The 111,266-nt window shown below is 72.0% G+C and carries 106 protein-coding genes, 2 tRNA genes and 1 pseudogene (2 of these 109 running past the window's edge); 40 read left to right on the plus strand and 69 right to left on the minus strand.

The features are described from left to right. The 7 genes from CLV63_RS00740 to CLV63_RS00770 all read left to right on the plus strand — a co-directional run. Positions 1-1,988: the 3' portion of a DNA gyrase/topoisomerase IV subunit A gene (locus CLV63_RS00740; protein WP_106580870.1), read on the plus strand. Its footprint begins 490 nt before the window's first position; 1,988 of the gene's 2,478 nt are visible here — the last part of the coding sequence; the start codon falls outside the window, past its left edge; its stop codon occupies positions 1,986-1,988. A 105-nt stretch (positions 1,989-2,093) separates the two neighbouring features. Next, the gene (locus CLV63_RS00745) at positions 2,094-2,600 is read left to right on the plus strand and encodes a beta-class carbonic anhydrase (RefSeq protein ID WP_106580871.1); all 507 of its coding nucleotides are present in this window, start codon (positions 2,094-2,096) and stop codon (positions 2,598-2,600) included. 76 nt (positions 2,601-2,676) lie between these two features. Further along, positions 2,677-3,003, plus strand: a complete 327-nt coding sequence (locus CLV63_RS00750) for a tetratricopeptide repeat protein (protein ID WP_106580872.1) — start codon at positions 2,677-2,679, stop codon at positions 3,001-3,003. Between the two features lie 10 nt (positions 3,004-3,013). Next, entirely contained in the window at positions 3,014-4,138 is a 1,125-nt protein-coding gene (locus CLV63_RS00755; protein WP_106580873.1) for a PLP-dependent cysteine synthase family protein, read from the plus strand. Positions 4,139-4,275: 137 nt separating this feature from the next. Beyond that, positions 4,276-5,739, plus strand: a complete 1,464-nt coding sequence (locus CLV63_RS00760; protein WP_106580874.1) for a DUF6782 family putative metallopeptidase — start codon at positions 4,276-4,278, stop codon at positions 5,737-5,739. Positions 5,740-5,742: 3 nt separating this feature from the next. After that, the gene (locus CLV63_RS00765; RefSeq protein WP_106580875.1) at positions 5,743-6,525 is read left to right on the plus strand and encodes a hypothetical protein; all 783 of its coding nucleotides are present in this window, start codon (positions 5,743-5,745) and stop codon (positions 6,523-6,525) included. Between the two features lie 75 nt (positions 6,526-6,600). Continuing rightward, positions 6,601-6,972, plus strand: a complete 372-nt coding sequence (locus CLV63_RS00770) for a hypothetical protein (RefSeq protein ID WP_106580876.1) — start codon at positions 6,601-6,603, stop codon at positions 6,970-6,972. Between the two features lie 26 nt (positions 6,973-6,998). Here CLV63_RS00770 and CLV63_RS00775 read toward each other — a convergent pair whose 3' ends face one another. The 5 genes from CLV63_RS00775 to CLV63_RS00800 all read right to left on the minus strand — a co-directional run bounded on the left by CLV63_RS00775 (position 6,999) and on the right by CLV63_RS00800 (position 11,984). Further along, complete coding sequence (locus CLV63_RS00775) at positions 6,999-7,790, minus strand: amidohydrolase family protein (protein WP_170134105.1); 792 nt, start codon at positions 7,788-7,790, stop codon at positions 6,999-7,001. Positions 7,791-8,190: 400 nt separating this feature from the next. Then, the gene (locus CLV63_RS34930; protein WP_170134106.1) at positions 8,191-9,273 is read right to left on the minus strand and encodes an SIS domain-containing protein; all 1,083 of its coding nucleotides are present in this window, start codon (positions 9,271-9,273) and stop codon (positions 8,191-8,193) included. Beyond that, a complete protein-coding gene (locus CLV63_RS00790) occupies positions 9,270-9,752 on the minus strand; it encodes a PTS sugar transporter subunit IIB (protein WP_170134107.1) in 483 nt (160 codons plus the stop codon). The genes CLV63_RS34930 and CLV63_RS00790 overlap by 4 nt, the downstream gene beginning before the upstream one ends. Before the next feature lie 23 nt (positions 9,753-9,775). Continuing rightward, positions 9,776-10,186: a PTS sugar transporter subunit IIA gene (locus CLV63_RS00795; RefSeq protein ID WP_106580881.1), complete on the minus strand. Its 411-nt coding sequence runs from the start codon at positions 10,184-10,186 to the stop codon at positions 9,776-9,778. Beyond that, entirely contained in the window at positions 10,173-11,984 is a 1,812-nt protein-coding gene (locus CLV63_RS00800; protein ID WP_170134108.1) for a PTS system mannose/fructose/sorbose family transporter subunit IID, read from the minus strand. The genes CLV63_RS00795 and CLV63_RS00800 overlap by 14 nt, the downstream gene beginning before the upstream one ends. 287 nt (positions 11,985-12,271) lie before the next feature. Here CLV63_RS00800 and CLV63_RS00805 point away from each other — a divergent pair, with 287 nt between their 5' ends. After that, positions 12,272-13,030: a DeoR/GlpR family DNA-binding transcription regulator gene (locus CLV63_RS00805; protein ID WP_106580883.1), complete on the plus strand. Its 759-nt coding sequence runs from the start codon at positions 12,272-12,274 to the stop codon at positions 13,028-13,030. Between the two features lie 59 nt (positions 13,031-13,089). Here the strand turns inward: CLV63_RS00805 and CLV63_RS00810 are convergent, their stop codons facing one another. Beyond that, the gene (locus CLV63_RS00810; protein WP_106580884.1) at positions 13,090-15,195 is read right to left on the minus strand and encodes a DNA gyrase/topoisomerase IV subunit B; all 2,106 of its coding nucleotides are present in this window, start codon (positions 15,193-15,195) and stop codon (positions 13,090-13,092) included. Between the two features lie 292 nt (positions 15,196-15,487). On the opposite strand from CLV63_RS00810, the gene CLV63_RS00815 reads away from it, so the two are divergent. The 4 genes from CLV63_RS00815 (at position 15,488) to yaaA (ending at position 17,418) form a co-directional block, all read left to right on the plus strand. Beyond that, complete coding sequence (locus tag CLV63_RS00815) at positions 15,488-15,715, plus strand: DUF7455 domain-containing protein (RefSeq protein ID WP_106580885.1); 228 nt, start codon at positions 15,488-15,490, stop codon at positions 15,713-15,715. 134 nt (positions 15,716-15,849) lie between these two features. Beyond that, positions 15,850-16,065 (plus strand): type II toxin-antitoxin system VapB family antitoxin, encoded by a 216-nt coding sequence (locus tag CLV63_RS00820; RefSeq protein ID WP_106580886.1) that lies wholly within the window; start codon positions 15,850-15,852, stop codon positions 16,063-16,065. Continuing rightward, on the plus strand, positions 16,062-16,487 hold the full coding sequence (locus tag CLV63_RS00825; RefSeq protein ID WP_106580887.1) for a PIN domain nuclease: 426 nt from the start codon (positions 16,062-16,064) through the stop codon (positions 16,485-16,487). The genes CLV63_RS00820 and CLV63_RS00825 overlap by 4 nt, the downstream gene beginning before the upstream one ends. Positions 16,488-16,620: 133 nt before the next feature. Further along, positions 16,621-17,418 carry a peroxide stress protein YaaA gene (gene yaaA / locus CLV63_RS00830; protein ID WP_106580888.1) on the plus strand — a complete coding sequence of 266 codons (798 nt, stop codon included), beginning with the start codon at positions 16,621-16,623 and terminating at the stop codon, positions 17,416-17,418. Positions 17,419-17,499: 81 nt separating this feature from the next. On the opposite strand, the gene CLV63_RS00835 is transcribed toward yaaA, so the two are convergent. From CLV63_RS00835 to CLV63_RS00845, 3 genes are all read right to left on the minus strand, one after another. Further along, a complete protein-coding gene (locus tag CLV63_RS00835; RefSeq protein ID WP_106580889.1) occupies positions 17,500-18,516 on the minus strand; it encodes a hypothetical protein in 1,017 nt (338 codons plus the stop codon). A 313-nt stretch (positions 18,517-18,829) separates the two neighbouring features. Further along, positions 18,830-20,503, minus strand: a complete 1,674-nt coding sequence (locus tag CLV63_RS00840) for an RNA polymerase sigma factor (protein WP_106580890.1) — start codon at positions 20,501-20,503, stop codon at positions 18,830-18,832. A gap of 339 nt (positions 20,504-20,842) precedes the next feature. Further along, complete coding sequence (locus CLV63_RS00845) at positions 20,843-22,933, minus strand: SpoIIE family protein phosphatase (RefSeq protein WP_245928502.1); 2,091 nt, start codon at positions 22,931-22,933, stop codon at positions 20,843-20,845. Positions 22,934-23,499: 566 nt separating this feature from the next. Between CLV63_RS00845 and CLV63_RS00850 the strand changes: the two genes are divergently transcribed. Both CLV63_RS00850 and CLV63_RS00855 read left to right on the plus strand, forming a co-directional pair. Then, entirely contained in the window at positions 23,500-23,745 is a 246-nt protein-coding gene (locus CLV63_RS00850) for a hypothetical protein (RefSeq protein ID WP_106580892.1), read from the plus strand. A 163-nt stretch (positions 23,746-23,908) separates the two neighbouring features. Next, positions 23,909-25,465: a hypothetical protein gene (locus tag CLV63_RS00855; RefSeq protein ID WP_106580893.1), complete on the plus strand. Its 1,557-nt coding sequence runs from the start codon at positions 23,909-23,911 to the stop codon at positions 25,463-25,465. Between the two features lie 32 nt (positions 25,466-25,497). Here the strand turns inward: CLV63_RS00855 and CLV63_RS00860 are convergent, their stop codons facing one another. From CLV63_RS00860 to CLV63_RS00875, 4 genes are all read right to left on the minus strand, one after another. Beyond that, positions 25,498-26,283: a tyrosine-protein phosphatase gene (locus tag CLV63_RS00860; RefSeq protein WP_106580894.1), complete on the minus strand. Its 786-nt coding sequence runs from the start codon at positions 26,281-26,283 to the stop codon at positions 25,498-25,500. Positions 26,284-26,317: 34 nt separating this feature from the next. Further along, on the minus strand, positions 26,318-27,055 hold the full coding sequence (locus CLV63_RS00865) for a nucleotidyltransferase family protein (RefSeq protein WP_106580895.1): 738 nt from the start codon (positions 27,053-27,055) through the stop codon (positions 26,318-26,320). Between the two features lie 57 nt (positions 27,056-27,112). Continuing rightward, positions 27,113-29,545 carry an AAA family ATPase gene (locus tag CLV63_RS00870; RefSeq protein ID WP_106580896.1) on the minus strand — a complete coding sequence of 811 codons (2,433 nt, stop codon included), beginning with the start codon at positions 29,543-29,545 and terminating at the stop codon, positions 27,113-27,115. Between the two features lie 189 nt (positions 29,546-29,734). After that, positions 29,735-30,421 carry a ribonuclease HII gene (locus CLV63_RS00875; protein ID WP_106580897.1) on the minus strand — a complete coding sequence of 229 codons (687 nt, stop codon included), beginning with the start codon at positions 30,419-30,421 and terminating at the stop codon, positions 29,735-29,737. Between the two features lie 294 nt (positions 30,422-30,715). Between CLV63_RS00875 and CLV63_RS00880 the strand changes: the two genes are divergently transcribed. Both CLV63_RS00880 and CLV63_RS00885 read left to right on the plus strand, forming a co-directional pair. Further along, positions 30,716-31,360, plus strand: a complete 645-nt coding sequence (locus tag CLV63_RS00880) for a hypothetical protein (protein WP_106580898.1) — start codon at positions 30,716-30,718, stop codon at positions 31,358-31,360. A 158-nt stretch (positions 31,361-31,518) separates the two neighbouring features. Beyond that, a complete protein-coding gene (locus CLV63_RS00885; RefSeq protein WP_106580899.1) occupies positions 31,519-31,710 on the plus strand; it encodes a hypothetical protein in 192 nt (63 codons plus the stop codon). Positions 31,711-31,779: 69 nt separating this feature from the next. Here CLV63_RS00885 and CLV63_RS00890 read toward each other — a convergent pair whose 3' ends face one another. Further along, positions 31,780-33,267 (minus strand): SPFH domain-containing protein, encoded by a 1,488-nt coding sequence (locus CLV63_RS00890; RefSeq protein WP_106580900.1) that lies wholly within the window; start codon positions 33,265-33,267, stop codon positions 31,780-31,782. After that, positions 33,264-35,102, minus strand: a complete 1,839-nt coding sequence (locus CLV63_RS00895) for an SPFH domain-containing protein (RefSeq protein WP_106580901.1) — start codon at positions 35,100-35,102, stop codon at positions 33,264-33,266. The genes CLV63_RS00890 and CLV63_RS00895 overlap by 4 nt, the downstream gene beginning before the upstream one ends. Before the next feature lie 247 nt (positions 35,103-35,349). On the opposite strand from CLV63_RS00895, the gene CLV63_RS00900 reads away from it, so the two are divergent. Further along, entirely contained in the window at positions 35,350-35,964 is a 615-nt protein-coding gene (locus tag CLV63_RS00900; protein ID WP_106580902.1) for a 3'-5' exonuclease, read from the plus strand. Here CLV63_RS00900 and CLV63_RS00905 read toward each other — a convergent pair. Continuing rightward, the gene (locus CLV63_RS00905) at positions 35,961-36,551 is read right to left on the minus strand and encodes a TetR/AcrR family transcriptional regulator (protein ID WP_106580903.1); all 591 of its coding nucleotides are present in this window, start codon (positions 36,549-36,551) and stop codon (positions 35,961-35,963) included. The two genes, CLV63_RS00900 and CLV63_RS00905, sit on opposite strands and share 4 nt — an antisense overlap. A gap of 71 nt (positions 36,552-36,622) precedes the next feature. Between CLV63_RS00905 and CLV63_RS00910 the strand changes: the two genes are divergently transcribed. Then, positions 36,623-37,207 carry an HXXEE domain-containing protein gene (locus CLV63_RS00910; RefSeq protein WP_106580904.1) on the plus strand — a complete coding sequence of 195 codons (585 nt, stop codon included), beginning with the start codon at positions 36,623-36,625 and terminating at the stop codon, positions 37,205-37,207. Between the two features lie 217 nt (positions 37,208-37,424). Further along, on the plus strand, positions 37,425-37,730 hold the full coding sequence (locus CLV63_RS00915) for a hypothetical protein (RefSeq protein WP_106580905.1): 306 nt from the start codon (positions 37,425-37,427) through the stop codon (positions 37,728-37,730). A gap of 3 nt (positions 37,731-37,733) precedes the next feature. Here CLV63_RS00915 and CLV63_RS00920 read toward each other — a convergent pair whose 3' ends face one another. The 6 genes from CLV63_RS00920 to CLV63_RS00945 all read right to left on the minus strand — a co-directional run bounded on the left by CLV63_RS00920 (position 37,734) and on the right by CLV63_RS00945 (position 43,500). Further along, positions 37,734-38,162: a CBS domain-containing protein gene (locus CLV63_RS00920; RefSeq protein WP_106580906.1), complete on the minus strand. Its 429-nt coding sequence runs from the start codon at positions 38,160-38,162 to the stop codon at positions 37,734-37,736. Between the two features lie 90 nt (positions 38,163-38,252). Beyond that, a complete protein-coding gene (locus CLV63_RS34355; RefSeq protein WP_106580907.1) occupies positions 38,253-38,678 on the minus strand; it encodes a cytotoxic translational repressor of toxin-antitoxin stability system in 426 nt (141 codons plus the stop codon). Then, positions 38,675-39,091: a prevent-host-death protein gene (locus CLV63_RS00930; protein ID WP_106580908.1), complete on the minus strand. Its 417-nt coding sequence runs from the start codon at positions 39,089-39,091 to the stop codon at positions 38,675-38,677. The genes CLV63_RS34355 and CLV63_RS00930 overlap by 4 nt, the downstream gene beginning before the upstream one ends. Before the next feature lie 179 nt (positions 39,092-39,270). After that, positions 39,271-42,108 (minus strand): vitamin B12-dependent ribonucleotide reductase, encoded by a 2,838-nt coding sequence (locus tag CLV63_RS00935; RefSeq protein WP_106580909.1) that lies wholly within the window; start codon positions 42,106-42,108, stop codon positions 39,271-39,273. Positions 42,109-42,239: 131 nt separating this feature from the next. Then, positions 42,240-42,701 carry a transcriptional regulator NrdR gene (gene nrdR, locus CLV63_RS00940; RefSeq protein WP_106580910.1) on the minus strand — a complete coding sequence of 154 codons (462 nt, stop codon included), beginning with the start codon at positions 42,699-42,701 and terminating at the stop codon, positions 42,240-42,242. A gap of 340 nt (positions 42,702-43,041) precedes the next feature. Further along, positions 43,042-43,500, minus strand: a complete 459-nt coding sequence (locus CLV63_RS00945) for a LysM peptidoglycan-binding domain-containing protein (protein WP_245928503.1) — start codon at positions 43,498-43,500, stop codon at positions 43,042-43,044. A 473-nt stretch (positions 43,501-43,973) separates the two neighbouring features. Here CLV63_RS00945 and lexA point away from each other — a divergent pair, with 473 nt between their 5' ends. Next, a complete protein-coding gene (gene lexA / locus CLV63_RS00950; protein ID WP_394339732.1) occupies positions 43,974-44,588 on the plus strand; it encodes a transcriptional repressor LexA in 615 nt (204 codons plus the stop codon). A gap of 63 nt (positions 44,589-44,651) precedes the next feature. Here the strand turns inward: lexA and CLV63_RS00955 are convergent, their stop codons facing one another. Next, complete coding sequence (locus tag CLV63_RS00955; protein ID WP_106580913.1) at positions 44,652-45,419, minus strand: ArsR/SmtB family transcription factor; 768 nt, start codon at positions 45,417-45,419, stop codon at positions 44,652-44,654. Next, positions 45,416-46,357, minus strand: a complete 942-nt coding sequence (locus CLV63_RS00960) for a DMT family transporter (protein ID WP_106580914.1) — start codon at positions 46,355-46,357, stop codon at positions 45,416-45,418. Before CLV63_RS00960 ends, CLV63_RS00955 begins: the two co-directional genes overlap by 4 nt. A 174-nt stretch (positions 46,358-46,531) precedes the next feature. Between CLV63_RS00960 and CLV63_RS00965 the strand changes: the two genes are divergently transcribed. After that, positions 46,532-47,614, plus strand: a complete 1,083-nt coding sequence (locus tag CLV63_RS00965; protein ID WP_106580915.1) for an alpha/beta hydrolase — start codon at positions 46,532-46,534, stop codon at positions 47,612-47,614. An 18-nt stretch (positions 47,615-47,632) separates the two neighbouring features. On the opposite strand, the gene CLV63_RS33105 is transcribed toward CLV63_RS00965, so the two are convergent. The 3 genes from CLV63_RS33105 to leuS all read right to left on the minus strand — a co-directional run bounded on the left by CLV63_RS33105 (position 47,633) and on the right by leuS (position 51,633). Beyond that, the gene (locus tag CLV63_RS33105; protein WP_146165494.1) at positions 47,633-48,394 is read right to left on the minus strand and encodes a hypothetical protein; all 762 of its coding nucleotides are present in this window, start codon (positions 48,392-48,394) and stop codon (positions 47,633-47,635) included. A gap of 67 nt (positions 48,395-48,461) precedes the next feature. Beyond that, on the minus strand, positions 48,462-49,133 hold the full coding sequence (locus tag CLV63_RS00975) for a hypothetical protein (protein ID WP_106580917.1): 672 nt from the start codon (positions 49,131-49,133) through the stop codon (positions 48,462-48,464). A 4-nt stretch (positions 49,134-49,137) separates the two neighbouring features. Beyond that, entirely contained in the window at positions 49,138-51,633 is a 2,496-nt protein-coding gene (leuS, locus tag CLV63_RS00980) for a leucine--tRNA ligase (RefSeq protein WP_106580918.1), read from the minus strand. Between the two features lie 233 nt (positions 51,634-51,866). On the opposite strand from leuS, the gene CLV63_RS00985 reads away from it, so the two are divergent. Together CLV63_RS00985 and CLV63_RS00990 are read left to right on the plus strand one after the other, a co-directional pair. Beyond that, positions 51,867-52,286, plus strand: coding sequence for a DUF6406 domain-containing protein (locus tag CLV63_RS00985; protein WP_106580919.1), 420 nt, complete (start codon positions 51,867-51,869; stop codon positions 52,284-52,286). A gap of 117 nt (positions 52,287-52,403) precedes the next feature. Then, positions 52,404-53,951 (plus strand): long-chain-fatty-acid--CoA ligase, encoded by a 1,548-nt coding sequence (locus CLV63_RS00990; RefSeq protein WP_106580920.1) that lies wholly within the window; start codon positions 52,404-52,406, stop codon positions 53,949-53,951. Between the two features lie 46 nt (positions 53,952-53,997). On the opposite strand, the gene CLV63_RS00995 is transcribed toward CLV63_RS00990, so the two are convergent. From CLV63_RS00995 to CLV63_RS01035, 9 genes are all read right to left on the minus strand, one after another. Then, on the minus strand, positions 53,998-54,225 hold the full coding sequence (locus CLV63_RS00995) for a hypothetical protein (RefSeq protein ID WP_106581236.1): 228 nt from the start codon (positions 54,223-54,225) through the stop codon (positions 53,998-54,000). A 57-nt stretch (positions 54,226-54,282) separates the two neighbouring features. Then, on the minus strand, positions 54,283-55,320 hold the full coding sequence (locus CLV63_RS01000) for a glycoside hydrolase family 3 N-terminal domain-containing protein (RefSeq protein WP_245928505.1): 1,038 nt from the start codon (positions 55,318-55,320) through the stop codon (positions 54,283-54,285). A 49-nt stretch (positions 55,321-55,369) separates the two neighbouring features. After that, positions 55,370-56,248, minus strand: coding sequence for a carbohydrate ABC transporter permease (locus CLV63_RS01005; RefSeq protein WP_106580921.1), 879 nt, complete (start codon positions 56,246-56,248; stop codon positions 55,370-55,372). After that, positions 56,245-57,150, minus strand: a complete 906-nt coding sequence (locus CLV63_RS01010; RefSeq protein ID WP_106581238.1) for a carbohydrate ABC transporter permease — start codon at positions 57,148-57,150, stop codon at positions 56,245-56,247. The genes CLV63_RS01005 and CLV63_RS01010 overlap by 4 nt, the downstream gene beginning before the upstream one ends. A 67-nt stretch (positions 57,151-57,217) precedes the next feature. After that, positions 57,218-58,489 (minus strand): sugar ABC transporter substrate-binding protein, encoded by a 1,272-nt coding sequence (locus tag CLV63_RS01015; RefSeq protein WP_106580922.1) that lies wholly within the window; start codon positions 58,487-58,489, stop codon positions 57,218-57,220. Between the two features lie 180 nt (positions 58,490-58,669). Then, positions 58,670-59,926: a cytochrome P450 gene (locus CLV63_RS01020; protein ID WP_106580923.1), complete on the minus strand. Its 1,257-nt coding sequence runs from the start codon at positions 59,924-59,926 to the stop codon at positions 58,670-58,672. Between the two features lie 100 nt (positions 59,927-60,026). Further along, a complete protein-coding gene (locus tag CLV63_RS01025; protein WP_106581239.1) occupies positions 60,027-60,515 on the minus strand; it encodes a hypothetical protein in 489 nt (162 codons plus the stop codon). A gap of 58 nt (positions 60,516-60,573) precedes the next feature. Further along, the gene (locus CLV63_RS01030) at positions 60,574-61,845 is read right to left on the minus strand and encodes a class I SAM-dependent methyltransferase (RefSeq protein WP_106580924.1); all 1,272 of its coding nucleotides are present in this window, start codon (positions 61,843-61,845) and stop codon (positions 60,574-60,576) included. A gap of 53 nt (positions 61,846-61,898) precedes the next feature. Continuing rightward, entirely contained in the window at positions 61,899-63,314 is a 1,416-nt protein-coding gene (locus CLV63_RS01035) for an FAD-binding oxidoreductase (RefSeq protein ID WP_106580925.1), read from the minus strand. Positions 63,315-63,536: 222 nt separating this feature from the next. Between CLV63_RS01035 and CLV63_RS01040 the strand changes: the two genes are divergently transcribed. After that, a complete protein-coding gene (locus CLV63_RS01040; protein ID WP_106580926.1) occupies positions 63,537-64,331 on the plus strand; it encodes a glutamate racemase in 795 nt (264 codons plus the stop codon). 192 nt (positions 64,332-64,523) lie between these two features. Next, positions 64,524-65,303, plus strand: coding sequence for an ion transporter (locus CLV63_RS01045; protein WP_106580927.1), 780 nt, complete (start codon positions 64,524-64,526; stop codon positions 65,301-65,303). A 53-nt stretch (positions 65,304-65,356) separates the two neighbouring features. On the opposite strand, the gene CLV63_RS01050 is transcribed toward CLV63_RS01045, so the two are convergent. Next, positions 65,357-66,811 (minus strand): hypothetical protein, encoded by a 1,455-nt coding sequence (locus CLV63_RS01050; protein ID WP_106580928.1) that lies wholly within the window; start codon positions 66,809-66,811, stop codon positions 65,357-65,359. Positions 66,812-66,998: 187 nt separating this feature from the next. Here CLV63_RS01050 and CLV63_RS01055 point away from each other — a divergent pair, with 187 nt between their 5' ends. The 3 genes from CLV63_RS01055 (at position 66,999) to CLV63_RS01065 (ending at position 69,345) form a co-directional block, all read left to right on the plus strand. After that, positions 66,999-67,346 carry a hypothetical protein gene (locus CLV63_RS01055; protein WP_106580929.1) on the plus strand — a complete coding sequence of 116 codons (348 nt, stop codon included), beginning with the start codon at positions 66,999-67,001 and terminating at the stop codon, positions 67,344-67,346. 105 nt (positions 67,347-67,451) lie between these two features. Then, positions 67,452-68,648 (plus strand): AI-2E family transporter, encoded by a 1,197-nt coding sequence (locus CLV63_RS01060; protein ID WP_106581240.1) that lies wholly within the window; start codon positions 67,452-67,454, stop codon positions 68,646-68,648. 172 nt (positions 68,649-68,820) lie between these two features. Further along, on the plus strand, positions 68,821-69,345 hold the full coding sequence (locus CLV63_RS01065) for a DUF6315 family protein (RefSeq protein WP_106580930.1): 525 nt from the start codon (positions 68,821-68,823) through the stop codon (positions 69,343-69,345). Between the two features lie 7 nt (positions 69,346-69,352). On the opposite strand, the gene CLV63_RS01070 is transcribed toward CLV63_RS01065, so the two are convergent. Next, complete coding sequence (locus CLV63_RS01070) at positions 69,353-71,473, minus strand: ATP-dependent DNA helicase (RefSeq protein WP_106580931.1); 2,121 nt, start codon at positions 71,471-71,473, stop codon at positions 69,353-69,355. 190 nt (positions 71,474-71,663) lie between these two features. On the opposite strand from CLV63_RS01070, the gene CLV63_RS01075 reads away from it, so the two are divergent. After that, positions 71,664-72,053, plus strand: a complete 390-nt coding sequence (locus CLV63_RS01075) for a hypothetical protein (RefSeq protein WP_106580932.1) — start codon at positions 71,664-71,666, stop codon at positions 72,051-72,053. A 9-nt stretch (positions 72,054-72,062) separates the two neighbouring features. On the opposite strand, the gene CLV63_RS01080 is transcribed toward CLV63_RS01075, so the two are convergent. From CLV63_RS01080 to nadD, 7 genes are all read right to left on the minus strand, one after another. Then, positions 72,063-72,848 (minus strand): DUF427 domain-containing protein, encoded by a 786-nt coding sequence (locus CLV63_RS01080; RefSeq protein ID WP_106580933.1) that lies wholly within the window; start codon positions 72,846-72,848, stop codon positions 72,063-72,065. Between the two features lie 103 nt (positions 72,849-72,951). Continuing rightward, positions 72,952-74,175, minus strand: a complete 1,224-nt coding sequence (locus tag CLV63_RS01085; RefSeq protein ID WP_106580934.1) for a hypothetical protein — start codon at positions 74,173-74,175, stop codon at positions 72,952-72,954. 344 nt (positions 74,176-74,519) lie between these two features. Further along, positions 74,520-74,592 (minus strand) — tRNA-Ala (locus CLV63_RS01090). 97 nt (positions 74,593-74,689) lie between these two features. Further along, positions 74,690-74,762 (minus strand) — tRNA-Ala (locus tag CLV63_RS01095). 96 nt (positions 74,763-74,858) lie between these two features. Next, on the minus strand, positions 74,859-75,485 hold the full coding sequence (locus tag CLV63_RS01100; protein ID WP_106580935.1) for a histidine phosphatase family protein: 627 nt from the start codon (positions 75,483-75,485) through the stop codon (positions 74,859-74,861). Between the two features lie 39 nt (positions 75,486-75,524). Beyond that, a complete protein-coding gene (gene rsfS, locus CLV63_RS01105; protein WP_106580936.1) occupies positions 75,525-75,917 on the minus strand; it encodes a ribosome silencing factor in 393 nt (130 codons plus the stop codon). Continuing rightward, positions 75,914-76,639: a nicotinate-nucleotide adenylyltransferase gene (gene nadD / locus CLV63_RS01110; protein WP_394339725.1), complete on the minus strand. Its 726-nt coding sequence runs from the start codon at positions 76,637-76,639 to the stop codon at positions 75,914-75,916. The genes rsfS and nadD overlap by 4 nt, the downstream gene beginning before the upstream one ends. 225 nt (positions 76,640-76,864) lie before the next feature. Here nadD and CLV63_RS01115 point away from each other — a divergent pair, with 225 nt between their 5' ends. Together CLV63_RS01115 and CLV63_RS01120 are read left to right on the plus strand one after the other, a co-directional pair. Next, positions 76,865-77,926 (plus strand): M48 family metallopeptidase, encoded by a 1,062-nt coding sequence (locus CLV63_RS01115; RefSeq protein ID WP_106580937.1) that lies wholly within the window; start codon positions 76,865-76,867, stop codon positions 77,924-77,926. A 281-nt stretch (positions 77,927-78,207) separates the two neighbouring features. Beyond that, positions 78,208-79,584 (plus strand): hypothetical protein, encoded by a 1,377-nt coding sequence (locus CLV63_RS01120; RefSeq protein ID WP_106580938.1) that lies wholly within the window; start codon positions 78,208-78,210, stop codon positions 79,582-79,584. Here CLV63_RS01120 and CLV63_RS01125 read toward each other — a convergent pair. The 4 genes from CLV63_RS01125 to CLV63_RS01140 form a co-directional block, all read right to left on the minus strand. Further along, the gene (locus CLV63_RS01125) at positions 79,505-80,185 is read right to left on the minus strand and encodes a hypothetical protein (RefSeq protein WP_106580939.1); all 681 of its coding nucleotides are present in this window, start codon (positions 80,183-80,185) and stop codon (positions 79,505-79,507) included. The genes CLV63_RS01120 and CLV63_RS01125 overlap by 80 nt on opposite strands. After that, positions 80,182-80,838 (minus strand): hypothetical protein, encoded by a 657-nt coding sequence (locus tag CLV63_RS01130; protein WP_106580940.1) that lies wholly within the window; start codon positions 80,836-80,838, stop codon positions 80,182-80,184. The genes CLV63_RS01125 and CLV63_RS01130 overlap by 4 nt, the downstream gene beginning before the upstream one ends. Next, positions 80,835-81,521, minus strand: a complete 687-nt coding sequence (locus CLV63_RS01135; RefSeq protein ID WP_106580941.1) for a hypothetical protein — start codon at positions 81,519-81,521, stop codon at positions 80,835-80,837. Before CLV63_RS01135 ends, CLV63_RS01130 begins: the two co-directional genes overlap by 4 nt. Positions 81,522-81,777: 256 nt before the next feature. Further along, complete coding sequence (locus tag CLV63_RS01140; RefSeq protein ID WP_106580942.1) at positions 81,778-82,452, minus strand: TetR/AcrR family transcriptional regulator; 675 nt, start codon at positions 82,450-82,452, stop codon at positions 81,778-81,780. Between the two features lie 235 nt (positions 82,453-82,687). Between CLV63_RS01140 and CLV63_RS01145 the strand changes: the two genes are divergently transcribed. Continuing rightward, positions 82,688-83,122 carry a YybH family protein gene (locus tag CLV63_RS01145; protein WP_106581242.1) on the plus strand — a complete coding sequence of 145 codons (435 nt, stop codon included), beginning with the start codon at positions 82,688-82,690 and terminating at the stop codon, positions 83,120-83,122. 162 nt (positions 83,123-83,284) lie between these two features. On the opposite strand, the gene CLV63_RS01150 is transcribed toward CLV63_RS01145, so the two are convergent. The 3 genes from CLV63_RS01150 to CLV63_RS01160 all read right to left on the minus strand — a co-directional run bounded on the left by CLV63_RS01150 (position 83,285) and on the right by CLV63_RS01160 (position 85,715). After that, positions 83,285-84,544, minus strand: a complete 1,260-nt coding sequence (locus tag CLV63_RS01150; RefSeq protein WP_106580943.1) for a glutamate-5-semialdehyde dehydrogenase — start codon at positions 84,542-84,544, stop codon at positions 83,285-83,287. Positions 84,545-84,609: 65 nt separating this feature from the next. Further along, complete coding sequence (locus CLV63_RS01155; RefSeq protein ID WP_106580944.1) at positions 84,610-84,855, minus strand: DUF397 domain-containing protein; 246 nt, start codon at positions 84,853-84,855, stop codon at positions 84,610-84,612. Next, positions 84,852-85,715 (minus strand): helix-turn-helix domain-containing protein, encoded by an 864-nt coding sequence (locus CLV63_RS01160; RefSeq protein WP_106580945.1) that lies wholly within the window; start codon positions 85,713-85,715, stop codon positions 84,852-84,854. Before CLV63_RS01160 ends, CLV63_RS01155 begins: the two co-directional genes overlap by 4 nt. 124 nt (positions 85,716-85,839) lie before the next feature. On the opposite strand from CLV63_RS01160, the gene CLV63_RS01165 reads away from it, so the two are divergent. Further along, positions 85,840-86,145, plus strand: a complete 306-nt coding sequence (locus tag CLV63_RS01165) for a hypothetical protein (protein ID WP_106580946.1) — start codon at positions 85,840-85,842, stop codon at positions 86,143-86,145. Positions 86,146-86,491: 346 nt separating this feature from the next. Here CLV63_RS01165 and CLV63_RS01170 read toward each other — a convergent pair whose 3' ends face one another. Continuing rightward, positions 86,492-86,677 carry a hypothetical protein gene (locus CLV63_RS01170; protein WP_106580947.1) on the minus strand — a complete coding sequence of 62 codons (186 nt, stop codon included), beginning with the start codon at positions 86,675-86,677 and terminating at the stop codon, positions 86,492-86,494. On the opposite strand from CLV63_RS01170, the gene CLV63_RS01175 reads away from it, so the two are divergent. Next, positions 86,676-87,254: a YciI family protein gene (locus CLV63_RS01175; protein ID WP_106580948.1), complete on the plus strand. Its 579-nt coding sequence runs from the start codon at positions 86,676-86,678 to the stop codon at positions 87,252-87,254. The two genes, CLV63_RS01170 and CLV63_RS01175, sit on opposite strands and share 2 nt — an antisense overlap. A 96-nt stretch (positions 87,255-87,350) precedes the next feature. On the opposite strand, the gene CLV63_RS01180 is transcribed toward CLV63_RS01175, so the two are convergent. Continuing rightward, the gene (locus CLV63_RS01180; RefSeq protein WP_106580949.1) at positions 87,351-87,743 is read right to left on the minus strand and encodes a RidA family protein; all 393 of its coding nucleotides are present in this window, start codon (positions 87,741-87,743) and stop codon (positions 87,351-87,353) included. A gap of 242 nt (positions 87,744-87,985) precedes the next feature. Here CLV63_RS01180 and CLV63_RS01185 point away from each other — a divergent pair, with 242 nt between their 5' ends. Continuing rightward, the gene (locus tag CLV63_RS01185; RefSeq protein WP_245928507.1) at positions 87,986-89,098 is read left to right on the plus strand and encodes a hypothetical protein; all 1,113 of its coding nucleotides are present in this window, start codon (positions 87,986-87,988) and stop codon (positions 89,096-89,098) included. 268 nt (positions 89,099-89,366) lie between these two features. Here the strand turns inward: CLV63_RS01185 and CLV63_RS01190 are convergent, their stop codons facing one another. Continuing rightward, positions 89,367-89,870 (minus strand): MarR family winged helix-turn-helix transcriptional regulator, encoded by a 504-nt coding sequence (locus tag CLV63_RS01190; RefSeq protein WP_106580950.1) that lies wholly within the window; start codon positions 89,868-89,870, stop codon positions 89,367-89,369. A 111-nt stretch (positions 89,871-89,981) separates the two neighbouring features. Between CLV63_RS01190 and CLV63_RS01195 the strand changes: the two genes are divergently transcribed. Beyond that, entirely contained in the window at positions 89,982-91,109 is a 1,128-nt protein-coding gene (locus CLV63_RS01195) for a nitroreductase/quinone reductase family protein (RefSeq protein ID WP_106580951.1), read from the plus strand. Between the two features lie 133 nt (positions 91,110-91,242). Here the strand turns inward: CLV63_RS01195 and CLV63_RS01200 are convergent, their stop codons facing one another. The 4 genes and pseudogenes from CLV63_RS01200 to CLV63_RS01215 all read right to left on the minus strand — a co-directional run bounded on the left by CLV63_RS01200 (position 91,243) and on the right by CLV63_RS01215 (position 94,778). Beyond that, entirely contained in the window at positions 91,243-92,154 is a 912-nt protein-coding gene (locus CLV63_RS01200) for a MerR family transcriptional regulator (RefSeq protein ID WP_106580952.1), read from the minus strand. Between the two features lie 139 nt (positions 92,155-92,293). Continuing rightward, positions 92,294-92,470: pseudogene (locus CLV63_RS34360) on the minus strand (IS5/IS1182 family transposase); the annotation flags it as partial. 104 nt (positions 92,471-92,574) lie between these two features. Then, positions 92,575-93,087 (minus strand): DinB family protein, encoded by a 513-nt coding sequence (locus CLV63_RS01210; protein WP_106580953.1) that lies wholly within the window; start codon positions 93,085-93,087, stop codon positions 92,575-92,577. 218 nt (positions 93,088-93,305) lie between these two features. Next, positions 93,306-94,778, minus strand: a complete 1,473-nt coding sequence (locus tag CLV63_RS01215) for a DUF418 domain-containing protein (protein WP_245928508.1) — start codon at positions 94,776-94,778, stop codon at positions 93,306-93,308. A 276-nt stretch (positions 94,779-95,054) separates the two neighbouring features. On the opposite strand from CLV63_RS01215, the gene CLV63_RS01220 reads away from it, so the two are divergent. After that, positions 95,055-95,609, plus strand: a complete 555-nt coding sequence (locus tag CLV63_RS01220; RefSeq protein ID WP_106580954.1) for a DUF6368 family protein — start codon at positions 95,055-95,057, stop codon at positions 95,607-95,609. Between the two features lie 143 nt (positions 95,610-95,752). Here CLV63_RS01220 and CLV63_RS01225 read toward each other — a convergent pair whose 3' ends face one another. Continuing rightward, positions 95,753-96,730 (minus strand): hypothetical protein, encoded by a 978-nt coding sequence (locus CLV63_RS01225; protein WP_106580955.1) that lies wholly within the window; start codon positions 96,728-96,730, stop codon positions 95,753-95,755. Positions 96,731-97,236: 506 nt separating this feature from the next. Further along, positions 97,237-98,241, minus strand: a complete 1,005-nt coding sequence (locus CLV63_RS01230) for a methyltransferase (protein WP_146165495.1) — start codon at positions 98,239-98,241, stop codon at positions 97,237-97,239. 185 nt (positions 98,242-98,426) lie between these two features. Here CLV63_RS01230 and CLV63_RS01235 point away from each other — a divergent pair, with 185 nt between their 5' ends. Next, complete coding sequence (locus CLV63_RS01235) at positions 98,427-99,086, plus strand: hypothetical protein (RefSeq protein WP_146165496.1); 660 nt, start codon at positions 98,427-98,429, stop codon at positions 99,084-99,086. 266 nt (positions 99,087-99,352) lie between these two features. On the opposite strand, the gene CLV63_RS01240 is transcribed toward CLV63_RS01235, so the two are convergent. After that, positions 99,353-99,565 carry a hypothetical protein gene (locus tag CLV63_RS01240; RefSeq protein ID WP_146165497.1) on the minus strand — a complete coding sequence of 71 codons (213 nt, stop codon included), beginning with the start codon at positions 99,563-99,565 and terminating at the stop codon, positions 99,353-99,355. A gap of 199 nt (positions 99,566-99,764) precedes the next feature. On the opposite strand from CLV63_RS01240, the gene CLV63_RS01245 reads away from it, so the two are divergent. Together CLV63_RS01245 and CLV63_RS01250 are read left to right on the plus strand one after the other, a co-directional pair. After that, positions 99,765-101,162: a sensor histidine kinase gene (locus tag CLV63_RS01245; protein WP_106580959.1), complete on the plus strand. Its 1,398-nt coding sequence runs from the start codon at positions 99,765-99,767 to the stop codon at positions 101,160-101,162. Continuing rightward, complete coding sequence (locus tag CLV63_RS01250) at positions 101,159-101,842, plus strand: response regulator (RefSeq protein WP_106580960.1); 684 nt, start codon at positions 101,159-101,161, stop codon at positions 101,840-101,842. Before CLV63_RS01245 ends, CLV63_RS01250 begins: the two co-directional genes overlap by 4 nt. A 90-nt stretch (positions 101,843-101,932) precedes the next feature. Here CLV63_RS01250 and proB read toward each other — a convergent pair whose 3' ends face one another. The 7 genes from proB to CLV63_RS01285 all read right to left on the minus strand — a co-directional run. Beyond that, a complete protein-coding gene (gene proB / locus CLV63_RS01255) occupies positions 101,933-103,105 on the minus strand; it encodes a glutamate 5-kinase (RefSeq protein ID WP_106580961.1) in 1,173 nt (390 codons plus the stop codon). A 25-nt stretch (positions 103,106-103,130) separates the two neighbouring features. Beyond that, positions 103,131-104,525: a GTPase ObgE gene (gene obgE, locus CLV63_RS01260; protein ID WP_106580962.1), complete on the minus strand. Its 1,395-nt coding sequence runs from the start codon at positions 104,523-104,525 to the stop codon at positions 103,131-103,133. Positions 104,526-104,667: 142 nt separating this feature from the next. After that, the gene (gene rpmA, locus CLV63_RS01265) at positions 104,668-104,934 is read right to left on the minus strand and encodes a 50S ribosomal protein L27 (protein ID WP_106580963.1); all 267 of its coding nucleotides are present in this window, start codon (positions 104,932-104,934) and stop codon (positions 104,668-104,670) included. Positions 104,935-104,949: 15 nt separating this feature from the next. Next, on the minus strand, positions 104,950-105,261 hold the full coding sequence (gene rplU / locus CLV63_RS01270; RefSeq protein WP_106580964.1) for a 50S ribosomal protein L21: 312 nt from the start codon (positions 105,259-105,261) through the stop codon (positions 104,950-104,952). Positions 105,262-105,466: 205 nt separating this feature from the next. After that, positions 105,467-108,253: an Rne/Rng family ribonuclease gene (locus CLV63_RS01275; RefSeq protein WP_106580965.1), complete on the minus strand. Its 2,787-nt coding sequence runs from the start codon at positions 108,251-108,253 to the stop codon at positions 105,467-105,469. A 160-nt stretch (positions 108,254-108,413) separates the two neighbouring features. Then, positions 108,414-109,205 carry a TIGR03936 family radical SAM-associated protein gene (locus CLV63_RS01280; protein WP_245928509.1) on the minus strand — a complete coding sequence of 264 codons (792 nt, stop codon included), beginning with the start codon at positions 109,203-109,205 and terminating at the stop codon, positions 108,414-108,416. Positions 109,206-109,850: 645 nt separating this feature from the next. After that, positions 109,851-111,266, minus strand: the 3' portion of a protein-coding gene (locus CLV63_RS01285) for a TIGR03960 family B12-binding radical SAM protein (RefSeq protein WP_106580967.1). It continues 519 nt past the right edge of the window; the window shows 1,416 of its 1,935 coding nt (coding positions 520-1,935); the start codon falls outside the window, past its right edge; it ends in the stop codon at positions 109,851-109,853.

Genomic DNA, 111,266 nt, shown 5'->3' on the forward strand with positions numbered 1-111,266 from the left:
AACCCGACGTCCTTCCCGCGGCGTTCCCCAACCTGCTGGTCAACGGCGCCTCCGGCATCGCGGTGGGCATGGCCACCAACATGGCGCCGCACAACCTCGGCGAGGTCATCACCGCGGCGCGGCACCTCATCGCCAACCCCGAGGCGACCCTCGGCGACCTCATGGAGTTCGTGCCGGGCCCCGACCTGCCCACCGGCGGCACCATCGTCGGGCTCGACGGCGTCCGCGACGCCTACGCCAAGGGCCGCGGCACGTTCAAGACCCGCGCCACCGTCAAGGTCGAGAAGGTGTCGCCGCGCCGCACCGGCCTGGTGGTCACCGCGCTCCCCTACAGCGTCGGGCCCGAGAAGGTCGTCTCGCGCATCAAGGAGCTGGTGCAGGCCAAGAAGCTGCAAGGCATCTCCGACCTGAAGGACCTCACCGACCGCACCCAGGGCCTGCGGCTGGTCATCGAGCTGAAGAACGGGTTCAACCCCGAGGCCGTCCTGGAGGACCTCTACCGGCTGACGCCCATGGAGGAGACCTTCGGCATCAACAACGTCGCCCTGGTCGACGGCCAACCGCAGACGCTGGGCCTGCGCGAACTCCTCCAGGTCTACGTCGAGCACCGGCTCGCCGTCGTGCGCCGCCGCTGCGAGTACCGGCGCGCCAAGCGCGAGGAGCGCCTGCACCTCGTCGCGGGGCTGCTCGTCGCGCTCCTCAACATCGACGCCGTCATCGCCCTGATCCGCGAGTCCGACGACTCCACGGCCGCCCGCGAACGCCTCATGGCGACGTTCGAGCTGTCCGAGACCCAGGCGCGCTACATCCTCGACACCCCGCTGCGCCGCCTCACCCGCTTCGACCGGTTGGAGCTGGAGACCGAGAGCGAGCAGCTCACCGGGGAGATCGCCGAGCTCACCGCCATCCTGGAGTCCGACTCCCGGCTGCGCCGCCTGGTCTCCGACGAACTCGCCCAGGTCGCCAAGGACTTCGCCACCCCGCGCCGCACCGAACTGCGCGAGAACAGCGGGGTCGCCCGCAGCGCCGCCATCCCGCTGGAGCTCGGCGACGAACCCTGCACGGTGCTGCTCAGCACGTCGGGCATGGTGGGCCGCAGCAAGGGGGCGGCGCCCCCGGCCATGTTCGAGGGGCTGCGCACCGTCCACGACGCAGTTGCCGTGTCCGTCCCCGCCAGCACCCGCGGCGAGATCGCCCTGGTCACCGACCTCGGGCGGCTGATCCGGGTGCCCGTCCTCGAACTCCCTGAACTCGGCGACGGCGGCGACTCCCCACCGCTCGCCTCGGGCCTGCCGGTAAGCGAGTTCGCCGAACTCGACGAGTCCGCGGGCGAGCGCACGATCTCCCTCGCTGCGCTCGACCCCGACGGCCCCGGCATCGCCGTCGGCACCGCCCAGGGCGTGGTCAAGCGCGTGGCGGCGGACTACCCGCAGAACAAGGACGACTTCGAGGTCATCGCCCTCAAGGACGGCGACCGGCTCGTCGGCGCGGCCCAGCTCGTCACGGGCGAGGAGGACCTCGTCTTCATCACCTCCCACGCGCAACTGCTGCGCTTCCCGTGCTCGTCGGTGCGCCCGCAGGGCCGCCCGGCGGGCGGCGTCGCCGGGGTGAAGCTCGGCGACGGCGCCCAGGCTCGGTGGTTCGGCGCGGTGGCCGTACCCGAGGACTCCGTTGTGGTCACCATCGCCGGCGACTCCAGCGCGCTCGCCGGCACGCAGGCGGGGTCGGCGAAGGTCACCGCGTTCGAGGCGTTCCCGGCCAAGGGCCGCGCCACCGGCGGTGTGCGCTGCCAGCGGTTCCTCAGGGGCGAGGACGTCCTGCTGTCCGGGTGGGTGGGCCGCGCGCCGGCGCGCGCCTCCCGGGCCGACGGCAAACCGGTGCGGCTGCCCGACCTCGACTCCCGGCGCGACGGCTCGGGCGAGCCGCTGGGCCGCCCCGTCGCAACGGTCGGAACCGGCCGGACCGATACTGGAGTGGCAACGGTCTGACCGGGGGTTTACGGGCGTAGCCGTACACCGCTGCCCTGACCCGGGTAGCGGTGTACGGCTTTCGCACGCCGGTCCGCGTCCGGTTCGTCCCATGGGGAGTGGATTATGAACAGCAGCGCATTCGACGACTTCTTCGCAGCGAACGCGGACTATGTCCGCTCATTCCGGCTGGCCGGCCTCGAGGCGGTGGCTGCACGCGGACTCGCCCTGGTGACCTGCATGGACTCCCGGATCGAGCCGCTCGACGTGCTCGGTATCCGGCCGGGCGACGCCAAGATCCTGCGCAACGCGGGCGCGCGGGTCACCGACGACACCCTGCGCACCCTCGTCCTCGCCGTGTACCTGCTCGGTGTCGACCGGGTCCTGGTCATGCCGCACACCCGCTGCAAGATGGCCTCGGTCGCCGACGACGCCGAGGTCCACGACACCATCGCCGCGAACTACGGGGTGGACACCCGCAGCCTCGACTTCCACACCGACAACGACCAGCTCGGCGCGCTCCGGCACGACCTCGAACGCATCAGGCACCACCCGCTGCTGCCGCCGGACCTCGCCGTCACCGGCGGGGTCTACGACGTCGACACCGGAAAGCTGACGCCGTTCGGCGGGTGATGCGCGGCGCCCGGTGGGGAATGCCTGTCTTAGCCGCAGTGTTCTTTCAGCCGTCCCGTTGACGAAGGGAGCGCACATGGCTGAGACGTCCTACGAGACCTACTCCCGCGGCCAGCAGCGTTTCGACATGGGCGACCCCATCGGCGCCGCCCGCATCCTCGCCCCGCTGGCCGCGACCGAGCCCCGCAACCGCACCATGCTGGAGCTGCTCGGCCGCTCCTACTTCCACTCGGCGCAGCTCCAGCGCGCCGAGGAGGTCTTCCGCACCCTCGTCGAACTCGACCCGTGCGACGCGTGGGCGCACATCGCGCTCGCGCGCACGCTCGAACGCCAGAACCGGGGCACCGAGGCGGCGCCGCACCGCCGCATGCACGCCGCGATGTCCGGGGGGTCACTGGACTAACCTCTCGTCCATGACAACGCCGTCAGACGAGACCCCCGGTGGCCCCGCCGACCGCACCTGCGAACGCACCCGTTCGTGGTGCGACGAGGCGATCCGCCGGGTGGTCGCCGACGCCAACCGAAGCGCCGACACCCATCTGCACGTGTTCCCGCTCCCGGAGTCGTGGGGCATCGACCTGTACCTCAAGGACGAGTCGGTGCACCCCACCGGGAGCCTGAAGCACCGCCTCGCGCGGTCGCTGTTCCTCTACGGCCTCGCCAACGGCTGGATCCGCGAGGGCACCACCGTGGTCGAGGCCAGCTCGGGCTCGACCGCCGTGTCCGAGGCGTACTTCGCGCAGCTCGTCGGGGTCGACTTCGTCACCGTCATGCCCCGTAAGACCAGCCCGGAGAAGATCGCGCTGATCGAGCGCTACGGCGGCCGGTGCCACTTCGTCGACATCCCCGCCGACATGTACACCGAGGCCGAGCGGCTCGCGGCCGAACCCGGCGGCCACTACATGGACCAGTTCACCTACGCCGAGCGCGCCACCGACTGGCGCGGCAACAACAACATCGCCGAGTCGGTCTTCGAGCAGCTGGCACTGGAGCGGCACCCCGTCCCCGAATGGGTCGTGGTGGGCGCCGGCACCGGCGGCACCTCGGCCACCATCGGCCGGTACCTGCGCTACCGACGGCACCGGACCCGCCTCGCGGTGGTCGACCCGGAGAACTCCGCGTTCTTCCCCGGCTGGGTCACCGACACCCCCGACTACGCCACCGGCATGCCGTCGCGCATCGAGGGCATCGGCCGCCCCCGCGTCGAACCGAGCTTCGTGCCCTCGGTCATCGACATGATGATCCCGGTGCCCGACGCCGCGAGCATCGCGGCGATGCGCCACCTCAACGACGTCACCGGCCTGTGCGCCGGCGGCTCGACGGGGACCAACCTGTGGGGCGTGTGGCAGCTCGCCGCGCGGCTGCTCGCCGAAGGCCGCACGGGCAGCATCGTCACCCTCATCTGCGACGGCGGCGACCGCTACCGGCACAGCTACTACAACGACGAATGGGTCGCGTCGCAGGGCATGGACCTCGCCCCCTACCGCGCCGCCATCGACACCTTCCTCGCCAAGGGCACCTGGCACCCGCCCGCGTAGCCGCGCGCGACCACCGGCGCCGGAGACCGGGATGTGACCTGAGTTGCAGCTCATAAAGCTGGTGTTCCGGATAAAGGGGCCATAAGCTCTCCTCAGCTTGGCCTCCTGACCCCGACTGAGCTCCTGAGGAATCCCCCGTGCCCCGTCCCCCGCGCCAGGACGGCGGTGCCGGACTCATCGAGTACGGTGCCGTGATCGTCCTCGTGGCGGCCCTCTTCGCCGTCGCGGCCACCAGCAGCGTCGGCCAGTCGGTCACCGCCAACGTCTCCGCCGCCCTCACCTGCCTCGTCCAGTCGTCGTCCGACTGCGAGGGCGAAGAACCCGGCCCCGGAGCACCGGCTGAGCCCGATACCTCGGACGATCCCGATACCACGGACGATCCCGGCGAACCGGCCCCGCAGGATCCGATCATGTCGGCCCCCGAGGACGAGCCCATCGCGGAGAGCTACGAGTGCGGTTCCTTCCAGGGACTCTGCGACTTCGGCCAAGGCGCCGGCGCCGAGGCGCGCGACCTGGTGTCCGACGCCTGGGACGGCGTCCAGGGCACCGGATGCCTGGTCCACATCTGTAGCAACGAGGAGTTCCGGGGGACCTGGGCCGGCGTCGGCGACTCCGCGCGGCAGGTGGTCACCGACCCCCTCGGCGCCATCGAGCAGTCCTGGAACGAGTTCACCGACGGTCCGCAGGAGGACTACGCCAACGGCAACGAGACCCGGTCGGCCGGCCGCTCGGTCGTCCTCGGGATCGGCTCGATCTTCGGTCTCGGCCCCTTGCGCCTGCTGCCGGAGAAGAGGGAGGTGCCCGACCGGCCCGGGCACGAGTACCTCGCGGAAAGCCAGAGCGCCGCCCGCCGCGGCGACGTCTCCTCGGCCCAGCGCAACGCCGACCTCGCCGAGGAGGTCGCCCAGGCCAGCGAGGAAGCGGCCGCGGAGAACCCGAAGGACATGGGACTCGCGGACCAGGCCGAGCGGGACCGGCGGGACGCCGACCAGGCCGCGCTGGAGGTCAGGGGCGCCGAGGCGGTATCGCTGATGCTGGAGACCGAGATCGGCCGGGAGCTCAACGGTGTGCTCAACGAGTCCGGCACCACGATCACGTTCAGCAACGACCCCGATTTGGCGAGGACCGCGTACTTTCAACCGGGCGACAACAGCATCGTCATCGGCCGAGACCTCCTTGACGACCCCCTTGGGGGGATTCATCTCGTCCATGAGGCCGCGCACGCCCGCCGGCAAGCGGAGAACGCCAACTTCCCGCTCGTCGGCTACCCCCGCGACGCCTACCTCAAGAACACCTTGGAGAACGAAGCCGACGCCCAGATCAGCGAGTTCGTCGCCAGGCAGGAGCTCCGCGAGAACGGCACCGATGTCCCGCTGGACGGGCGCGAGCAGTACTACAACGAGAGGTACCTGCACTGGAAGGAGGCCTGGGAGGATGCCCCCGGAGTGAGCCCCGAGGCCGCTGAGGCCCTGGCCCAGACGTCGGCCCGCGAGGATCTGGCGGTGGCCATCGGCTCTATGACATCGTCCAAACCCGGCAACCCGACGTACGAAGAGCAGTACGGCGGCGACTGGGACGCGGCCAATCCCGACGGAGAGTGACCCGTGCGACACCACCCGCACCCGAGACCCGGCCGGGCGAGCGTCCCGATCCGCATTGCGGTCGCCGCGCTCGCCGCGGCCACCATGATCGGGTGCACACCGACGGCCGACCCCGGAAAGGACGGGCAGCAGACCATGGAGACTCCGAGCGAATCGGCCTCGGCCGCACCGCCCGGCGTGCCGGGCGACGCCGACCACCCGGAGGAGCGCCGCCGGGTGGTCCGGGAACTGTGGGAATCGGGCAGCCGCGATACGGCGCGCATCGTCGCATCGCCGGAGTCGATGCATGTCAAGACCGTCGAGAACGACGTGCTTCCGAAGGAATGGGAGCTCCTGCTGTTCCAAGGGAGCGGTCCGCACTCCGCCGCGATCTATGCGGCGGTCGGGCCGCGGGAGTCGACGATCCTCCTCTCCAGAAGGCCCGAAGGCTACGCGAAGCTGGCCGACACGGCCGAGATCCGCGTCGACTCGGCCGACAAGGCCATGGCCGTCACCGAGTTCTTCCTGGACAAGACCCGGGATCTCAGTGTCCACCAGTTCTTCCTCCGCGGCCCCGACGACGCCGAACTCTCCCGGTTCGGTGACGTGTCGAAGGCCGAGGACCAGATCGCGAGGGCCGTCAAGAAGCCCGTCGTCACGGAGAGGCGGAAGGGGTACCAGGTCGTCGCGTTCGTCCAGAGGGCCGACAGGATCGAGCGGTGGAAGGGCACGGTCACCGGCGACGGAAAGGTCAGCGGGACGTTCACGCCGGTCATCACCGACCTCCCGGTCGACACGCTGCGCTGACCATCCGGCGCCGGCACCGCCGCCATTGGGCCGGGCGCCGCACCCTCGAATGGCCCAAGGAAGCAGAGCACTCCGTTGAAACGCACTCCCCCCGCATCCCTCAACGCCGCGCGCGTCGTGCTGTGGACCATGGCGGCCCTCCTTCTTGTCTCGGCCCTCGCGGTCGCCCTCCTCGCGGGCGGCGCGCTCGGGGTCGGCCTCGCGCTCCCGCACACCCTGACCGCGCTGCTGTGCGCCGGGTGCGCCTTCGCCCTGCCCCGGATGGGGCGCCGCGGCCTCATCGGCGCCTGCGTCCTGCTGGGGTTCGTCGCCTTCACCCAGATGGCGCGGATGTTCCAGGGCGAGGCGATGGGCATCGTCGGCGCGGCGATCGCCGTCACCGCACTGGTGCTGCTGCTGACCCCCGCGAGCAGGCGGTACCTCCGAGGGCGGTCCGCGGGAGAGTGACGGGAGCGGCCGGCCGCAGGCTCCGGTCACGGGCCTCCGTGGATGTAGCGGCCCGCGGCGATGGTGGCGGCGACGCGGAGGGCGGGGGTGAGGACCACGACGTCGGCGTCGCAGCCCGGTTCGAGGCGGCCCTTGGTGTGCAGGCCGTGGTGGTGCGCCGGGGCGCTCGACGCGGCGGCGAGCGCGTCGGGCAGCGGGACGCCGGCCGCGCACAGGGTGGCGACCGCGCGGTCCAGTGCGTGCGCGCCGCCGGCGAGTCCGCCGTCTGGTGTGCTGATCCCCTCGGCGGAGAGCACCACCTCGGTGCCCTCCCAGCGCCGGGCGGGCCCGTCGGGCAGCCCCGCGACGTCGCTGCCGTCGCTGACCGCTATGACGCGGGCGGGGCCCGCCACCCGGTGGACGAGGTCGAGCACCGGCGCCGCGAGGTGCCTGCCGTCGGCGATGACCTCGATGCCGACCCGGTCGTCGAGCAGGGCCGCCAGGACGGCGCCGGGCTCCCGGCCCCGAACGGGCGGCAGCGCGTTGAAGCAGTGGGTGACCCGCCGCGCCCCGGCGTCGAACGCCGCTGCCGCCTGGGCGAAGTCCGCGGTGGAGTGCCCGACCGAGACGGTGACGCCGAGGCCGGTGAGGTGTTCGACGGCTGCCAGGCCGCCCGGCAGCTCCGGCGCCAGGGTCACGACCCGCAGTGCGCCCCGCGCAGCGTCGTGGAGCCGGGTGAGTTCGCCGCGCACGGGCGGGCGCAGGTCGGCGCGGCGGTGGACGCCGGACGCCGCCGGGTTGATGAACGGCCCTTCGAGGTGGATGCCCGCGAGCGCCACACCGGAGTCGCCCAGGACGCCCCCCGCTGACGCCAGCCGGCCGGCCGACGGTGTCGAGGAGCACGGGCGCCGGGGTGCTCACCGTTGTCGCCAGGCAACTGGTGACGCCGTGCGCGGCGAGGTGGCGGCCGATGCGGTCGAGCGCTTCGGCCTCGGGGGCCATGAAGCCGGCGCCGAGCGCGCCGTGCACGTGGGTGTCGACGAAGCCCGGCGCGACGATGCCGCCGGTGACGTCGTGGCGCCGCTCCCCCGGCGCCGGGGGCTCGTGCGGCGCCACGATCCCGCTGATCGCCGCCCCCGCTATCAGGAGGTCGGCCTCGACCAGCGCGCCCGCCGGTGTGAGGACGCGGCCACCGTGCAGCCGCAGCGTGGGGGCCCGCGGCGGGCCGCCGGGCACGGGCTAACCCTCCGTCCCGGCGGCGAGGGACCGGCGCATGACCTCCCGCGCGGCCCGGTACCGGGGGACGTCCTGGCGCATGATGTCGGGGTCGAGGCCGCGGGCCTGGGCCAGGCGTTCCGCCAGGCAGTACAGCGGCAGGATCGTCAGCAAGGGGGCGAGCAGGGCCGGGACCTCCGGGACCGGGGTGGCGAGGTCGGCTTCGGCCGCCAGTCGCGGGTCTCCGCCGATGGCCCAGGTGACGGCCCCGATGCCGCGCATCCCGGCGAGGACGCGGGATCCGGCGGCGCTGTGCCCGCGCGGCGCGAGCACGACGGCGAGTTCGCCGTTGCGTGTGCTCGCCCAGGTGCCGTGCGCGGCCTCCTCGATCTGCCAGGAGTCGGCGTGCTGGTCGGCGGCCTCGGTGAGTTTGAGGGCCGCCTCGTTCGCCGTGGCGACCTCCGGCCCGCCGCCGATGACGACGATGCGCGGCACGGACGCGAACTTCGCCGCCAGCTCCTCGGCCTGCTGCCAGGACCGTTCGAGCAGCTCCGCCGCCGGGTCGGCCAGCGCCCGCACCTCCGCCGCGCCGGGTGCCGCTTCGCCGCGCGCCTCTGCCGCCCCGCGCGCCGCGCCGAGGCCGCGCAGCAGGGTGCTGATGTAGCTGCGGGTCTTGGGCAGGGCGGGCTCGTGGCCCCGGTGGTCGGCGAGGACCCGCTCCGCCGAGGTGCCCAGCGGGGACCCGGGCTCGTCGGTGATGGCGACCACCGCCGACCGCGCCCGGCCGGGGAGCCGGGCGCTCGCCACCACGTCGGGCGTGCGGCCGGTGTGCGAGATGGCGAGCAGCGCGTCGCCGTCGGCGAGCGGCGGCGGGAACGCCGCGTACTCGTACGCCTCGCGGACGTCGGTGCGCAGCCCGGCGGACTCGAAGGCGTGGCGCAGCGCCTCCCCCGCGAACAGGGAGGTCCCGCACCCCACGATGTCGAGGGTGCGCGCCGCGCCGAACACGGCGGCGCCGGCCCGCGCCGCCTCCCCGTCGTCCGCCTCGGCGAGCAGCCCGGGGATCTCCGCGATACCCGCGCGCATGAGGCCGCGGCCCGCGGTCATCGCCGCACCACGTCGGCGTTGAGGGAGCGCCGCTTCTGGTCGGGCAGCCATTGCACCGACAGTTCGACGCCCTTCTCCGCGAGCGCCTTCCACGCGTCGATCTCCTCGGGGGTGGCGTGCACCTCCTTGGTGAGCTTGACGCTCGCGCCGGGAGAGCGCACCCCGCCGATGTTGACCTCGGTGTTGGACAGCCCCGCGGCGAAGAGCGGCAGCAGGTCGACCGGCGTCGCGACGAGCAGCAGGACCCGGCCCGCGGGCAGGTTCGCGGCGCGCACGCGGTCGGCGGCCTCGGTGACGCCCCAGATCTCGATCGCCACGCCGTGCGGGACCGCCATGCGCATGAGGCTCGCCTCGAAGGGGTCGTCGGCGGCCCGGTCGCTCACCACGACCAGCGCGTCGGCCCGGACGCTGCGCGTCCATCCCATCGTGACCTGGCCGTGGACCAACCGGTGGTCCACTCGGATCAGCGCAAGCTGCATCTGTTCTGCTCCCAAATCTCGGATCATCCGTTCGGTTCCCACCGCACGACGCCGTTGCGCCCCGCGGAGCGGGCCGTGCCCGCGACGTCGGCCAGGGCCGCGCCGTCCCTGCTCAGCAGGGTTTCCAGCAGCATGGGCAGGTTGACGCCCGCCACGACCTCCACGGGGGTGCCGCCGCGGGTCAGCCGGACGGCCGCGTTGAACGGCGTCGCACCCGGCAGGTCGGTCGCCACCAGGACGCCGGCCCCGTGGTCGACCGATGCGACCGCTTCGGCCATGCGCGCCCCGAACCCGGCGGGGTCCTCGTGGGCGGCGAGGTCGAGCGCCACCACCGCCTCGGGCGCCCCGATGATCACCTCGCAGGCCGACAGGGCTCCGCTGGCGAACACGCCGTGCCCGGCGACGACCACGCCGACCCGCTCATCCCCCTGCATGCAGCACCCCCAGCGCGCCGAGCCCGAACCCCGCGACGGCGAGCACGAGCAGCACGATCATCGAGTTCATCCGGCGGCGGATCGCCCAGTAGGCCGCCATGGTCACGACCAGCGGGATCATCTTGGGCAGGACGTCGTCGAGCATGTCCTGGAGCTTGATGACCTGCTCCCCCTGCGTGTACTGGAGCGGGGTGTCGATGGCGAGCCAGGTGCCGACCAGCGCGCCGACGCCCATGAGGCCGGCGATGGAGGCACCCTCCATCAACCGCTTGATCGCGGATTGGTCCAATCGCTCGAAGAGGCGGCGGCCGAGCCGGAACCCGTAGCTGAGCGAGATCCACCGGATGGCGACGTGCACCAGGTTCACCGGGATCAGGAAGACCAGCGGGGCGAGCATGTTGCCCTGGAGGGCGAGTGAGGCGCTGATCCCGCTGAGGAGCGGGCGCAGTGTGCCGTGGAACGCCGAGTCGCCGATTCCGGCGAGCGGGCCCATGAGGCTGCCCTTGACGCCCTGGATCGTCTTGACGCTGTCCCGGCGCTGCTCCTCTGCCGCGTCGACCTCCGGGTCGGCGTCGTCGGCCGGCACCGCGGTGTCGGGACGGGGCCGCGGCTCGGGCGCCGCCGGGGCGGTGTCCTCGGCCGCGGGGCGGTCCGGCTCGGCGGGGCCGCCGGACGCGGGGGTGCGCCGCTCGGCCGGCCCGGTGCCTTCGGCCGCGTCCGCTGTGTGCGCGCCCGCCGCGCCCGCGGTGCCCGCCGTGTCCGCGGCGCCGATGCGCGAATGCTGCATCTCCAGGTCGCTGACGAGCGCCAGGATCGGCCCGGGCAGCCAGGCGTGCCCGTTGAAGAAGGTCAGGTGCCGCCGCAGCGCCTGGGCGCGCTGCTCCCGGTCCGGGTAGAGCCTGCGCAGCCAGGGGATGAGCGTCCAGGTGAAGCCGATCGCCTGCATGCGGTCGAAGCTGAACGCCGACTGGATGGCGAAGGACCGCCAGAAGATGCGGACGCGCTCCCGCCGCGGGATCGAGATCGAGTCCGCGGAGTCGGCGTCCCCGCCGCCGCCGTGCAGCAGGCTCGCGCCGCCCTTCTGGAACACCCAGACCGCCGCGATCATGAAGCCGAGGGCGGCGACCCCGAGGACGCCGAACCCGGTGTAGGCGGCGAGCAGGAAGCCGATGAAGAAGAACGGCATCAGCGGCCGGGTCGAGAGGGTGCTGAGCAGCAGCGCGAACCCCAGTGCGGGCAGGACGGCGCCGGCGACCATGAGCCCGTTCTGCAAGGGGCCGTCGATGGCGTCGCTGAGGTGGCGCACCGCCTCGTTGCCGAGGCGCAGGCCGACGAAGGCGGGGACGGCGACGCACAGGAAGTGCACGAGGTTGCCGAGGTGCACCATCGCCGCGATGCCGCGGGTACTGCCCCGGTCGGCATAGCGTTCCGCCGCTGTGACGAAGACGGTGCTCACCGCCTTCGCTATGAGCTCGCCGAACGCGCCGAGCAGCGCGGCGGGCACGGCGATGACCATGGCCTGTTCCGGGGACAGGTCGGCGTTGATGGCGAAGGCCGTCCCGAGTACCGCGCCGATCGGCAGGTTGGGCGGCACCGACCCGCCGACGTCGGCGGCACCGATGAAGATCAGCTCCAGCGCGGCGCCGACGGCGAGCCCGGTGGGCAGGTCGCCGAGGACCAGCCCGGTGAGCGGGCCGAGGACGATGGCGCGTTCCAGGTAGAGGTCACCCATGAATCGCCGGCTGAAGTAGGCGAACCCGGCGATGAACGCCAGGAGCAGGGCTTGCGTAAGGGACATAGGCCGACCTTTGTGCTTTGGGGTGCCTCCGGCCGCCATGCGCGCGGTGTTCGCGCTGGTCCGGGGTGGGCCACGGCGGCCAGGGGGTCGCGGGCATCGCCCCCACACCGCCTTGGTGATCACCGACGCTAACCCGGCCATTCAACTAAGAGCAATAGTTCTGACTGATTTTGCTCATTTGGCGAGACGCGGTGACCGATCGGGAGGCGCGGGAGGCGCCCGGCCGGGACCGGCCGCCCCGCCGCGTCCCCGCGTCGCGCCGATGCCGCGCGTCTACCATTGGGCACATGAAACGGCCGCAACGACTCGCCGCGATCATGGAGCACATCGGTCGCGAAGGCACGGTCGCCGTTACCGCGCTGTCGCACGGTCTCGGCGTCTCGGAGTCGTCGGTGCGCCGCGACCTCAACCTGCTCGAGGCGCAGCGGTGGATCTCGCGGACCCACGGCGGCGCGGTCGCCCGCGGCACCGCCGTCCGGCTCCAGATGTCGCCGCCCGACCTCGACCTCACCGAGCGGCAGAACCGCATGGCCGAGATCGCCGCCAAGCGCGTGCCCGACGGATCGACCGTCGGCCTGGTCAGCGGCGAGACCATCGGCGGGATCGGCAGGGTCCTCGCCGACCGCAGCGACCTCACCATCGTCACCAACGCCGTCGACATCGCCCACCAGCTCCTGGTGCGCCCGCACCTGCGGGTCGTCCTGACCGGAGGGGTCGCCGACCCGGAGACCTCGGCGCTCGGCGGCGCCTTCGCCGAGTCGATGCTGCGGCAGGTCAACCTCGCCATAGCGTTCGTCGAGGTCGACGGGGTCCACCCCCGCAGCGGGATCACCGTCGAGGAGTCCGAGCGCGCCCGGCTCACCGAGTCGTTCGTCGCCCACGCCGAGCAGGTCGTGGCGGTGGTCCCGGGGACACGGGTGGGGCGCTCGTGCTTCGTCCGGGTGTGCGCGCTATCGGCGATCGACGAACTGGTCACCGACGACGACGCCGACGAAGCGGCGCTCGCCGCCATCGCCGAAGCGGGGGTCGCGGTGACCATCGCCTGAGGCGCCGCCCGCACGGCGGCCGGCGGCCGCCGCACGCACCGGGGCGGTGCCGCCGCCGGTCAGGAGTCGATGCGGGCCAGGTCGAGTTCCTGGGCCCCCTTGGCGATGAACTCGCGGCGCGGCGCGACCTCGTTGCCCATGAGCAGGTCGAACACCTTCGCGGCCTCATCGGCGTGCTCGACCTGGATGCGGCGCAGGGTGCGGAAGCGGGGGTCCATCGTGGTCTCGGCGAGCTGGTCGGCGTCCATCTCCCCCAGGCCCTTGTAGCGCTGCACCGGCTCCTTGTAGCTCTTGCCCTTCTTCTCCAGTTCGAGCAGCGTGCGGCGCAGCTCGGAATCGGAGTAGGTGTAGATGTAGCGGTCCTCGGGCTTGGCCCCGCGCTTCTTGCGGACGTTGGTGAGCTCGATGCGGTGCAGCGGCGGCACCGCGGCGTAGACCCGGCCGGCCTCCAGCATCGGGCGCATGTACCGGTAGATCAGGGTGAGCAGCAGCGTGCGGATGTGCGCGCCGTCGACGTCGGCGTCGGCCATGAGGATGATGCGGCCGTAGCGCGCGGCGTCGATGTCGAAGCTCCGCCCCGAGCCCGCGCCGATGACCTGGAGGATCGCCGCACACTCGGCGTTCTTCAGCATGTCGGCGACCGACGACTTCTGCACGTTCAGGATCTTGCCGCGGATGGGCAGCAGCGCCTGGAACTCGGAGTCGCGCGCCAGCTTGGCGGTGCCCAGAGCGGAGTCGCCCTCGACGATGAACAGCTCGCTGCGGTCGAGGCCCTCGCTGCGGCAGTCGACCAGCTTCGCCGGGAGCGCCGAGCTCTCCAGCGCGTTCTTGCGGCGCTGGGTCTCGCGCTGCTGGCGGGCGGCGAGGCGCGCCTTGGCGGCGTTGGCGACCTTCTCCAGCACCGCGCGGGCCTGCTGCTTCTCGCCGCGCTTGGTCGAGGTGAGGAAGGCGCGGAGCTCCTTGCCGACCACCTGGGAGACGATCCGGGTGGCGGCCGACGTGCCGAGGATCTCCTTGGTCTGCCCCTCGAACTGCGGCTCGGGCAGCCGCACCGTGACGACGGCGGTGAGCCCTTCGAGGACGTCCTCCTTGACCACGGGGTCGTCGTTGGCCTTGAGCAGCTTGGCCGCTCGCAGCTGGTCGTTGACCACCCGCACCAGCGCCCGCTCGAACCCGGCCTGGTGGGTGCCGCCCTTGGGGGTGGCGATGACGTTGACGAAGGTGCGCACGGTCGACTCGTAGCCGGTGCCCCACCGCATGGCGACGTCGACGTCGAGCCGGCGGTCGACGTCGGTCGGGGTCATGTGGCCGTTGTCGTCGAGGACGGGGACGGTCTCGGTGAACTGCCCTTCGCCCTGGAAGTGCAGCACCTGGGCGACCGGCTCGTCGGGGGCGAGGTAGCCGCAGAACTCGCCGATGCCGCCGTCGAAGCGGAAGTCCTCCTCGTAGGGCGCCTCGCCGTCGGTGCGCTCGTCGCGCACGGCGATGGTCAGGCCGGGGATGAGGAACGCGGTCTGGCGGGCGCGGTCGAGCAGCGACTCGCGGGCGAGCTCGGCGTCCTTGAGGAAGATCTGGCGGTCGGGCCAGAAGCGGATGCGGACGCCGGTGACCTTCTTGGCGACCCTGCGGATCTGGGTCAGCCCCGATGCGGGGCGGAAGGCGGCGTCGGGGCCTTTGTCGGCGAAGGTGCCGGGGATGCCGCGCTTGAAGCTCATGGCATGCGTGTGCCCCTGGCGGTCGACCTCGATGTCCAGGCGCATCGCCAGCGCGTTGACGACGGAGGCGCCCACACCGTGCAGGCCGCCGGATGCGGTGTAGGAGCCCGACCCGAACTTCCCGCCGGCGTGCAGCTTGGTCATGACCAGCTCGACACCGGGCAGCCCCGACCGCGGCTCGACGTCGACGGGGATGCCGCGGCCGTTGTCGCGCACCTCGACCGAACCGTCGGCGTGCAGGACGACGTCGATGCGGGTGCAGTGGCCGCCCAGCGCTTCGTCGACGGAGTTGTCGATGATCTCCCACATGCAGTGGGTGAGCCCGCGGCTGTCGGTCGACCCGATGTACATGCCCGGCCGCTTGCGCACGGCCTCCAGGCCCTCAAGGACCGAGAGATGCCTCGCGGAGTAGTCCTCGGGGTCGTGGACGTCGGCGGTAAGGGCGGTCACGTGGACATCTCCTGCGGACTCGGGGGTTCGACATGCCTTAGGGCACAGTAGTTCGAATGCAGGGTAGCCGCACTCTCCGGCTTCCGGGTATCCGGGCGTGTCGCGGGGTACAACCAGGATCAGCCGACAAAGGTGTCGCGAGCGGAGGACACCCCCAGGCGCATCGTAGCGATGACCTAGCTCACAAATCCGGCGGATTCCGCTGTCGGCGTACAACAGGGCTGGTTGGGAAGCTCCTCGTCCGGTTAGATGTTGTCCTGAGTGACTAACGCCGAGTATTGAGGAAGGCGAAGTGACTGGAACTCTTGCCCCCACCCAGCCGCTCACGGCGGCAGACCGCTGCGACCGGTGCGGTGCCCAGGCGTATGTCCGCGTGGTTCTCAGCTCCGGTGGTGAGCTGCTCTTCTGCGCCCACCACATGCGCAAACACGACGACTCTCTGCGCAAGGTCGCGACCGAGATCCAGGATGAGACGAACCGGCTGCACGAGGCTCAGGCCACGGCCACCGACGAGCGTTAAGTCATAAGGAAGGCTTCCAGAGGCGGTCCCCACCCCGGGGACCGCCTCTTCGCGTGCGCATGGCCCTCGCCCGGAATATATACTAATCTGAAATTGATATATAAACTGAGTCGGCACCATGATCAGGGGGATGCATGACGAAGGTCTTGATCGACATCGACGACGATGCTCTCGCGAGCGCGGCAGAGGTGTACGGGACCACAACGAAGAAGGACACCGTCAATACCGCGCTGCGTGAAGCCAGCCGTCGCGTCGATCGAGCGAGAGCCCTAGTCGAAATGCAAGCACTGGCCGACGAAGGGGGCTTCGACGTAGAGCTTCTTCAGGACAAGCGGAACTACCGCGGATGAGTCCCGCCCACTACCTGGTGGACACCAGTGCGCTTGGGCGCCTCTTCGCACTCGGCATCGGCCGTTTCCCCGACTGGAGCAAGGCCATCCAGAACGGCCTTGTGGCAGTGAGTCCGGTGACCGAACTGGAACTGCTCTACAGCGCGCGGTCGGCCGGGCACCGCACCAGGATGGTCGAAGTCCTGAACAGACTGTTCCTCCCCTCGCACTTTGACGACCGCCACGTCGCACGTGCGTGGGAGATTCAGCGCGAACTCACCGCACGGGGCGAACATAGAAGCGCCGGGCCGGTCGACCTGATGACCGCGGCGACGGCCGAGCTGAACCAACTGGTTCTGCTGCACTACGACTGGGACTTCGACACAATCACCCGAGTCACCGAGCAGCAGTCGCAGTGGTTCGCCGCACCCGTGTCACTCTGAGCACCGAGGTCCGTACGTCGGGCGGCAGCAGGCCGAGTCCTCGGCTCTGGTCGTTCCGCCTGCCGAGCACGGATACATTACGGGCGGGGCCAGTGGGCCCCGGAACCGACCCCGCCTGTGGAAAGACCCCTTGATGCTGCTCCTGCTGCCGCCGTCGGAGAAGAAGGCGACCGACGGGGACGGCCCGCCGCTGGACCTGGGGGCGCTCTCGCTGCCCGAGCTCGGCGCGGCGCGCGAACAGGTCCTGACGGCACTGGAGGCCCTGTGCGGCGGCGACCCCGCGCACGCGCGCGACGTCCTGGGACTCTCGGCCGCACAGGGCGACGCCGTCGACCGCGACCGGGAGATCCGCGCCGCCGGCACCCTGCCCGCCGCCGGGCTGTACACCGGGGTGCTCTACGACCACCTGCGGCTCGCTGAGCTGCTCGACGGCCCCTCGGCGGCGGCGACGCGCGATTCCGTGCTCGTCTTCTCCGGGCTGTGGGGCGTGGTCGGCCCGACCGACCCGCTCCCCGCCTACCGGCTGTCCATCGGCACGAAACTGCCCCCGCTGGGCGCGCTGGGCCGCTACTGGCGCGACCACCTCGGCGACCCCCTCACCAAGCGCGCCGACGGCCGCCTCATCGTCGACTGCCGCTCCGCTGGCTACGCCGCGGCGTTCACCCCCGCGGGCGACGCCGCCGAGCGCACGGCAGCGGTGCGGGTGCTGCGCGAGACGGTCGTCGCCGGGACGGTGCGCCGCTCGGTGGTCAGCCACATGGCGAAGGCCACGCGGGGCGCCGTCGCCCGCGCGCTGCTATTGGCAGGCCGCGCCCCGGAGTCGCCGCGCGAGCTCGCCGAGGCGCTCAACGACCTCGGCCACACCGCCGAGTTGGTGGCGGCCGACAAGCCCGGCCGCGCGGCGACCGTCAACGTCGTCGAGCAGGGGTGACACCACCGTGCCCGGTGTCGGGGCGCTCGGAACCACCGCGCCCGGCATCGCGAGGCTCGGAATCGGCGGGCCCGGCGCCGGTCACAGCATCTTGAGTTCGCGCATCGCCTTGGCGAGCTCCTCCTTCGAGGTGTCCTCGGTGCCGTGGTAGTTCCAGGGGCGGCTGCGGAAGTGCATGTGGGTCTGGCCCAGGTGCCACCGGGCGTTGTCGGCCCGTTCGGCCTCGTGGAAGATCCACCCGAACAGGTGGTGGGAGTCGACCTCGCGCGGGTGCGGCCGGGGCGCCTGGCACCACTTCGCCGCCGCGGCCTCCAGCTCGGCGACCACCTGCGGGGTGAAGTAGCCCATCTCGAACTTCATGAAGGCCGCGAAGCCGCCGTTCTCGACCAGGGCCTCGCGCTCGCGGAACAGGTACTCGGAGTGCGCCTCCACCAGCATCGCGACCACGGGGTCGCCGGGCGGCGCGCCGGCAACGGCGCCCCGCGCGAACGCGAACATCTCCTCGTGCGACCCGTGCCACTTCGCGCACAGGGTCTGGAGCCGGGTCCAGTTGGCGGACCACAATGTGGGGTACCGGCTGAGCACGTTCTGCCAGACGGAGTCGCGCTCGGCCTGGTCGGCGCCGGTGCCCATGCAGTAGCTGAGCATCTCCGACCAGGGCACGGGGTCGTCGGGGCGCAACCGGGCGGCGGTCAGCAGCGGCTCTTCGGCGTTGGCGAGGGTGGCCCGGAACAGCTTGTAGCTGTTGTCGCTCACGGTGTCGGCGAACCCGCCGCCGCGGATCTCCCACGCCTCGGCGATCAGGGTGCTGCCGAGCCACACCAGGATGTCGGCGGCGTCCTCGGCGGGCATGCCGTCCTCGAGGAGGTCGTAGATGCTGCCGCTGTGCCCGATGGCGGCGTGGCCGAACGCGCTCACCATGGTGTCGCGCCGCTCGAAGTCGTGGCGGGCCTCGCGCAGCAGGGCGAGTCCGGCGAGCAGGTGGCCGTCGCCGACCGCTTCCTCTGCGGCGTCGAGCGCGGGATCGCCCCAGTGCCGCCCGGTGATGAACGCCGGCAGTGGCGCCGGCTCGCCCTTACGGCGTCCGAATAGTCCCATGATGACCGGAGCGTAGCCAATCCCGGGCGATGCGGGCGCCGGACTCCGGCGGGATCGAGCCCCTGATCAGGCCGCCCACCTGAGGTAACAAACCGGTCTCAGTTCTTTATCTCGGTCATACAGCGTGCACGGCATCATCAACCGTGTCGGATGAAGGGGATCTGCACACGCACCGGGCCGACCCCCGTGGAAGGTCGGCCCGGTGCGTGCAGTCGATCAGCACACGGACGCGGCGAACACCGGCCCGCACACTGGCAGGGGCGGGCGGTACGCGCGGACCGCGTCCGTGCCCCCTGGTTCCGGCGCCCCGGCGTCAGTCGAGGTAGTCGCGCAGCACCTGCGACCTCGACGGATGCCGCAGCTTCGACATGGTCTTACTCTCTATCTGGCGAATGCGCTCGCGGGTGACCCCGTAGACCTTGCCGATCTCGTCGAGGGTCTTGGGCTGGCCGTCGGTCAGCCCGAACCGCATCGACACCACACCCGCTTCGCGCTCCGAGAGCGTGTCGAGCACCGAGTGCAACTGCTCCTGGAGCAGGGTGAAGCTCACGGCCTCGCCCGGCTGGATCGCCTCGGAGTCCTCGATGAGGTCGCCGAACTCGCTGTCGCCGTCCTCGCCGAGCGGAGTGTGCAGGGAGATCGGCTCGCGGCCGTACTTCTGCACCTCGACGACCTTCTCGGGGGTCATGTCGAGCTCGCGGGCCAGCTCCTCGGGCGTGGGCTCGCGGCCGAGGTCCTGGAGCATCTGGCGCTGCACGCGGGCCAGCTTGTTGATGACCTCCACCATGTGCACCGGTATGCGGATGGTGCGCGCCTGGTCGGCCATGGCCCTCGTGATGGCCTGGCGGATCCACCAGGTGGCGTAGGTCGAGAACTTGTAGCCCTTGGTGTAGTCGAACTTCTCGACCGCGCGGATGAGCCCCAGGTTGCCCTCCTGGATGAGGTCCAGGAACAGCATGCCGCGGCCGGTGTAGCGCTTGGCCAGCGACACCACCAGGCGCAGGTTCGCTTCGAGCAGGTGCTTCTTGGCGCGCCCGCCGTCCTCGGCGATCCAGTTCAGCTCGTCGAGGAAGTCGGCCTGGAGCGAGGAGTCCTCGCCGAGCTTCTCCTCGGCGAACAGGCCGGCCTCGATGCGCTTGGCGAGCTCCACCTCCTGCTCGGCGTTGAGCAGCGGGACCTTGCCGATCTGCTTGAGGTAGTCCTTCACCGGGTCGGCGGTGGCGCCCGCGGCGACGACCTGGGCGGCCGGCGCGTCGTCGTCGTCTTCGTACAGGACGAACGACTCGTCCTCGGAGGTGTTGGCCGCGGCCTTCTCGGGGATGCCGGCCTTCTCCGGCTTGACCCCCGACCCGGCGACCGGGCCCTCGACGACCTCCGTCTCCTCGGTGTCCTCGACGAGTTCCAGGTCGGCGCCGGTCTCCTCCAGGTCCTCGGCGACCTCGATGTCGTCGAGCTCCTCGGCGGCCTCCAGTTCGGCGCCGTCGTCCTTGGCCTTGGCCTCGACGATCTCGGGCTCGCTCTTGGCCTGCTTGGGAGCGGACTTGGCAGCGGCGGTCTTCTTGGCGGCGGTGCGCTTCGCGCCGCCCCCGGCGTTGGCGCCGGTGCGCTTCTTCGACGCGGTGGCCGTGGTGCCCCCTGTGTCGGCGGAATCGACAACGGCGGTGACGGTGTCGGGCTGCTCTTGGGCGGCCGCCGCGCGCTTGCCCCGGGCGTTGGCGGTCGGTGCGGGGGCGGCCTTGCGCCGCGCGGCCTTGCGGCGTGCGGGAGCCGATTCCGCCGCGCCGACCACGAGGGTCACCCCCTCTTTGGTCAGGCTGCGGAGCACGGCCTGGGCCTGCGACATCGGAATGTCGGCCTCTTCAAAGGCACGGCGCACGTCCTCGGGCTCAAGGTACCCCTGGGACCGCCCACGCTCGATCAGCTGCTGAATGACAGGCTCTTGCAGCGACTCCGGCTGCTTGGAGCGGGTCGAACTGGCAGGTGACACAAACACCTCTCGAACGGACGTGTGGCGAGATTGCTGGACCCGGCGGCCCGATGAACGGAGAGGGCGAGCTGCACTCGCTCCTGCCTCAAGCCCGGGATCGTCCCCACTGATGTGAACGGAGCCGATTCTCTTTTCAGCGTATGCGCCCTCTCTGGCGTTCGGGCACATCCGCTTAGTAGGATTTTCGTCCGCACCCCTGCGGCGCCAACCCCACGGTCGGGTCCTGATTGCACCCCCCGCGCGGACAGGGGGCTGTCTATAGGTTCCTCCACCTTAGGCAAGGTGCCGGAGTTCTTCGTACGGCGCGCCCGGCGTGCCGCCTCGGCGGTCGGCGCCGTCCTAGCCTTCCGGGGCGGAACGGGCCACCGGGAGATGGACGGCGAGCAGTGTTACGTCGTCATCCTGCTCATACCCTGCGAGCATGCTCTCGACAAGGTAGTCGAGCATTTTCTGTGGATCGCCCACCACCTCCGCTGATGCCTGCGCCGCGACGGCGACGAGTTCGTCGAGCCCGGTGGCGACGGCGCGCCGACGGTTCTCAACCAGACCATCGGAGTAGAGCACGACGGTGTTACCGGGTGGCACGAAGAATTTGTGGTGGCCCCGCTCGGAGTGGACCCCCAGCGGGGTGTCGGGGTCGGTCTCCAGCAGCCACGGGGCGCTGCCTGGCGGCACGACCAGCGGCGGCAGGTGCCCGGCGTTGCTGAGGTCGATCTGCCCGGTCTCGGGGTCGAGCACGAAGTAGACCAGGGTGGTGACCTGGTCCATGGCCTCGGTCGCCTCGAAGAGGCGGTCGAGGCCGTTCAGGACGTCGGCCGGCTCGGGCATGCTGAACGCCAGCGCCCGCAGCGCGTTGCGCACCCGGCTCATGCCGGTCGCGGCCTTGATCCCTTTGCCCATGACGTCGCCGAGGACACCGGCCACGCGGCCGTCGGGCAGCGGGAACGCGTCGTACCAGTCGCCGCCCACCTGCACGTGCCGGGTGCCCGGGCGGTAGAACGACCGCATGCCGATGCCTTTGACCTCGGGCAGCTCCTCGGGCAGGAGGCTCTGCTGGAGGGCCTCGGCGGTGCGGTGCTCGCGCTCGAACAGCGTGGCGCGTTCGAGGGCGAGCGCGCACTGGCCGGCCAGCGCCTCGAGGAAGACCTTCTCCTCGTCGGAGACCTCGCGCGGGGAGGTGAACGCGAACCGCAGCGCGCCCATGGGCAGGCCGGCGCTGAGCAGCGGCAGGGTGACCCACGCCTGTTCGTCGGTGTGGGCGAGGAAGGTCCGGACCTCGGGTTCGTCGTCGAGCATCGTGCGCAGCTCAAGGGGGCTCTGCGCGATGAAGGGGCGCCGCTCGCGCACTGCCACCGCCAGCGTGCTGGGGTAGTCGAGCCCCGATTCGACCGAGGGCGCGCCGGGGATGTCGGGGACCCCTTCGGGGTTGAGGATCTTCAGCCGCAGCCGCTCGGGGTCGAGCATCGCCACGGCGGTGCGGTCGACCCCGACGGCCGACCGGCCGATCTCGCCCATGACCCGCACCACTTCGTCGACCGTCAGCGCTTCGGCAAGGTCGGAGGTGGCCTTCTGCAAGCGGACGGTGCGCAGCGCGGCCTCGCCGAGCTGCGCGGTGAGGCGCTGGCGCATTTCGTCGGCTTCGCGCTGGGTGGTGACGTCGGTGTTGGCGCCCACCCACTCGGTGAGTTCGCCGTCGCGCAGCAGCGCGACGGCGTAGGAGCGGTAGTGCCGGTACTCGCCGGAGCGGACCCGCACACGGAAGGTGGCGTCGAAGGGCGTGCGGTCGGCGACGGCGTCGTCCCAGGCCCGCTCGACGGCGGCGCGGTCGTCGGCGTGCACGGTGTCGAGCCAGCCGAGGCCGAGGAACTCCGCCTCGCTCTGGCCGGTGACGCCGCGCCACTCCGGGCAGTCCTCGTGCATGCGGCCATCGGGCCCGGCGGCCCAGATGACCTGGTTGCCGGCCTTGAGCAGGGAGCGGTAGCGCTCCTCGCTGCGCCGGAGCGCGGCTTCGTCGACCTCTTGGGCGACGGCGAGCAGCACCACGCCCTGGACGCGGCCGCCGGTGCCGTTGCTGCCGGCCGAGTGGACGGGCAGCCACGACAGCGCCCACCGCGTGCCCGTGCCGCCGGAGGCGTTCAGCGGGTGCTCGCTGTGCACGACGCCCGCGCCGGCGAGGACCGCGGCGATGGTCTGCTGGTGCGCGGCAGCGGAGCCGGCGCCGAAGAGCGCGTCGAGGCTGCTGCCCGTGCACTCGGGGACGGAGCGGCCGCAGGCGTCGGCGAGGACGGGGTTGATGGTCTGCACCCGCGCGGCGGGGTCGAACAGCGCGAAGCCGATCGGGGCGTCGCGCAGGAGCGAAGCGAGCAGTTCCGGGTCCGCCGGGCCGAGAGCGGACTCTCGGGACAGCGGTACGGACGTCTCGGTCCTCAAAGTCGACACCTCCGGGGTCCTTGCGCCCGAGCAAGTGTCTCACTCGTACGGGCTCAAGGGGGCGTTGGCGAACATCGATCTCAGTGTCGGTGCTGTCGTGGCCGGTGCTGACCGTCTCGGCGAACTGGCGCTGGGGAGCGGCCGCAACAGCATAGGCCACCGAACCAAGATCATGCCGAGCGAGTCGACGCGTTTAGTCAGCGGGCATAGCAGAACGTAAATGATACGCCCTTGACACGGTCGGCACCGCAGCCCGACGAATTTCGGACTTGGCATATCAGGACACGACTCCAATGAACAGGGCGAATCACCGATCACTCGGCAACAGGAAGTGCATATTCAGCCCGACCGAAAGGACCTTTGCCGGGATGCGTCCGGCGCTTTGCCGGGGTGTTGCGGCGAGCTGGGAAACGCTCCCGCGAGCCCCTTCAGACACCAGGGCCACGGCAGCACAAAAGGTCGGCAAACAGCTTGGCGTCGGGGGTTGACACCCCGTTTCAGTGAGGTCGAATGGGTGGTGGTCGACGTCCGGCCGCCGTCACCACGCGAGGGGAGCATGAGCCCGTATGCTCACGACGCACCGCACCGGAGACCTCCGCAGAGTCTCCGCTCGCCTGCACACCGAATTCAGCGCGCTTCCGCAGCGCAGCGTCGAACGCTGCGTCACCGACACCTACAAATGCGCCGAGCACCTCGGATACGACGCAACACCCGGACTGGTCGAACGGCTCGCCCGTGAGCATCTGCAAGCGATCGTGAAATCCGAGCCGCCTTCGGCGACGCGTGCGAGACACGGGGCGGGGCTGAGCTGACCCGCGCGGGTGCCGCCCGCCTCGTCCCCGCGCGGGAGCCGTCCGCATCATCGGGATTCCGCCCGGGTGTCCGGCATCCGTGCCTTAGGCTCAACGCGTGACCGATTCGCCCAGCCCCCGCCATCCCGGTCCCACCGCACCGCCCGATGACGTCTTCGCCCCGATGCTGCGCGCAGCGCGCTCACTGCTGGCGATGCGTCACCCGCTCGACGCCGAGATCGTCGTCGGCGAACTGCTGGGCGCGTGGTGGGGCCGCCGGATGCCCGGCATCGATGTCGACCGGCTGCTGGGTGAGGGCCTGGTCGCGAAGGCTGCGGCCGCGGCGACGCCGGCCGGGCTGGCGCTGCTGGCCGGCGTCGCGGCGCTGGGTCCGTCCCGGCAGCAGCGGACCCTCGCGAAGAAGGCCATGCCCGACCTCGTCGAGCGCGGTGTCGGGCGGCCCGCGTGGGCGGCGTCGCTGGGCGCGGCCTCGCCCGTCGCCGCCTACATCTCGGGGTCCCGCTTCGGCGACACCGACGACGTCATCTGCACGTTCCGCTACGAGGGCATCGACCCCGCCGAGGAGACCGCGGGGCACGCCCTGATCGCGGTCATCGACCACAACGCGGGCGGGGTGCTGCGCGACGCGTGGGTCTCCACCAAGGTCGGCCGCCTCCTGCGGCACTGCCGCGCCGAGGCCGGCTCCGATCCCATGGCGCTGTTCTCCGAGATCGGGCTCCCGCGCGCCCGCGCCCTGCTGCAAGCGGCCCTGCGCCGCACCGACGAGGTCATGGCGGCGGCGCCCGATGAGCGCCAGGCCCGCATCAGCAGCGCCTCGCGGGCCGACCTGTCGGGCCGCTCCCTCGCCGCGCACCACACCCTGGTGCGCGCCCGCGCCCGCGCGCTTCCCGGCGAGCGCGGCGGCGAACCCGAGCCGGTGTGGAAGCGCGACCGCAGGGCGATGCTCGGCGCGCGGTTCCTCGCCTCCTCCAGCGCGGCCGACCTGTCCGACTCCTACGCCGCCAGCCGCTGCGTCGACCACATCATCGACTACGGCTGCGACGTCGACGGCGGCCGCCCGCTGCGGGTCAGCCCGCGCAAGGTCGAGGCGTTCCTGCTCACCTGGCTGCCGCGCCGGGTCGTGCTGCTGCCGCAGGAGCAGGAGGCCATGCCGCACGTGCTGGCGGCCTGGATCCGGTGGGCCGCCCCCCGGCACGGGCTGCCGCAGATCGCGATGCACGCCACCCTCGACGCCGTCTGGGACACCGTCAGCACGTTCACCGAGAGCTACCCCGACCCCGGGTCGCTCGGGATCCGCCCGGAGGTCGTCCACCGGTTGCTGCCCGACGGCGACCTGTCGGCGCTGGCCCGCCGGCTGTTCGCGTTCCCGCTGCTGGCGAGCGACCTGCTGGCGGAGCACGAGGAGGACTTCGATCCCACCACCGCCGAGGGGCGCCGGGCGCTGCTGCGGCTCGACCACTTCCCCGAGTACGACGCCCCGAGCGCCGGGCGGCACTCGGCGGGGCGGCGCATCGGCGGGCCCGAGATCGCGGAGGCGCTCGAAGCGCACGAACGGCTGGCCGACCGGCTGTGGGAGGGCCGCCCCCCGGGGCTGTGGGCGGCCGCGAAGCGGCTCCTCGACCGCGGCCACACCCGGCAGGCGGTCCTCGACACCCTCCTCGACGTGCTGGAGGAGGCCGAGGAGGACGAGTCGCTCCTCAAGCGGCTCAGCGACCTCTGACCCCGGCGTCCGCGCCCGAGGGCCCGGCCGCGCTACTCCGCCGGCTCCAGTAGGCGCTCGCGCAGCGCGGCGACCGTCGCGGCGTCGACCCCGAGGCCGTCGGCGAGGTACCCGGCGAACCCGCCGTAGGAGCGTTCGACCTCGTCGAACGCGCTGTGGAGGTAGTCGACGCGGACGTCCATCAGCGGCGCGACCAGCGCGGGGTCGAGCCCCATGGACTCGGCGAGCCCGCCCAGCCGCGCCGCTGCTGCCTCCAGCCGGTCGTTGCTGGCGAGATAGTCGGCGATGACGGCGTCGGAGCCGACACCGAGCAGGCTCAGCAGCAGCACCGCGCCCCAGCCGGTGCGGTCCTTCCCGGCGAAGCAGTGGAACACCAGGGGCAGCGGGCCGTACGCCGCGCGTTCGACCAGGCCGCGGTAGGCGTCGGCGGCGTCGCCCGTGCCGGCGAGGGCGCGGTACACCGCGTGCATGAACCGCTCGGCGCCGCCGTCGGCGAGTTCGGTACCGGCGCGCTCGGGGTCGGCCAGCAGCGACGCGAGGTCGCCGCCCGTCGCGTGCTCGCGCTGCACGTCGAGGACGGTGTACTCGGCCCCGGCGGGCACCCGGTCGGCGGCGGATTCGCGCTCGAACGCCGTGCGCAGGTCGATGACCTGGCGGACGCCGATGCGCTGGAGCTCGGCGAGGTCGGAGTCGCCGATGTCGGAGAGGGTGTCGGCTCGGAACAGCAGCCCGGAGCGGACCCTGCCGGTCTCGGCGGGGTACCCGCCGAGGTCGCGGAAGTTGGGGACGGTCGCCAGGGTGAGCGCATCGTTGATCACGGGACCCGACGATACCCGGCGCCCCTCGCCGGGGTCAGCCCGCGGGCGCGCCGCCCGCGGCGCCGGTGAGCGCCCGCACCTGCTCGGTGGCCTCCTTGACGTCCTTGACGGTGTCGACGCCGCGCCAGAACCCCTCGATGCGGTAGCCGAAGAGGCGGCCCTCGGCGGCGAGGGCGGGGAAGGTGCTGGACTCGTGATCGCCCTTTGCGGGCAGCAGCTCGGTGATGCCGGGTTCGAACAGGTAGACACCGGCGTTGATCCAGTGCGGCAGCAGCGGGCTCTGCACGAAGCCGTCGATGCGGCCGGTGTCGCCGACCTCGACGATGCCGTAGGTGGTGCGGTACTGGGCCAGCGCGAGGGTCGCCAGGCCGCCCTGACCGCGGTGGTAGGTGGTGAACGCGTCGAGCGGGAACCAGGTGATGATGTCGCCGTTCAGCGCGAAGTACGGCGCCTCGGGGTCGCGCAGCCCGCTCGCAGCGAAGCGCAGCGCCCCGCCGCGCCCCAGCGGCTCGTCCTCGACCAGCAGGGTGGTGGCGGGGCCCTCGGTGCGCGCGCCGAGGTGGTCGCGCAGCACGTCGGCGAGGTAGCCGCACGAGACGACGACGTGCTCCACACCGTGCCCGGCGAGCCATTCGAGCTGGTAGTCGATGATGGCGCGGCCGTCGACCTCGACCATGGCCTTGGGCCGGGTGTCGGTGTAGGGGCGCAGGCGCGTGGCCTGGCCGCCGGCGAGGATGACGGCCTGGGTGACGGGGGCGCTGGATCGGCTCATGAGGGCAGAGATTAGCAGGGCGGCCCGCCCCGCCACCGGTGTCGCGGCGGCCGCCCTTCAGTCCTGGATGATCTCGCCGTACGCCTGGCGCAGGTCGCCGCTCGTGACCAGGGTGAGGTCGGCCGCCGTCGCGGTGTCGCCGAGCTCCTCGGAGACCCGCAGCGCGCGGAACGAGCACGCCTTCTCGAACAGCGAACGGGCGAAGCGCCCGTTGCCGAACTCGTCGATCCAGGACTCGCCGCACACGTAGTCGAAGATCTGGTGCAGGTCCTCGACCGCGTCGTCGTCGAAGGCGTCGCCGGTGCTCTCGGCGACCGCCTGGGCGATGGCGGTGAGCTCGGCGGCGGAGAAGCTGGGGAACGCCACCCGCATGTTGAACCGGGACGACAGCCCGGCGTTGCTCGCCAGGAACCGGTCCATCTCCGCCGGGTACCCCGCCAGCACGATGACCAGGCGCGCCCGGTCGTCCTCCGCGCGTTTGAGCAGGGTCTGGATGGCCTCGGCGCCGAACGCGTCGCCGCCGCTGTACCCGGGGTTGGCGAGCGCGTACGCCTCGTCGATAAACAGCACCCCGCCCAGCGCCTTGTCGACCAGCTTGTTGGTCTTCACCGCTGTGGCCCCCAGGTGCTCGCCGACGAGGTCGGCGCGCGACGCCTCGACCACCTCGGCGCGGCTGAGGAGTCCGAGCGCGCAGAAGACCCGGCCGAGGATGCGCGCGACGCTGGTCTTGCCGGTGCCGGGCGGCCCGACGAACACGAAGTGCCGCATCGGGTCCTGCGGCCGCAGCCCCTGGTCCTCGCGCAACTTGGCGATCTGCAACTGCGCGGCGATGGAGCGCACCTGGCGCTTCACCGGGTCGAGGCCGATCATGGCGTCGAGTTCGGCGAGCGCCTCGTCCACGTCGGGCGGTTCGGCGAAGCCGGGCAGCCGCCGGGTGAGCTGGTCGTAGGCCGTGGCGACGTCGTCGGCCCGCACGGTCACCAGCTCGTGGCGGTCGGGGCGGGCCTCGCCCTCGCCCGCGGTGACCACCCGGACGTCGCGCGCCTCGGCCGACTTCTCCACCATCGAGCGGACGAAGCGGCCGTTGCCGAGGTCGTCGACGACGCCCCGCTGCGCCGCCTGGTCGAACCGCTGCCGGAGCGCCGGGCGCGCCTCGTCGTCCAGGAGGTCGCCGCGCTGCGCGAACCGCAGCTCGGCGATCCGCCCCAGTTCCTCGGGCGTGTAGCTGGGGAACGTGATCCGGGTGGCGAAGCGCGACGCGAGCCCGGGGTTCGAGGCGAGGAAGCGCTCCATCTCGGTCTCGTAGCCGGCCAGGATGACGACCAGCCGGTCGCGGTCGTCCTCGGCGCGCTTGAGCAGGGTCTGCACCGCCTCGTTGCCGAACCGGTCGGGCTGGCCGTCGGCGTCGTTGACGAGCGAGTACGCCTCGTCGATGAACAGCACCCCGCCCAGCGCGCTGTCGACCAGCTCGTTGGTCTTGATCGCCGTGGCGCCGAGGTACTCCCCCACCAGATCGGCCCGCTGCGCCTCGACCACCCGCGGTGTGGGCAGCAGCCCGAAGGAGTGGAAGATGCGGGCGAGCGTGCGCGCGACGCTGGTCTTGCCGGTGCCCGGCGGGCCGGAGAAGACCAGGTGCCGCAGCGGCTTGTCGACGGCGTACCCGGCGTCGGCGCGCAGCCGGGCCGCCTCGATGGACGCCGCGATGGCGCGGACCTGCTGCTTGACCGGGTCGAGGCCGATCATCGCCTCCAGTTCGGCGAGCGCCTCGTGGACCGGGATCGGCTCGGCGTCGTCGTCGCGGTCCGCCGCGCGGGGTGCGGCCCCGCCGGCGCCGGGGGCCGAGCGCTCCCGCTCAGCGGGCGCCGGCGGGGCCGCGGCGGCGCCGCCGGCCGGCTGCCTGCGCGGGGTGCTGGTGGGCGGCGGGAACCCGTCGCGCTTGAGCCGGTAGCCGGCGGCGGCCCGCCACAGCAGTGCGGCGCCCGCCGCGGCGACCGTGCACACGATGCCGGTGGCCGGGGGGACGGCGTCGGTGACCATGCTGCTCAGCGCGACGGCGAGGCCCACGATGAGGCCCACGACGAGCGCCAGCAGGGTGCTGTGCCACACCGGGAACATCCGGATGCGGCTCGCCCCGAGCGACACCAGCAGCGGCAGCACCAGCAGCACCAGCACCACCGACGAGCCGGCCAAGGGGATCTGGAACAGCGGGAAGGCGACGGCCAGCCAGAGGATGCACACCAGCGCGGTGGCGACGGCCTGGGAGGAGTGCATGAGGGCACTGAACAGGCCGAGCACCGCGACCGACACCGCGAGGGCGAGTGTGACGGAGTAGCCGAAGGCGAAAGCGAACAGGCAGCACGCCGTGACGATCCCGAGCATCGCGACGAGGCGGGACCGGCCGGGGAAGCCGTGGTAGGCGCCGCGGAGGCGCTCCAGCGGCGATGCGGCCGCGGACCGCGCCGCAGGCCGGGGGTGCTCCTCGCGTCGCACCGCATCACCTCTCCCTCGGCCGGCCCGTGCGGGACCTCCGTGTCCGGCACCGACGCGCGACCGCGAGGGCGACCGGGGCGCCGCACGGCGCCATCGGCACTTTGTCGTCCCCCATACTGCCGCTTCCCCCGGGGGAATCATAAGGACGGGAGCGGCCGAGGGGTCCGGCGTGTCGCGCCGGGCGGCCGCTCACAGCAGCGGCAGCTGCCCTCCCGGTGCCGGGCGCGGTGTCCGCAGGTGCCGCCATGCCGGCAGGTCATCAAGATAGGACCAGGACATCCGGTGCAGTGCGGTGGGGCCCGCCTCGGCGAGCGCGGCCCGGTGCACCGGCGAGGGGTACCCGGCGGCCGTGCCGAAGCCGTAGCCGGGGTAGTGCTCGTCGAGGCCCGCCATCAGTGTGTCGCGGTACACCTTCGCCAGCACCGACGCCGCGGCGACGGTCACACTGGTGAGGTCGGCCTTGATGCGGGTGCGCACCGTCCAGGGCCGGCCGAGATAGTCGTGCTTGCCGTCGAGGATGACGGTGTCGGGGCGGTCGCGCAGCCCGTCGAGCGCGCGGCAGGCGGCGAGCCGCAGTGCGGCGGTCATGCCGTGCGCGTCGATCTCGGCGGCCTCGGCGCTGCCGAAGGCGTGGTCGGCGACCCACGGCCGGACGAGGTCGGCCACTGCCGTCCGGCGCTTCGGGGAGAGCAGCTTGGAGTCGGTCAGGCCGTCGGGCGCCGGTGAGCCGTCGGTCACGGCCGCGCAGACGACGACCGGCCCGGCCCAGGCGCCGCGCCCCACTTCGTCGACTCCGGCGATGCGCAGGGCGCCGTGCGCGGCGAGTTCGCGTTCGAGCGCGTAGTCGGGCGGGGGGACCGCGGTTCGGGCTGGCACCAGGCCAGGGTAGTGCCCGCGGCGGTGCCCGGTGCAAGGCCCGCGCGGCGGGGCACACGGGAGGGGCGGGAACGGTCGTCCGGTGGCGGCCCGATTCGACCCGAAGTCCTGAGTCGCCGGGCCTTCTCCCGTATGCTGAGGAGTCCGCTCCGGCCGTCGGGCCCGCCGGGCCGCCGCCGCGGTTCCGGGCCACCGGTCCACCGCTGTGCCCGGTCCGCACCGGCCGGGCGGAACGCCCCACCCGCACCGTCCCGCCCATCCTCATCCGATCGTCCGAATAGGGGTCGCTCCACTATGTCCGCCCTCGGGGAGAACTCGGTCGACAAACTGATCGAGATCGCCCACAAGCCCACGCCGGGCCAACGGCTCATCTCCTGGGGATCGCGTCCCCCCGGACGGCTGTACCTGCCCGCGTGCGCCGTTGTGGGTCTGGCCCTGTTGTACGAGGACAGCATGCCGGGCGGGCACCTGCCGTCGTTCGTGTTCGGCATGGGCGGCGGCGCGCTGCTGGCCGCCATGGGCGCGCTGCGCCTGGGCACCGCGCTGAGCGTCGCCCGGCCCATGATCCGGCGCTACTGGCTGCGGTGGATCACCGCGCCGATCATCGCCGTGGTCGCGATAGCGCTGTCGGTGACCGACGTCCCGCTGAAGAGCCGGCTCGACATGGCGTCCGACGAACTCCTCGAGGTCCGCGACACCGCGAACCGCTCGACCACCATCCCCCTCAACGGCGAATGGGCGGGGAGCTACCCGCTCGCCGCCGCCTCGGTCTCCGAGCAGGGCGTGGCGCGGTTCACCGTGCGCGGCTCCGGGCTGCTGCGGGACTCCGGGCTGGCGTACAGCCCCAAGCCGCTGCCGACCGACGTCTTCGTCCCCGGCGAGGGCGGCCTGGTCTACGAGCACATCTCCGGCGACTGGTACTCCTGGAGCATGCACTGAGCGTCCCCGCGCCCGCCGGCACCGGTGATTCACGCACGGCTCTCACCCGTGTTTTAACCTGGCGCGCGTATACCGGAACGTGACTCCGGCGTTATCCGTTGTCTGAGTCGACCGGATTCCCCCCGGTACCGTCTGGCGATGGACGAGGTAGGCACCACGTGAACGAGTTCATGACAACGCTGCACCTGCGCATCCACGATGCCGTGCAATCACTGCGCCGCGCCCGCGCTAAGGGCGACCACGCCCAGATCGAGGCGCAGGCCGGTGAGATCGAGGATCTCGTCGAGATCGCGGCGCGGCACGGCGTCGACATCGCGTCCGGCTACCAGGGCATCACCCGGGCCGCCTGACCCCGCCGACACGACAACGGGGCCGGTGCGCACTGCGCACCGGCCCCGTCCGTGTTCGGACCCTCGCGATCAGCGCTTGCGGCGGCCCTTGCCCTGGCCCTGACCTTGCCCCTGGCCCTGCTGCTCGCCCATGTTCTGGCGCATCTGCTGCTCGAACTGCTGCTGCATGTCCTGCTGGCGCTGCGCGGCCTCGTCCACCGCGCCCTGCGCCTGGTCGAACAGCTTGCCGGCCGATTCAGGCAGCGCGCCCTTGATGGCGTCGGCGTCGCCGCCCTTACCGCGGCGCTTGCCGCCCTGCCGCCCCAGCTGCGGCAGCATCTGGGCGACGAGCAGGGTGGACAGCGCGGAGGTGTCGCCGGACGCGCCGTCGGTGCGCACCACGACCGGCTGCGGCGCCTGCTCGGCGAGCTTCGCCCCGACGTCGAGCCGGCGGCGCGCCAGCTCGTACTGGAGCACGGCCCGGTTGTCGCGGTAGGAGGTGGCGAGCCGCTGCTGCGCCTTCGCCTCGTTCTGCGCGGCCGTGAGGTCGGCCCGGCCGCGCGTCTCGATCTCGTAGCGCACCCGCTGCGCCTCGGTCACCTGCTCTTCGAGCATCTGCGCGACGTCCTTGCGCGCCTTGTTCAGCGAAGCGTTGACCTCGACGATCTTGGCGTCGCGCGTCTTCTTGGAGCGCTCGATGTCCATCATCAGGGTGTCGATGCGGCGCTTGCGGGTCAGCTCCCACTCCTGCTCGTAGGCGACCAGTTCCTTGGCGACGCGCTCGCGGGTGGCGAGGTGCTGCTGGTACTGGTTCGGGAGCTGGACATCGGGGATGTTGCAGCCCATGATCCGGACGCCGTAGTCGCTGAGCTGCCGGTTGAGCAGGTTCTGCATGTCGGCGACGTCGGAGCCGCGGAGATCGTAGGCGCCTTCGGTGCGGACCTGGCGGCTGCGCTGGCGGATGGCGTCCTGCACCGCGTTGGACAGCACCAGGTCGAAGTTGCTGGCGCCGATGGTGCGCACGAACTTCACCGCGTCCTCGATGCGGAACTTCAGGAAGAACTCGATCGACTTCAGCGGCACGTTCTCCTGGGTCGGGCAGGCCACGACGGGAGCGCTGTAGGGGATCTCGGTGGAGGTGTCGACCACGAAGTCCACCCGCGCCCACGGGTGCCACAGGTAGTGCCGCCCGGGGTCGAGGACGCTGACGACCTTGCCGAACTTCGACAGCACGCCGGTGGTGCCCTGCTCGATCTCCACGATCGATGAGCGCCACCACCACAGGCCGGCGACCAGCAGCGAGACCAGCGCCAGGATCAGCGTGGGCAGGGTCAGCCAGGTCAACGGAAACATCATGGTGTTGCCGAAGATCGCGAGCATCAGCGCGGTGGTCACCAGGTACAGCGCGAGCCACACGAGGGAGATCCACTTGAGGCCGCGGCCGTCGCGCGGGATGACCACCGGGACGAGTACGCCCTGGTCGCCGCCGCGCAGCAGCCGGGCGATGTCGTTCCAGCCGGCCAGGGACTCCTTGATGCTGGAGGAGCCCCTCACGAGGTTGGGTGCTGGCTGGTTCATCGCCGGCCTCCCTGGTACGGGTCGTCGGAGCCGTCGGACCACGGCGCGGGCGGGGCGGGTGGGGCAGGCGGCGGCGGGCCGCCCGGTGCGGGCGGTGCCCCGGGTTCGAGGCCGTACCCGAGGTCGGGCGCAGGCCGCGGCGGCGTGCCGGGGTCGTCCTGCCAGAGCCGCGGCGCCGCCGGGGCTTCGGGAGCGGGGGTCGGCTCGGGCCGGGCCGCCGCGGGCGCCGCCTCGTTCTGGAGGCGCTGCTCAATGGCGTTGTCGGTGACCGACCGGCGGATCTCCTCGACGCGGTCGGCGCCGGGGACGTCGGCGCCGGCGTCCGGGACCGGCGTCGCGACCGTCTCGTCGTCCTTGTCGAGCAGTTCGCCGATCTCGGCCTCGCGGGAGGCGATGCGCTCGGCGATGGCGCCGAGGCGGTTGCGGATGGCGTCCATGTCGGAGTCGGAGAACAGCTCGGCGTCGGCCCCGCCGATGATCTCCTGGGCGATCCGCAGGTAGTTGATGCTGTCGGAGTCGCCGTCGCCGATGTGCAGGACCTGCGGCAGGCTGTCGGCGACCGACTCCAGCTTGGCGAGCAGGTCCTGCTGGAAGCGGAAGTTCAGGATCTCGGGCGCCTCGGCCGCGCTCACCGCGCGGATGTCGAGGGCCTGCGCCTCCAGCAGCGCGGCGTTGGCGTTGGCCGAGCTCTCCGCCTCGACGAAGCGCTGGCGGGCGAGCGCGCGGGCGCGGTTGGTCTCGCGCTCCAGCGCGGTGTCCATCTGCGCCTGGTACGTGGCGATGTCGGCCTGGATGGCGGACAGGGTCTCGTTCAGCGAGGCGAGTTCCTTGTTCAGGTCGCCCTCGTTCTGCTCCTTGCGCAGCTGGAGTTCGTACTCGTAGGTGTACGCCTCCTTGGCCACGCGCATCATCTCGGGCGCGGCGAGGTCCATGCGGTATTCCTGGCTGGACGGCTCGGCGTGCGTGATGTTGGCGTTGGTGAGCCGCACCGCGGGGAGGAACTGCTGGTTCAGCTGTTCGAGGAGCCGGGCGGTGTTCTCGCCCACCAGGTCGTAGATGTCGGACGCCTGCTGCTCGTAGATCAGGCTGCGGGTGGTCTCGCTGATCGCGTTGTTCAGCTTGTCCTGGAACCCCTGGACGGCGCCGAGGACGAAGATGAACGACTGCGGGTCCTCGATGCGGAACTGGAGGAACAGGTCGACCGACGCCTTGACCCCGCTCTTGGTCGGCGCCTCGCGGATGGGCGCGTTGAACGGGAACTGCCGCTGGGTGTTGACGATGTAGGAGACCCGCTTCCACGGGTTGAACATCGTGATGCGGCCCGGGCCGACGATCTGCTCCAGCTTGCCGAACTTGGTGATCAGCGCGGCGCAGCCGTCGGGGACCATGACCATGCCCTGGCGCCACCACATGAACGCGGCGACGAGGACGGTCACGATCCAGTAGTGCGGGCCGAAGAGGATGAAGGACAGCTGGGAGAACCCGGTCAGCACCGAGCCGACCGCGCCGATGATGACCAGCAGCACCACCGGGATCAGCGCGCCGAGCGTGCGCCCGCGCGGGAGCACCATCGGGCAGATCACGTGGACCGAGCCGCCCTTGTCGGTCTCCAGTGTGCTCCGGTTGAGGATCTCGCCGGCGTTGTTCAGGGAGGTGGTCTGCTGCTCGATGCGGGTACCGACCGAAGCGCCCTGTTCGCGTGCCGCGAGGAAGTCGCCGGGGTCGAGCCCGAACTCGTCGGCCGCCTTGCCGACCGTGTCAGAGACCACCTGGCGGGGATCGCCCCCTTGCGCGATCGCCCCGGCGGCCCCGCGCACCGTCTGCGCGAAGGACATAGGCACAAACCCCCTGCTTCATCTGGTCGTCGAATGTGCATGATCCGACGGGAGACACACCGGTTCGGTTCCGCTGCCGGTTCGGAAGGCTGCAATCCTGTCACGCGATGGGACACATGCGGGAATTCGATTCATAACCATCCGCTATCCCCCGACCTGGGATTCGGTCATTTCGCCGGGACCCGACCATCCGACACGGGACCGAAATCCGGTGCGCGCCGCAGGTCCGGGCCGTTAGGGTCCGGCCATGGACGCCCGTTATGTGAACGTTGTGGACGTGGAAGCCACCTGCTGGAGGGGCCGCCCGCCCGAGGGCGCGCGCAACGAGATCATCGAGGTCGGGCTGTGCGTGGTCGACCTGGCGGAGCGGCGGCGGGTCGCCCGCGACCGCATCCTGGTGCGCCCCGCGTCCCCCGTCAGCGCGTTCTGCACCGAGCTCACGGGGCTCACCCAGGAGGAGGTCGACGGCGGCGTGGACTTCGGCGCGGCCTGCGCCGCGCTCGTCGACCGGCACGCCGCCGCGGAGCGGGCGTGGGCGAGTTGGGGCGGCTACGACCTGAGGCAGTTCCGGGAGCAGTGCGCCGAGGACGGGGCGGCCTACCCGTTCTCCGACGTTCACACCAACGCCAAGGCCGTCTTCTCCGCGCTGTACGGCAGCCGCAAGCGGCGCTTCGGCATGGCGAACGCGCTCACCCGCGTGGGGCTGCCGCTGGAGGGCCGCCACCACAGCGGTGCCGACGACGCGTGGAACATCGGCGCCCTCGTCCTGCACCTCGTGGACGCGGGCGCCTGGCCGCCCGAGCCGGAACCCGCCGCCGCCGAGCCGGCCGAATCGGGCACCGGGCGGCCGGCCGGTGCCTAGCTGCTGCGCGCCGCCCCACTGAGGAGGGTGCGGACCAGGGGCGCGGCGTCGTCGGGCGTCATCGTGTCGGAGCGGATGACCAGCCGGAACCAGATGGCGCCCCCGAGGAGGTCCATGAGCGCCGCGGGGTCGGCGTCCGCGGCGAGTTCGCCCCGCTGTACCGCCCGCGCGAACACCGGGCTCTCCTTGGACAGGCGGTCGGCGAAGAACACCTTGGCGTGCCGGGCGAGTTCGGGGCGGTGCCCGGCCGCGGCGAGGACGGCGGTGACGAGGTCGCGGGTCGGTTCGCCGGTGAGCAGGCCGATGATGTGCCGGGCCAGTGCGACGAGGTCGCCTTCGAGGCTCCCGGTGTCGGGGACGACCGGTTCCAGCAGCCGGGAGTCGACCAGCGCCGCGCCGATGAGCTCGTCCTTCGACCGCCACCAGCGGTAGATCGTGGTCTTGTTGACGCCGGAGCGCGCGGCGGCACCTTCGACGGTGAGCGCGTCGTAGCCGCCTTCGGCGAGCAGCCCGAGCGTGGCGGCGAAGATCGCCTCTGCGTCGCGGGGGCCGGATGCGCGGCCGCCGCGGTGTGTGGTGGTGTGCACGCGTTTGACGCTACGCAACGTTGCGTTGCATAGTCAAGGCGAGGACACACACGACCGACGAGGGGACGCCCATGCCGCCGCCGACCACGACCACCCGCCCCGTGCCGCCCGCAGCGACCTGGGGGCTGCTCGCGGCGTTCGTCCTGCACGACCTCGAAGAGCTCTGGACCATGGCGGAATGGCGCAACCGCCGGAGCGAGGAGTTGCGCACCCACTACCCATGGCTGCCCGAGCGCGCGACGGCGCTGCTGCGCACCGACCAGGAGCACATGGCCACCGCGATCGGGCTCATGGGCCTCATCACGGCGGCGGCCGCCGCCGACGGCGCGCGCACCGGCGGCCGGTCGGGCTTCTACCAGTGGATGCTCACCGGTTTCGGGCTGCACGCGGGCAGCCACCTCGCGCTGAGCGCCGCGTGGCGCGGATACACGCCCGGCGTCGTCACCGCTCCCCTGGTGGTGGCCCCGTTCTCCGCGTGGGCGCTGCGGACCTTGCACCGCCACGGGGTGCTGCGCCCGATGACCGTCGGGGACACGGTGCGGTCCGTCGCCATGGCACCGGCGCTGATCGTGGGCGTCCACGCCGCGGCGAGCGGCATCGTCCGGGCGCGCCGCGCCCTGCGCTCCCGCCGCGCGGCCGGGCGCCGTACCCGGTGACAGGCCGCCGCCCTCACCCCCGGACCACAGCACACCGCGTCCCCGCGTCCACCCGGTGTATGGGGGCACCGCCCGCGCCCCGGACCACAGCGCACCGCGTCCCCGCGGCCGACGCGCCGACACGGCGGGGCCCGCACAGCGCGCCCGAGCGCTCGGGGATACGGTCGGCACACGGGGCGCGCGTCGGCGGCCCCGGAACGGGAGGAGTGACGTGCGCATGCACAGCAGCGTGTGGACTACGGCGGGACTGGTCGGCGGCTACCTGACCGCCCGCGTTACCGGCATCAGGCCCCTTGGCGGCGCCGTGCTCGCCGGCTGCGGCGCGGCGGCCTACCGGGAGTGGCAGCGCAGTGCGGGCACCGGCACCGCCGCCGCGCTCACGGGGTGCTACCTGGTGGCGTTCGGCCTGTCGCACCCGCTGGCGAAGCGGCTCGGCCCGTGGCCTGCTGTCCTCAGCGTGAGCGCTGCGACCGCCGCCGCGGCGCACGCGTTCGCCGACGGCCGCGGCAGCGGGGCGGAGTAGCCCTCAGCCCTGGGTGATGTAGTTCTCCAGCTGCTCGCGGTGCGCTTCGAGCTGGCTGATGCGGCTCTTCACGACGTCGCCGATGCTCACGATCCCCATTAGGGCACCGTTGTCGAGGACCGGCAGGTGCCGGACCCGGTGCTCGGTCATGAGCACGGTGAGGCTGTCGACGGTGTCGCCGGGGGCGCAGGTGACGACGGCGGCGGTCATGATCTCGCGCACCGGCGCCGCCAGCAGCTCGGCGCCGCGCTCGTCGAGGCGGCGCACGATGTCGCGCTCGGAGGCGATGCCGACGACGTCGTCACCCTCGACGACGACCACCGCCCCGATGTTGCGCTCGGCGAGCAGGGTGAGGAGCCCGGCCACGGGCGTCGCGGGCCCGACCGTCGCGACGTCGGAGCCCTTGCTTCGCAGGATCTCGGCGATCAGCATGGCGGTCACCTTTCGTGTGTGCCCCAGGGCTACCCCCCGCCCACACCCCCTAACCGCCCCACCGCCCGGTCCCCTCGCGGAACCCCCGGGTCAGCCGCCACTGGTCCAGTACTTCTGTGCCCTGATGACGGCCTCGTCCTTGCTCATCGCCGCAACCTCGGCGGGATCGACACCGGCTTTGGCTATCAGCAAGTGGACGAGGTCGGCCGGGAGGGCTTCGGACATTGGAACGGGCGCGCCCCGATCCGGCACATCGCCGTCACGGACGCAGGCCCAGAAAGCGCCCTCGTCCACGTCCAGCTGGTCGCGGAGGATATGCGCCCACATGCTCCTGCCGTAGTCGCCTCGGTCGACGGGCCGGGAGATTCGGGTTCGGAGCACTCTGCCATCGGGAAGGTCCAGTTCATAGGTGACGTGATGGGTACCCGTGCGCCCGCGGGCGTCTCGTACCACCCGCCAGCCCTCGACCCGGCAGAAGCGGTCGTGGTCCGCACGTGTGGGTACCGGCCAACTCACGGGCCCTCCCCGACCACCCAGTCGCGCAACTGCCCGTCGTCGCTGAGACTGATCAACTGCACGAGCCCCCAGTTACCGCGATGGTTGGGGGCGTCCAACAGATGGTCCTGCCAGTCATCGGCGTACTCGCGCAGTGCATCGACCATCTCGGCAACGGCTTCGTCAAAGGTCCCGGCGTCGGCCGCGACCGGCAGGCCCGGAATGAAGACCGACCACCCGCCGGCCTCTGGAACCACCTGCGCCTGCGAGGGGGTGACCGCCGCGAGATAGTGCCGCAGCCTTTCGCTGTCGACGATGGCGGTCGTGGCCGACTCTCGGCGCACCGTGGCCACCCGACCCCTTTCCGCCGCATCGAGCAGAGCCTTCAAATGCGCACGCGCATCCGTGTAGCTGTCGTAGTGCACAACGGCCATTGGACCTCCATCGATCTGAGGATCAGTCTGCCCGCCGACTCGACGTACGTCAAGTACGTCGCGTACTTATGAGTCCTCGGTGTCCGGCCACGCCGCCTGCGCTTCGGCCAGCAGGGCGTGGAACGAGGCGGGCGGGGAGGCGGCTGCTTGCCGGCTCCCCGCCCTGGTGTTGGTTGCGGTCAGCTGCAACCGCTGGTGGAGCCGCAGCCCTCGCAGACGTAGCAGCTGCCCGACGGGCGCATCTTGGTGCCGCAGGTGATGCACAGCGGGGCGTCGGCGACGAAGCCCTGCTTCAGCTCCATCAGCTCGGTGCTGGTGTGCGCGGTCTCCGCGCGCTCGCGCGGGCGGTCGTCGTCCTCCTCGACGCTCTCCTCACCGACCCGCGGCGCCGACTGGGCGTAGGACTCGACCTGGGCCGCGACCTGCGCGGGGTCCTCCCCTGCGGCCTGGGCGCGGCGCTCCTCGACCGAGAACACGCCGAGCGCGGCGCGCTCGTCGTAGGGCAGGTAGTCCAGGGCGAGGCGGCGGAAGATGTAGTCGACCACCGACTGCGCCATGCGGACGTCGGGGTCGTCGGTCATGCCCGCCGGGTCGAAGCGCATGTTGGTGAACTTCTCGACGTAGGTCTCCAGCGGCACGCCGTACTGGAGGGCGATGGAGATCGCTATCGAGAACGCGTCCATGACCCCGGCCAGGGTCGACCCCTGCTTGCCGAGCTTCATGAAGACCTCGCCGAGGCCGTCGTCGGGGTAGGACCCCGCGGTGATGTAGCCCTCGGCGCCGCCGACCGTGAACGACACGGTCTGGCTGGGGCGCTTCTTCGGCAGCCGGCGCCGGACCGGCCGGTTCACCTCGATGACCTTCGGCTCGGCGGCCGCGGGCTCCTTGGCGTCCTCGGTCTTGGCCGTGGACAGCGGCTGGCCGACCTTGCAGTTGTCGCGGTAGACCGCGAGCGCCTTCAGGCCGAGCCGCCACCCTTCGTAGTAGATGTGCTCGAAGTCCTCGACCGTGGCCTCTTCGGGGACGTTCACCGTCTTGGAGATGGCGCCCGACAGGAACGGCTGCACGGCGGCCATCATGTGCACGTGGCCCATGGGCTTGATGTAGCGCTTGCCCATGGCGCAGTCGAACACCTCGTAGTGCTCGGGGCGCAGGCCCGGCGCGTCGACGACGTGCCCGTGCTCGGAGACGTACTCGACGATCGCCTCGATCTGCTCCTGCTGGTAGCCGAGGTTGGCGAGGGCGCGCGGGATGCCCTGGTTGACGATCTGCATGGAGCCGCCGCCGGTCAGCTTCTTGAACTTGACCAGCGAGAAGTCGGGCTCGATGCCCGTGGTGTCGCAGTCCATCATGAAGCCGATGGTGCCGGTGGGGGCGAGCAGGCTGGCCTGGGCGTTGCGCCAGCCGTTCTTCTCGCCGGTCTTCAGGCACTCCTCCCACGCCGCGGTGGCGGCGGTGGCGATGGCGCGGTCCATGGCGTGCATCGGGCGGAGGTCGTCGTTCGCCGCGGCGTGCTTGCGCATGACCCGCTTGTGCGGCACGGCGTTCTTGGCGTAGCCCTCGTAGGGGCCGACCACACCGGCGAGTTCGGCGCTGCGCTTGTAGGCCGTACCGGTCATGAGGGACGTGATCGCGGCGGCGACCGCCCGGCCGCCGTCGGAGTCGTAGGCGTGGCCGGTGGCCATGAGCAGCGCGCCGAGGTTGGCGTAGCCGATGCCGAGCTGGCGGAACGCGCGGGTGGTCGCGCCGATCTTCTCGGTGGGGAAGTCGGCGAAGGTGATCGAGATGTCCATCGCCGTGATGATCAGCTCGGTCATCCGGGTGAAGTTCTCGACGTCGAACGTGTCGTCGTCGCGCAGGAACCGCAGCAGGTTGATCGACGCCAGGTTGCAGGAGGAGTTGTCCAGGTGGACGTACTCCGAGCAGGGGTTGCTGGCGCTGATGCGGCCGCTCTCGGGCGCGGTGTGCCAGTCGTTGATGGTGTCGTCGTACTGCACGCCCGGGTCGGCGCACGCCCATGCGGCCTCGGCCATGGAGCGGAACAGCCCCTTGGCGTCGACCGTCGCGACGGTCTCGCCGGTGGTGCGGGAGACCAGGCCGAAGTCCGACTCGCTCTGCACCGCGCGCATGAACTTGTCGGAGACCCGCACCGAGTTGTTGGCGTTCTGGTACTGGACGCTGACGATGTCGGCGCCGCCGAGGTCGACGTCGAAGCCCGCGTCGCGCAGCGCGCGGATCTTGTCCTCCTCGCGCGCCTTGGTGGCGATGAACTCCTCGACGTCGGGGTGGTCGACGTCGAGGACGACCATCTTCGCCGCCCGGCGGGTGGCGCCCCCCGACTTGATGGTGCCGGCGGAGGCGTCGGCGCCGCGCATGAAGGACACCGGGCCCGACGCGGTGCCGCCGGAGGACAGCAGCTCCTTGCTGGAGCGGATGCGGGAGAGGTTCACCCCGGCGCCCGATCCGCCCTTGAAGATGACCCCCTCTTCCTTGTACCAGTCGAGGATCGACTCCATGGTGTCGTCGACCGACAGAATGAAACAGGCGCTGACCTGCTGCTTCGACGCGGTCCCCACGTTGAACCACACGGGCGAGTTGAAGCTGAACAGCTGGTGCGCCAGCGCGTACTTCAGCTCGTGGTCGAAGATCTCGGCGTCCTCGTCGGTGCCGAAGTAGCCGTGCTCGCGGCCGGTGGCGGTGTACATGCCGGCCACGCGGTCGATGAGCTGCTTCAGGCTCCACTCGCGCTCGGGCGTGCCCATGGCGCCGCGGAAGTACTTGCTCGCCACGATCTGGGTGGCGTTCATCGACCACGAATCGGGGAACTCGACGCCGCGCTGCTCGAAGTTCACCGAGCCGTCGCGCCAGTTGGTCATGACGACGTCGCGGCGCTCCCAGGTGATCTCGTCGTAGGGATGCACCCCGGGGCTGGTGAAGATGCGCCGCATCCTCACGCCCTTGCGCTGCGCCTGGCCCTTGCCCTTTCGGGACGATGAGCCACTGGTGGTCTCGGTCATGTCGCTCCCCCTTGTGTTCTTAGCCGCTGATCCGCACCTGATCGACGCGGCGTGCGCGTGCGCGTGCGGCGGTGCGCCCGGTCGTGAAAGCCGTTTCGGACCCGGGGGCCCGTCCGGAGCACTCCCCGGCCCTACTCGCCCGCCGCGGCGCGCTCGGCACGCAGCCGCGTGATCTCGTCCTCGAAGTCCGAAAGTGATTCAAAGCCCCGGTAGACCGAGGCGAAGTGCAGGTAGGCGACCTCGTCGAGGTCGCGCATGGGGCCCAGGATGGCGAGGCCGATCTCGTGGGCGGGGACCTCGGCGACCCCTCTGCCGCGGATCTCCTCTTCGACCTGCTGGCCCAGTTTCGCGAGGGCGTCCTCGCTGACGGGCCGCCCCTGGCAGGCCCGCCGCACACCGGCGATGATCTTGTTGCGCGAGAACGGCTCCGTGACGCCCGACCGCTTGGCGACCATGAGCAGGACGGTCTCCTGGGTGGTGAACCGGCGCTCGCACGCGGCGCAGGCGCGCCGGCGGCGTATGGCGGCACCGTCCTCGGTCGACCGGCTGTCGATGACCCGGGTGTCGGGGTGCCGGCAGAACGGGCAGTGCATACCGGTGGACCTCCCCCATGAGCAGTCGGCGCGTCGCCGCCGGGCGGCGGGGCCGCGCGCACGGCGCCAGGGCCACCGGGACCGGCGGGGTGACACGACAACGCGCACGCCCGGCATCTCCGGCGAACCTGTACGATCGGTTACTTATATTAAGCACAATCTCTAGGCCGCTTGTTCCTGCCCGGCACTAGATGTTGTGGTTAACCTACGGCGGCGACTCGGGGTCCGCAAGTCGCCGCGAGGGCGCGCCGGGGCATTGCCCAGGTCATCGAGAACGGGATCGGCGGCGCGCTCGGGCGTGTCGCGCGCGGAGCGGAAATCGGACCGCGGCGCGGGCGGCTCAGGCGCCGGGGAGCACGAGCTCCTGCCCGGGGGCGAGCCGGGGGGTGGTCAGGTTGTTGATGCTCACCAGTTCCTCGACGGTGCGCCGGGGGTCTTCGTCGGGACGGAGCCGCTCGGCGATGGTCCAGAGGGTATCGCCCTCGCGGACGGTCACGCTGGGCTCGCCGAGGCCCACACCACCGGTGGCGGCGCCGGCGTTGCCGGCGCCCAGGGCGACGGTGGTGACCACGAGGAGCGCCAGGGCGGCACCGGCGAGGACCGCGAGCACCGAGACGAACACCACGCGCCCGCGGCGGGTGAGCCGGAGGTCGCCGAGGCCGGCCACAGCGGCGGCGCGGTACGCCAACGACCCCGCCCACGAGGCGATCCGCCGCGGCGGGAGCGCCGAATGGAGGTCGGGCAGGCCGCCGAGAACCGAAGGGGCCCCGCCGGGGGATGCGGCGCTCTCGATGCGCACGTGAACTCCTCGCAGTTCGGTACCTGTGCCGTACTCGCGGATCCGGACCGGACGGGACGATGCTGAGCGGGCCATGGTCCTCACCTTCGAACGACAGTTCGCTAGAACTACTGTTCGATTATTACCGCATCCGGCGCGATTTTTCAGCACCATCTCGAACGTTTGTTTGATATCGCAGTGGCTGACCACTAAAGTTGGACACGTTTCACCGCGGTGTACCGGCGTCCGCGAAAATCGCGGATCCGGCGCGGTACACCGCACGGGAAACTCAAATCTGCTCCGCCGACAGCCCAGAACACCACCCGCCGAGGAGGCCGGCCGTGCCGGAGGAAGACCACGCGACACAAGCACCTCAGGCGCGCGGGCAGACCGTCACCCCGCTCCGGTCACCCGGCGCGAAGGCGGAGGGCGCCCAGGCTTCCGAAGACGGACCTGAGGCGGCCCCGAAACTCACGGCCCGCCAGCAGAGCGTCCTGAACTGCATCCACCGTTACGTACGGCAGCGCGGATACCCACCGTCCATCCGAGAGATCGGCGACGCGGTGGGGCTGTCGAGCCCGTCCAGTGTCGCGCACCAACTGAAGGTGTTGCAACGCAAGGGGTACCTCTACCGCGATCAGAATCGCCCACGGGCGGTGGAAATCCGCATACCGGGACAACCGCCGGTGCGGTCCTGGGACGAACTCCGCGACGACCCCCGCGCCGAGGCGTCGTCCGCCACCGACATCCCGGTGGTCGGCCGCATCGCGGCGGGCGGCCCCATCCTCGCCGAGGAGTCCGTCGAGGACATCCTCACGCTCCCCAAGCAGATCGTCGGCGAGGGGCGGCTGTTCATGCTCACGGTCGTCGGCGATTCGATGATCGACGCCGCCATCACCGATGGTGACCTGGTCGTCGTCCGCCAGCAGCCCGAGGCGAACAACGGTGAGATCGTCGCGGCGCTCATCGACGACGAGGCGACCGTCAAGACCTTCCAGCGCCGCGAGGGCCACGTCTGGCTGCAACCCCGCAACGACGCATACGAGCCCATCAACGGCGATCACGCCACGATCCTCGGCAAGGTCGTCGCGGTCCTGCGCAAGGTGTAACGACTTCGACTCAGTTCGATACGGGCCCGTGATCCGACGGCGATCGCGGGCCTTTGCGCGCATTCAGCCGCGCGATGCCGCCGCATTCGTATCGCGGCGCGCCCGAATGGTTCGCGGCGCCTCGGGTTCGGCCGGTGCCGCGGTATCGAGGCCCAGGAGGTCGGCGAACGCGTGCCGCCCCCGGTCGGTCACCCTGATCTCCCGCGGCCGCGCCCCGGGGGCGATCCACTCCCGCTCGGCGCAGAGCCGGCGCAGTTCGGCGCCCGCGGCGCCGGCGAGGTGCGGGCGGCGGTCGGTCCAGTCCAGGCACGCCCGCACCAGCGGCCGCCGCCCCGCGTCCGGTTCGGGCAGCACGCAGCCGAGCCCGGCGAACCACGCGCGGCCCTGCGGTGTGAGCGCCGTCCCGTCGGCGTCGCCGAGCAGCCCGCGGTCGCACAGCGCCGCGAACATCCCGGTGCCGAGGCGCCCGGCGAGGTGGTCGTAGCAGGTCCGGGCCGCTGCGAGGGCCCGCGAGGCGCGTACCCCCGCCAACGACCGCCGCGGGGCCTCCTCGGCGCCCGCGAGCAGGCCGAGGTCCTCCACGAGCTGCGCGGTCTGCCGGTCGCGCAGCCGGACGTAGCGGTGCCGCCCCTGCCGCACCTCGGCGAGCAGCCCGCCCTCGACCATCCGCGACAGGTGCTCGCTGGCCGTCGGCGCGCCGACACCCGTGTGGCGGGCCAGTTCGCCCGCCGTCCACGCGCGCCCGTCGAGCAGCGCGAGGCAGATCGCGGCCCGGGTCCGGTCGGCCATCAGCGCCGCGAACCGCGCGACCGACCCGGCGTCGATGGTCATGTCCGCCTCCTCGCCCGTCCCTTCGCGCCCGGCCGGCTCCGCGACAATGCGACCCCGGCGAGGCACACCGCGCCGCCGGCCAAGGCCGCGAGCGCCGGGGCCTCCCCCGTGAGCGGCCACGCCATGGCCACGGTGATGGGCGGGACGAGGTAGGTGCTCACGCCCAGCCGCCCCGCGTCGATCCTGGACAGAGCGTAGGCCCACGTGCCGAACGCCAGCGCCGTCGGCACCAGCCCGAGGTAGACCAGGCCGCCGACCGCACCGGCCGGGGCCGCCCCGACGTCCGCGACGAGCGCGGGCGCGTACGGCAGGCAGGCCACCGCCCCGATGGTGCAGGCCAGCCAGGTCACCTGGACGGCGGGGATGCGGCGCAGCACCGGTTTCTGGCTCAGCACGCCGATCGCGTAGGTGCAGGCGGCGAGCAGGCACAGCGCGACCCCCACGGCGTCGGCCGGCGCCTCGCCGACCGTCGCCGCGCCGATGAGCAGCACCCCGGCGAACGCGACGGCGACCCCCGCGAGCAGCCGCCGCGGGAAGCCCTCCCCCAGCAGCACCCCGGCCAGGACGGCGATCAGGATCGGTCCGATGTTGACGAGCATCGCCGTGGTCCCCGCGTCGACGCGCAGCTCCGCGGCGTTGAGGGCGACGTTGTAGACCGCGAACCAGCTCAGCCCGCACACGGCGGCCAGCGCCCACTCTTTGCGCGTCGGCCGCACCCAGCCGCCGCGCACCAGCAGGACGGCGCCGAGCGCCGCGCTGCCGATGAGCAGCCGGCCCAGCGCCAGCGGGCCGGGCCCGATCGAGGGGCCGACCATGCGGATCGCGACGAACGCCGACGCCCACGCGAGCACGGTCACGCCCACCGCCGCGGCGGCGCTCCAGCGCTCGCGCCGCTCCGTGTCCTCTGTCGGCTTCGGGGCCGACCGCTGAGTGGTCATGGCATCGAACCTAGGGCCGCGACGGTTCGGCGGCCGCCGAAGTGTGTCGTGTCGGGTCTCGGCATGCCGACCACGGTAGGACGCGCGCCGCCCCCTGGTCCGGCGGAATTCCGACGCCGCGTCGGGCGACCGGCCGGGGCACGGGCGCCCGCGCCGGGCCAATACGGTAGGGGCATGCCTACCGCACTCTCCCCGTTCGCCCCGCGCGCGTCCGGCGCCCTGGCGGTGTGCGCCGCGCTGCTGCTCTCCGCGGGCTGCGGTGCGGCACCGGAGCGCACGGCCGAGCAGCCGCCCGGCGCCGCCGAGGAGCGCGACCTGCGCTTCACGAGCGGGCCCGACACCCTGCACGGGACCTTCGCCGTGCCCAAGGGCGCGTCGGGGAAGGTGCCGGGCGCGCTCATCGTCTCGGGGAGCGGGCCGACCGACCGCGACGGCAACAGCGACATGCGGCCCAACGCCGACACCAACCGCAACTTCGCGCGGGTGCTCGCCGACGCGGGCGTGGCGTCGCTGCGCTACGACAAGCTGGGGTCGGGCGACACCGGCATGGCGTCCCACGCCAAGGACGACCGGATCGGCTACGACGTCTTCGAGCAGGAGATGACCGACGCCTACGCCGAGCTCGCCGCGCAGCCGGGGGTCGACCCCGGCCGGCTGATGGTGCTGGGGCACAGCGAGGGCAGCCTGTTCGCGCTGCGCGCACCGCAGGTCATCGAGGAGAACCCGCCCAAGGCGCTGGTGCTCGCCGCGCCGGTGGGCAACCGCTACCTCGACACCGTCGACCGCCAGATCACCGAGCAGGTCCGCGGCGGGGAGTCGCAGGGGCGGTTCGACGCGGAGCGCGCCACCGCGGTGCTCTCGGACACCCGCCTCGCCATCGCCAGGGTCCGCGGCGGCCACCCGGTGCCCGACGACATCGCGCCCGAACTCGACGCCCTGTTCCGCCCCGAACTGGGCCCGTTCCTGCGCCGAATCGACGGCCTCGACCCCGCCCGGCTCGGCGCGGACCTGCCCGCCGACGTCGCCACACTGGTGCTGTGGGGCGAGGCCGACAGCCAGGTGGTCCGGCAGGACGTCGACCGCCTCATGACCGGCCTCGACGGCGCCGAGCGGGTGGACCTGCCGGACACCGACCACGTGTTCCGGGTGTACCACGACTCCCCCGGCTCGCCCGTCCTGGACGACGAGCGCGACTTCTCCCCGGACGTCGCCCCGGCCCTCACCGGCTTCGTCGACTCCGCCCTGGCCGGCGCCTGAGCCGCCGGCAGGCGCGGGTCAGTCGTTCTGGGCGTTGATCCTCTTGACGGTCGCGCGCAGGAGCTCCTCGGCGCCGGCGACCGCCTCGTCGTCGGAGATGAGTTCCATCGCCTCGAAATCGGTGCCCGCGGTGTAGCAGGTGAACACGAAGAGGTTCGACAGCCGCACCCCGGCGCAGCCCTGCTCGACGTCGTCGTCGAACCACGACAGCGCCTCGTCGCCGAGCTTCGCGATGCGCTCCGGGTGGTACTCCCCGGACTGCTCGCGGAGGTCCTTGGCGGCCTCCTCCTCGGCGCCGGCGCCGGGCCGGTTCTCGTGGCGGGCCATGACCAGGGTGGCGCTCGCGGGGACGCTGGAGCCCTTCTCCGGCGTGGTCCAGGTGCACTGCTCGCCGTCCCACCAGGCGCCTTCGTCCTTGGTGTCGATCGGTTCGGCGATCTCGGTGCGGTAGTCGGGCACCAGGGCGCCGAGGGCCGTGGTCTCCCCCACCGCGCAGTCGGGTGTGGCCTCGAAGTCGCCGCCGGTGGCGTTCAGCCAGACGACCCCGGCGACCCCGCCCACGACGAGGAGCAGCAGCAGGACGGCCGCGGTGACCACCGCGGTGACGGCACAGCCCCGGTTGCCGCGCGGGGCCGCGGCGATGAGGGGCGGCGGCTGCGCGGCGGCGGGCGCGCCGGGGCCGGCGGGGGCCTGTGCCGGGTCGGGCGGCCCGCTGTGGGGCCCGGGAGGGCGCGCCTCAGGGCGACCGTGCTGGTGCCAGCCGTTGGGCGGCTGCGCCATGGCTGTTCCGATCTACTCCGGGTCACACGGGCCGCGCGGGACCAACCTATCCGTCCGCCCCCGTGCCTTACAGGGACTCCTTGACGCTCTCGGCGACGCCGACGGCGCCTTCGCGGGCGGCGTCGTAGCTCATGGGCGGGCCGGCGGCGGCCTCGTCGCCGCCGTAGAACACGCGCACCACCAGGTTGTCGCTGCGGAACGCCACCTCGGCGGTGCTGCCGCCGCTCCGGCTCGGCCACGCCAGCGCGCCCTCGCCGAGGGCGTTGACGGGGACGGCCCCTTCGAGGCCGCCGACCGGCGCCAGGCGGCGCAGCTGCTCGGACGCGCGGCGGTCGCCGCTCACCTCGCCCGACTTGTCGGTGTAGTGGGCCTCGAAGTCGATGGAGATCGAGCGGGCCGGCGCCGCGCCGTCGTTCAGCGAGGTCCACGCGCAGCTGCTCCCGCTGGCGTCGGACAGCGGGCCCCGCTCGGCGGTCTCCAGCACGGCCGACGGGACGGCCTGCTCGACCGCGTCGTCGCCGACGGTCGCGCAGCCGGGTGCCGATGCGTGGACGTCGGCCGGCGCGGCTGCGGCGGCCGGTCCGTCGGCGCCGACCGTGAGCCCGGTCGCGACGGCGCCGACGGACAGCAGGACCACGGCTATGCCGCCGACCAGGGCTGTCTGCAAGCGGCTCGCGTTCTGCCAGCTCCGCTGCACCCGGCCGGCGTGCAGCCGCGCCTTCTGCACCCAGGGCCGCATCGGTTCAGCTCACCACGATGTTGACCAGTTTCGGCGCGCGCACCACGACCTTGCGGATGGTGCGGTCGCCGATGTGCGCCTGGGCCTTCGCAGACGCCAGCGCCAGCGCTTCGAGCTCGTCGGCGGTGATGTCGGGGGCGACCTCCAGTTTGTCGCGGACCTTGTTCGCCACCTGCACCACGCAGGTGACGGACTCGCGGACGAGCAGAGCGGGGTCGGCCGGGCGCCAGTTGCCGATGGCGACGGTGCCGGTGTGCCCCAGCCGCTCCCAGCCCTCTTCCGCGACGTAGGGCGCCACGAGGCTGAGCATGACGGCGACGGACTCGGCCGCTTCGCGCACGGCGGGGTCGGCGGCGCCGGGGCCGGAGTCGATGGCCTTGCGGGCGGCGGTGACCAGCTCCATGATGCGCGCGACGGCGACGTTGAACCGCTGGATCTCGACGGCGGCGGTCACCTTGTCGATCGCCTGGTGGGTGGCCTTGCGCAGGGCGAGGTCGCCGGCGGCGGGGTCGGTGCCGGGCTCGGAGGCGGCCCCTGCCTCGACCATGACGCGGAACGCGCGGTTCAGGAACTTCAGCGACGCGGCGGGCGAGACGTCGGCCCAGTCGATGTCGTCCTCGGGCGGGCCGGAGAAGATCATGGTCAGGCGGACGGCGTCGACGCCGTAGGAGTCGATCTCGGTGCCGAGGTCGACCCCGTTGCCGAGGGACTTCGACATGGCCCGGCCGCCGTTGATGACCTGGCCCTGATTGAGCAGCCGGGTGAACGGCTCGGTGAAGTCGAGCATGCCGAGGTCGTGCAGCACCTTGGTGAAGAAGCGGGCGTACAGCAGGTGCAGGATGGCGTGTTCCTTGCCGCCGATGTACTGGTCGACGGGCCCCCACTTGTTGGCCTTGGCGCTGTCGAACGGCCCGGCGTCGTACCCGGGCGAGCAGTAGCGCCACGGGTACCAGGAGGAGTCGACGAAGGTGTCCATGGTGTCGGTGTCGCGCTTCGCGGGGCCGCCGCACGCGGGGCAGTCGACGTTGACCCAGGACTCGGCCGCGGCCAGCGGCGAGATGCCCTTGGGCGCGAGGTCGGCGCCCGCGAGGTCGTCGGGCAGCACCACGGGCAGCTGGTCGTCGGGGACGGGGACCTCGCCGCAGTCGGGGCAGTGGATGATCGGGATGGGCGTGCCCCAGAAGCGCTGCCGCGAGATGAGCCAGTCGCGCAGGCGGTAGTTGACGGTGCCCGTGCCGGTGCCCCGCTCGCCGAGGATCGCGATGATGCGGGCGATGGCGTCGTCCTTGCCGAGGCCGTCGAGCGGCCCGGAGTTGACGAGGACGCCGTCGCCGGTGGTGGCGGTGCCGGACCCGGCGGGTTCGGGCTCGCCGGTGTCGACGACCGTGCGCACCGGCAGGTCGAAGGTCCGCGCGAAGTCGAGGTCGCGCTGGTCGTGGGCCGGGACCGCCATGATGGCGCCGTGCCCGTAGTCGGCCAGCACGTAGTCGGCGGCCCAGATGGGCATGCGCTCGCCGTTCACGGGGTTGACGGCGTGGCGGCCGAGGAACACGCCGGTCTTCTCGCGCTCGGTCGACTGGCGGTCGATGTCGCTCAGCTTGGCGACCTGGGCGCGGTAGGCGTCGAACGCCGCGCGGTGCTCGGGCGTGCACAGTTCGTCGGCGAGCGGGGCGTCGGCGGCGACGACGAAGAAGGTCGCGCCGAAGAGGGTGTCGGGCCGGGTGGTGAAGACCGTGACGGGTTCGTCGCGGCCCTCGATGCCGAACGCGACGTCGGCGCCCTGGGACCGGCCGATCCAGTTGCGCTGCATGGTCAGGACCTCGGCCGGCCAGCCGTCGGCCAGTTGGTCCATGTCGTCGAGCAGCCGCTGGGCGTATTCGGTGATCTTGAAGTACCACTGGTTCAGGCTGCGCCGCACGACCGGTGTGTGGCAGCGCTCGCACAGCCCTTGGACGACCTGCTCGTTGGCGAGCACGGTCTGGTCCTTGGGGCACCAGTTGACGAGGCCGTTCTTGCGGTAGGCCAGCCCGCGCTCGAAGAACCGCAGGAACAGCCACTGGTTCCAGCGGTAGTAGTCGGGGTCGCTGGTGTGCAGCCGCCGCGACCAGTCGGTCGACACCCCGTAGCGGCGGAACGACTCGGCCTGGGTCTCGATGTTGGCGTAGGTCCACTCGGCCGGGTGGGTGCCGTTGCGGATGGCGGCGTTCTCGGCCGGCAGGCCGAAGGAGTCCCAGCCAATGGGGTGCAGGACGTTGCGGCCGCGCTGGAAGCCGTAGCGGGCGATGACGTCGCCGATGGCGTACACCTCGGCGTGGCCCATGTGGAGGTCGCCCGACGGGTAGGCGAACATGTCGACGACGAACGACCGCGGCCGGTCGTCGGCGGGGTCCTCGTCGGCGACGAAGGGGGTCTCCTTCTGCCAGCGGGCCCGCCACTTGTCCTGGAGCGCGCGCGCGTCGTAGGTCTCGCTCGCCGCTGGGTCACCGTCTACCGCTGTCATCGCTGGAGTTGTCCTCTGTCGGGTGGCACGCCGGTTCTCGATGTCAAGGTTAGCGCGGGGACCGACGGACACCGACCGGCGCGCGGCGGCGGGAGCGCGGCGGTTCCGCGCCGACACGCCGACCGCTCCTTGACCGTCTGGCTACGCGGAGTGCTCATCCGGTGTAAGAATGCTTGGCAACGGTGGAAACGACGGCCGTTTCCACGCGCCTGAGCCATGGGAGCGCTGACCAGATGAGTGTCCACAGCCGCGTCGGCCGCAGCGTCAGGGGGGCCGCTGTCGCCATCGCGTGCGCCGGCCTCGCAGTGGGACTCGCCGGGTGCGGCGAGGACGCTCAGGGCGAGAACACCGCCGAGTCGCGCCCTGCGCCCGTGCTGGGCGAGAACGACGACCGCATCCAGCTCACCGAAGGCGTGCCGTTCTCCACCGGCGCCGGCGCGGACGACGGCACCACGTTGCAGGTCACCGGGTCCAGCGACGGCAACGAGCCGGCCGTGGAGATCAGCACCAGCGTGGCCGGCGGCGACACCGCGACCGAGACCGTCGCGCTCGGCGACACGCTCGACGTCGACGGCGCCGCGTGGCAGGTGTCGGAGATCGCCGTTGCGGGCTCCGGCGCCCAGCCGAGTTCGGTGACCCTCGTCAGGGAGTGACCACCGAGGGCATCGCGGCTGGTCGCGGCGGCTCCGGCAGGGCCGGAGCCCGGATTGCGCCCCCGAAGTTACCGTGCGGTAGAAATGAGTCCTGCCACACACTCCCCGGGAGGCGCGATGCTGAACCTGTCGGTACTGCTCGAAGACGGTGCCCGCACTACCCCTGACCGCGACTGCGTCGTCTTCGGCGACCTGCGGCTCAACTACGCGATCGTCGACATGATCGCCAACCAGGTGGCGAACCTGCTGGTGGCGCGCGGCGTGCGGCCCGGCGACCGGGTGGCGCTGGCGAGCCCGAACACGCCGTACTTCCCGTTCGTGTACTTCGGCGCGCTCAAGGCCGGCGCCGTGGTGGTCCCGCTGAACGTGCTGCTGACCAGCCGTGAGATCGCCTTCCACCTGCGCGACTCCGGTGCCACGGCGCTGTTCGCGTTCACGGGCACCGCCGACCTCCCCCTCGGGCAGCGCTCCCGCGCGGCCTTCGACGAGGTCGACTCCTGTACGACCTACATCGACCTGCCGGCGACCGCCGGCGCCGTTGAGTCCGAGATCGAGGGCGCCGAGACACTGTGGAAGGCCCTCGACGGGATGCCGGGGACGTTCGCCACGGTCCGCACCGAGGCCGACGACACCGCGGTGCTGATCTACACCAGCGGCACGACCGGCACCCCCAAGGGCGCCCGGCTGAGCCACAACAACCTGCTGTTCAACGCCGTGTGCTCGGACGCGCTGTTCGACCGGCGCACCGACGGGCCCGACGTCTTCCTGGCGGCCCTGCCGCTGTTCCACATCTTCGGCCAGACCACGATGATGAACACCGCCCTGTACCGGCACGCCACCATGGTGCTCCAGGCGCGGTTCACCGCCGACGACGCCCTGTCGCTCATGGAGCGCGAGGGCGTGTCGATCTTCGCCGGGGTGCCCACCATGTACTGGGGGCTGCTGTCGGCGCAGGGCGAGCACGACATGGCCGCCATCACCGGCTCCCTCGCAGTGGCGGTCTCCGGCGGCGCCGCGCTGCCGGGCGAACTGGCGCGGCAGGTCGAGGAGCGGCTCGGGGTGGAGATCCTGGAGGGCTACGGGCTGTCCGAGACCTCACCCGTGATCGCGTTCAACAACCCGAAGGTCAAGGCGAAGACCGGGTCGATCGGCCGGCCGATCTGGGGCATCGAGATGAAGCTCGTCGACGGCGCGTTCGAGGACGTCGAAGGCGAGGGCCCGGGCGAGATCGCGGTGCGCGGGCACGCGGTGATGCAGGGGTACCACGGCCACCCCGAGGCCGACGCCCTGGTGCTCAAGGACGGCTGGTTCCGCACCGGCGACATCGCGCGCCGCGACGAGGAGGGCTTCTACTTCATCGTCGACCGCTCCAAGGACCTCATCATCCGCGGCGGCTACAACGTCTACCCGCGCGAGCTGGAGGAGGTGCTCATGACCCACCCGGGGGTGAGCCTCGCCGCCGTGGTGGGTGTCGCCGACGCGACCCGCGGTGAGGAGATCAAGGCCTACGTGATCCGCGCCGAGGGCGCGGCGGTGAGCGAGTCCGAGCTGGTCGAGTGGGCGAAGGAGCGCCTCGCGGCGTACAAGTACCCGCGGGTCGTGGAATTCCGCGACGAGCTGCCGATGACGGCGACCGGCAAGATCCTCAAGCGCGAACTGCGGTAGGCGTCACCCGCCGGGTCCGCGGCCGCGCAGGCCCGGCGCCGCCTGTTCAGGACATGGGCTGCCATTGGGAGTCGCACGCCGTGCAGCGGAACTCGATGCGCAGCCCGCAGGACTTGCAGTGCGGGCCGGGGCTGTTCTGGTCGAGGTGCTCGGCGTGGCGGTCGGCGAAGTAGCGCAGGTCCATGCACACGTTGCAGCGGATCTGGACGGTCGTGGGGCTCTTGTGCCACGGGCCTTCGGGCTCGATCTCGTGGTCGTCGGATGCTGCCGGCACCGCTTCCCCCTCCAAGTCGGACGGCTGCGGCCACCTTCCTCGACCGCCGCCGCCTGGTCAAGCCACCCGCTGCCGCCCTCCGGCGAGGGCGGCGACCCGCTGCGCCGCCTCCTCCAACCGGGCGGGCGCCAGCGCACCGGAGTCGACCGCGTCGAGCAGCCGGCCGAGGACGGTGCGGAAGAGCGCTTCGTCGTCGTGGCCGCTGGTCGCCGGGTTGCCGAGGCACAGCAGGTCGGCTCCTGCCGCGAGGGCCGCCACCGCGCCCCGCGCCGCGCCTTCGCAGGTGTCGGCGGCACCGGTGTGGTGGGCCATGGCCCACATGTCGAGCGCGTCGGTGACGGCGGGGCCCGTGAAGCCGAGGTCCTCGCGCAGCAGCCGGTAGGTCGCCGGGGACGCGCTGGCCGGGGCGTCGTCCAGCGCGGGGATGCGGATGTGCGCCATGAGCACCAGGTCGGCGCCCGCCTCGACGGCGGCGCGGAACGGCACCAGCTCCCGGTCGGCGAGGGTGGCCCGGTCGAGGTCGATCACCGGCAGGGCGAGGTGGGAGTCGGTGCGGGTGTCGCCGTGGCCGGGGAAGTGCTTGGCGGCGCACAGCAGGCCGGCGTCGTGCAGCCCGCCGATGAACGCCGCACCGTGCCGTGCCACGTCGGCGGCGTCGGCGCCGAACGCGCGGGGGCCGATGACGGGGTTGCGGGGGTCGGAGTTGACGTCCACCACGGGCGCCAGCGCGGCGTCGATCCCGGCGGCGCGCAGCTCCCTGCCCATGGTGGCGGCGACCATGCGCGTGTGCGCGGTGTCGCCGATGGTGCCGAGTTCGGCGTGCGCCGGGTAGGGCGACCCCGCTGCCGCGTGCAGGCGGGTGACGCGGCCGCCCTCCTCGTCGCTGGCGACGAGCAGGTCGGCGCGCAGCCGGTGCAGGTGCGCCGACAGCGACGGCGGGTCGCGGCGCAGGTTCTGCCCGAAGTACAGCACCGACCCGAGCCCGCCGTCGACGGCGCGGGCCAGCCAGTCGGGGACCTCCGTACCGAGGAACCCGGGCATCAGCACGGCGTGGACCATGCGGACGAGGGCGGGGTCGTCGTGCGCGCTGCTCACTGCGCCGCCTTTCGCCGGTCCGGTGCCGCCGCGGCGCCCGCGGGCGGGGTCATCCCTTCACCGCGCCCGCGACCAGGCCGGACGCCAGCCCGCGCTGCACGAACAGGAAGAAGACCATGACGGGCAGGGTGATGATGGTCGACCCGGCCATGACCAGCCCCCAGTCCGTGGTGTTCTGCCCGAAGAATGCGCGCAGGCCGACCGCGACGGTGTACTTGTCGGTGTCGTTGAAGAAGGTCAGCGCGAGGATGAACTCGTTCCACGCGGTGATGAAGGAGAAGATGCTCGTGGCGACGAGGCCGGGGGCGACCAGCGGCAGCAGCACCGACCAGAACATCCGCCCCCACGAGGCGCCGTCGAGGTAGGCGGCCTCCTCGACCTCCGCGGGGACCGCCGCGACGAAGCCGCGCAGCATCCACACCGCGAACGGCAGCGAGAGCGCGATGTACACCAGCGAGAGGCCGAGCAGCGAGTTCAGCAGCTGGAGTTCGCGCGCTTGCAGGAACAGCGGGATGACCAGCGCCTCCAGCGGGACCATCTGGATGACCAGGATCATGATCAGCACCGTGGTGCGGAACCGGAACCGGAAGCGCGCCACGGCGACGGCGGCGAACAGCGCCAGCAGGCTGGACCCGAGCACGGTGATGAGCGCGACCAGGAGCGAGTTGCCGAGGTAGGTGAGGAAGTTGCCGCGGGTGAGGACCTCGGTGAAGTTGGCGAGGGTCGGCGCGGTGGGGATCAGCGCCTCGAAGCCCGAGCCGACCTTCCCTGACACGGCGCTGGTGAGCATGAAGTAGGCGGGGAACAGCGTGAAGAAGAGGACACCCGCGACGGCGGCGCCCTTGGCGGCCGCGGCGGCGGGGCGCCGTGAGGGGCGCCGCCGCGCGGGCGCGCGCACGGCGGGGGCCCGGTCGGCAACCTGGCTCATCGCGGATCGTCCTCCCGGAACAGCGCCTTCAGGTAGGCGACGGTGATGGCGAGCAGCATGAGGGTGAGCAGCACCGCGATGGCGGCGCCCGTGCCGTAGTTGCCGGTGGTGAATGACTCGACGTAGGCCCACACGCCGAAGTTGAAGATCTCCTCGTTGGTGCCCGCCCCTCCCGGCATCAGATAGACCTGGGCGAACACCTTGAAGTCCCAGATGGTGGAGAGGATGGTGACCACGGCGAAGATCGGCAGGAGGGTCGGGAACGACACGTTCCAGAACCGCTGCCAGCCGTTGGCGCCGTCGATGCGGGCCGCCTCGTGCAGCTCGCGGGGGACGGTGAGCAGCCCGGCGAGCACGGTCACGGCCACGAACGGGAAGCCGTGGTGGACGATGTTGAGGACCACGATGGCGTAGAACGTCAGCCGCTCGGTGAACCAGTTGAAGCCGTCGGGGCCGAGCATCCCCACGGCCTGGAGGGTCTCGCGGACGATGCCGCGGTCGACGTCGAAGATCCACCGCCACACGTAGGTGCCGGTGACGGCGGGCATGGCCCACGCCACCATCACGCAGCTGATGACGATGGTGCGCCACAGCGGGCGCAGGCTCTGGAGCAGCAGCGCGACCAGGGTGCCGAAGACGACCGTGCCGCCGACGGCGGCGACGGCGAACACCACGGTGTTCGGCAGCACGATGGTCCACAGGTAGCTGTCGCCGAGCAGCGCGGCGAAGTTGTCGAACCCGACGAACTCCGATTCGCCCGAGACGAGGCTGCGCAGGTCGTAGTGGCGGAACGACAGCCAGACGACCCGGCCGAGCGGGTAGAAGAGCAGCACCGCGATGACGGCGAGGGCCGGCGCGAGCAGCGCCCACGGTGCCATGCGCGCGCGGCTCGCCCGGGACATGCGGGGGCGTGATGAGGCCCGGCCGGCCGCAGGGGCCGGCCGGGCGAGGACGGGATCGCTCACGTGGTCAGGATCCTCCGAAGGCTTCGTCCATGTCCTTGGTCGTCTTCGTGGTGGCCTCCTCGACGGAGGCGTCGCCCTTGAGGATCGACTGCATCATGGTCTGGATCATCCGCTTGCCTTCGATCTTGCCGAAGTCGGCGGTGACCGGCAGGCCCTTCCCTGCCTCGGCCATCTGCCGGGCGAAGGGCTGCACGAGCTTGTCTTCGGACTGCACGTACGGTTCGAGCTGGGCCTTCTTACCCGGGAAGTAGGTGGTCTCCTCCGACCAGCGCTTCGCGTACTTGTCGTTGGTGACCATCTGGATGTACTCCCAGGACAGGTCCTCGTTGTCGCCGTTGAACGCGGAGAGGTGCGAACCGCCGAGGAACGACGGCGCGAGCCCGCCGTCCTTGCCGGGGATGGGGAACGCCGCGATCTTGTCCTCGAGGTCGGGCTCCGCCTCGGTGATGGCCTTGGGGGTCCAGCTCCCCGACAGGGTCATGGCGACCTTGCCGTCGATGAAGTTGTCCTGGACGTCGTTCTCCATCCAGGTGCTCGCCCCGGTGCTGGAGACCTTGTCCTTGAGCGCGAGGTCGGTGAAGAAGGTGACGCCTTCGCGCGCCTCGGGGCTGTCGAGGGCGCCCTTGAACTTGCCGTCCTGCTCGGTCGCGATCTCGCCGCCGGCGCCCCACACGAAGGGCAGCAGGAAGTAGGAGGCGTCGCCGGCGACGGGGAAGGCGGTCATGTCCTTCTCCTCGGCGGCGAGCTTCTTCGCCGCGGCGCGGAGCTCCTTCCAGTCCTTGGGCACCTCGATGTCGTGCTTCTCGAACACGTCGGTCCGGTAGAGCACCGAGCGCACGCCCGCGTACCAGGGGATGCCGTACAGCTTGCCGTCGATGGTCCCGGCCTGGGCCAGGCCCTCGACGTAGGCGCTGGTGTCGCCGGCCTTGCTCGTGAGGTCGGCGAGCGCGCCGGCCTCCGCGAACTCGGGTGTCCAGGTGGTGCCGACCTCGGCGACGTCGGGCATCGTGTTCCCGGCGATGGCGGTCTGGAACTTCTGGTGGGCGTCGGCCCACGGCACGATCTCGACGTCGACCTCGGCGCCGGTCTTCTTCTTGAAGGCGGTGCCGACCTCCTTGAAGTAGGCGTCGGCGTCGGGGTTGGTGCCCTCCATGATCCAGACCTTGAGGGTGTCGCCGTCGCCGCCGGAGTCGCCGCCGCCCCCACTGCACGCGGTCAGTGCGAGCGCGAGGCTCGCGCCGATCGCGACAATGGACAGGGTGCGCTTTTGGCCCATCACAATCTCCCGTCAGTTCACCGCCCCCCGGGCGTGTAAGAAACCTACGCAAAAACCCCGGTGGCGTGAAGTAAACCACAGTGCGGTGTGGGTTGACCCGTGCCCGTCCTCATTCGGCATCACCGTATCGGGGCCGCGGCGGCGCGGCCTAGGACATGCGGGGCAACGAGTTGGTCGCATTCAGGCGGCGCAGGGCAGCGTCTTGATCCCGTTCAGGAAGTCCGACACGAGCCGCCGCGGTTCGCCGGTGGCGCGGATGCCAGGGGCGCTGCGGTGCAGCTCGCGGAACATGGCGGTGATCTCGCGCCGGGCGAGGTGGGCGCCGAGGCAGTAGTGCGGGCCCGGGCCGCCGAAGCCCACGTGGGGGTTCGGGCTGCGCGTGACGTCGAAGCGGTCGGGGTCGGTGAAGACCGCCTCGTCACGGTTTGCCGAGGCGTAGAACAGCAGGGCCTTGTCCCCGGCCGCGTAGTGGTGCCCGTTCAGCTCGTGGTCGCGGGTGAGGGTGCGCCGCATCCAGGTCACGGGCGACGCGTGGCGGACGATCTCCTCGACCGCCGTTGCGGCGTGCGCCTCGAAGTCCGCCCACCACAGCGCCCGCTGGTCGGGGTGGTCGGTGAGGAGCGCCAGGCCGTGGCTGATGGCGTTGCGGGTGGTCTCGCTGCCGGCGACGGCGAGCAGGATGAAGAACGAGCCGATCTCCTGGTCGCTCAGCGCCTCGCCGTCGATGTCGGCGTTGACGAGGGCCGAGGTGAGGTCGTCGACCGGTGTGCGGCGGCGTTCGGCGGCGAGCTCGCCGAGCAGGCCGGCGAGTTCGCCGCCGGCGGTGAGCAGCCGGTGCGCGGCCGCGTCGCCGTCGCCGCCGAGGAACTCGGCGTCGGCGCCCGCCAGCACGATCGCGGTGTTCTCGCGCACCATCGCGCGGCGGCTCTCGGGGATGCCCATCATGTCGCAGATGACCGCCAGCGGCAGCGGCGCCGCGACCTCGGCGACGAAGTCGCAGTCCCCTTTGGCGGGCAGTTCGGCCGCGATGCGCGCGGCGATGCGGGCGATGTCGCCGTCGATCTTGGCGAGCATGCGCGGGGTGAACCCGCGCGAGACGACCCGGCGCACGCGGGCGTGGCGCGGGTCGTCGAGGTTGATCATCGAGCCGAAGAACTCGTTGAACTCCCGCGGCATGTCGGGGATGGAGATGGCACTCGGCTCGGAGGCGAACACCGACGGCAGCCGGCTCGCCGCCACGACGTCGGAGTGGCGGACCAGGGCGTGGTAGCCGGGGCCGCGGGGAATGGGCGCGAGGTCGGGTTCGGCGAAGTACACGGGCGGGTGGGCGCGCAGCCGGGCGAACGCCTCGTGGCGCTCGCCCGGCGGCCCGGACCAGAAGCGGAGGTCGGAGAGGTCGATGTCGGCGAGGGCGGCGGGGCGGGCGGGCTCCGGCATCGGGCGCCTTTCTCGGGGGCGCCGCATCGCCTCGTGGCGTGACCGTGCGCCGCATCCATGCTTTACATGAACGCGGTTGGTGTCAAGCCACGGCCGGTGTTCAGTCGGCGATCCCCGCGGCGATGCGCAGTGTCGAGAGCAGCTCCTGCGGCCCGTAGACGGCCTGGCCGATCGCGGCGCAGAACGCCGCGAGCATGTGCATGAAGATCAGCGGGTCGCCCCGGGTGAAGCGCTCGGCCGCCTCGGTCTCACCGACGGCGAACGCCTCCCACGCGGTGACAACGGCGAACTCCACCTCGGGTTCGAGCAGGTCGGCGACTGCCCCCGCAACGGCGTCCCTGGAGTCGGCCGGCTTCCACACCACCCCGGTCTCCTGCACCCGCCGGGTCAGGAACCCGGCGAACACCTTCAGCTCGGAGGTGACCGCCGCACCGTCGGCCCCGATGCCGTCGACGGCTTCGGCAACGGCGTCGCGGTCCTTGTGCACGTAGGCGGCGACCAGCGCGATGGCAAGGTGCTTCAACCGGTCGTCCTCAACGGGGTCGTTCGGGGCGGGGTCGTTCGGCGCGGAGTCGTCAGTCCCAGACATGCACCCCATGATGCCCGCTCCGGGGACCGGAGTCCCCGAAGCGGGCGCCCGCAGCGGCTCAGCGCGGCTCGGGCTCGAACGCGGGGCGCAGCGGCATGCGGGCGTCGGCGCCGTCGAGCTTCACCCCGAGGATCTGGTGCAGCTGGACGACGTTGCGCTCGAAGCCCAGCACGCAGCCGGCCATGTAAAGCCGCCACACCCGGGCCCGGCCCTCGCCCACCATCGCGACGGCGGTGTCCCAGTTGGCGTCGAGGTTGGCGCACCAGCGGCGCAGTGTGAGCGCGTAGTGCTCGCGGAGGTTCTCCTGGTGCCGGATCTCGAACCCCGCGTCGTTCATCCGCGTCTGCAACCAGCCCGGCCCCTCCAGCTCGCCGTCGGGGAAGACGTAGCGGTTGATGACCCCGTCGGCGAACATGGCCGGCATGTCGTTGCGCGGCCGGGTGATGCAGTGGTTGAGCAGCCGCCCGCCCGGCTTCAGCTTCGCGTGCAGCTCGGCGAAGTAGGACGGCACGTTCTGCTGGCCGACGTGCTCGGTCAGCCCGATGGAGCTGATCCGGTCGAAGGAGCCGTCGGGCACGTCGCGGTAGTCCATGTGCCGCACCTCGGCGAGGTCGCCCAACCCCTCCTTCGCGATCCACTTCTGGCCGAACTCGGCCTGCTCCTTCGACAGCGTGACGCCGACCGCCCGCACCCCGTACTCGCGGGCCGCGTGCACGACCATGCCGCCCCAGCCGCAGCCGACGTCGAGCAGCCGCTGGCCCTCGGCCAGCCCCAGCTTGCGGGAGACCAGGTCGTACTTGTGCGCCTGGGCCTGCTCAAGGCTCGCCCCCTCCTCGGGGAACACGGCGCACGTGTAGGTCATGGACGGGCCCAGCACCATCGCGTAGAAGTCGTTGGACACGTCGTAGTGGTGGTGGATGGCCGCGGCGTCGCGGCTCTTGGAGTGCCGCCGCCCGAGCACGCCGAGCCGGGTGGGTTGCACCTCCTCCGGGGGCGGCGGCACCCGGTTCAGGAACTTCACCCAGCCGAGGCTCAGCCCGAGCCGGGCGAGCTCCGGCCACGACGGGCCGTGGCCGCGCACCAGCGCGAGTTCGGACATGCGCTTCATCGCGGTGTACATGTCGCCTTCGAGGTCGATGTGCCCCGCGACGTAGGCGCGGGTGATCCCGAGCGCCCCGGGCGCCTGCGCCAGGTAGTTCAATGCCACCGGTGTCCGGACGACGACAGCGATCTCGCTGTTCGGATCGCCGGACACACTGCCGTCATAGGCGCGGAACCGCACGGGTGCGTTCGGTCCGGCCACCCGCTCGAAGATCTCCGCCACTCGCATCGCTAGCTTCCCTTCCTCGCCGAACGTCGGCCCTCCCGCATCGGGTCGGCGTCTTACCTGTTGCGTACGCACTTGGCGTACAGATCGAGCAGTCGGCTCCCCGGGTCGTAGTCGCGCTTCAGCGCGCGGTACGCGTCGCCGTTGTAGAGCCGCCAGAACCGGTCTTCGCTGTAGAACGAGTCGGAGTACAGCGACTTGTGCCCGCCGAGCCGCAGCACCTCGTCCTCGACCAGCCTGTTGTGGAGCGGTCCCCGCTGGCCCGGGCGCATCGGCACCATCCCCCAGAAGCCGAAGTTGACGAACAGCTCGTCCTGGGCCATGGGGTACAGCGGCCACGCGTGGCCGTCGCCGCCGGGTGCCGGCTTGTCCCGCAGCCGCAGCGGGCACATCCACACCGGGGTCATGCCGACCTCGGCGTGGAAGAAGTCGAGGAACTCGGCGCCGCGGTCCACCGGCACCTCGATGTCCTGGATCAGCGGCTCCGACTGCGGCCGTCCCCGGTAGTAGGCGAGCAGCCGGGTGAAGTCGGTGCGGCGGTCCAGCGCCACCAGTTTCCGGTAGACGTCGGAGCGCTTCAACGAGCGCGGCCACATCCGGCGCACCGCCGGGTTGCCGAGCCCGAACGCGCGCGAGCACCAGAACCAGTCGGTGTCCCACCGCCACAGGTAGTCCTGCACCGTGAGGTGGTCGCCGCGGTTCTGCGCCGCCAGCCGCGGAATGGACTGGTAGTAGATGTCGGCGCCGGTGTAGTCGCTGGTGCGCGGCGCGGAGTCGGTGAACGACGCCAGGCTGAGGTACAGCTCGTCGGGTCCGAACGCCACCCCGTCGATGAAGTCGACGCGCTCGCCGTCGTGCTCGGCAGCGTCGCAGATGCGCGCGAACGCGTCCATGGCCGCGGCGGCGTCGGAGAAGCGCAGGTGGCGCAGGTGGACGAACGGTTTCACCGGTTCGAGCTCGATGCGCAGGCGCAGGCTGTAGCCCAGCGTCCCGTAGGAGTTGGGGAAGCCGCGGAACAGCTCCGCGTGCTCGTTGTCGCGCCGCGCGGTGACCACGTCGCCGTTGCCGGTGAGGATCTCGATCTCCTGGACCGACTCGTGCGGCAACCCGTTGCGGAAGGAGGACGACTCGATACCGAGGCCGGTGACGGCCCCGCCGATGGTGATGGTCCGCAACTGCGGGACGACCAGCGGCATCAGGCCGTGTTCCAGGGTCGCGGCGACGAGGTCCTCGTAGGTGCACATGCCGCCGACCTCGGCGACGCGCTCCTCCGGGTCGACCCACAGCACCGACGCGAACGCGCTCGCGTCGAGCTTCGGTGCGGCGCTGGGTTCGCGGAAGCGGAAGAGGTTGCTGGTGGGCTTCGCCAACCGGACCGGCGCTCCGTCGGGCAACCGGGCGAACTCGGAGCGTATCCGCTGGACCGCGGCCACGTGCTCGGAAAGATCCCGCCGGTGGGACATACGGCTCATAAGCCACCCGCCTCATTTACGCAGCGTCAGTTCACGAAACGGTCGCGCCGTTCCAAGCCGGGCCGTGAGCGCGAGTACCACGGTCCTTGGACACCCTAGTCCTACGCGCCGGTAATACGAGCGGGGGGATCCGCCCCCGGCGCGTCGAGCCGCCGCCGGGAACCGCCCGCTGCCGCCCGGCGCCGCCGCGTCCGGAACGGCCGCCGGATAGTGTTGGCGGCTGTGCGCATCGCTCTCATCGACTCCGGGTACGGCCTGCTCTCCACTGCCGCGGCCCTGCGAACGGCCCGCCCCGACGCCGACCTCGTCTGCGCCATGGACCCCGACCACATGCCGTGGGGCCCGCGCAGCGCCGCCGAGATCCGCGCCCGCGCGCTGGCGGGGGCCACGGCGGCCGCGGCCACCCGTCCCGACGCCATCGTGGTCGCCTGCAACACCGCGTCGGTGCACGCCTTGGAGGTGCTGCGCGCCGAGTTCGAGCCCGGCATCCCCGTCATCGGGACCGTACCCGCGGTGAAGCCCGCCGCCGACCACGGCGGCCCCATCGCCATCTGGGCCACCCCCGCCACCACGGGCAGCCCGTACCAGCGCGACCTCATCCTGCGCTTCGCCGCGGGCGTCGATGTGACACCCGTGGCCTGCTACGGGCTCGCCGACGCGGTCGAGGCGGCCGACCCCGCCGTCATCGGCGCCGCCGTCGCACGCGCCGCCGAGCTCACCCCCGCGGGCGTGCGGAGCGTCGTCATCGGCTGCACCCACTACGACCTCGTCGCCGAGCGCATCTCCGCGGCTCTGGGCGAGCCCGCCCTGTTCAGCGCCGCCGAAGCGGTCACGGCCCAGACCCTGCGCCGTCTGGGCGCGTCGCCCGATCCCGCTGCGGCGGCCACCGGCACCCTCACCGTCCTGGCGAGCGGCCGGCCCGCGGCGCTGCCCCCTGCCGCGCTGGGCTACCCGGCCGGCCGGCTGCTGGCCGACAGCGGCGCGGCGGCCCGGCCCGGCGCCCGCCCGGCGGAGTGAGCGGGCGGCCATAGGACGGGTGCCGCGGGCGTCTCCGGGCGCCCCTGATGCGCCCGCCGCGCGGCCCCTGGCACACCCCCGGCAGCAGCCGGGCCGCTCCCTCCCCCGGCAGCGGCGACGGCAGAATCCCGACACCCGCCACCAGTAGGCTCATTGTCCGCCGATGCACGCGAACACGGACCGGAGCCCCTCTTGACCGCGCAGGAACGTGTCCGGGCATTCGTCGACGCCCCCTGGTTCCAGACGGCCATCATCGGCCTCATCCTGGTGAACGCCGCGATGCTGGGCGCCGAGACCTCCCCCCGGATCCTCGACTCCTACGGCGGTGCCCTGCACCGCGCCGACACCCTCATCCTCGGCGTGTTCGTGCTGGAACTCGTCCTGCGGGTCTTCGCCTACCGCCTCGCCTTCTTCCGCGACCCGTGGAACTGGTTCGACCTCGCCATCGTCGTCATCGCGCTGCTTCCGGCCTCGGGCCCGTTCGCGGTGCTGCGGGTGCTGCGCGTCCTGCGGGTGCTGCGGCTGCTGTCGGTGATCCCCACCCTGCGCCACGTGGTGTCGGGGCTGCTTCGGGCGCTGCCGGGCATGGCGTCGATCGCGCTGCTGGTGTCGCTGCTGCTGTACGTCTCGGCGGTCATGGCGACCACCCTGTTCCAGCACACCGCGCCCGAGTACTTCGGCGACCTGCTGACGTCGCTGTTCACCCTGTTCCAGATGATGACGGGCGACAGCTGGGGCGCCATAGCCAAGACCGTCATGGCGCACCACCCCATGGCGTGGCTGTTCTTCGTCTGCTACATCCTCGCCTCGACGTTCATCGCGCTGAACCTGTTCATCGCCGTGGCGGTCGAGGCGCTGGAGGACGACGGCGACGAGCGCGAGGCCCCCGACCGGCACGACGCGATCCTCGCCGAGCTGCGCGCCCTGCGCGCCGAGGTCGGCGAACTCCGCCGCGACACCCCCACCCCCTGACCCCGCGGGGCCAGCGCCCAGGCGGCGCCCACGCTTTCCGGCGCGGGGCGGCGCTAGGCCGGCTGGCTCTGCTGTTTCGGGGCGCCGGTGAGGGTGCGGACCAGGGTGCGGACCCCCGCCTGGTCGTTGTCGTGCAGCAGGGTGTCGAGCAGCGCGAGCGCGGCCGACCGGTCGCCCGGGGCGCGGCGCACCATGTCCCACTGCGGGACGGCGGCGGCGTCGCCGAGGTGCAGGACCCGGCTGGTCCGGCCGAGCGCCGCCAGTAGTCCGGTGTCGTCGGGGCGCTCGGCGAGGCCCGCGCGGATCAGGTCGGCGTGGCGCTCGGGGTCGACCTCCTCGGGCGGCTCCGCGCTCAGCACGTCGAGCAGTTCCGCGGCGGGGCCGGGCAGCACGACGGGCGGCATCGCCGCCATGTCGGCCCGGACCTCGGCGAGGTCGGCGCGGGGGTCCTCGCCGCGCCGCACCTGGGCGAGCATGCGCTCGGCGCGCTCGGCCGCGCCGGCGGCGACCCAGTGCGCGCCGCGCTGCGCGGCGAGCCGGGCCGCCGTCAGCGACAGGTCCAGGCACGGCCGGTGCGCGCCGACCTGCTCCAGGTGGCGCGCCCACCCGGTGAACGTCACCCCGACCCGCCAGTCGTTGCGCACCGCGCCCTTCGCGATGAGGTGCTCGACCGCCTCGGCCCAGGCCGGGCGGAGGAACGGCGCGGACTCGGCCTCCCGCACGTCGGGGAGCGCCGCCACCGCCTCCTTCGCTGTGCGCAGCCCGGCCCGCGCCGACCAGGCGAGCAGCCGCGCCCGCTCGAACCGGATGCGGCGGTGGGCGTCGGCGCGCGGTACGCCCTGCGCCCAGCCGGCCACCCCGTTGCCCTCCAGGTGCTCCAGCGCGTGGAGCGCGTCGGTATGGCGGTCCTGGGCCCGCAGCGCGCGCACGTAGCCGAAGCCGTAGTACAGGCCGACGTCGGCGCCCGTCGCGCGGACCCGCTGCGCTTCGGCGTCGAGGTGCCGGATGGCCTCGTCGGGGCGCTCGTCGTCGATGAGCAGGTCGGCGCGTGCCACCGCCAGCGCCTCGAACCGGGGCTCGCCGGGCGTGCAGTGCCCGGCCGCCTCGGCGAGCACCGAGGCGCGCTCGACGACGGTGCCCGGCCCGTCGATGTTGGCGTAGCAGGCCAGGACGTTCTCCGCGGCGCAGGCCGCCGGCGCGCACCCGGAGGAGGACCCGTTTCCGTGTGCGGCGCGCAGGCGCGCCTGCGCGCCGGCGAGCGCCGTGGCGCCCTCCATCTGGGCGCCGACCCGGGCGGCGCCCGGCCAGTGCCGCAGGTACCCCTCGATCCACGGGTGGTCCCGGACGCCCGCCGCGGCGCTCAGCGCGGCGGGCAGGTCGGCGCGGATGCGTGCGAGGTCGCCTTCCGCCGCCGCGCGGGGCAGGCGCGCGACCGACTCCGCGAGCAGCGGATGCCCTTCCGCGCGCAGCGTTGCGGCCGCATCGTCGACCCACGTCCAGAGCGTCATCGCGCCTCCCCATCCCAGCGAACTCACTGACAGTAGCAGCGTGGTCACAGGCGCGGTGGGGAAATCCGAAAATGGCCGATAGCGGGTGCCTATAGACTCGGGTGCCACCCGGCCAATCGGACAGGCGCCCTTCGCGGCGCACCCCGCGGCCGCACCGCGGCATATCGATTTGGAGCACACCGCGACTATGGGATGGCGAGACCGGTTCGGCCTCCGCAAGGCGAAGCGCAACCGCAAGAGCCGCTTCGACCGCCCTGCCGACGACTCCGACGTCAAGGCGCTCATCGCGTTCACGAAAAGCCGCGTCGGCGTGGAGTTCTACGTCGAACCCGAGACCTTCGCCACCGGCACCACAGCGGTCGCCGTCGCCACCGACGGCGAGTGGATCCGGCGGCGGGTGGGCTCCCCCGAAGTCATGCGGAAGGTCGCCCGCGACCTCGCCGCGCCGGCGTACGACGTCCAGATCGTCGGCTACCCGCAACGCATGCGCGACTGGACCGCGCGCAACAAGCGCGGGCTCTCCCTCGACGAGTAGCGGCCGCGGCACGACCTGGGAGCAGCAGCCGACCGCATGACCACCCCCGCACCGAAACGCGCCGCGGCCGACACCGCCGCCACGAGCGGCGCCGTCCGCGAGTCCATGCCCCCCTGGCTGCCCAAGGCCGTCGCCCTGGTCCTGTGCGCCGTCGCGGCGCTCGTCGCGGGCTGGTGGCTGTTCGTGCAGCTCCAGGGCCTGCTGGTGCTGATCCTGGTCTCGCTCTTCCTCGCCCTGGCCCTTGAGCCGGCCGTCAACTGGCTGCACCAGCACGGCGTGCCGCGCGGCCCCGCAACGGCGGCGCTGATGCTCGGCGGCACCGCCGCCACACTGGCGTTCTTCTCCATCCTGGGGTCGATGCTGGTCGGCCAGGTACTCGCGCTGGTCGGCGAACTGCCCGAGATGACCGGCGCCGTCCTGAACTGGATCAACAGCACCTTCCGCACCCGGATCTCGCCGACAGGGCTGCTCACCGAGGTCTCCAGCGCGAGCGGACTGATCCAGAGCTACGCCAACAGCGTCCTGGAGAACGTGTGGGGCGCCGGGACCACCCTGCTCATCGGCCTGTTCAACGGCTTGACCATCGCACTGTTCACGTTCTACCTGTGCGCCGACGGCCCGCGCTTCCGGCGGACCATCTGCTCGGTGCTGCCGCCGCGCACCCAGGCCGAGGTGCTGCGCGCCTGGGAGATCGCCATCCGCAAGACCGGCGGGTTCATCTACTCGCGCGCGCTGCTGGCAACGGCGTGCACGGCGGCGCACTACGTGGTGCTCATCCTGCTCGACATCGACTACGCGTTCGCCCTGGCGCTGTGGATCGGGGTGCTGTCGCAGTTCATCCCCACCGTGGGCACCTACATCGGCGGCGCCCTGCCGGTGCTGGTGGCGCTGCTCCAGGGCCCTTGGCCGACGCTGTGGATCCTGCTGTTCATCACGGTCTACCAGCAGTTCGAGAACTACCTGCTGCAACCGCGCATCACGGCACTCACCCTCGACATGCACCCCGCCGTCGCGTTCGGCTCGGTCATCGCGGGCGCCGCGATCCTGGGGCCGCCCGGGGCGCTGCTCGCGCTGCCCGCCGGCGCCAGCATGCAGGCGTTCGCGAGCAGCTACATCCGCCGCTACGAGGTGACCGAGCACCCGCTGGTGAGCCCCGAAGCCGAGGCGCCGGCGGACGACGCGCCACCGGAGGACCCGCCGGAGCCGTCGTCGCCGGACACCGCGGAGCCCGGCGCCGCGCCCCCGGCGGGCCCGGGCGCGCGTGCCGCCGGAGACCCCGAGCCGGCCGGTGACGGTGCGTGACGCAACGCATGTCACTCCATCGCCCGGGTTTACCGGCGGCCGACCGCGGCGAGGTCGATCATGCGCGCACCTTGGTGCTTTGATGACGACACTTTGTGAGAACTCCTGCACCGAACCGGTTCCCTCCGGAGGGGTTCCCATCGCATACTCGCCTGGGAGGGGGACGGTGAGAATGAAGCAGGAGTTGACCGCCTTGTGCTGCGCGTGCGGTGCCACCCGCAGAGTCAGCGAGTACCGCGGCGTCGGCGAGGCGCAGTCGGCCTACGGCCTGGCGCGGTGCGTGGTCTGGCGCATGTGCCGCCCGTGCGGGCACCGCACGCACCACGCCTACCTGCGCGCCGACACCGACCGCGACGAACTCGAAGACGCCCTCCGGCTCGATGACGCCCTCGCCACCGAAGCGCTCGACGAGGAGATCGAGCAGCTCAAGCTCTGCGGGGTCGACATCGGTCACGCTCCGGTACCCGCCATCTGGAACGGCCAGCCGGTGGGCATGGTCACGCAGCGCCTCACCGACAGCGCCTACGCCATCGTGCTCGACCCCAGCTCATCGGTCGTCGCCCGGCTCAAGCTCATCGACCTGATGTGGAACGAGCTCGCCATCGGCGACCACGACGACCGCTGGTACATCCAGCCCTCCGACGACGACTCCCCCGGCTACGCCGTGCGGCTGTTCGGGTACCGCACCCCGCGCTGAGCGCAGTTCACCCCGCCGACGCCATGGGCGCAGCGGCCGCGGCGTCGAGACGGCGCAGCGCGGCACGCGCCACCTCCGGATCGGCCGTGGCCCAGTACGGCGGCAGCGAGGCCCGCAGGAACCCGCCGTAGCGCGCGGTCGCCAAGCGGGGGTCGAGCACGGCCACCACCCCGCGGTCGTCCATGGAGCGCAGCAGCCGGCCGGTGCCCTGCGCGAGCAGCAGGGCCGCGTGGGTGGCCGCGACCGCCATGAAGCCGTTGCCGCCGCCGGCGCCCACCGCGCGCTGGCGCGCCGAGGCGAGGGGGTCGTCGGGGCGCGGGAACGGGATGCGGTCGACGATGACCAGTTGCAGCGCCGGGCCCGGGACGTCGACCCCCTGCCACAGCGACAGGGTGCCGAACAGGCAGGTGGGGTCGTCCTCGGCGAAGCGGCGGACGAGCTGGCCGGTGGAGTCGTCGCCCTGGCACAGGATGGGCGGCTCGACGCGCTCGCGGAGCTCCTCGGCCGCCTGCGCGGCGGCCCGCATGGACGAGAACAGGCCCAGGGCCCGGCCGCCCGCGGCGTCGATGAGCTCGGCGATCTCATCGAGGTAGCGGGGGTCGAGGCCGTCGCGCCCCGGAGGGGGCAGGTGCTTGGCGACGTAGAGGATGCCGCTGCGCCCGTGGTCGAACGGCGAGCCGACGTCGAGCCCCTTCCAGCGGGGCTCCCCCGCCGCGGTGAGGTCGGCGGCCGGCGCCGCCTCGTCCGCCCCGGCGGCGCCCTCTGCCGCCGCGGGCTCGGCCGCCGCGGGCTCCGGCGCGGTGCGCTTTGCGCGCCCGGTACGCGGCGCGGCGGGCTCGCCGGTGGTCTCGCGGCCCAGGCCCCACTGCACGGCCAGCGCGCTGAACGAGCCGCCCAGGGCGAGGGTCGCCGAGGTGAGGACGGTGGTGCGGTCGCCGAACAGTTTCTCGCGCAGCAGGCCGCCGACCGCCAGAGGTGCGACGTGCAGGCTCGGCGGCTGCTTGGGGCTCTTGGCCAGCCACACGACATCGGTGCGGTCGCGCAGCGGCGGCTCGTAGGACTCCAGCACCCGCACCGCGGCGTCGTGGACCTCGTTCAGCGCCGCCAGCGCCAGGCGGCGCACCGTTGCGCCCTCGGGATCGGCGGTGTCGGCGGGGCCGACCGCGCCGACACAGGCGCGCGCGGCGTCGCGCACGGCCGCGACGGCACCGGCGAGCGGATCGGGAATGTGGTCGAGGCGGCCCGGCTCGGAATCGGTGAACATCAGGGCGAGGCCGTCGCCCGCCTCGCCCAGCCGCTCGGTGAGCCCCGCCTCGACCAGCCGGGCCGCGCGCTTGGCTGCGATGGAGACGGCGCGTTCGCTGAGGACACCGGTCGCGACCGAGGTGACCCGGTCGACGAGGTCGTGCGCCTCGTCGACGAGCAGCACCCGGTGCTCGGGCAGGATGTGGTACCCCTGCATGGCGTCGATGGCGAGCAGTGCGTGGTTGGTGACGACGACGTCGACGTCGCCGGCGTCCTCGCGCGCCTGCTCGGCGAAGCACTCGTGGCCGAACGCGCAGACCGTGGCGCCGACGCACTCGTTCGCCGCGACCGACACCTGCCGCCACGCGAGGTCGCTGACCCCGGGGACGAGCTGGTCGCGGTCGCCGGAATCGGTCTCCTCGGCCCACTCGTGCAGCCGCTGCACCTGGCGGCCCAGCGACGACACCGCGCGGGGGTCGAACAGCTCGGCTTCGTCGGGCTCGGAACCGGCGGCGTGCAGCCGCTGCTTGCACAGGTAGTTGCGGCGCCCCTTGAGGATGGCGAAGGTGGGCTCGCGGCCCAGCAGCGGCGCGAGCGCGGGGGCGAGCCGAGGCAGGTCGCGGTCGATGAGCTGGCGCTGGAGGGCGATGGTGGCGGTCGACACCACCACCGTGGTGTCCTCGGCGATGGCGTGGCGCAGCGCGGGGACCAGGTAGGCGAGGGACTTCCCGGTGCCGGTACCGGCCTGCACCACGAGGTGTTCGTCGGTGTCGACGGCCGCCGCGACGGCGTCGGCCATTGCCACCTGGCCCTCGCGCCGGGAACCGCCGACCGCGCGCACGGCGGCGTCGAGAAGGGTCGCTACGTCGGGAAGCTCTGCCACGTCAAGGACAGTACCGCGCCCGACCGACGGGCGGATCCGCCCGTCCACAGCCCCCGCCCGACCGGGTGCGGCACCGGTCAGCCCTCCAGCTGGGCGGCGGCCCGCGCGGGAAAAGCGGTGGCGCCGCGGCGCCCGTGGTGGTTAGCGTCGGTGTCCGGCGGCCGGGTCCGAACCACGGAAAGGGGGCGCGATGCGCCGCACCCCGCAGGAGAAGAAGCGGCTGAGCTACGCGAAGGACACGCGCGACGCCTACTACGCGAACGCCAAGGCGTCGCGGCGCCGCAAGCCCCTGAAGAAGCGCCACGCGGCAAAGACCGACCGGGGCCGCGCACGGCAGATCCTCGGCTCGGCCAACGGACCGGTCGACCCCGCCGCCGCCGAGTCCGCGGAGACCCGGCTCGCGCACCGCCCGCCCGCCGCGCTGCACTCCGCCAACCGGCTGTGGCCGGACCAGCCGCTGGGACCGCTGCTGCGGTGGCGCCTGCGCGACCGCGCGGAGCGCGGCATGCTCGACCCCGAGACCGCCGCGGCCCGCATCGCGCGGCTCGACCGCCGCGTGCCGCCGGCGGCCGGCGGGTAGGAGTGACCGCTACTCCACCTCGACGGTCAGCTCGCTGTGCAGGAAGCTCAGGTGCTCGCGGACGTCGCGGCCGTCCTTGAGCGGCTGGGTGTAGGAGAACGCCGCGTCGGCGAGTTCGGCGTCGCCCACGCGCAGGCTCCAGTAGCTCGCGCGGCCCTTGTAGGGGCAGTAGGCGGTGGTGCGGCTCGGCACCAGGAGGTCGCGGCGCACGGTCTCGGGCGCCAGGTAGTAGCGGTCGGGCAGGCCGGTCTCCGAGAGCACCTTGGGGTGGTCGGTCACCGCGATGGTCTCGCCCTGCCACGACACCCGCACCACGCGCCGCGCCTGCCGCGCGTCGACCCGGTGGAAGGGGTCGCGCAGGTGGCCGTACACCTGTTCCTGCTCGTCGTACCAGGCGTCGGCGGCGTCCCAGTAGACGGACGCCAGCCCGCGCAGCCACGACGCGTCCTCGTTGGGCTGCGGGTACGCCCACACGGCGTTCTCCACGGTGTGCCCGCCCACGCTCAGGTGCCAGTACGCCGCGTCGCCCTTGTACGGGCAGTGGGTGGTGTGCTCGCTCTCGGCCAGCAGGGAGGCGTCGAGGTCCTCGAACGGGACGTAGAGGGCGGGGAGCAGCGAGGTCTCGTGCAGCAGCATGCCGCGCCCGGTGTCGAACACGGCCTGCCCGCCCACCTCGGCGCGCACCCTGCGGGTGAACGGGTGCAGGAACAGCGCGTGGGCCGGGGAGTCGAACGTGTAGTTCACGGTCTTCGGGGCGTTGCGTGCGAGCGGTCCCCCGCCGATGGTCAGCGACATGGTGCTCCCCCTGCTCAGGTGCTCTTCTCGCCGGTCGCGGCCGCGACGGTGCGGCCGTCGGGGGCCCACTACCCGGTTCGCGCCGACGACACCAGGGGGCGGGTCAGTCGTCGCCGTCGAGCGCGGAGCGGCGGGGCCGGGCGAGGTACACGGCTGCGGAGCCGCCGAACACCGAGAGCAGGGCCGCCCCGACCAGGCCGGCCACGGCGCCGCCGGTGATGGGCAGGGCGCCGCCGGAGCCGCCGCCGTCGGCGGAGGAGTCGGGCGCTTGCGGCGAGGAGCCGGTACCGGTGCCGGTGTCGGGCCCGGACGGGGACGCGGTGCCGCTGGGCGCGCCCGGGCGGGTGGGCGATTCGGACTGCGAGGCGGACGGGCGGTCGTCGTCGGAGCTCCCGCGCTGGGAGCCGGGGGTGCGGTCGGCGCCGCCGCCGCGCGGCCGCTCGCCGCTGCTGCTGCTCGGTGTGTCGCCGGACGGGGGGTCGCGGTCGTCGTCGGCGGCCCGCACCTCGTGCTCGCTGTGCACGCTGGTGGCGGCGAGGTCGAGCCGGTACCGGGAGGAGGTGCCGTCGTCGTTGCTGATGTCGAAGCTCAGCGCGAGTTTGGCGCTGGCCGTTGTGGGCGCGTTCTCCGCGGAACCGGTCAGGACGCGGGTGCGCTTCTCGGCGGTGGCGGTGATCTCGCCGTTGCCGGTGGGGAAGGTCTCCTTCCACCGGCCGTCGTCGTTGAAGCGGACGTCCTGGCCGAAGATCTGGAGGCCGTCGACGTCGATGGTGGCGTCGGCCCCTTCGATGGAGTCCCAGGTGGCGGCGGTGGCGACGCGGTCGACCTGCACGGCGTCGACCTCGACGCTCAGTTCCAGCGGGCGCTCGGCGCCCGGCTCGCCCGACGGCGCCGCCGACTCCTCCTCGGCGCGGGACTCGTCCTCGGCGCAGCTCCCCCGGTACGTGACGTCCTCGACGCTGGAGGAGGCGCGGAGGCGGTCTTCGGTCAGCCGCACGGCGCTCCTGGCGCTGCTCGGCGCGCGGGTGTCGCCCCAGCGGTCGGCGCCGTGGCCGGTGGACCATTCGGCCGTCGCGTCGCCTTCGTCGCGGTCGGTGTTGACGGCGCCGACGGGCCCCTTGCCGAGGCACCATTCGTCGGAGGCGATGCGCGCGGCGGCGACGTGCTCACCCGCGGAGCCGGGGGCGTAGGGGGCCGGGGAGTGGAGTTCGGCGCTCGCCTCGGGGGCAGCGGTGAACACGAGCGCGGCCAGCAGCGCGCCCGCCGTCGTGGTGAAACGGCGCTTCAGCGGGGAGCGCTCGGCCCTGCTCCGGATCAACTCGCTCACCGCCTTTGGGGGTAAAGGGGCTTCTCGATACGAATCGGTACTCGGCGTTTCGAGGGTTCGCACATGAATCTACCGCCCGCCGCGTCCAACCCAGAAGTCCCCATTCGGCAACGGTTGGGTGCGACGTTCGGCCGGTACCGGTCAGGGCACCGACGTGAACTGGGCCGACGATGGGGGCGTCCGCGCGGCGGACCCCCACCATTGTGACGCGTCCCGCACGTGCACGCACCGCCCGGCACAAGGAACCCGCCGTAATGGTGGCGGACGGGCGGCCGCCCCCGTGGGCGACAGGCCCTTGGGCAACAACAAGGGCGACCCTGCTTGCAGGGCCGCCCTGAGTCGAGTGGAGCTATGGGGATTCGAACCCCAGACCTCCTCCATGCCATGGAGGCGCGCTACCAACTGCGCCATAGCCCCGTGGGACGGGTCCATCGTACCGGATGGCCGCCGGGGCCACCGCTGATCGCCGCGAACCGATGGCCGCGGCGTTGTGCACCGCCGAAGTAGTGCCTTGTGGAGCTATGGGGATTCGAACCCCAGACCTCCTCCATGCCATGGAGGCGCGCTACCAACTGCGCCATAGCCCCGAGTGGGAGCCGGACCGGGGGACGACCCCGCCGACTCCCAGAACAATAGCGGAGTTCAGCGCATACGTCGAAGCGGAATCGGCGCAGCGGCCCGGCTCAGCGGTCGTCGCCGAGGGCGCTCTCGTCGGGCAGGCTCGCCGCGTTGTGCTCCAGCAGCCGCCACGCTCCGGAGCGCGCGGGCCCCAGCATGGACCACGAGCAGTTGCCCAGCGGGCCGAGCGCCTCGCGCTTCTCGGGGGGAAATCCCAGCATGCGGTTGATCCCCGCGCGCAGCGCGGCGCCGTGGCTGACCGCGACGAGGACGCCGTGCTCCGGGACCCGCCCGAGCCCGCGTTCGATCGCGTCGTTGACACGGTTGCCGACCAGCGCCATGTCCTCGCCGTCGGGGATGTCCATGGTGATGAACTCCTCAGGCCAGCGCTCGCGGATCTCGGAGCGGGTCAGGCCCTCCCACGAACCCCCGCTGCGCTCGCGCAGGCCCTTGTCGAACTCCACAGGCAGGCCCGTGCGCTCGGCCAGCTCATAGGCCGTGGCCGCGGCCCGTTTGAGGTCCGAGGCGACGATCGCATCGGGCCGCAGGCTGACCAGCAGCCCCGCGGCGTGCCGGGCCTGCCGGAGTCCCGCCTCGTTGAGGGGGATGTCACTGTGGCCCTGGAACCGCTTGTCGGCGTTCCAGTCGGTCTGACCGTGCCGGAGCAGGATGACGCGGCGCGTCTCGGTCATCGAGGGTCCCCTCTCACAGAACCAGCCGTCGCAACCCGGTTACTGGTCGGCCGCCGTGCGGCGGGCGCCGCGGGCGTCCTCCGGCAGGGGGATCTCGGGGCAGTCCTTCCACAGCCGCTCCAGGCCGTAGTAACCGCGCTCCTCCTCGTGCTGGATGTGCACGACGAGTTCGACGTAGTCGAGCAGCACCCAGCGGCCGTCGCGCTCGCCCTCGCGGCGCACGGGCTTGGCGCCGGCGTCGCGCAGCCGGTCCTCGACCTCCTCGACGATGGAGCGCACCTGGCGGTCGTTCGGCGCCGAGCACAGGACGAACGCGTCGGTGATGACGAGTTGGTCGCTGACGTCGTAGACGATGATCTCCTGCGCGAGCTTCTCGGCGGCCGCCGCAGCGGCGATGGTCGCCAGCTCGACGGCCCTGTCCGTGGCTGTCACGATGTAGTGGACTCCTCCTGGGGGACGCCGCCCGTGCCGGATGCGGCCGCCCGGTGGGCGCGGCCTGCCATCGCGTCATCGAGGTAGAGCCCCGTCTTGTTGATGTAGCGGACGATGCCGTCGGGCACCAGGTACCAGATGGGCTCGCCCTTGCGGACCCGCTCCCGGCACTCGGTCGAGGATATGGACAACGCGGGGACCTCGACCAGGCTGACCTTGCCCTCGGGAAGTCCGGGATCGGCGAGCCGGTGGCCGGGGCGGGTGCAGCCGACGAAATGCGCGAGATCGAAGAACTCGTCCACGTTGCGCCAGCTCAGGATAGCGCCCAGCGCGTCGGCCCCGGTGATGAAGAACAGGTCGACATCAGGCCCGTAGACCTGGCGCATCTCCCGCAGGGTGTCGATGGTGTAGGTGGGGCCCTCGCGGTCGACCTCGGCGCGGCTCACGCCGAACTGCGGGTTCTCCGCCGTCGCGATGACCGTCATCAGGTAGCGGTCCTCAGCGGGCGCCACGTGCGCGGGATCCTTCTGCCACGGGTTGCCGGTGGGCACGAACACCACCTCGTCGAGGTGGAAGAAGTGCGCCACCTCGCTGGCCGCGACCAGGTGCCCGTGGTGGATGGGGTCGAACGTGCCGCCCATGATCCCCACGCGGCGCGGCCGGCCGCCGCCGCGCGGCCCCCCGTTGCGGGTCGTGTGCGTCGTCGTCGCTTTGTTCGGCACCGTGCCGCTCCGTTCAGCCCTGATAGGACCCTGATCTTCGCCCCTGAGAGCGGGGTACCCCGTCAGGTGCCGAGGGTAGCCCGCCGCGGCGACCGCACCGTTCGCGCCCTGCCGCGGGGCGCTCGGACGGCGCTTCGCGCACCCCTGAATGGGACCCTGAGAACGCGTCATATCTTGACTGCCGGAACCGTGGCATCGCGCTGCGGCGGCGAATAGCATGCCCCCATGGCCAATACTCCTGATCGCACCCGCGTCCGACTCGCCAACCTCAGCTCCCGGGCCTACGAGCACCCGGCCGATCGCGGCGCACTGGTCGCGCTGCGGTCGCTCCGGGGTTTCGACGAGGTCTTCAAGCGCCTCTCCGGCCTGTTCAGCGAGCGCGCCCTGCGGCTCATGTTCCTCTCCAGCGCGGTGAAGGTCAGCGAGCGGCAGTTCCCCGAGGTCTACGACTACGTGCGCGACGCCGCCTACATCCTCGACCTCGACGAGGTCCCCGAGCTGTACATCCAGCAGAACCCCCGGCCCAACGCCATGGCCATCGGCTCCAGCAAGCCGTTCATCGTCATGACCACCGGGCTGTTCGACCTGCTCGACCCGGAGGAGCAGCGCTTCGTCGTCGGCCACGAGGTCGGCCACATCCTGTCGGGGCACGCGGTGTACCGCACGATGCTGCTGGCGCTCATCCAGCTCGCCGCCCGCGTCGCGTGGATCCCCCTCGGCTACATCGGCATCCGCGCCATCGTGGCGGCCCTGGAGGAGTGGTACCGCAAGTCGGAACTGTCGTGCGACCGCGCCGGCGTGCTGGCCTGCCAGTCCCCCGAGGCCGGCAAGCGCGCGCTGATGAAGATGGCCGGCGGCTCCCGCCTCGCCGAGATGAACTCCGACGCGTTCCGCGACCAGGCCAAGGAGTACGACCGCGGCGGCGACGCCCGCGACGGCCTCCTCAAGCTGCTCAACCTCATCGGCCAGACCCACCCGTTCGCCGTCGTCCGCTTCGCCGAGCTCGACCGGTGGATCGAGGACGGCTCCTACCGCCGCATCCTCAACGGCGACTACCCCCGCCGCGACACCGACCGCGACGCCTCCGTCGGCGAGGAGGCGCGCAACGCCGCCAACTCCTACAAGGAGTCGTGGGAGCGCACCACCGACCCGTTCGTCGGCACCCTGCGCGACGTCGCCGGGAGCGCGGCGAACGCGGGCGGCAAGCTGTTCGACTCGGTGGCCGACCGCTGGAAGAACGGCGGCGGACGCGGCGGCGACAGCAGCAGCGACCAGAACCAGCGCTAGCGAGTCCGCGGTCGCGACCGGGCCTCGGTGGTGGCCGGGGCGCGGTAGCGACCAGGGCGCGCGGCCGACCCGGACCCGTCGTGGGATTAGCCGGGCCGCCCCGCGGGCCCTGGCCGGAACCGGCCGGGGGTGCCACCCACCGCGTCCGGGGCGGCGGCCGCCGCTCTGACCGGCGCACCCTCGCGGCCCGGCGGCCGCACGGCACCCGGTGGATCAGCGACCGGCCTGGGCTAGCATGCCTCGACGCCCTCCCCCCGAGGGGCAAGCCGAGGAGCTTACCCATGCGCGCGCTGAAGATCCCTCTGTCGGCCCTGCGGCTCGCCGCGGTGTTCGCGGTGCCGCTCGCGGTCTGGTTCGGTTTCGGGGAGTTCTCCCGGACCTGCCTCACCCTGCTGGGCGGCTACCTGTCGCAGGACGCCGACTCCCTCGTCCGCCAGACCCTCAACGTCCTCGTGTTCACCGTCCTCGTCATGGCGACCGCCGTGTCCTCGCTGGGGATGCTGTACACGCTCCGCAGCGGGATCGCGCTCCCCCGCGGGGCCGCGCGCCACCGCAGGCAGGGGTTCTTCGAGGTCCTGAGCCGCACCATGATGCCGTTCGTGCTGCTGTACGTGCTGTGGGGGCAGCTGATCTCCGACGTCGGCGCGTTCGACCAGGCGCGGGTGGCGGAGGAGGTCGCGCTCACCACCTACGGCCGCGGCGAGACCGCCGCCCCCGCCGGCATCGTCACCGACCTGCGGGTGGCCGTCGCGGCGGCGTGCGCGGCCCTCGTCCTGCGCATGCTGCTGGAGCACCTGCACCGGCGGCGCGGCGGCGTGCTCCCCACTGTCGGCGCCGCCTTCTGCGAGACCGCGTTCACCCTCTTCGCCGTGAGTTCGCTGAGCCGGCTGATGGGCCGGTTCAACGGCTGGCTCGACCAGCGGGTCGCCGTCCGTGCGGCGGGCGACGTGTGGGAGTCCGCGATAGCGCTGGTCCCGGGGCTGCCCGAGGTCTTCGCCTGGCTGTCGGACTCCTGGCCGGACATCTCCAGCGGCATCGCGCTGCCATTGGTGTGGCTGATGATCGCCACCCTGGTCTACGGCGTCGACATCGAGAGCTACCCGCACTCCTTCGCCGCGCGGCACTGGAGCGCGGCACGCGACCGCATGGGCGCCGCGCCGACCCACCTGCACCGCGCGATCGCCACAGGCACCCGCGGCGGGTGGGAGAAGTACGGGCCGGTGCTGCACGCCTTCCGGTTCCTGGCCGGTGCGGGGATGCCGGTCCTCGCGGCGTTCGTCCTCTGCTACAGCCTCGCCGAGTACGCCGCGCAGTGGCTGTGGCTGCTGGCGACCGAGCTGATCGGCCCGCACGAGGCCACCTGGTGGTACGTCGCCATCGGGCCGCTGGACGTCGGGCGCGACCTGGTCGCGGCGGTGCTCACCACGACCGTCCTCGGCGCAGCGGTGCACGTCGTCCTCGAACCGAACATCGGGGCGGGCGAGACCCGGCGGCGGAGCGGCCCGCGCACCCCGCCGGGCGAGGGCGCCCCGGGGGACGGCGCCGCGCGGGTCGACATCCCGAGGGACGACACCCCGCTCACCCGCGCATCCGCAGGGAGTGCGTCCACGGCGGGGACTCCCCCGGCTCCAGGATCGGCGCCTTCGGAGACACGGTGAGCACCACGTCGATGTCGTCGGCGACCTGTTCGGGGATGTCGCCCCACACGCGCAGGACCACCGGCTGCCTCTCGACGTCGACACGCCGGTACGCCTCGAAGCCGGGCACCGCGCCCCAGCGGCGGTCGTCGGTGTCGGCGAAGTCGACGGTCGTCATCTTCCCCTTGTCGCCGTACGACGACTCCCTGACGATGCGGTCGATCCGGTCGGTGTCGCCGGTGATCTCGATCAGCGCCTCGCGCTGGGCCCAGCCCTTCGGGGCCCCCTGTCCCGCGATCGGCTCGTCCGGCTCGGCCGGGGCCCTGACGAGGCGCCACGTCAGCCCCTTGTAGCGCGCCGAGCCGTCGGCACCGGCGTCCGTGATGTCCTCACCCTGCATGTGCCGCCGGGTGTCGGCGATGTCGGAGCGCATCCGCAGCGCGATGGTGCCGCCGATGAGCAGCACAGCGGCGAGGACCAGGGCGGTGCCGCGCAGGATGCGGCGCCCGATGCCGCGCCGGCGGCGGCCGGCGCGGCGCGCGGCGGGGACCGCCGCGGGCACGAGGGGGTCCGCTGCCGACGGCGTCGACGGCGGGGCGGTGCGCGGCTCGTGCTGGTTCACTCGTACTCCGGCAGTTCGTAGGCGTCGCGCGCATCGCGCGCCGACTCCGCGTCGAGCCCGAGGTCGACCTCGACGCCCGGGGCGAGGCGGGCGTCCTGCCACGGCAGCCCGGTGAACTCCTCGTCGATCAGCCCGGGAGGGTCGGTCAGGCGCATGCGCAGACCGTCGAGGTCCTCGGGCGGAACGTCGAACACGAACGTGACGCCCATGGCCCGGCCCATGGGCACCTGGTCGCCGCGCTCGGCGGGCGGGAGGAACGCGCCCGATCCGGTGCGCATCTCCACCCCGTCGGCGGTGATCGCCCGCGCACCGTCGATGGGGTCGGTGAGCGCGCGCCGGGTCGCGGTGGTGCGGCCCTGCACGATCACCCAGACGAGGTCGGTTTTGAACAGCCGCTTCGATGCGACGGTGTCGCTGAAGCCCGTGTCGGGGCGGGTGCGCACCGCCTTGGCGAGCACCACCTTGTCGGCGGTGAAGGTGAAGTCGAGGGTGCCGAGCTTCTCGCCGACGGCGCCGCTGTCGCCGAGCGGGCGGTAGCGCTCCTCGTAGGTCGGCATGGCATCGCGCACCGCCAGGGTCGCGGCCAGGGCGGCGACCGTGAAGACGGCGCCCGCGCACGCGCGGACCCACCGCATGACGGCGGCTCCGTTCACCTCTCCTCCTCGACCGGGGTCACGACCTGGAACGCCATCCTCGGTCGCGGATCGTCGGAGCCCTCCAGCGGGCCGTCGTGATCGTCCTCAAGCTCGGGCAGCCAGTAATCGGGGATGTCGTAGAAGTCGACGCCGCGCGGTTCGTAGGTGGCGAGCTCCACCGTGACCTCCTCGGGCGGCTCACGGTCGGCGGGAAGGAGCCACTCGGTGTGGAACCCGACCTCGACCTGTGCGGGGAAGTAGAACTCCCGCCGGTCGGAGCTGCGCACACTCAGCCCGTAGGAGTTGAAGTAGTCGTCCTCTCCGGCGCGCACCTTCATGCGGGGGATCAGGACCTTCTCGCCCTCCTCATGCGTCGAGGTGCCCAGGTAGTTCATGGGGTCGTAGACCTTGGTGTCCAGGTTGGTCACGCGCATCTCCAGGCGGATGATGCGCTGCGGTTCGGTGATCTTCCTGGCCTCGGCCTCCGGGGAGTCGGGGTCGAGCCGCCCGGCTTCGACGGCGCGGACGACCTTGGCGGTGAACGCGCCCTGGTCGATCTCCGCGCCGGGGGCGATCCGCTCGGGCCCTTCCTCGGGCGCCTTGTCGAACCCGCCGAGGGCCCACACCGCCCCCATCCCTGCCGCGAGCACGCCGACGACCCCGATGGCGAGGGGGCGCGTGACGCGGGAATCGGAGAGCACACCGCGATGGTAGAGAAGCCCGCCCCCGTTGGAAAGCGAGCTTCCGGCGACGGCCGCGGCCGGATGCGGACCGGGCGGCTCCGCCGCGCGTTCCGGAGACGGCCCGGGCCGAATGCGGACACCGGGCCGGAGGCCGGGTGAGGCGGTATGCGAGCGGGCCGGAGTCCAAGCGGGCCGGGATGAGGGCCGGGCCGGAGTCCGGGCGGGGCGGGATGCGTCAGGGCCGGGATGCGGGCGGGCCGCTCCCCGTGCGCGGTCAGGTGCCGGGCGGCGGGGGTTCCCAGCGCTCCGAGAAGAGTTCGTAGCCCGGCGGGGCCCCGGGGAGCGGGCGCGGGGCAGGCGCGCGCAGGCCGTCGAGCGCGATGGCGGTGATCCTGGCCCTGGAGTTGCGGGCGGCCTCGACAAGGTCCGGCCGCCCCTGCCGGCCGAGCTGTTCGAGCAGCGGCGACCTGCCGAGTTGTTCGAGCAGGAGGTGCAGGTCGATGACCGTGACGTCGCTCCTCAGCACGCCCGCCGCGTGCGCACGCTCCACCAGCAGCGCCGCGGCGGCGTCGGACCGGGTGTTCTTGTCGGCCATCTCCTCGGTGATCTCGATCATCCCGGCGATGGGTCCGAGCGAGCCGGAGCCCAGCGCTACGCCGGTGGTCACGTAGTGCGCCAGGCCCTCCCACGGGTCGTCGTGGGCGAGGCCGTCCTCGGCGGCCGCGAGCCACTGGTCGAGCGACACCGCGCAAAGGTGCTGGAACAGCTCGCTCTTCGTGCGGTAGCGGCGGTACAGCGTGCCGATCCCGACCCCCGCACGCGCTGCGATGGCGGCGACGGAGGCGTGCGCGCCGTCCTCGGCGAGGACATCATGCGCCGCGCGGAGCAGAGCGCGGTCGTTGGCCTCGGCGTCGACCCGCCGGTGGGCCCTGCGTGCTGGCTTCGTCATCACCGGGATCCTATCCCTTGCGGAGCGATTCGCTCCGCTATAGCCTCAAAGCGGAACGAAACGCTCCGGAAAAGATGGGAAGCGCGGCCGCCGCGCTTCCGCCGGGGGCGCACGACAGCACGGACCACGCACGGACCACGCATGACGGCCCGTGCACGGTCCACGCACGACGGCCCGCGCACGGTCGGCGGACTACGCGACCTATGCGGACCACGCGGACTATTGGGGGTTCACGATGACCGAAACACCGACCACCGCAGAGGCGCAGGGCGCCGCGGAGGCAGAGGACGCCGAGACTGCGATCCGCCGGCTCGTCGCTGACGCGGAGCGGCACCAGACCGACCTCGGGCTGATCGACCTGCACACACCCGACACGGCGATCGTGAACATCGCGGGCCGCCGGGTCCTCAGCGGGGACAACCTCAGGCAGGCCATGGCAGCGGCCCTGGCGTCGCCGATGGCGAAGGTGCTGACCCGGGTGGAGATCGAGGACATCCGCTTCACCCGGCCCGACGTCGCCGTCGTGAGCTGCGTCAAGCACGTCTCCGACGAACGCGACCCCGGCTCCGCGCCGCTGCCGTCGACCGGCAGCCTCACCTACGTCCTCGTACGCGACGACGGCACGTGGCGAATCGCCCTGGCACAGACCACCCCTATCGCGGGCACCTGACCGGGGCCCGGTCTCGTGTCGGGGGCGCGGGCCGAGAGCGTCCTTGTGCGCAGCGGACCTGGGCAGGGCTGCCGTTGAGCCTGCGCAGCAGCGTCGGCCGAACGGACGCCGGAGGTTCGGCGACCGGGTCGTCCCGCAGTCTCCGGACTGGACGAGGAGGGGCTACCGGAGGTGGCCGTCGCCGGTCACCACGTACTTGGTCGACGTCATCTCCGGCAGCCCCATGGGCCCGCGCGCGTGCAGCTTCTGGGTGGAGATGCCGATCTCGGCGCCGAACCCGAACTCGCCGCCGTCGGTGAACCGGGTGGAGGCGTTCACCATCACCGCGGCGGAGTCGACCCGCGCGACGAACCGGCGCGCCGCCGACTGCGACTCGGTGACGATCGCCTCGGTGTGGTCGGTGGAGTAGCGGCGGATGTGCGCCACCGCCTCGTCCAGGGAGTCGACCACCTTCACGGCGAGGTCGGCCGACAGGTACTCGGTCGACCAGTCGGCGTCGTTCGCCGCGACCACGTTCTCGGCGTCGAGTGCGTGCACCCGCTCGTCGCCGTGCACTGTCACCCCCCGTTCCCGCAGCTCCGGGAGCAGCAGCGGCAGGAACTTCCCGTAGACCGAGGCGTGGACGAGCAGGGTCTCGGCGGTGTTGCAGGTCGACAGCCGCTGCGTCTTGGAGTTCAGCGTGATGGCGACCGCCTTGCGCAGGTCGGCGTCCGCGTCCACGTACACGTGGCAGTTGCCGGCCCCGGTCTCGATGACGGGGACCGTCGAGCCCTCCACCACGGCTTGGATGAGCGCGGCCCCGCCGCGCGGGATCAGCACGTCCACGAGGCCGCGCGCCCGCATCAGGTGCTGCGCGGAGTCGCGCCCGGTGCCGGGCACGAGCTGCACCGCGTCCACCGGGACCTCGGTGTCCGCGAGAGCCGCGCGCAGCACCTCGGCGATGCGCGAGTTGGAGGAGTACGCCGACGACGAGCCGCGCAGCAGCGCGGCGTTGCCGCTTTTCAGGCAGAGGGCCGCGGCGTCGACGGTGACGTTGGGGCGTCCCTCGTAGATGATGCCGATGACACCGAGAGGCACTCGGACCTGGCGCAGTTCGAGCCCGTTGGGCAGGGTCCGGCCGCGCACCACCTCCCCGACGGGGTCGGGGAGGTCGCAGACGTCGCGTACCGCGTCGGCGATGTCGTTCACGCGCTCGACGGTGAGGGCGAGGCGGTCGACCATCGCCTCGCTCTCCCCGTTGTCGCGGGCGCGGGCGACGTCGTCGGCGTTCGCCGCGACGATCGACGCGGACTCGGCGACGAGGGCGTCTGCGATCGCCAGCAGGGCGGCGTCCTTCGCGGCCCTGCTGAGGGGCGCGAGGTCGGCGGCGGCGTCCTTGGCGCGCTCCGCGACCAGGCGGACGTCCCTCTCGGTGTCACTCATGGTGGGCTACTCGGCTTTCGTGCGATGGATCGGAGTCGGCGGACGCGGACTAGTGGACCAGTGGGCTAGAGGGCGTCGCCCCGGAGCACCCGCGCAAAGGCGGCCCACTCCGAGGCGGCAAAGGGCAGGAACCCCAGATCAGGATGCTTGGAGTCCCGAACAGCGGCCCCAGTGGGGAGGTCGGCAACCTCGACGCAGTTGTCGCCGCTTGAGGAATACGAAGAGGTGCGGAAGGCGGGGGTGGCGTGCGCGACCTGGACGCAGTTGTCGCCACCCGATGAGTACGAAGACTTACTGAAGTTCAGGATCATTTGCCATCCCGCTGCTTATGTTCGACAGAGATTGAGTTGATCATTTCGAGAGATTCCGTCGGGCCGAGCGCCAGATTCTGGATGGCATCAAAAATCAGGACATGCCGATCGAAATAAGAGAAATCTTCGACATACAAGGCTTCGAGCCCAGTAGGAATGAAGACGACCCCTGGCTCAGGCCGAGGAAAATCGAACAAAGAGAAGGCGCCGTCCATCGCCGGATGCGCACCGATGGTATCCGGGATCACCAGAACCGTTACCTTATAGTGTGCGGTCATCCCAGCGAGAAAATGCAATTGTGCGGCCATGGTCTCGGATGACCCGACTGTCTTTCGTAGGGCCGGTTCATCGATCACCGCCGTCAACTGCGGCCCCCGAGGGTGATCAAGGACTCGGCGTCGGATCATCCGCGATTCGACCTTGCGGTCGATCTCCCCGGGAGGAACAATCTGACTGGCCATGGCTACTGATGCGGCGTACTCAGGCGTTTGCAGAAGTCCCGGTATCAAGACAGATTCATAGGTTCTGATCCGGGTCGCTTCAGCCTCGAACTCCGGCAGGGGCCCAGTGAAGAGGTCCTGATATTCATGCCAATCACTGCGCCCGCGCGCCTGCTCCGACAGGCTGAGCAGATGATCACGCTCATCGCCCTGGATGTCGTAGACGTCCAGGATCGCCGCGACCTCTTTCGGGCGCGGGATCTTCCACTCATTGCGTTCGATCCGGGTGAGCTTGGTTGCGGACGACCAGCCCAACCGTCCGGTGACCTCCGCAGCGGTCAGCTTCGCGTCCGATCGCAGACGGCGAAGGGCCGCCGACAAGCGTCGGCGACGCACGCCCGGCGAGTGCCCTTCGGCCACGCGGTCACCTCTCCTCCTTCTGGTGCTCCCGATCGTAGTGCGCGCAACCCGGCCGAAAAATTTGAGCGAATACCGGAGCCAGTCGGGCACCCACGGTGCCCACCTCCCTCAAGGAGCTGCTCCCATGACGACCACCCAGGTAGACCTGACGACGTCCATCGTCCAGATCATCAAGGGCGGGGAGCCCGATGAGGACGGTTTCACCCTCATCGGCCACGAATCCCCCCGGCGGATCACCCTGTGCGCCACCGGCTGCGCGTGCAGGGCCACGGCCCTCATGGTCGACTTCTGGGAACTGGTCGAGCAGTACGACGTCTACTCCCCCAAGACCGATATCTGGCTGCGCATCATCCCCTTGGGCGAGACGGCCCCTCTCCCCGAAGGCGCGAGCCTCCTCGAAGAACGCTCCGTCTTCTACGGCATCGGCTGACCCGCCCCACGCTGTGCCCGGCGCTCCCCATCGAGTCCTCATACCGAGGTGGAGTTTCGGCTCCTCGGGGTCGGTCCGTCTGCGGGGCGGCCTTGTCGCTGGCCCGCAGACGGGCGGTCTGCGGTCAAAAGCAGCACCGAGGGCGGCGGGTGGCCCGGGTCAGCGGTCACCGGCGGCGGGGCGCATGCACCAAGACTGCGTTGGCGTCAGTTGATTGCGCCGAGACTGCACGCCCCGTCGTTCTCGGCACCGGGACACCGCCGCCGTGTCCGCTTCCCCCCGGTTCCGTTGCTGATCTTGACGAAACTGTTCCCTCAACCGCCGCGGAGGGAACAGTTCGTCAAGATCAGCGGGGGATGCGGAGGGATCGGTCATCGGCCGGCCGTACCCGGTGTTGGTCGACGGCGATGACCTCGACCTCCGCCAAAAGGTCGGGGCGGCCCAAGCGGGTGGCGCCGGACAGCACGCCGGGCGGACGGACGTCGAACTCCGCCAAGCGGCCCGCGAGCGGTCTTCGGTAGGTTTGCTGCATGCCGTTCTATGTTCATGCCGAGGACAGGCCAGGGGTCGGGGCCGAACTGGAAGGCCTCGCCGAAGCGCACTGGTCGTACATGGACGGCTTCGCCGACCGGCTCATCCTGCGCGGCCCCACGGTCTCGGCGGACGGGACCGAGCACACGGGCAGCGTCCATGTGGTCGACCTGGCCGACCGCGCCGATGCGGACCGGTTCGCGGTCGAGGAGCCCTTCTGGTCGGCCGGCCTCTACCGGGACATCACGACCGTCCGAGCCGTCGTCCTACTCGACCGCAAACCCGCCGAGGACCCACGCGCATCAGTCCCGAACGCGCTGGTCACATGCCAATGGGCCCCGGAGCTTCGCGACGCCGGCGGCACCGAACCGCACCTGCTCGGCGCCGAGCCGGACGACCGCGTGGGCTTCGTGGCCGTTCTGACCAACGAGGACCAGTCCCACACGACGGGGATCGTCGCGGTCGTCAGGGCCCACCAGGACGAGGCGGCGAAGCTCGTCCAGCCAATCGCGGACCGGCTCGCGGGCACAACCGCACCCCTGACCGCCCAGCGCTGGGAACGCGGCGGGCGCTCCTAGCTGGGAGACGCCGGGAGCCCGCCTGGGTTGGGCGTCCCGTAGGGCTCGAAGAACCCGGAGGCGCCGCCCGCTCCGCCGGTTCCAACGGGGCCGGAGTCAGTCGGCGGCGATGACCTCGATCTCCACCAGGAGGTCGGGGCGGCCCAGGCGGGTGGTGCCGGACAGCACTCCGGGCGGACGGACGTCGAACTCCGCCAGGCGATCCGCCAAGGCGTCACCCGCGTGCTCGAAGAACGCGTCGACATCGGTGACGTGTGTGTTCATACGGACGATGTCGGCGAGGCTCATCCCGGCCTTGTCGAGAACGGCCGCCACGTTGTCGAGCGCGAGGAGCGTCTGCGCCCGCATGTCCCCGGGGTGCCGCGACTCGCCTTCGGGCGAGACCGAGCACTGGCCGCTGACGAACAGCAGCCGCCGGTGCCCTTCGATCATGACCCCCTGGTCGAGGCCCTCCGGGTAGCTCCACGGGTTCACGACGGTGCGCTGCATGGCTGTCCTCATTCCTGTCCCTGCGAGTCAGCAGTCGGTGCGCTGCCGGACGGCGGTGCACTCGCACCGTAGAAGTTCAGGTTAGGTCGAGGTCAAGGGGGCTTTCCGCCGGTCACGGGCTTCCGTCGGGATTCGGACGTCACCGGTGCGCAACTCTCCGCAGTATCCGCTCAACTTTCCGGGGGAGCCGCGCGTCATACGCGTGAACTGATCGCGATCCCACCATTAACGGGAGTTGTCGGATGCACCAGACCGGTTGGCACGGGCGGCACACCGCACGAGTACGCACAGGCGCAGCGGGCGCCTTCGCCCTGGCGGCGGTGGCCGCACTGGCGGCCCCCGCGCAGGCCGCCCCGCAATGGACCCAGGTCCACGGGTCGGCCGAGCTAGGCGGCTCGTTCGACGCCGTCGCGGCGGTCGACGGCGCGAACATCTGGGCGTTCGGCGACGACAGCGCCCAGAACGACGGCGCGACCTGGGTGCACCGCTGGGACGGCGAGAAGTGGCAGAAGGAGGCCACGCCCGACGGCTGGAGCGTCGTGCCCAGCACCGCCGACGCGTCAGCGGCCGACGACGTGTGGGCGGCGGGGCGCTCTCCCGAGGGCGGGGCATCGTCCCTCCACTTCGACGGCGACAAGTGGGAGGCCATCGAACTCGACCCGGCGCTGACCCCCACCGACATCGAGGCGATCGACCCCGACAACGTGTGGATGCTGGCGAAGCCCGTCGACGGCTACGACCGGGCGACGTTCTTCGACGGCGAGATCTGGCGCGACTACCCCGCTCCGGCGGCGCACAACGCGCTGTCGGCGGTGTCGGCCGACGACGTCTTCGCTGTTGGCGGCGGCGACGGCGGCCAGCCGGGCGTCGAGCGCTGGGACGGTGAGAAGTGGACCCCGATGGAGGTGCCGAAGGTCGACCTGCCCGGCGGCGAGGCGAGCGCGGTCTTCGAGGACGTGTTCGCGCGCTCGGCCGACGACGTGTGGGCGGCCGGCGGGGTCTCCTGGAAGGACGGCGACGACGTGAACCACTCCCGTCCGCTGCTCGCCCACTTCGACGGCGACGCCTGGAGCATCGTCGAGACCGAGGGCGACGCCGCATACGACGCGGTCGCCGACGACGGTGACGGCGGCCTGTGGCTCAACGAGGGCTCGTGGAACCCGACCTTCGTGCACCGCACCGCTGGCGGCGAGACCACCCGGCAGCAACTGACCGACGACAAGTACGACCTGTCGATCCCGACCCTGGCACACGTCCCCGGCGGTAACGGGGCCGTCGCCGTCGGCACCGCGTTCGAGGAGGGCGACCCCGACGTCTTCACCGACCACGGCGTGGTCTTCGGAACGGGTCTCTAGACCGTTCGCTGTCGCTGTCGTTGTCGCTGCTGCTGTCTCCGCCGGAGACCGGGGGCGGCCGCGGCGGCCGGGGCGACCCGGGACAGCGGGTAACCGGGGGCGGGCGCAGTTCGGCGCCCGCCCCCGGCGTGTGCGCCCGGGTCCGCCGCTGGAGGTCGGGGTCCGCGGCCGCATGTCGGGGCACGCTGCTACAGGTGGGGGTCCGGGGCCGCTGGCCGGAGCCCGCTGCTACAGCTCGGGGCACGGAGCCGCAGGCCGGAGTCCACTGCTACAGCTCGGGGTCCGCGGCGAGGGCGCGCTCGTATGCCGCCATGGTCCGCACGAAGGTGGCGCGCTCCTCGGGGGTCAGCGGGTCGAGCGCGCTGCGCCACGCAGCGGCGCTCCTGGCCAGCCAGGCGTCCACCGCGTCCCTGTTCGCTTCGGCGATGCTGACGACGGTGCGGCGCCGGTCGGCGTCGTCCTCTGTGCGGTCCAGGACGCCCCTGCGGTTGAGGTCGCCGACCATCAGGCTGACCGTCGCCGGGGCGACCTCCAGGCGGCGCGCGAGCTCGTTGACGCCGAGCGGCCCATCGAAGAGCAGGTAGGCCAGCAGCGACAGGTGCCGCGGCGCGAGGTTCGCGGACTTGAGCCGCTCGGGCGGCGGCGTGCGCTTGGCCCTGCCGACCAGGCGGGGCATCAGCAGCAGCAGGGTCCTGATGCCCTCATCGACGCTCATGCCCTCCGCTGCGTCCGACCCCGCCGCGCGCTCCCCGCCGCTCTGCTCTGTTGACATACCTGTGACTCCAAATTAACTTTGCTTTCAAAGATAAATACCTTCGTTGTCAAAGAGGCTAGTCGGAACAGCATCTGACACCCGAGGTTCCGACCTGGGAGGATCCCGTCCATGCCCGAAGAGCAACAGCAGCCTTCGCCCGCCGAGTTCAACCGCCGGGTCATCGCGGAGTTCCGGCAGAACGCCGGTCGGGTCGGCGGCCCGTTCGACGGCGCGCCCCTCGTCCTGGTCACGAGCACCGGAACGAGGACGGGGCGGCGGCACACCACACCGACCATGTACCTGCGCGACAACGGACGGATCGTGGTGTTCGCGTCCAACGCGGGCTTCGACCACAACCCGGCCTGGTTTCACAACATCAGCGCCGATGCGCGCGTGACCGTGGAGATCGCGGCCGACAGCGCCACAGAGGCGGAAGCCGACCAGCCCGACACGACCCGCGACGGCGTAACCAACCTGGACGCGACCCGCGACGGAGTGACGACCCTGGACGCGATCGCGACCGTCCTGCACGGCGCCGAGCGCGACCGCCTCTACGCCCGGCAGGCACGCCTCGTCCCCGCGTTCGCCGACTACGAGGCCAAGACCGAACGGATCATCCCCGTCGTCGCACTCCGCCCCCTGCGCCCGGCGGGCGACGGCGCACGCGCATACGCCCTCAGCGAGGAACTGGTGCACATCCACGACGGGATGCGCCGCGAACTCGCCGACATCCGCGCCCAACTCGGCACCGCCGCCGGGACGGCCACGGCCCAGGCGGGGGCCCACACAGGGGGCGGCGCGGAGGTCGACACAGGGGCCCACTCGGAGGTCGACACGGAGGCCAGCGGGAAGGCCACGGCCCACCCCCGGGCCTACACGCTGGCCCACACGGGGGCCGACACGGAGACCGGCGGAACCGCCACGCCCCACACGGAGGTCGGCGCCGAGCTGCGCTCCCGCTGCCTGGCGTTCTGCGCCGGGCTGCACGAGCACCACACCAAGGAGGACGGCTCCGCGTTTCCACCGTTGGAGGAGCGGTTCCCCGAACTCGCACCCGCGCTCGCCCGGCTCAGGGCGGAGCACACGGCCGTCGCTCGGATCAACGCCGACCTCACCGCGCTATTGGCAGAGGACAGCTGCACCGACCCCGCGACACTGCGCGCCCGCTTCGACGAGCTGAGCGGCGAACTGGAAGACCACTTCGACTACGAGGAGGCGCAACTCGCCACCTCACTCGACACCCTGTTCCCCCGCTGAGTTCCCGCGCTGACCACGCGGAAAATGCCCCCCTCAATCACGGGTGGACCTACGGCGTATTGGACCGAAGGTCTGCGGGGCGGCCTTGTTGCAGCTCGGGACGCGGGTGACCTGCGGGGAAGAGCAACAATTTCTAGGTGGCGGGTGAGTCTTGGGCGGACAGTTCTATGGCCAGTTCCATACAGCGCCATTGGGCTGGGGAGACGTCGTAGGGCATCTTGCCGATGGCCTCGAACGCGCTCATGGAGCCGGCCTCCCGCCTGCCGGAGCCGAGGTCGGCCCCGTCCTCGCCGTCATCGGCGGGAGCGGGGTGCAAAGTGTCCCAGGCGTCGAAGAGGGCATCGTCGTCCTTATCCAGGCCGGACTCCTCGATGACGGCGTGCAGGGCGCTTTCGAAGGTGTGCCGCTCGACGGCCACCTGAGCCACCCGTGGATCATCGACGGCGACGCTGTCATCGAGTGCCTCCTCGGCGTCATCGATGCGGTCGGAATCCTCCCGCAGAGTGGGATGCGTGGCCAGGGCGATGAAGCGGGTGGCCTGGACGGCCGCGCCGAGCGGGCCGAAGATCCGCTCAGTGACCAGCAGGGTGTCCAGGTCCGCCTGACGCAGGGAGCCCTCGGGCAGGCTCTTGAGACGGTCGGTCACGAAGTCGGAGAGCAGGCCCATCCGGCTGCCCTCGGTGCGCATCCGCTGCACGGCCATCCGTTGCCGCCCCAATTCCGCCTCCTGCTCGGCGAGGGTTTCCTCCAACCGCTCCAGGGTGCCCGCGATACCGTCTCCGCTGTCCGCACCGGCGAAAGCCGCGCCGGTGGTAAAGGCGTCACGGATGTCGTCGAGGGCGATCCCGGCGTCGGCCATCTTGCGAATCCACAGCAGGCGGATCATGTCCTCGTAGCCGTAGCGGCGGCGGTCATCGCCGCCCCGCTCAGGCTCGGGGAGCAGGCCGATCTCGTGGTAATGGCGAATCGCCCGTGGCGTGGTGCCGGCGAAGGCCGCCGCGTCACCGATCTTGACCTGGCGGGGTGGCGTGAAAGACGAGTGCATGAGCAGGGACCTTTCCTCAAGGGATCGGGGCGTAAGTCCACAGGACCACATGCCGCTACGGAAGGTGCAACTCCATACACTCCGTCCCGCGCCAATGCCAGGCGATGCGCCCTTCCTCCGTGATGACCGCACGGAGCAGCGGGCGGGTTCTCGGCCGGCCGACACCGGGCCGGGGCAGCCCGATCGCGTTCAGGACCGGCTCGAACTGTGGACTGTCACCGCGCTGCCCAGCGGTGATCAGCAGCGACAACTGCTTCTGTCCCTGCTCACACGCCAGATGAATCTTCGTGGTGAACCCGCCTCGCGACCGGCCCAGTCCATGGTCTTCAGGTCCGGTGTTCACTCCGCCTGGCGGTTCCTTCTGCACAGCACCGCGCCGACGGCACCACCGGCCTACGGCCTAGCCGGTGGTGCCGTCGATTAGACGCCGGTGACGCCGTCGATGCGTTCGCGGAGCAGGTCGGCGTGGCCGTTGTGGCGGGCGTACTCCTCGATCATGTGGACGTAGATCCACCTGAGGTTGACCTCCTGGCCCATGAAGGCGCCGGTGTCGGTCAGGGCCCGCCCGGCGCAGAGTTCCCGCGCGGCGGCGACCTCCGTGTTCCAGGTGGCGAGGGCCGCGTCCAGGGTGGCGCCCGCGGACAGCTCGAATCCGCCGTCGGGACCGTTCGGGTCGGCCTGGGGGTCGTAGATGGGCGGGACCTGCTCCCCTGCGAAGACGCGGCGGAACCAGTTCCGCTCCACCTCCGCCATGTGCTGGACGAGGCCGGTCGGCGTGAACCCCGACGGCGGCACCGACGCGGTGGCCGCTTGTGCGTCGTCCAGCCCTTCGCACTTCATGGCGAGGGTGGCGCGGTGGAAGTCGAGCCAACCTTCGAGGGTGGTGCGCTCGTCGGCGTTCAGGGGCGGCATGGGTCGTTCGATCGTGCTCACCGGTTGATTATTACCGTTGGTGGGAACGGGCCGCGCACCGGGTCGACCGGCAGCGCGGACGGCAGCGCGGACGGCAGGCGGCCCACCGCCTGCCGTCCGCTGGACTTGACTCAGTCCTGCCGACGCGCGCCGTCCGCCGGAACCGGCTCAGCGCCACCGCCTGCCCTCCTCCGAACCCCGCTCAGCCCGGTCGCCGCTTGCCGCTCGCCGGACCCGGCTCAATCCTGCCGGCGTGCGCCGTAGGTGAGGCGGCGCAACAGGGCTTCGGCGGGACCCTGCCGCCCGGCGCGCTCCAGTGCGTAGGCGCCCACGACCGTGGCCAGCCACACGGCCACAGCGAACGCCGCCATTGACGCGCTGCCGAAGTACGCGCCGAGTCCGAGCCCCCAGGCCGCCAGCACCGGGGAGAAGATCAGGGAGTGGCCGAGGTAGCAGGACAGCGATCGCTTGCCCGTCGCCGCCACAGCCGCGACCATCGTCGCTCCCACCCCGGCTGCCGCACCCGCTGCACCCCTCGCGCCCGCTGCGTCCACCGCAGTGGTCGCACCCACTGCGCCCGTCGCGCCCACCGCACCCGCTGCGCCGGTCGGGGCGTTGGCACCCTTCGCACCGGTCGGGGCGGCGGCACGCGTGCGCTGCGCACGTGTCGAGATCCAGTGGGCGAGCAGGGCGAACACCGCCACGTAGCCCAGTCCCCCCGCGATGCCGGTCGTGCTCTGGACGGCCGCGAGCACGCCCTCCTCCGACACCGCTTCCGGAGGCACGTCCAGCACGCCGACGTGGGCGAGCGCCGCGGGCAGTCCGCCGAGCCAGCCCACCGCGAGCCCGACTCCCGCCGTCCACCCGAGCAGCCGCAGGTGGCGGTGCGGCTCTTCCAGGATGTTCCTGCGCGCCGCCCAGAATCCGAGCAGCATCACCGCGTGGCTGCCGAAGGCGAGGAGCCCGCCCCCGAGGGTGACGAACGCCCACGTCGAAAGCCGGGTGCCGATAGCGGTGACCGGGTCGGCCTCCCCCGACGCGTAGTACACGGTCGACGGCTTTGTCGCGGCCGTACCGAGCTGGGCGAGGTCCCCGTTGGCGATGGCCCACACCGCCTCCACCCCCGGGATGGCCACCAGCGCCGCGGCGATCGCGGCCCACACCAGCAGGGTTCCGCTGCGCCGCCGCAGGAACAGCCAGACCAGGATGAGGCTCGCCAGCCCGTAGGACCCGACGATGTCGCCCGCCATGAGCAGGGCGGCGTGCACGAACCCGAACGCGATCAGCAGCAGGCCGCGGCGGCTCAGCAGCACGCACGCCGCGCGCTCGGACGTCCCCGCCGTGGTCTGTCGCAGGTACAGCCGCATGATCCCGTAGCCGAAGAGGAACGCGAACAGCGGGTAGGCGCGCAGGTCCAGCATGGTGATCATCAGGAACTGGACGACGCGGTCGAGTGCCGAGCCGTCGACCGGGTGCCACCCCGACGCGCCGTGCTCGGCGGCCCACAGGTAGAAACCGGTGTTTGACAGGACGATGAGCAGCAGCATGAAACCGCGCGCCACGTCGGGTGCCAGCGCCCGCTCTGACGCGCGCACGCCGCCGCGCCGCGCGCCCTTGCTCGGCGGCGGTGAGTCAGCGGGCGGCGGTGGGTCGGCGGGCGGCGGTGGGTCGGCGGGCGGCTGAGTGGTAGGCCGTTCGTCGGGTCGGTGCATGACAACGACGCTAGAAACGGGACCGCGGGCGGCGCGTCGGCCGAAAGGCGCGCTCGCACCGACCCAAGTATTCGCCGGAAGCACCTCCGCGGACCGGAAGTCGCGGTCACCCTCCGCAGAGCGGCGACCGGGCGGCGACCGGGCGGAGGCCGGGTGGAGGCCAGGTGGGGACCGGGCAGAGGCCAAGCGGCGGCCGGACGAGGGCCGAGCGGGGCCCGACAGAGGGACTGGGCAGGGGCCATAGGCGTCGCCCGTACGATCCGAGAGGGAGGCGTGATGGCGGGTGCGGCAGTGGGGCTGTGGCGGTTCGAGCGGCACGACCCGCAGGTGGTCCGCGCCGATGCCGTGTCATGGCTCCGGCGCTACTGCGAGCCCATCGAGATCAGCGCCGAGGGCGACGTGTCCTGTTGGATCGACGGCGCGCTCACCGGCGCGGAACTGGGCGAACCGCACTTCGACGCCGCCGCAACGGGCCGGATCACACTTTCGGCGGACGACGACGTTCCCGCGTCCGACGACGACTACTCCCCCCTCGCCCGGTCGCCCGTCCAAGGGTCGGTGCTGTGGGCCGGCTCGGCGGGGCGGGCGAACCAGCTGCTCCTGGGGCATGTGGCACGGGCGCTCGCCCAGCGGTGGGACGCCCTCGTCGACTTCGACGGGCTCCTCCTCGGCCGTGACCCGCACGGCCCGCCGCTGCTCCGGTCGCTCCCCGGAGCCCTGTACGAGGTCCCCTACGCCACCGACGACGGCCAGCGCCTCCGCCGCCATGTGGGCGATTCCGAGTTCCTCGCCGCCTGGCTCCGGCACCCGCGCTTCCACCTCGTCGAATAGCCCCGGCCCCCAATGGGGGCCGGGGCCAGAGTTGGCGTACTACGGGATGGCCGGTCGGCCTGACCGGACCGATCAGACCGCTCGGGTCTATCGGGTCTACCGGGCCGGTCAGGCCAGTCGAGCCGGTACTGGGACGGGCTCCGCTAGAACGCCTTGCCCGCGGCCTTCGCCGCCCGCTCTGCGTCCTCGCCGCGCTGCTCCCCTGCCTGCTTCAGGCCGGCGGAGCGGTCGCCCTTGACCGCGGACGCGCGCGACTTCGCCGCCGGGATCTCGCCGAACTCGCCGCCCACGGTGCCGCGCACCCGGTTGTCGGCGCCCTTCAGCGCGACGGGGTCGTTGCCGGACGCGGTGAGGTCGCCGCGGATGATGTTGCCGTTGACGTGGATGTCGGCGGTGTTGTCGGTGATCGCGACGTTGCCGCCCCAGTAGGAGGTGTCGCCGCACGAGCTCTGCGGACCGTCGGAGCCGATCTGCACCGTGGCGGAGTTGCCGCTGTAGGCGGCGTTGCCGTGGACCTCGCTGGCGCACACGACGCTGCCCTCTGCGGCGCCCTTCACGGTCAGGCCGCCGTCGACGGCGGAGTCGTAGATGTCGGCGAACCCGACACCGTCGGCGCTGACCTTGCCGCCGACACCGGTCGACTCCGCGAACAGGTTGCCGGTCGCCGCGCTGAGGCCGCCCTTGACCTCGGAGCCGTAGAGGAACAGGGCCCCGGTCTCGATGCCGCCGTCGGCCGCCACCGCGCGCACGTTCTGCCCGAGGGTGGAGCCGTCGAGGTAGGTGCCGAACGCGCCCCGCGCGGTGACGTTCCCGGCAACGGAGGTGTTGACGGCGTCGAGGTAACCGTCCTGGGCGACGGCCACCGTGCCCTTGAACGTGCCGTCCTCGACCACCAGGTCGGCGCCGGACCGCACCGTGACGTTGCCGTCGACGGTGGTGCCGGTGAGGTCGCAGGACTTGCCCTTGGCGACCACAAGGTCACCGGGGACGGTGACCGCCCCGCCTACCCCATCGCAGTAGGTGACCAGGTCGGCGACAGCGGGGGATGCCAAAGCCGTAAGCGCGACGGAACCGCCGACGGCGGCAAGGGAGGATGCCGCGACGAACTGCCGGAGCTTCATGGATGTGTGCCTCTCGTGGAAGGTGAGCGCCGAGTGAAAGCTGCGAGCGGGGTAAAGACAGACTAAAGAAAGCAGCGCAAGGCGAACAGAGGACGAGCAGAGGAAAACCGTTGCGGGAATGGCGGGTGGGCAGTGGGCGCACCCGCGCCGCCCGTAAGACACCTGGCGAAGCCCCGGAAACACCGGCACCCCGACCGCATCCGGACACCAGGCGAACCCCCAGGGAACGCCAGCGCACCGGCCACACCCGAACACCAAGCAAGGCCCGTGGGCCACCAGGCGCACCGGCTCCACCCACCGGCCCCCACGCCCCGGCCACCGCCCCAGGAGCCGACGGACGCCTGGGCCCTCGACTCCCCAGCGCCCCACGACCCCGCCAACCGGACGCACCAACAGCCGGACGCACCACCAACCCCGGATCGTCCAGAAGGTGTCCGGCAGTGCGGTCGGCTATGCGGCCGACGCTGCGCCGGGCGCTCCAGATCCACCCCGCCCGCGCCGCCCACTCAGGCGAGCCGCGCCTCCAGGACCTCCATGTCGAGCGGCAGCGGGTGGCGGGCCGCCGGGACCAGGCCGGCACCGGCGAGCAGCCGGTCGTATTCGTCGGGGGTCCGCTCCCGCGCGCCGGTCATGACGACCAGCATGTGCAGGTCCCAGTAGGACGCGAAGGACGCCGGCCGCCCGGGGTCGAGCGGGCGTTCGATGATCAGCAGCCGCGAGTCCGGTCCCATGGCGGCCGCGCAGTTGGCGAGGATGCTGGAGCACTCGCCGTCGCCCCAGTCGTGCAGGATCCGGGACAGCACGTACAGGTCGGCGCCTTCGGGCACCGCCTGGAAGAAGTCGCCCGTGCGGAGGTCGAGCCGGTCGGCGACCGCGGTCCCCTCGATGCGGCGGCGGACCGGTTCGAGCACGTCGGCGCGTTCCAGCAGCACGCCCTGGGCCTCTGGCGCCGCCGCCAGCAGCGTTTCGAGGAGGGCGCCCGAGCCGCCGGCGATGTCGACGATGCCGCGCACCCCCGCCAGTTCGACCGCGCGCGGGACCTCCGCGAAGAACACCGACCCCGCCGACATCGCCCGGTCGAATGTGCGGGCCAGCTCCGGTTCCCCGTTGGCGTACTCGAAGAACGGCTTGCCGTACACAGTGGAGAACGACTCACGGCCGGTGCGCACGACGTCCTCGAAGCGGCCCCAGGCGTCGTAGAACGGGTCGCCGTAGATGAGGGCGAGGTCGCGCATCGACCCGGTGTCGTCGGAGCGCAGGGAGTCGCCCAGTGGGGTCGTCGTGAACCCGTCCCCTGTGCTGTCCACGATCCCCAGCCCGGTCAGCAGGCGCAGCAGCCGCACCAGGGCGTCGGGGTCGGTTCCGGTGCGCCGGGCGAGCTCGGCACCGCTCACGGGGTCGCCGTCCATCGCGTCGATGACGCCGAGCTTGACCGTGACGAAGATGGCCTTCGTTGTCCACGCGCCGGTCATCAGGTTCAGCATCGTCCGGGGGATGTGGTCGTCGGCCACCGGATCGGTCTCCACTTCATCGCTTGCGCCACTGCTGGCGGCGTGCCTGGCTGGGGCGCGCCGCGGCACTCCCCGTGCGACGGCGCTCGCACGCCGACACTAATCGGCCGGGCCGACCGGGCCGGAGCACCCCGCCGCACACAGCGGGCTCCCGTTCACCGCCGCGCCGAACTAGGATGCCCCGCATGTCGTCATTCGCGGGCCCGCCACCTCCGCCTTGGCCGCGCCCGGGCCACCCCGAGACCACGGTCATGCGGCCGCCGACCAGCGCGGGCCCCTACCTCAAGTTCATCGGTCTGTGGACGCCCGTCCTCGGGATGCTGTTCGTCGTCCTGCTCCTCCTTGCGTCCATCCCCTTCGAGACCATGCAGGAGGGCACCGGCACACCGGCCGGTATCGCCGTCGGCTCCGTGGGCGTGCTGATCGCGGCCGGGTCGCTGCTGTACAAGAAGCACCGCGCGCAGACCGGGACGCAGGTCATCGTCTCCCCCGTCGGCGTGGAACTGCGCGACGCCATGGGGTTCGAGGTGCGGTTGCGCTGGGCCGACGTCACCGCTGTCGGCACCGTCCACGACCAGCAGTCGAAGCGGCAGCCGCTCAACACCCGCGGCGGCGTGCAGGTGCAGACCCCGGTCGCCAGCTCCGACGGGCTCATCGGCTGGGGCGAACGGGTCGTCCCGCGCCGCGCGCCCCTCTGGCTGCGGGAGCACATGGCGTCCCAGCCCACCAACCCGCAGACCGGGCAGCACAGCGTCGCGATCTCCTTCTCCGCTGCGGGCGAGCCGGGGTTCGGCAACCCCCTCCTCCAACAGACCCACCGCTACCGACCCGACCTCCTCCGCTGACCAGCAATGCAAGGCAGCCGCCGCGGGCCCCCGCTGCACGATACTCCGCGAAGCGGGCGCAGTGGGGGCGTGCGGAGCATCCAGCGGACAGGCGGAGAGAGGGTTGGTTGCCGTCGCGAGTGCGGAGCATCCGGCGGCACGAAGCACCACGGCCCCTACGCCTGAGGTCGCCAGGGCCGTGAACCCGCCCCCTTCGCCTCCGGGGACCGCGACATCCCTCTCGCGCCCGTTGATGCAACGGCGTTGCGGCGGTCGGCGGCGTCACCTCACCCACGTGCGCGGTCCACTGCCCCGCCCGATGCCATGACGGCCACGCCCAGCACGAGCAGCGCGATGTTGGTGAACACCTCGTTGCCGGCGTAGAAGTCCATGTGCTTGGCGAGGAACCAGAACGGGCTGGGTCCGAAGAAGTACCCGATGAACCCGACCGCGCCCTGGACCGCGATCAGGAAGCCCACGGTTTCGATGATCTTTCGCATGCCGATCACGGTAGGCAGCGGCTGCCCGCTGCCGGATCGCCTGTGCGGCGCGTTCCCCCCGCCGAAGGGCCTCGGCCGCACACTGCCGCACCGACGCAGGGATGACCCGCGGCGCCCGGCCGCCAACTTTGGTCTATTTTCGCCGCGCACCGCCGCCGGGTGGCGGGAAGTACCCGCCGAGGTCGCCTAGATTCCGGGTATGAGCACCTCGCAGCAGCCGTCGGAGCGCCGCGCCCGCCGCGGCTACCCGTGGCTGCTGCCGTCCACCCTGCTCGACGCGGACGCGCCCGACACCGGCGGCCGTCCCGTCCGCCGCACCGTGCGCGACTGGGCCGTCGACATCGCGTGCTTCCTCCTCGCCGTCGCATTCAGCCTGGTGATGGCGGCGGAGCTGTACAGCTTGGACCTCCCCCGCCCACTCCTCATCGCTGACCAGGTGGTCGGGGCGCTGGCCTGTGCGGCGATCTGGCTGCGCCGACGCTGGCCGCTCGCCCTGTGTCTCGTGCTGACCCCGCTGTCCGTGCTCTTCCCGATGGCGGCGGGCGCGACGCTGGTCGCACTGTTCACCGTGACGGTGCACCGGCCGTTCCCCCTCGTGGCGCTCGCCGGAGCCGTCAATCTTCTCGCCGGGGCGATCGGCCCACTGATCCGCCCCGACCAGGACTTCGGCTTCGGGTTCAATCTCGCGCTCGGGGCCGTCATCACCCTCACGGTGATCGGGTGGGGGATGTTCGTGCGGGCCCGCCGCCAACTCGTCCTGTCCTACCGCGAACGCGCCCGGCGCGCCGAGACCGAGGCGAACCTGCGCGCCGCGCAGGCCCAGCAGGAGGCCCGCACCCAGATCGCCCGCGAGATGCACGACGTGCTCGGCCACCGCCTGTCGCTGCTGAGCGTGCACGCGGGCGCGCTGGAGTTCCGCCCCGACGCCCCACCGGAGGACGTCGCGAAGGCCGCCGGGGTGATCCGGGCCAGCGCCCACCAGGCCATGCAGGACCTCCGCGAGGTGATCGGGGTGCTACGCGCGCCCGTCGGGACCGACGGACCGGCGCCCGGCACCGCCGTCCAGGGCGACGAGCGGCCGCAGCCCGACCTGCGCGCACTGGGCCGGCTCGTCGAGGAGTCCCGGCAGGCGGGGATGCGGGTCGCCCTGACGACGGAGGTCGGCGCCGAGTCGGGCAGGTCCGGGACCGGCGAGACCGAGTCCGAGACGGGGGCACCTGCGGCGGAGGTTCCCGAGATAGCCGTGCCCGAAGCGATCGGCCGCACCGCCTACCGGATCGTCCAAGAGGGACTCACCAACGCCCGCAAGCACGCCCCCGGCGGCGCGGTCGCCGTGACCGTGGCGGGCTCCCCCGGCGACGGCCTGCGCCTCGAACTCCGCAACCCCACCGCCCCAGCACGCACCGCCTCAGCACGCACCGGCCCGGCCCCCGGCGACGGCCAAGCCCACGGCCGGGGCCGAGACCCGGGCCAGGACCAGGGCCAGGGCCTCATCGGACTTGCCGAACGCGCCGCGCTCGCCGGTGGCCGCATCGAGCACGAAGTCACCGGATCCGGCGACTTCGTCCTGACCGCCTGGCTACCCTGGCCGCCATGACCGAGCCCGCTCCCGCACCCATCCGCGTCCTCCTCGTGGACGACGACGCCCTCGTCCGCTCCGGCCTCGCCCTGATGCTCGGCGGCGCCCCCGATATCAGCGTCGTCGCCGAGGCCGCCGACGGCGCCGAGGTCGCCCGGCTGGTCGCGCAGCACGGCCCCGACGTGGTGCTCATGGACATCCGCATGCCGGGCGTCGACGGGCTCGCCGCCACCGAGGCGCTGCGGCGCGGGAAGGGAGCCCCCGAGGTCGTCATCCTCACGACCTTCGACGCCGACGAGCACGTTGTCCGCGCGCTGCGCGCGGGCGCGGCGGGCTTCGTCCTGAAGGACACGCCGCCGGCCGAGATCGTCGCCGCGGTGCGCCGGGTGGCGGCGGGCGAACCCGTCCTGTCGCCGGCGGTGACCCGGCGGCTCATCGCGCACGTCGCCGACGGCAGGGGCGACGAGCGCAAGGATCGCTCGCGCGTCCGGTTGGAGGCGTTGAACAGCCGCGAACGCGACGTCGCGGTCGCCATCGGGCAGGGCAAGTCCAACGCGGAGATCAGCGCCACCCTCTACATGAGCGTCGCGACGGTCAAGACGCACGTGTCGCGCATCCTCACCAAGCTCGACCTGAACAACAGGGTGCAGATCGCCATGCTCGCCCACGACGCCGGGCTCCTCGACGACGCCGACTGACCGCGCACTACCGGCTGACGACGAGCCGACACCCAGGCGGCGCCGGCCGACACCGCCCGCCCCGCCCCCGCCGCTCCGTGGCGGGGGCGGTCAGTCCGCCGGGCCGGCCAGGACGACGAGGTTGTCGCGGTGCACGATCTCCCGCTCGTACTCCGGGCCGAGTTCGCGCGCGAGCCACCGGGTGGAGCGGCCCATCAGGCCGGGGACCTCGGCGGCATCGTAGTTGACCAGGCCGCGCGCGACGATGCGGCCGTCCTCGTCGCGCAGGTCGACGGGGTCGCCGGCGGAGAACTCGCCCTCGACCTTGACCACCCCCGCCGGCAGCAGCGACGCCCTGCGGTGCGCCACCGCGCGCACCGCGCCGGGGTCGAGGACCACGCTGCCGCGCCCTGCCGTGGCGTGCGCCAGCCACAGGTGCCGGGTCGAGGGGCGGCGCCCCTCGGCCGGGGTGAACAGGGTGCCGACGGGTTCACCGGCGAGCGCGGGGCCGACGTTCTCGGCCGAGGTCAGCACCGCGGGCACGCCCGCGGTCGTCGCGATCCGGGCGGACTCCACTTTGGTGACCATGCCGCCGGTGCCGACCCCCCGCTTGCCCGCGCTGCCGATGTCGACGCCGGCAAGGTCGTCGGCCCCCCGGACCTCGGGGATGCGGCGGGCGCCGGGACGGGCCGGGTTGCCGTCGTACAGCGCGTCGACGTCGGACAGCAGCACCAGGGCGTCGGCCCGCAGCAGGTGCGCGACGAGCGCGGCGAGCCGGTCGTTGTCGCCGAACCGGATCTCGTGGGTGGCGACCGTGTCGTTCTCGTTGACGACCGGCACCGCCCCGATCTCCAGCAGCCGGGTGAGGGTGCGCTGGGCGTTGCGGTAGTGCGCCCGGCGCATGAGGTCGTCGACCGTCAGCAGCACCTGCGCCGCGGTGAGGGAGTGCCGCGCGAACGCACCGCTGTAGTGCGCCACCAGCAGGCCCTGGCCGACGCTTGCCGCGGCCTGCTGGGTGGCGAGATCGCGCGGCCGCCGGGCCAGGCCCAGCGGGGCCGTCCCCGCGGCGACGGCGCCCGAGGAGACCAGGACGATCTCGACGCCCGCCGCGCGCCGGGCCGCGAGGACGTCGGCGATCCCGGCGACCCGGTCGCGGTCGATCCGCCCGTCGGGCGTCGTCAGGGAGGACGACCCCACCTTGACCACGACCCGGCGGGCACCGGTCAGCTCGGCGCGCGGCGCCGCGCCGCCGGTGTGCGGTGCCGCCGCGCCGCCTACGTCCACGTCCCGTCCTCTGCGCCGCCTGCGGTCACGACCGCCGCCGGTCGGCCCGGTCGACGCCGTCGAGCCGGGAGTCGGTGCCGCGCGGGCCGATGGGGGTCTGGTCGGCGTCGAGCGAGGGGTCCCAGTCGAACACGACGGAGTCGTCCTCGTCGCCGATGTAGACCTCGGCGCCGGGGAGCGCCCCGGCCTTGGCCAGCGCCGCCTCGATACCGAGGCGGTTCAGCCGGTCGCCGAGGTAGCCCACCGCCTCGTCGTTGGAGAAGTCGGTCTGGCGCACCCACCGCGCCGGCTTGTCGCCGCGGATCCGGAAGGCGTTCTCGCCGGCCCTGACCACCTCGAAGGAGACGCCGCCGAGCTGCTTGGGCCGCAGCACCACCCGGGTCGGTTCGGGCTCCGGGCGCGCGGCGCGGGCCGCCTCGACCTGCGCCGCCATGGCGAAGGTGAGTTCGCGCAGCCCTTCGCGCGACGCCGCGGAGACGGTGCACACGGTGAGGCCCCGCTCGGTGAGCATCGGGGTGACGAACTCGGCGAGCTCCCGCGCCTCGGGCACGTCGGCCTTGTTCAGCACCACGATGCGCGGGCGGTCGGACAGGTCGGTGCCGACCTTCTCGCCGTAGGCGGCGAGTTCGGCCTCGATGACGTCGAGGTCGCTGAGCGGGTCGCGGCCCTGCTCGAAGGTCGCGCAGTCGAGCACGTGCACGAGCGTGGAGCAGCGTTCCACGTGCCGCAGGAAGCCCAGCCCCAGCCCCTTGCCGTCGCTCGCCCCGGGGATCAGGCCGGGGACGTCGGCGACGACGAACTGGGTGGCGCCGGCCTCGACCACCCCGAGGTTGGGGATGAGGGTCGTGAACGGGTAGTCGGCGATCTTGGGCCGCGCCGCCGACACCGCGGCGATCAGCGACGACTTGCCCGCGCTGGGGAAGCCCACCAGGCCGACGTCGGCGATGGTCTTGATCTCCAGCCGGACGTCGGCTTCGTCGCCGGGCTCGCCCTTGAGCGCGAACCCGGGCGCCTTGCGCTTGGGTGACGCCAGCGCGGCGTTGCCGAGGCCGCCGTGCCCGCCTTCGGCGATGACCAGGCGGGTGCCGGCCCCGATGAGGTCGGCGATCACCGCGCCGTCGGGGGAGGTGACAACGGTGCCGTCGGGCACCGGCAGCACCAGTTCGGTCCCGTTGGCGCCGGAGCGGTGCCCGCCCTGCCCCGGTGTGCCGTTCGCCGCCTTGCGGTGCGGGCGGCGCTGGTATTCCAGCAGGGTGGCGACGTTGGGGTCGACCTCCAGCACGACGTCGCCGCCCCTGCCGCCGTTGGCGCCGTCGGGGCCGCCCAGCGGCTTGAACTTCTCACGGTGTACGGAGGCGCAGCCGTGCCCGCCGTCACCGGCCTTGAGGTGCAAGACCGCTTCGTCGACGAAGTCCGGCATGGTTTCTCCTGTACTCGATCCGAAGGCCGCCGCCGCCCGGACGGCGTCCGATAAAACCGGCCCGACGAAAACGCGTAGGGCGGGCCAGCAGAACTGGCCCGCCCTACGCGTCAGAACTCTCAGTGGCGTCGCGCCGGTGGCCCTACTCTGCGGGGGCCGGTGCCGGGACGATGCTCACGGCCTTGCGGCCGCGCACCCGGCCGAACTCCACGCTACCCGCGACCAGCGCGAACAGGGTGTCGTCGCCGCCGCGGCCGACGTTGAGGCCGGGGTGGAAGTGGGTACCGCGCTGGCGGATCAGGATCTCGCCGGCGTTCACGGCCTGCCCGCCGAAGCGCTTGACGCCCAGGCGCTGGGCATTGGAGTCGCGGCCGTTACGGCTGGACGATGCGCCCTTTTTGTGTGCCATGTCGCGCTCCTCCTGCTACTTCGCGTTGATGCCGGTGACGCGGACCCGGGTGTACTTCTGGCGGTGCCCCAGGCGCTTCTTGTAACCGGTCTTGTTCTTGTACTTGATGATGTTGATCTTGGGGCCCTTGACCTCGCCGAGAACCTCGGCGCTGACCTGGTAGCCGCCCAGCTCGGACCCCTCGGTGACGACCTTGTCGCCGTCGACGACCAGGATGGGCTCCCACTTGAGGGTGGAGCCGACCTCGTCGGTCACCTTGTCGATCTTCAAGACGTCATCGACGGAGACCTTCTCCTGTCGGCCGCCCGCTCGCACGATCGCGTACACCGGGAAACTCACTTCCTTGCTCGCTTGAAGAAACATGCGCTCATGAATCGACCGCAATCCAACCGCTCGCCTCCCCGATGGGGGGCGTGGAATCGAAAGGAGGTCTCGGGCGCGCGAACATGTGGGGCGCGCCGACGCACCGTCCATAAGATTACCACCCGCCCATCGGGGACGAGCACGCTCATCAGGGACCGGTAAAGGCCCCTCAGCCGGCCTCCGCCGCGGCCTCGGACGCCGCCGACGCGGCCTTGGTGCGCCGGGTCCGGCGGCGGCGCGGACGCTCCGCCTCGGGCTCCGCGGCGACCTCAGCCGGCGCGGTGTCGACCGCCGCGGCCGGCGCCTCGGCCTCCGGGGCGTCCTTCTCGGCGCCCTTGGCGTCGTCCTTCCGGCTGCGGCGGGGCGACTTCCGCGGCTTCTTCGCCGGGGCCTCCGCCGCCGGGGCCTCGGGCTCCGCTTCGGGTTCGGGCGCGGCCTCCGCCGGTTCGCGGACCTGTTCGTCGGCCGCGGCGTCGTCCTTGGCCGGCTTGTCCTGGGACTTGCCCTTCTTCTTGCGCCCGCCGCCGGAGGACTGCTGCCCGCTCTGGCCGCCACCGCCGTTGCCGTTGCCGGACCCCTTGGCCTCCACCGGCTCGGTGGAGATCATCAGCCCGCGCCCGTTGCAGGTCTCGCAGGTGTGCGAGAACGCCTCCAGCAGGCCCTGGCCGACCCGCTTGCGGGTCATCTGCACGAGGCCCAGCGAGGTCACCTCGGCGACCTGGTGCTTGGTGCGGTCGCGCGAGAGGCACTCCAGCAGCCGCCGCAGCACGAGGTCGCGGTTGGACTCCAGCACCATGTCGATGAAGTCGATGACGATGATGCCGCCGATGTCGCGCAGCCGCAGCTGGCGGACGATCTCCTCGGCGGCCTCCAGGTTGTTCTTGGTGACGGTCTCTTCGAGGTTGCCGCCCTGGCCGGTGAACTTGCCGGTGTTCACGTCGACCACGGTCATGGCCTCGGTCCGGTCGATGACCAGCGACCCGCCGCTCGGCAGCCAGACCTTGCGGTCGAGCGCCTTGGCGATCTGCTCGTCGATGCGGTACGCCTCGAAGACGTCGCGCTCGCCGTCGTACTTCTTGAGCCGCTCGGCCAGGTTCGGCGCCACGTAGTCGACGTACTCCTCGACCGTGGCCTGCGCCTCCTCACCGGCGACCACCATGGAGGAGAAGTCCTCGTTGAAGACGTCGCGCACGACCCGGATGGTGAGGTCGGGCTCGCTGTTGAGCAGCGACGGCGCGCTCGCGGTCTTCGACTTCTTCTTGATCGACTCCCACTGCTTGGCGAGCCGGGTGATGTCGCGCTCCAGCTCCTCCTCGCTCGCCCCCTCGGACGCGGTGCGCACGATGACACCGGCGTTCTCGGGCATGACCTTCTTCAGGATCTGCTTGAGCCGCGCGCGCTCCTTGTCGGGGAGCTTGCGGCTGATCCCGGTCATCGAGCCTTCGGGGACGTAGACGAGGTAGCGGCCGGGAAGGCTGATCTGGCTGGTCAGCCGGGCGCCCTTGTGACCGAGCGGGTCCTTGGTGACCTGCACCAGGACCGACTGCCCCGACTTCAGCGCGGACTCGATGCGCTTGGGCTGGCCCTCCAGCCCGGACGCGTCCCAGTTGACCTCGCCCGCGTACAGCACGGCGTTGCGGCCCTTGCCGATGTCGACGAACGCCGCCTCCATCGACGGCAGCACGTTCTGCACCCGGCCCAGGTAGACGTTGCCGACGTAGGACTTGTGGCTCGCGCGGTCGACGTAGTGCTCGACGAGGACGTCGTCCTCGAGCACCGCGATCTGGGTGCGCTCGCCGTTGCGGCGGATGACGAGGTCGCGCTTGACCGCCTCGCGGCGCGCCAGGAACTCCGACTCGGTGATGATCGGCGCGCGGCGGCGGCCCTGCTCGCGGCCCTCGCGGCGGCGCTGCTTCTTGGCTTCGAGCCGGGTCGAGCCGCGGACCGACTGGACCTCGTCCTCGATGGGACGCTCGGGGCGCGGTTCGCGCACCCGCACGACGGTGTTGGGCGGGTCGTCGGTCCCGCCGCCGCCGTCGTCGTCGCCGCTGGCGCGCCGCCGCCTGCGGCGGCGCCTGCGGCTGGAGGCGGAGTCGTCGCCGTTGTCGTCGGAGTCGTCCGCTGCGGAACCGCCGCTGCCGCCGTCGCGGCCGGCGGATTCGGTCGAGCCGTCGGCACCGCCGTCGGCGGAGTCGCGGCCCGAGCCGCCGGAGGTCTCGGCGCCCCCTTCGTCGCCGCGGAGCTTGCCCCTGCCGCGGCCGCCCCTGCGCCTGCGCCGCCGCGAGGGGCGGTCGTCGTCATCGTCGTCGTCATCGTCGGACTCCGCAGCCTCGGCCTCGGCCTCCGCCGGGGCGGGTGCGGCCTCCTCGACCACCCGCGCGACCCGCTTGCTCTCGGCGCGGGCCGGTGCGACGGGCGGCTGGAACAGCACCATGGCGGGCCGGAACGAGAGCTGGTCGGCGTCCTCGGCGTCCTCGGCGAGTTCGGGGTCCTCGGCGTCGTCGAGGCGAACGGCCTCCTCGGCGAACGGGTCGCCGGCCTCGGGCGCGGCGTTCTCGGCCGGGACCGGCGCCACGGGCGCGGGCTCCTCCGGCGCCGCGGCCGCGGCCTTGGTCCGCCGGGTACGCGTGGTCTTCGCCCGGGTGCGCTTCGCGGCGGGCGCGGGGGCCTCCTCCTCGGCGGGGGCCTGCCCGGCTTCCTCGGCTGCGACGTCCTCGATCACGGCGGAGTCGGTGCCGGCGGCCACCGTCGTGGGCGCGGCGGGGGCGGGCTCGGGTTCGGGCGGCGGGCCGGCGGCGCGGCGGGCGCCGCGCCCCTTGCCCGGCGCACTCACCTGCACCTGGACGTCCTCGGACTGCGGAACCGCCGTCGTGGCGTTCGCGGTCCGGTCGGTTTCTTCGTCTGTAGTTGTGCCCGCGGTGCCTTCGGCACCGCTACTGGGCTCGTTTTCGAGCATCCGGGCGGTCTCCCGTCAGAGTCCCCGGGCGCGGCACCGTTCCGTTCGGATCTTTTCGTGCCGCTGCGCGCGGGAACTGTCGTCTCTATGTCGTCACCGGCCGCGCTCTGGGCGCAGCCGGGTCAAAGTCTGCAAAGGTCGCCCACGTTCCACGGTGTGGTCACGCATCTGACGTGCTCCGCGCGGGCGTCGACAACGGCGGTGTCTCCGGTACGAGGCCGACCGGTACGGTCGGCGCCGTCCGCTCGCCGGGTGGTCCGCCGATGCGACCGGCGTCCCGGTCGGCGGCGGTACCAACGGCGAATGGATCGCCGATCGTTCCGGCGGTCTCGTCAAGGGGCCCCTGCGCCAGCCTGGTCATCAGCGGTGATGACGGCGGCGCGAGGCCGGCCACCTGGCGGAGACCGGTCACCACGTCGTCGGGTCGAACGGCAGGTGTCGTGTGCCGGACGACCATGCGAAGTATGGCATATATATCGTATTGCACCGCTGAGGCACGCGGGTCCGATTCCATCCGGACCACGGCCTCCCTGGTATCGAAGCGACGGCGGCCCTTCTTGGTGACCCGCTCCACCTCGACCGAATCGGCCGCGAGGAACACGGCCACCGCCGCCGCGGCGTCGCCGGGTGCGACTCCGGGCATCTCCACTCGCCATTCCGACGCCTGGAGACGGTCGGCCAGACCGTCGGGACCCGCCTCGACGACCTCGACGATGTCGATGCCATCGGGCATGGCCCGGTCGAGCCGGGACCGGACGTCGTCCGGGTCGCCGTGCGCGGCGAGCGTCATCTCGAAGTACTCCGCCTCACTGGCGACCCCGGTGGGGGCGGCGCCGGTGTAGGAGAGCTTCGGGTGCGGCGAGAACCCCGCTGAGAACGCCACGGGAACCGCGGCCCTGCGCAACGCGCGCTCCAGCGCCCGGGCGATGTCGCGATGGCTCGCGAACCGCATCCGACCGCGCTTGGCGTAGCGGACGCGCAGGCGTTGCGCCCGGTCTCCGTTGGAGGACGGGTGAGCGTCCTCAGGTGCGGGGGGCAGTGCTGCTCCTTTCCGTCCAGGTTCGACCGGCCGCCGGGTGTGTCCCATTGCACCCTGCGTGCCGACCCGCGGAGCGGCCGTGCCGCCGCGGGTCAACCGGCTGTCTCTTCGAGGTGGCCCCTGGTGTGAGGCCGCCTCCCATTCAGGTTACGGTGCGCTCCAAGGCCGTCGCGCCAGCGGCCCCTGGCCGGGGCCGTCGGCGGCGCGCACCGTGCGGTGGGCCCGGTGCCGCCCCGAGGCGGCGCCCGGCTCCGCGCGGTCCACACGTGTGGCCTTCCCCGCCGGGGGGCGGTTGAAAAGCCGTCGGCCGCGGCCCCCGACCCGGCCGCCCGCCCGTGGCCGAACCCTGCCACGGGCCCTCCGCGACCTGCGGCGCCGGAACCCGCAAGAAATTCTTCAAAGAATCTTCGCGGGCATGCAAACCATTCGGAGCGCCCACTCGTCTTAGTACACGTACGGCCCGGCGCGAGCGGGGCGCCGGGCCGTACTTCATCCTCTGCCCGGTGCCACGGCACCGGGCTTTTGCGTTGTCAGGGGCCGGTGTTGTCAGGGGCCCATTCAGGCGATGGTCAGCGGGAGCAGCTTGGAGCGGTCGCTCGGGCCGATCTGGATCTCGGTGCCCATGCTCGGGCACACCCCGCAGTCGTAGCAGGGCGTCCACCGGCAGTCGTCGACCTCGACCGACTCCGAGCCGTGCAGGGAGTCCTGCCAGTCCTGCCAGAGCCAGTCGCGGTCGAGCCCGGCGTCGAGGTGGTCCCACGGCAGCACTTCGTCCTGGTCGCGCTCGCGCACGGTGAAGAAGTCGAGGTCGACCCCTGCCTTCGGGAGCTCCGCCGCGGCGCAGCCCGCCCAGCGGTCGTAGCTGAAGTGCTCGCTCCACCCGTCGAACCGGGCGCCGTCGCGCCACACCGCCTCCACGACGGCGCCCACGCGGCGGTCGCCCCGCGACAGCAGCCCTTCGATGATGGACGGGCGGCCCTCGTGGTAGCGCAGCCCGACCGACTTGCCGTAGCGCTTGTCGTCGCGCAGGGCGGCGCGCAGCTTGCGCAGCCGCGCGTCGACCACCTCGTGCGCGGTCTGCCCGGCCCACTGGAACGGGGTCTGCGGCTTGGGCACGAACCCGCCGATGGACACGGTGCAGCGGATGTCCTTGCGGCCCGTGACCTCGCGCCCGGTCCTGATGACCTCCCGCGCGAGGTCGGCGATGGCGAGCACGTCCTCGTCGGTCTCGGTGGGCAGCCCGCACATGAAGTACAGCTTCACCTGGCGCCACCCGGCGGCGTAGGCGGCCGTGACGGTGCGGATCAGGTCGGCCTCGGTGACCATCTTGTTGATGACCCGGCGCATGCGCTCGCTGCCGCCCTCAGGGGCGAAGGTCAGCCCCGACCGGCGGCCGTTGCGGGTGAGCTCGTTGGCGAGCTCGATGTTGAACGCGTCGACCCGCGTGGACGGCAGGGACAGCCCGGTTCCGGTGCCCTCGTAGGAGTCGGCGAGGTCCTTCGCGATACCGCCGATCTCGGAGTGGTCGGCGCTCGACAGCGACAGCAGGCCGACCTCCTGGAATCCGGAGGACTTCACGCCGTCGGCCACCATCGCCGTGACGGTGTCGCGGCTGCGCTCGCGGACCGGGCGGGTGATCATCCCGGCCTGGCAGAACCGGCAGCCGCGCGTGCAGCCGCGGAAGATCTCCACGCTGTAGCGCTCGTGGACCGACTCCGCCATGGGCACGATGGGGTTCTTCGGGTAGGGCCACTGGTCGAGGTCCATCACCGTGTGCTTCTGCACCTGCCACGGGACGCCCGCGCGGTTGGGGCTGTAGCGCTCGATCCTGCCGTCGGGCAGGTAGCCGACGTCGTAGAACCGCGGGATGTACACCCCGCCGCCCGCGGCGAGGCGCAGCAGCAGGCCGTCGCGCCCGCCGGGCCGCCCCTCGCGCTTCCACTCGCGGATGACCTCGGTGATGGCGAGGGTTAT

Origin of the sequence: Murinocardiopsis flavida, assembly GCF_003014485.1 — a bacterium.
Classification (GTDB): Bacteria; Actinomycetota; Actinomycetes; order Streptosporangiales; family Streptosporangiaceae; genus Murinocardiopsis; species Murinocardiopsis flavida.

What these genes read in the sequence shown, in the direction of transcription:
- CLV63_RS00745 (WP_106580871.1), top strand. Translation starts at nt 2,094, where the DNA reads ATGAACAGCAGCGCATTCGACGACTTCTTCGCAGCGAACGCGGACTAT.
- CLV63_RS00750 (WP_106580872.1), top strand. Translation starts at nt 2,677, where the DNA reads ATGGCTGAGACGTCCTACGAGACCTACTCCCGCGGCCAGCAGCGTTTC.
- CLV63_RS00755 (WP_106580873.1), top strand. Translation starts at nt 3,014, where the DNA reads ATGACAACGCCGTCAGACGAGACCCCCGGTGGCCCCGCCGACCGCACC.
- CLV63_RS34930 (WP_170134106.1), bottom strand. Translation starts at nt 9,273, where the DNA reads ATGACCGCGGGCCGCGGCCTCATGCGCGCGGGTATCGCGGAGATCCCC.
- CLV63_RS00790 (WP_170134107.1), bottom strand. Translation starts at nt 9,752, where the DNA reads ATGCAGCTTGCGCTGATCCGAGTGGACCACCGGTTGGTCCACGGCCAG.
- CLV63_RS00795 (WP_106580881.1), bottom strand. Translation starts at nt 10,186, where the DNA reads ATGCAGGGGGATGAGCGGGTCGGCGTGGTCGTCGCCGGGCACGGCGTG.
- CLV63_RS00800 (WP_170134108.1), bottom strand. Translation starts at nt 11,984, where the DNA reads ATGTCCCTTACGCAAGCCCTGCTCCTGGCGTTCATCGCCGGGTTCGCC.
- CLV63_RS00805 (WP_106580883.1), top strand. Translation starts at nt 12,272, where the DNA reads ATGAAACGGCCGCAACGACTCGCCGCGATCATGGAGCACATCGGTCGC.
- CLV63_RS00820 (WP_106580886.1), top strand. Translation starts at nt 15,850, where the DNA reads ATGACGAAGGTCTTGATCGACATCGACGACGATGCTCTCGCGAGCGCG.
- CLV63_RS00825 (WP_106580887.1), top strand. Translation starts at nt 16,062, where the DNA reads ATGAGTCCCGCCCACTACCTGGTGGACACCAGTGCGCTTGGGCGCCTC.
- yaaA (WP_106580888.1), top strand. Translation starts at nt 16,621, where the DNA reads ATGCTGCTCCTGCTGCCGCCGTCGGAGAAGAAGGCGACCGACGGGGAC.
- CLV63_RS00835 (WP_106580889.1), bottom strand. Translation starts at nt 18,516, where the DNA reads ATGGGACTATTCGGACGCCGTAAGGGCGAGCCGGCGCCACTGCCGGCG.
- CLV63_RS00850 (WP_106580892.1), top strand. Translation starts at nt 23,500, where the DNA reads ATGCTCACGACGCACCGCACCGGAGACCTCCGCAGAGTCTCCGCTCGC.
- CLV63_RS00855 (WP_106580893.1), top strand. Translation starts at nt 23,909, where the DNA reads ATGCTGCGCGCAGCGCGCTCACTGCTGGCGATGCGTCACCCGCTCGAC.
- CLV63_RS00865 (WP_106580895.1), bottom strand. Translation starts at nt 27,055, where the DNA reads ATGAGCCGATCCAGCGCCCCCGTCACCCAGGCCGTCATCCTCGCCGGC.
- CLV63_RS00880 (WP_106580898.1), top strand. Translation starts at nt 30,716, where the DNA reads ATGTCCGCCCTCGGGGAGAACTCGGTCGACAAACTGATCGAGATCGCC.
- CLV63_RS00890 (WP_106580900.1), bottom strand. Translation starts at nt 33,267, where the DNA reads ATGAACCAGCCAGCACCCAACCTCGTGAGGGGCTCCTCCAGCATCAAG.
- CLV63_RS00895 (WP_106580901.1), bottom strand. Translation starts at nt 35,102, where the DNA reads ATGTCCTTCGCGCAGACGGTGCGCGGGGCCGCCGGGGCGATCGCGCAA.
- CLV63_RS00900 (WP_106580902.1), top strand. Translation starts at nt 35,350, where the DNA reads ATGGACGCCCGTTATGTGAACGTTGTGGACGTGGAAGCCACCTGCTGG.
- CLV63_RS00910 (WP_106580904.1), top strand. Translation starts at nt 36,623, where the DNA reads ATGCCGCCGCCGACCACGACCACCCGCCCCGTGCCGCCCGCAGCGACC.
- CLV63_RS00915 (WP_106580905.1), top strand. Translation starts at nt 37,425, where the DNA reads ATGCACAGCAGCGTGTGGACTACGGCGGGACTGGTCGGCGGCTACCTG.
- CLV63_RS00920 (WP_106580906.1), bottom strand. Translation starts at nt 38,162, where the DNA reads ATGCTGATCGCCGAGATCCTGCGAAGCAAGGGCTCCGACGTCGCGACG.
- CLV63_RS00930 (WP_106580908.1), bottom strand. Translation starts at nt 39,091, where the DNA reads ATGGCCGTTGTGCACTACGACAGCTACACGGATGCGCGTGCGCATTTG.
- CLV63_RS00935 (WP_106580909.1), bottom strand. Translation starts at nt 42,108, where the DNA reads ATGACCGAGACCACCAGTGGCTCATCGTCCCGAAAGGGCAAGGGCCAG.
- nrdR (WP_106580910.1), bottom strand. Translation starts at nt 42,701, where the DNA reads ATGCACTGCCCGTTCTGCCGGCACCCCGACACCCGGGTCATCGACAGC.
- CLV63_RS00955 (WP_106580913.1), bottom strand. Translation starts at nt 45,419, where the DNA reads ATGACCATCGACGCCGGGTCGGTCGCGCGGTTCGCGGCGCTGATGGCC.
- CLV63_RS00960 (WP_106580914.1), bottom strand. Translation starts at nt 46,357, where the DNA reads ATGACCACTCAGCGGTCGGCCCCGAAGCCGACAGAGGACACGGAGCGG.
- CLV63_RS00965 (WP_106580915.1), top strand. Translation starts at nt 46,532, where the DNA reads ATGCCTACCGCACTCTCCCCGTTCGCCCCGCGCGCGTCCGGCGCCCTG.
- CLV63_RS33105 (WP_146165494.1), bottom strand. Translation starts at nt 48,394, where the DNA reads ATGGCGCAGCCGCCCAACGGCTGGCACCAGCACGGTCGCCCTGAGGCG.
- CLV63_RS00975 (WP_106580917.1), bottom strand. Translation starts at nt 49,133, where the DNA reads ATGCGGCCCTGGGTGCAGAAGGCGCGGCTGCACGCCGGCCGGGTGCAG.
- leuS (WP_106580918.1), bottom strand. Translation starts at nt 51,633, where the DNA reads ATGACAGCGGTAGACGGTGACCCAGCGGCGAGCGAGACCTACGACGCG.
- CLV63_RS00985 (WP_106580919.1), top strand. Translation starts at nt 51,867, where the DNA reads ATGAGTGTCCACAGCCGCGTCGGCCGCAGCGTCAGGGGGGCCGCTGTC.
- CLV63_RS00990 (WP_106580920.1), top strand. Translation starts at nt 52,404, where the DNA reads ATGCTGAACCTGTCGGTACTGCTCGAAGACGGTGCCCGCACTACCCCT.
- CLV63_RS01005 (WP_106580921.1), bottom strand. Translation starts at nt 56,248, where the DNA reads ATGAGCCAGGTTGCCGACCGGGCCCCCGCCGTGCGCGCGCCCGCGCGG.
- CLV63_RS01010 (WP_106581238.1), bottom strand. Translation starts at nt 57,150, where the DNA reads ATGTCCCGGGCGAGCCGCGCGCGCATGGCACCGTGGGCGCTGCTCGCG.
- CLV63_RS01015 (WP_106580922.1), bottom strand. Translation starts at nt 58,489, where the DNA reads ATGGGCCAAAAGCGCACCCTGTCCATTGTCGCGATCGGCGCGAGCCTC.
- CLV63_RS01020 (WP_106580923.1), bottom strand. Translation starts at nt 59,926, where the DNA reads ATGCCGGAGCCCGCCCGCCCCGCCGCCCTCGCCGACATCGACCTCTCC.
- CLV63_RS01025 (WP_106581239.1), bottom strand. Translation starts at nt 60,515, where the DNA reads ATGTCTGGGACTGACGACTCCGCGCCGAACGACCCCGCCCCGAACGAC.
- CLV63_RS01030 (WP_106580924.1), bottom strand. Translation starts at nt 61,845, where the DNA reads ATGCGAGTGGCGGAGATCTTCGAGCGGGTGGCCGGACCGAACGCACCC.
- CLV63_RS01035 (WP_106580925.1), bottom strand. Translation starts at nt 63,314, where the DNA reads ATGAGCCGTATGTCCCACCGGCGGGATCTTTCCGAGCACGTGGCCGCG.
- CLV63_RS01050 (WP_106580928.1), bottom strand. Translation starts at nt 66,811, where the DNA reads ATGACGCTCTGGACGTGGGTCGACGATGCGGCCGCAACGCTGCGCGCG.
- CLV63_RS01055 (WP_106580929.1), top strand. Translation starts at nt 66,999, where the DNA reads ATGGGATGGCGAGACCGGTTCGGCCTCCGCAAGGCGAAGCGCAACCGC.
- CLV63_RS01060 (WP_106581240.1), top strand. Translation starts at nt 67,452, where the DNA reads ATGCCCCCCTGGCTGCCCAAGGCCGTCGCCCTGGTCCTGTGCGCCGTC.
- CLV63_RS01065 (WP_106580930.1), top strand. Translation starts at nt 68,821, where the DNA reads ATGAAGCAGGAGTTGACCGCCTTGTGCTGCGCGTGCGGTGCCACCCGC.
- CLV63_RS01075 (WP_106580932.1), top strand. Translation starts at nt 71,664, where the DNA reads ATGCGCCGCACCCCGCAGGAGAAGAAGCGGCTGAGCTACGCGAAGGAC.
- CLV63_RS01080 (WP_106580933.1), bottom strand. Translation starts at nt 72,848, where the DNA reads ATGTCGCTGACCATCGGCGGGGGACCGCTCGCACGCAACGCCCCGAAG.
- CLV63_RS01100 (WP_106580935.1), bottom strand. Translation starts at nt 75,485, where the DNA reads ATGACCGAGACGCGCCGCGTCATCCTGCTCCGGCACGGTCAGACCGAC.
- CLV63_RS01115 (WP_106580937.1), top strand. Translation starts at nt 76,865, where the DNA reads ATGGCCAATACTCCTGATCGCACCCGCGTCCGACTCGCCAACCTCAGC.
- CLV63_RS01120 (WP_106580938.1), top strand. Translation starts at nt 78,208, where the DNA reads ATGCGCGCGCTGAAGATCCCTCTGTCGGCCCTGCGGCTCGCCGCGGTG.
- CLV63_RS01140 (WP_106580942.1), bottom strand. Translation starts at nt 82,452, where the DNA reads ATGACGAAGCCAGCACGCAGGGCCCACCGGCGGGTCGACGCCGAGGCC.
- CLV63_RS01145 (WP_106581242.1), top strand. Translation starts at nt 82,688, where the DNA reads ATGACCGAAACACCGACCACCGCAGAGGCGCAGGGCGCCGCGGAGGCA.
- CLV63_RS01150 (WP_106580943.1), bottom strand. Translation starts at nt 84,544, where the DNA reads ATGAGTGACACCGAGAGGGACGTCCGCCTGGTCGCGGAGCGCGCCAAG.
- CLV63_RS01155 (WP_106580944.1), bottom strand. Translation starts at nt 84,855, where the DNA reads ATGATCCTGAACTTCAGTAAGTCTTCGTACTCATCGGGTGGCGACAAC.
- CLV63_RS01165 (WP_106580946.1), top strand. Translation starts at nt 85,840, where the DNA reads ATGACGACCACCCAGGTAGACCTGACGACGTCCATCGTCCAGATCATC.
- CLV63_RS01175 (WP_106580948.1), top strand. Translation starts at nt 86,676, where the DNA reads ATGCCGTTCTATGTTCATGCCGAGGACAGGCCAGGGGTCGGGGCCGAA.
- CLV63_RS01170 (WP_106580947.1), bottom strand. Translation starts at nt 86,677, where the DNA reads ATGCAGCAAACCTACCGAAGACCGCTCGCGGGCCGCTTGGCGGAGTTC.
- CLV63_RS01180 (WP_106580949.1), bottom strand. Translation starts at nt 87,743, where the DNA reads ATGCAGCGCACCGTCGTGAACCCGTGGAGCTACCCGGAGGGCCTCGAC.
- CLV63_RS01185 (WP_245928507.1), top strand. Translation starts at nt 87,986, where the DNA reads ATGCACCAGACCGGTTGGCACGGGCGGCACACCGCACGAGTACGCACA.
- CLV63_RS01190 (WP_106580950.1), bottom strand. Translation starts at nt 89,870, where the DNA reads ATGTCAACAGAGCAGAGCGGCGGGGAGCGCGCGGCGGGGTCGGACGCA.
- CLV63_RS01195 (WP_106580951.1), top strand. Translation starts at nt 89,982, where the DNA reads ATGCCCGAAGAGCAACAGCAGCCTTCGCCCGCCGAGTTCAACCGCCGG.
- CLV63_RS01200 (WP_106580952.1), bottom strand. Translation starts at nt 92,154, where the DNA reads ATGCACTCGTCTTTCACGCCACCCCGCCAGGTCAAGATCGGTGACGCG.
- CLV63_RS01215 (WP_245928508.1), bottom strand. Translation starts at nt 94,778, where the DNA reads ATGCACCGACCCGACGAACGGCCTACCACTCAGCCGCCCGCCGACCCA.
- CLV63_RS01220 (WP_106580954.1), top strand. Translation starts at nt 95,055, where the DNA reads ATGGCGGGTGCGGCAGTGGGGCTGTGGCGGTTCGAGCGGCACGACCCG.
- CLV63_RS01225 (WP_106580955.1), bottom strand. Translation starts at nt 96,730, where the DNA reads ATGAAGCTCCGGCAGTTCGTCGCGGCATCCTCCCTTGCCGCCGTCGGC.
- CLV63_RS01235 (WP_146165496.1), top strand. Translation starts at nt 98,427, where the DNA reads ATGTCGTCATTCGCGGGCCCGCCACCTCCGCCTTGGCCGCGCCCGGGC.
- CLV63_RS01240 (WP_146165497.1), bottom strand. Translation starts at nt 99,565, where the DNA reads ATGCGAAAGATCATCGAAACCGTGGGCTTCCTGATCGCGGTCCAGGGC.
- CLV63_RS01245 (WP_106580959.1), top strand. Translation starts at nt 99,765, where the DNA reads ATGAGCACCTCGCAGCAGCCGTCGGAGCGCCGCGCCCGCCGCGGCTAC.
- CLV63_RS01250 (WP_106580960.1), top strand. Translation starts at nt 101,159, where the DNA reads ATGACCGAGCCCGCTCCCGCACCCATCCGCGTCCTCCTCGTGGACGAC.
- obgE (WP_106580962.1), bottom strand. Translation starts at nt 104,525, where the DNA reads ATGCCGGACTTCGTCGACGAAGCGGTCTTGCACCTCAAGGCCGGTGAC.
- rpmA (WP_106580963.1), bottom strand. Translation starts at nt 104,934, where the DNA reads ATGGCACACAAAAAGGGCGCATCGTCCAGCCGTAACGGCCGCGACTCC.
- CLV63_RS01275 (WP_106580965.1), bottom strand. Translation starts at nt 108,253, where the DNA reads ATGCTCGAAAACGAGCCCAGTAGCGGTGCCGAAGGCACCGCGGGCACA.
- CLV63_RS01280 (WP_245928509.1), bottom strand. Translation starts at nt 109,205, where the DNA reads ATGCGGTTCGCGAGCCATCGCGACATCGCCCGGGCGCTGGAGCGCGCG.